General features: G+C 34.3%; 109 protein-coding genes and 2 pseudogenes (1 of these 111 running past the window's edge). 52 read left to right on the top strand and 59 right to left on the bottom strand.

Annotation, left to right across the window (positions count from 1 at the left end; genetic code table 11):
• Positions 1-799 carry the 5' portion of a LytR/AlgR family response regulator transcription factor gene (locus ACFX5F_RS00555; protein WP_379848904.1) on the bottom strand. The gene continues 14 nt to the left of window position 1, outside the view, so the window shows 799 of its 813 coding nt (coding positions 1-799); it begins with the start codon at positions 797-799; the stop codon falls past the left edge of the window.
• A 467-nt stretch (positions 800-1,266) separates the two neighbouring features.
• On the opposite strand from ACFX5F_RS00555, the gene ACFX5F_RS00550 reads away from it, so the two are divergent.
• A complete protein-coding gene (locus ACFX5F_RS00550) occupies positions 1,267-1,461 on the top strand; it encodes a hypothetical protein (RefSeq protein ID WP_379848902.1) in 195 nt (64 codons plus the stop codon).
• A 97-nt stretch (positions 1,462-1,558) separates the two neighbouring features.
• Complete coding sequence (locus ACFX5F_RS00545; RefSeq protein WP_379848900.1) at positions 1,559-1,798, top strand: hypothetical protein; 240 nt, start codon at positions 1,559-1,561, stop codon at positions 1,796-1,798.
• A gap of 53 nt (positions 1,799-1,851) precedes the next feature.
• Here ACFX5F_RS00545 and ACFX5F_RS00540 read toward each other — a convergent pair whose 3' ends face one another.
• Positions 1,852-3,393: a glycine--tRNA ligase gene (locus ACFX5F_RS00540; protein WP_379848898.1), complete on the bottom strand. Its 1,542-nt coding sequence runs from the start codon at positions 3,391-3,393 to the stop codon at positions 1,852-1,854.
• Between the two features lie 97 nt (positions 3,394-3,490).
• Between ACFX5F_RS00540 and ACFX5F_RS00535 the strand changes: the two genes are divergently transcribed.
• Positions 3,491-4,174: a ComF family protein gene (locus ACFX5F_RS00535; RefSeq protein ID WP_379848896.1), complete on the top strand. Its 684-nt coding sequence runs from the start codon at positions 3,491-3,493 to the stop codon at positions 4,172-4,174.
• Between the two features lie 324 nt (positions 4,175-4,498).
• Positions 4,499-5,107 carry a superoxide dismutase gene (locus ACFX5F_RS00530; protein WP_073209105.1) on the top strand — a complete coding sequence of 203 codons (609 nt, stop codon included), beginning with the start codon at positions 4,499-4,501 and terminating at the stop codon, positions 5,105-5,107.
• 291 nt (positions 5,108-5,398) lie between these two features.
• Here ACFX5F_RS00530 and ACFX5F_RS00525 read toward each other — a convergent pair whose 3' ends face one another.
• The 4 genes from ACFX5F_RS00525 to ACFX5F_RS00510 form a co-directional block, all read right to left on the bottom strand.
• On the bottom strand, positions 5,399-7,297 hold the full coding sequence (locus ACFX5F_RS00525) for an amidophosphoribosyltransferase (RefSeq protein ID WP_379848894.1): 1,899 nt from the start codon (positions 7,295-7,297) through the stop codon (positions 5,399-5,401).
• A 198-nt stretch (positions 7,298-7,495) separates the two neighbouring features.
• Positions 7,496-8,419 (bottom strand): PfkB family carbohydrate kinase, encoded by a 924-nt coding sequence (locus ACFX5F_RS00520; protein WP_379848892.1) that lies wholly within the window; start codon positions 8,417-8,419, stop codon positions 7,496-7,498.
• A gap of 207 nt (positions 8,420-8,626) precedes the next feature.
• Entirely contained in the window at positions 8,627-9,019 is a 393-nt protein-coding gene (locus tag ACFX5F_RS00515; RefSeq protein ID WP_379848890.1) for a hypothetical protein, read from the bottom strand.
• Positions 9,003-9,590, bottom strand: coding sequence for an RNA polymerase sigma factor (locus tag ACFX5F_RS00510; protein WP_379848889.1), 588 nt, complete (start codon positions 9,588-9,590; stop codon positions 9,003-9,005). The genes ACFX5F_RS00515 and ACFX5F_RS00510 overlap by 17 nt, the downstream gene beginning before the upstream one ends.
• Positions 9,591-9,716: 126 nt before the next feature.
• On the opposite strand from ACFX5F_RS00510, the gene ACFX5F_RS00505 reads away from it, so the two are divergent.
• Entirely contained in the window at positions 9,717-10,064 is a 348-nt protein-coding gene (locus ACFX5F_RS00505; RefSeq protein WP_379848888.1) for a DUF6249 domain-containing protein, read from the top strand.
• Between the two features lie 55 nt (positions 10,065-10,119).
• Here ACFX5F_RS00505 and rnhA read toward each other — a convergent pair whose 3' ends face one another.
• Positions 10,120-10,593, bottom strand: coding sequence for a ribonuclease HI (gene rnhA / locus ACFX5F_RS00500; protein WP_379848887.1), 474 nt, complete (start codon positions 10,591-10,593; stop codon positions 10,120-10,122).
• 74 nt (positions 10,594-10,667) lie between these two features.
• Complete coding sequence (gene purN, locus ACFX5F_RS00495) at positions 10,668-11,231, bottom strand: phosphoribosylglycinamide formyltransferase (protein WP_379848885.1); 564 nt, start codon at positions 11,229-11,231, stop codon at positions 10,668-10,670.
• A gap of 175 nt (positions 11,232-11,406) precedes the next feature.
• Between purN and ACFX5F_RS00490 the strand changes: the two genes are divergently transcribed.
• The 6 genes from ACFX5F_RS00490 (at position 11,407) to ACFX5F_RS00465 (ending at position 16,772) form a co-directional block, all read left to right on the top strand.
• The gene (locus tag ACFX5F_RS00490; protein WP_007137004.1) at positions 11,407-11,643 is read left to right on the top strand and encodes an acyl carrier protein; all 237 of its coding nucleotides are present in this window, start codon (positions 11,407-11,409) and stop codon (positions 11,641-11,643) included.
• A 181-nt stretch (positions 11,644-11,824) separates the two neighbouring features.
• Positions 11,825-13,078 (top strand): beta-ketoacyl-ACP synthase II, encoded by a 1,254-nt coding sequence (gene fabF, locus ACFX5F_RS00485; protein ID WP_379848883.1) that lies wholly within the window; start codon positions 11,825-11,827, stop codon positions 13,076-13,078.
• A gap of 5 nt (positions 13,079-13,083) precedes the next feature.
• Entirely contained in the window at positions 13,084-13,824 is a 741-nt protein-coding gene (locus ACFX5F_RS00480) for a ribonuclease III family protein (RefSeq protein ID WP_379848881.1), read from the top strand.
• Between the two features lie 113 nt (positions 13,825-13,937).
• Positions 13,938-14,426 (top strand): IPExxxVDY family protein, encoded by a 489-nt coding sequence (locus tag ACFX5F_RS00475; protein ID WP_379848879.1) that lies wholly within the window; start codon positions 13,938-13,940, stop codon positions 14,424-14,426.
• 5 nt (positions 14,427-14,431) lie between these two features.
• Positions 14,432-15,862, top strand: coding sequence for a pyruvate kinase (gene pyk, locus ACFX5F_RS00470; protein ID WP_379848877.1), 1,431 nt, complete (start codon positions 14,432-14,434; stop codon positions 15,860-15,862).
• Positions 15,863-16,001: 139 nt separating this feature from the next.
• Positions 16,002-16,772: a Bax inhibitor-1/YccA family protein gene (locus ACFX5F_RS00465; RefSeq protein WP_379848875.1), complete on the top strand. Its 771-nt coding sequence runs from the start codon at positions 16,002-16,004 to the stop codon at positions 16,770-16,772.
• A gap of 53 nt (positions 16,773-16,825) precedes the next feature.
• Here ACFX5F_RS00465 and ACFX5F_RS00460 read toward each other — a convergent pair whose 3' ends face one another.
• From ACFX5F_RS00460 to ACFX5F_RS00450, 3 genes are all read right to left on the bottom strand, one after another.
• A complete protein-coding gene (locus ACFX5F_RS00460; protein ID WP_379848873.1) occupies positions 16,826-17,344 on the bottom strand; it encodes a PAS domain-containing protein in 519 nt (172 codons plus the stop codon).
• Positions 17,345-17,440: 96 nt separating this feature from the next.
• Positions 17,441-18,523 carry a DNA polymerase IV gene (dinB, locus tag ACFX5F_RS00455; RefSeq protein WP_379848871.1) on the bottom strand — a complete coding sequence of 361 codons (1,083 nt, stop codon included), beginning with the start codon at positions 18,521-18,523 and terminating at the stop codon, positions 17,441-17,443.
• 44 nt (positions 18,524-18,567) lie between these two features.
• Positions 18,568-20,649: a recombinase gene (locus ACFX5F_RS00450; RefSeq protein WP_379848869.1), complete on the bottom strand. Its 2,082-nt coding sequence runs from the start codon at positions 20,647-20,649 to the stop codon at positions 18,568-18,570.
• A 301-nt stretch (positions 20,650-20,950) separates the two neighbouring features.
• Here ACFX5F_RS00450 and ACFX5F_RS00445 point away from each other — a divergent pair, with 301 nt between their 5' ends.
• Positions 20,951-21,418, top strand: a complete 468-nt coding sequence (locus ACFX5F_RS00445) for a CYTH domain-containing protein (protein ID WP_379849773.1) — start codon at positions 20,951-20,953, stop codon at positions 21,416-21,418.
• A 1-nt stretch (position 21,419) separates the two neighbouring features.
• Here ACFX5F_RS00445 and ACFX5F_RS00440 read toward each other — a convergent pair whose 3' ends face one another.
• The 12 genes from ACFX5F_RS00440 to uvrC all read right to left on the bottom strand — a co-directional run bounded on the left by ACFX5F_RS00440 (position 21,420) and on the right by uvrC (position 39,146).
• The gene (locus ACFX5F_RS00440; protein WP_379848867.1) at positions 21,420-21,902 is read right to left on the bottom strand and encodes a septal ring lytic transglycosylase RlpA family protein; all 483 of its coding nucleotides are present in this window, start codon (positions 21,900-21,902) and stop codon (positions 21,420-21,422) included.
• Positions 21,903-21,985: 83 nt separating this feature from the next.
• On the bottom strand, positions 21,986-22,408 hold the full coding sequence (locus tag ACFX5F_RS00435; protein WP_379848865.1) for a hypothetical protein: 423 nt from the start codon (positions 22,406-22,408) through the stop codon (positions 21,986-21,988).
• 148 nt (positions 22,409-22,556) lie between these two features.
• Positions 22,557-23,582 carry a fasciclin domain-containing protein gene (locus ACFX5F_RS00430; RefSeq protein ID WP_379848863.1) on the bottom strand — a complete coding sequence of 342 codons (1,026 nt, stop codon included), beginning with the start codon at positions 23,580-23,582 and terminating at the stop codon, positions 22,557-22,559.
• 62 nt (positions 23,583-23,644) lie between these two features.
• Positions 23,645-26,980: a TonB-dependent receptor gene (locus tag ACFX5F_RS00425; RefSeq protein WP_379848861.1), complete on the bottom strand. Its 3,336-nt coding sequence runs from the start codon at positions 26,978-26,980 to the stop codon at positions 23,645-23,647.
• 331 nt (positions 26,981-27,311) lie between these two features.
• A complete protein-coding gene (pgi, locus tag ACFX5F_RS00420) occupies positions 27,312-28,964 on the bottom strand; it encodes a glucose-6-phosphate isomerase (protein WP_379848859.1) in 1,653 nt (550 codons plus the stop codon).
• A 174-nt stretch (positions 28,965-29,138) separates the two neighbouring features.
• Entirely contained in the window at positions 29,139-30,359 is a 1,221-nt protein-coding gene (locus ACFX5F_RS00415; RefSeq protein ID WP_379848857.1) for a M23 family metallopeptidase, read from the bottom strand.
• Between the two features lie 23 nt (positions 30,360-30,382).
• Positions 30,383-31,318 carry a tryptophan 2,3-dioxygenase family protein gene (locus ACFX5F_RS00410; RefSeq protein ID WP_379848855.1) on the bottom strand — a complete coding sequence of 312 codons (936 nt, stop codon included), beginning with the start codon at positions 31,316-31,318 and terminating at the stop codon, positions 30,383-30,385.
• Positions 31,318-32,088, bottom strand: a complete 771-nt coding sequence (locus ACFX5F_RS00405; protein WP_379848853.1) for a DUF3108 domain-containing protein — start codon at positions 32,086-32,088, stop codon at positions 31,318-31,320. The genes ACFX5F_RS00410 and ACFX5F_RS00405 overlap by 1 nt, the downstream gene beginning before the upstream one ends.
• Positions 32,089-32,381: 293 nt before the next feature.
• Positions 32,382-33,542: a 4-hydroxyphenylpyruvate dioxygenase gene (hppD, locus tag ACFX5F_RS00400; protein WP_379848851.1), complete on the bottom strand. Its 1,161-nt coding sequence runs from the start codon at positions 33,540-33,542 to the stop codon at positions 32,382-32,384.
• A 198-nt stretch (positions 33,543-33,740) separates the two neighbouring features.
• Positions 33,741-34,898, bottom strand: a complete 1,158-nt coding sequence (locus tag ACFX5F_RS00395) for a homogentisate 1,2-dioxygenase (protein ID WP_379848849.1) — start codon at positions 34,896-34,898, stop codon at positions 33,741-33,743.
• Between the two features lie 206 nt (positions 34,899-35,104).
• Positions 35,105-37,306: a patatin-like phospholipase family protein gene (locus ACFX5F_RS00390; protein ID WP_379848847.1), complete on the bottom strand. Its 2,202-nt coding sequence runs from the start codon at positions 37,304-37,306 to the stop codon at positions 35,105-35,107.
• Between the two features lie 40 nt (positions 37,307-37,346).
• Positions 37,347-39,146, bottom strand: coding sequence for an excinuclease ABC subunit UvrC (uvrC, locus tag ACFX5F_RS00385; RefSeq protein WP_379848845.1), 1,800 nt, complete (start codon positions 39,144-39,146; stop codon positions 37,347-37,349).
• A 127-nt stretch (positions 39,147-39,273) separates the two neighbouring features.
• Here uvrC and ACFX5F_RS00380 point away from each other — a divergent pair, with 127 nt between their 5' ends.
• From ACFX5F_RS00380 to ACFX5F_RS00365, 4 genes are all read left to right on the top strand, one after another.
• A complete protein-coding gene (locus ACFX5F_RS00380; protein WP_379848843.1) occupies positions 39,274-40,260 on the top strand; it encodes a succinylglutamate desuccinylase/aspartoacylase family protein in 987 nt (328 codons plus the stop codon).
• 115 nt (positions 40,261-40,375) lie between these two features.
• Positions 40,376-41,662: a pyridoxal phosphate-dependent decarboxylase family protein gene (locus ACFX5F_RS00375; protein ID WP_379848841.1), complete on the top strand. Its 1,287-nt coding sequence runs from the start codon at positions 40,376-40,378 to the stop codon at positions 41,660-41,662.
• Positions 41,607-42,182, top strand: coding sequence for a 5-formyltetrahydrofolate cyclo-ligase (locus ACFX5F_RS00370; RefSeq protein WP_379848839.1), 576 nt, complete (start codon positions 41,607-41,609; stop codon positions 42,180-42,182). Before ACFX5F_RS00375 ends, ACFX5F_RS00370 begins: the two co-directional genes overlap by 56 nt.
• A gap of 44 nt (positions 42,183-42,226) precedes the next feature.
• Positions 42,227-42,427 carry a hypothetical protein gene (locus ACFX5F_RS00365; protein WP_379848837.1) on the top strand — a complete coding sequence of 67 codons (201 nt, stop codon included), beginning with the start codon at positions 42,227-42,229 and terminating at the stop codon, positions 42,425-42,427.
• A gap of 61 nt (positions 42,428-42,488) precedes the next feature.
• On the opposite strand, the gene ACFX5F_RS00360 is transcribed toward ACFX5F_RS00365, so the two are convergent.
• The 8 genes from ACFX5F_RS00360 to gdhA form a co-directional block, all read right to left on the bottom strand.
• Positions 42,489-43,088: a lipoprotein signal peptidase gene (locus ACFX5F_RS00360; RefSeq protein ID WP_379848835.1), complete on the bottom strand. Its 600-nt coding sequence runs from the start codon at positions 43,086-43,088 to the stop codon at positions 42,489-42,491.
• Between the two features lie 85 nt (positions 43,089-43,173).
• Positions 43,174-43,554: a TraR/DksA family transcriptional regulator gene (locus ACFX5F_RS00355; RefSeq protein ID WP_073209154.1), complete on the bottom strand. Its 381-nt coding sequence runs from the start codon at positions 43,552-43,554 to the stop codon at positions 43,174-43,176.
• Positions 43,555-43,560: 6 nt separating this feature from the next.
• Positions 43,561-47,019: an isoleucine--tRNA ligase gene (gene ileS / locus ACFX5F_RS00350; protein WP_379848833.1), complete on the bottom strand. Its 3,459-nt coding sequence runs from the start codon at positions 47,017-47,019 to the stop codon at positions 43,561-43,563.
• Between the two features lie 261 nt (positions 47,020-47,280).
• Positions 47,281-47,493 (bottom strand): helix-turn-helix transcriptional regulator, encoded by a 213-nt coding sequence (locus ACFX5F_RS00345; protein ID WP_379848831.1) that lies wholly within the window; start codon positions 47,491-47,493, stop codon positions 47,281-47,283.
• Entirely contained in the window at positions 47,480-47,944 is a 465-nt protein-coding gene (locus tag ACFX5F_RS00340; RefSeq protein ID WP_379848829.1) for a hypothetical protein, read from the bottom strand. Before ACFX5F_RS00340 ends, ACFX5F_RS00345 begins: the two co-directional genes overlap by 14 nt.
• 110 nt (positions 47,945-48,054) lie before the next feature.
• Positions 48,055-48,768, bottom strand: a complete 714-nt coding sequence (gene recO / locus ACFX5F_RS00335) for a DNA repair protein RecO (protein WP_379848827.1) — start codon at positions 48,766-48,768, stop codon at positions 48,055-48,057.
• Positions 48,769-48,831: 63 nt separating this feature from the next.
• On the bottom strand, positions 48,832-51,120 hold the full coding sequence (gene porZ, locus ACFX5F_RS00330; protein WP_379848825.1) for a type IX secretion system anionic LPS delivery protein PorZ: 2,289 nt from the start codon (positions 51,118-51,120) through the stop codon (positions 48,832-48,834).
• A 125-nt stretch (positions 51,121-51,245) separates the two neighbouring features.
• A complete protein-coding gene (gdhA, locus tag ACFX5F_RS00325; protein WP_379848823.1) occupies positions 51,246-52,589 on the bottom strand; it encodes an NADP-specific glutamate dehydrogenase in 1,344 nt (447 codons plus the stop codon).
• A gap of 277 nt (positions 52,590-52,866) precedes the next feature.
• Here gdhA and ACFX5F_RS00320 point away from each other — a divergent pair, with 277 nt between their 5' ends.
• Positions 52,867-53,670, top strand: coding sequence for a THC0290_0291 family protein (locus ACFX5F_RS00320; RefSeq protein ID WP_379848821.1), 804 nt, complete (start codon positions 52,867-52,869; stop codon positions 53,668-53,670).
• Between the two features lie 113 nt (positions 53,671-53,783).
• Here the strand turns inward: ACFX5F_RS00320 and ACFX5F_RS00315 are convergent, their stop codons facing one another.
• The gene (locus ACFX5F_RS00315) at positions 53,784-54,929 is read right to left on the bottom strand and encodes a cystathionine gamma-synthase (RefSeq protein WP_073209168.1); all 1,146 of its coding nucleotides are present in this window, start codon (positions 54,927-54,929) and stop codon (positions 53,784-53,786) included.
• A gap of 101 nt (positions 54,930-55,030) precedes the next feature.
• Between ACFX5F_RS00315 and ACFX5F_RS00310 the strand changes: the two genes are divergently transcribed.
• Positions 55,031-55,774 (top strand): DUF3298 and DUF4163 domain-containing protein, encoded by a 744-nt coding sequence (locus tag ACFX5F_RS00310; protein WP_379848819.1) that lies wholly within the window; start codon positions 55,031-55,033, stop codon positions 55,772-55,774.
• A 169-nt stretch (positions 55,775-55,943) separates the two neighbouring features.
• On the opposite strand, the gene ACFX5F_RS00305 is transcribed toward ACFX5F_RS00310, so the two are convergent.
• On the bottom strand, positions 55,944-56,402 hold the full coding sequence (locus tag ACFX5F_RS00305) for a DinB family protein (RefSeq protein WP_379848817.1): 459 nt from the start codon (positions 56,400-56,402) through the stop codon (positions 55,944-55,946).
• 77 nt (positions 56,403-56,479) lie between these two features.
• Here ACFX5F_RS00305 and ACFX5F_RS00300 point away from each other — a divergent pair, with 77 nt between their 5' ends.
• From ACFX5F_RS00300 to nadD, 5 genes are all read left to right on the top strand, one after another.
• Entirely contained in the window at positions 56,480-56,830 is a 351-nt protein-coding gene (locus tag ACFX5F_RS00300) for an arsenate reductase family protein (protein ID WP_379848815.1), read from the top strand.
• Entirely contained in the window at positions 56,830-57,711 is an 882-nt protein-coding gene (locus ACFX5F_RS00295) for a DMT family transporter (protein ID WP_379848813.1), read from the top strand. Before ACFX5F_RS00300 ends, ACFX5F_RS00295 begins: the two co-directional genes overlap by 1 nt.
• Positions 57,712-57,914: 203 nt before the next feature.
• On the top strand, positions 57,915-58,775 hold the full coding sequence (locus tag ACFX5F_RS00290; protein WP_379848811.1) for a YicC/YloC family endoribonuclease: 861 nt from the start codon (positions 57,915-57,917) through the stop codon (positions 58,773-58,775).
• A gap of 84 nt (positions 58,776-58,859) precedes the next feature.
• Positions 58,860-59,435, top strand: a complete 576-nt coding sequence (gene gmk / locus ACFX5F_RS00285) for a guanylate kinase (protein WP_379848809.1) — start codon at positions 58,860-58,862, stop codon at positions 59,433-59,435.
• 4 nt (positions 59,436-59,439) lie between these two features.
• A complete protein-coding gene (gene nadD / locus ACFX5F_RS00280) occupies positions 59,440-60,021 on the top strand; it encodes a nicotinate (nicotinamide) nucleotide adenylyltransferase (RefSeq protein ID WP_379848807.1) in 582 nt (193 codons plus the stop codon).
• Here nadD and ACFX5F_RS00275 read toward each other — a convergent pair whose 3' ends face one another.
• Positions 60,022-61,020 (bottom strand): LysR family transcriptional regulator, encoded by a 999-nt coding sequence (locus ACFX5F_RS00275; protein ID WP_379848805.1) that lies wholly within the window; start codon positions 61,018-61,020, stop codon positions 60,022-60,024. It lies immediately after the preceding gene.
• Between ACFX5F_RS00275 and ACFX5F_RS00270 the strand changes: the two genes are divergently transcribed.
• From ACFX5F_RS00270 to ACFX5F_RS00260, 3 genes are all read left to right on the top strand, one after another.
• Complete coding sequence (locus ACFX5F_RS00270; RefSeq protein ID WP_379848803.1) at positions 61,005-61,775, top strand: type 1 glutamine amidotransferase domain-containing protein; 771 nt, start codon at positions 61,005-61,007, stop codon at positions 61,773-61,775. The two genes, ACFX5F_RS00275 and ACFX5F_RS00270, sit on opposite strands and share 16 nt — an antisense overlap.
• Positions 61,776-61,779: 4 nt before the next feature.
• The gene (locus ACFX5F_RS00265) at positions 61,780-62,943 is read left to right on the top strand and encodes an iron-containing alcohol dehydrogenase (RefSeq protein WP_379848801.1); all 1,164 of its coding nucleotides are present in this window, start codon (positions 61,780-61,782) and stop codon (positions 62,941-62,943) included.
• Positions 62,944-63,269: 326 nt separating this feature from the next.
• Positions 63,270-64,265, top strand: coding sequence for an NAD(P)H-dependent glycerol-3-phosphate dehydrogenase (locus ACFX5F_RS00260; RefSeq protein WP_379848799.1), 996 nt, complete (start codon positions 63,270-63,272; stop codon positions 64,263-64,265).
• 109 nt (positions 64,266-64,374) lie between these two features.
• On the opposite strand, the gene ACFX5F_RS00255 is transcribed toward ACFX5F_RS00260, so the two are convergent.
• From ACFX5F_RS00255 to ACFX5F_RS00245, 3 genes are all read right to left on the bottom strand, one after another.
• Entirely contained in the window at positions 64,375-64,782 is a 408-nt protein-coding gene (locus tag ACFX5F_RS00255; protein WP_379848797.1) for a hypothetical protein, read from the bottom strand.
• Between the two features lie 95 nt (positions 64,783-64,877).
• The gene (gene pheS, locus ACFX5F_RS00250) at positions 64,878-65,897 is read right to left on the bottom strand and encodes a phenylalanine--tRNA ligase subunit alpha (RefSeq protein WP_379848795.1); all 1,020 of its coding nucleotides are present in this window, start codon (positions 65,895-65,897) and stop codon (positions 64,878-64,880) included.
• Positions 65,898-66,119: 222 nt separating this feature from the next.
• A complete protein-coding gene (locus ACFX5F_RS00245; protein ID WP_379848793.1) occupies positions 66,120-66,476 on the bottom strand; it encodes a hypothetical protein in 357 nt (118 codons plus the stop codon).
• 136 nt (positions 66,477-66,612) lie between these two features.
• Here ACFX5F_RS00245 and ACFX5F_RS00240 point away from each other — a divergent pair, with 136 nt between their 5' ends.
• Positions 66,613-67,128 (top strand): CvpA family protein, encoded by a 516-nt coding sequence (locus tag ACFX5F_RS00240; protein WP_379848791.1) that lies wholly within the window; start codon positions 66,613-66,615, stop codon positions 67,126-67,128.
• Between the two features lie 68 nt (positions 67,129-67,196).
• On the opposite strand, the gene ACFX5F_RS00235 is transcribed toward ACFX5F_RS00240, so the two are convergent.
• The 8 genes from ACFX5F_RS00235 to ACFX5F_RS00200 form a co-directional block, all read right to left on the bottom strand.
• The gene (locus ACFX5F_RS00235; protein ID WP_379849771.1) at positions 67,197-67,940 is read right to left on the bottom strand and encodes a tetratricopeptide repeat protein; all 744 of its coding nucleotides are present in this window, start codon (positions 67,938-67,940) and stop codon (positions 67,197-67,199) included.
• A 78-nt stretch (positions 67,941-68,018) separates the two neighbouring features.
• Complete coding sequence (locus ACFX5F_RS00230; RefSeq protein WP_379848789.1) at positions 68,019-69,761, bottom strand: BatD family protein; 1,743 nt, start codon at positions 69,759-69,761, stop codon at positions 68,019-68,021.
• A gap of 21 nt (positions 69,762-69,782) precedes the next feature.
• Positions 69,783-70,580 (bottom strand): tetratricopeptide repeat protein, encoded by a 798-nt coding sequence (locus ACFX5F_RS00225; RefSeq protein WP_379848787.1) that lies wholly within the window; start codon positions 70,578-70,580, stop codon positions 69,783-69,785.
• A 6-nt stretch (positions 70,581-70,586) separates the two neighbouring features.
• Entirely contained in the window at positions 70,587-71,621 is a 1,035-nt protein-coding gene (locus ACFX5F_RS00220; protein WP_379848785.1) for a vWA domain-containing protein, read from the bottom strand.
• A gap of 72 nt (positions 71,622-71,693) precedes the next feature.
• Positions 71,694-72,695, bottom strand: coding sequence for a vWA domain-containing protein (locus ACFX5F_RS00215; protein ID WP_379848783.1), 1,002 nt, complete (start codon positions 72,693-72,695; stop codon positions 71,694-71,696).
• Positions 72,695-74,326 carry a hypothetical protein gene (locus tag ACFX5F_RS00210; RefSeq protein WP_379848781.1) on the bottom strand — a complete coding sequence of 544 codons (1,632 nt, stop codon included), beginning with the start codon at positions 74,324-74,326 and terminating at the stop codon, positions 72,695-72,697. Before ACFX5F_RS00210 ends, ACFX5F_RS00215 begins: the two co-directional genes overlap by 1 nt.
• A 56-nt stretch (positions 74,327-74,382) precedes the next feature.
• Positions 74,383-75,246 (bottom strand): DUF58 domain-containing protein, encoded by an 864-nt coding sequence (locus ACFX5F_RS00205; protein WP_379848779.1) that lies wholly within the window; start codon positions 75,244-75,246, stop codon positions 74,383-74,385.
• Positions 75,247-75,318: 72 nt separating this feature from the next.
• Positions 75,319-76,323, bottom strand: coding sequence for an AAA family ATPase (locus tag ACFX5F_RS00200; protein ID WP_379848777.1), 1,005 nt, complete (start codon positions 76,321-76,323; stop codon positions 75,319-75,321).
• Positions 76,324-76,535: 212 nt separating this feature from the next.
• Here ACFX5F_RS00200 and ACFX5F_RS00195 point away from each other — a divergent pair, with 212 nt between their 5' ends.
• The 5 genes from ACFX5F_RS00195 to ACFX5F_RS00175 all read left to right on the top strand — a co-directional run bounded on the left by ACFX5F_RS00195 (position 76,536) and on the right by ACFX5F_RS00175 (position 80,955).
• Complete coding sequence (locus ACFX5F_RS00195; RefSeq protein WP_379848775.1) at positions 76,536-77,408, top strand: aldo/keto reductase; 873 nt, start codon at positions 76,536-76,538, stop codon at positions 77,406-77,408.
• 115 nt (positions 77,409-77,523) lie between these two features.
• Positions 77,524-78,279, top strand: a complete 756-nt coding sequence (locus tag ACFX5F_RS00190) for an SDR family NAD(P)-dependent oxidoreductase (RefSeq protein WP_379848773.1) — start codon at positions 77,524-77,526, stop codon at positions 78,277-78,279.
• An 86-nt stretch (positions 78,280-78,365) separates the two neighbouring features.
• Positions 78,366-79,505, top strand: coding sequence for an ATP-binding protein (locus tag ACFX5F_RS00185; RefSeq protein ID WP_379848771.1), 1,140 nt, complete (start codon positions 78,366-78,368; stop codon positions 79,503-79,505).
• Between the two features lie 182 nt (positions 79,506-79,687).
• On the top strand, positions 79,688-80,413 hold the full coding sequence (locus tag ACFX5F_RS00180) for a metallophosphoesterase (protein ID WP_379848769.1): 726 nt from the start codon (positions 79,688-79,690) through the stop codon (positions 80,411-80,413).
• Between the two features lie 44 nt (positions 80,414-80,457).
• Positions 80,458-80,955 carry a DUF6646 family protein gene (locus ACFX5F_RS00175; RefSeq protein WP_379848767.1) on the top strand — a complete coding sequence of 166 codons (498 nt, stop codon included), beginning with the start codon at positions 80,458-80,460 and terminating at the stop codon, positions 80,953-80,955.
• Positions 80,956-81,060: 105 nt separating this feature from the next.
• On the opposite strand, the gene amaB is transcribed toward ACFX5F_RS00175, so the two are convergent.
• The 3 genes from amaB to ACFX5F_RS00160 form a co-directional block, all read right to left on the bottom strand.
• On the bottom strand, positions 81,061-82,614 hold the full coding sequence (gene amaB, locus ACFX5F_RS00170; RefSeq protein ID WP_379848765.1) for an L-piperidine-6-carboxylate dehydrogenase: 1,554 nt from the start codon (positions 82,612-82,614) through the stop codon (positions 81,061-81,063).
• 300 nt (positions 82,615-82,914) lie between these two features.
• Positions 82,915-83,454, bottom strand: coding sequence for a 3-hydroxyanthranilate 3,4-dioxygenase (locus ACFX5F_RS00165; protein ID WP_379848763.1), 540 nt, complete (start codon positions 83,452-83,454; stop codon positions 82,915-82,917).
• 73 nt (positions 83,455-83,527) lie between these two features.
• Positions 83,528-84,637, bottom strand: coding sequence for an endonuclease/exonuclease/phosphatase family protein (locus tag ACFX5F_RS00160; protein WP_379848761.1), 1,110 nt, complete (start codon positions 84,635-84,637; stop codon positions 83,528-83,530).
• A gap of 262 nt (positions 84,638-84,899) precedes the next feature.
• Between ACFX5F_RS00160 and ACFX5F_RS00155 the strand changes: the two genes are divergently transcribed.
• From ACFX5F_RS00155 to ACFX5F_RS00145, 3 genes are all read left to right on the top strand, one after another.
• On the top strand, positions 84,900-85,802 hold the full coding sequence (locus ACFX5F_RS00155) for a S66 peptidase family protein (RefSeq protein WP_379848759.1): 903 nt from the start codon (positions 84,900-84,902) through the stop codon (positions 85,800-85,802).
• 249 nt (positions 85,803-86,051) lie between these two features.
• Positions 86,052-86,411 carry a YraN family protein gene (locus ACFX5F_RS00150; protein WP_379848757.1) on the top strand — a complete coding sequence of 120 codons (360 nt, stop codon included), beginning with the start codon at positions 86,052-86,054 and terminating at the stop codon, positions 86,409-86,411.
• A 119-nt stretch (positions 86,412-86,530) separates the two neighbouring features.
• Positions 86,531-87,187 carry an aspartate kinase gene (locus ACFX5F_RS00145; RefSeq protein ID WP_073209221.1) on the top strand — a complete coding sequence of 219 codons (657 nt, stop codon included), beginning with the start codon at positions 86,531-86,533 and terminating at the stop codon, positions 87,185-87,187.
• An 85-nt stretch (positions 87,188-87,272) separates the two neighbouring features.
• Here the strand turns inward: ACFX5F_RS00145 and mfd are convergent, their stop codons facing one another.
• On the bottom strand, positions 87,273-90,638 hold the full coding sequence (gene mfd, locus ACFX5F_RS00140; RefSeq protein WP_379848755.1) for a transcription-repair coupling factor: 3,366 nt from the start codon (positions 90,636-90,638) through the stop codon (positions 87,273-87,275).
• On the bottom strand, positions 90,631-91,233 hold the full coding sequence (locus ACFX5F_RS00135) for a hypothetical protein (RefSeq protein ID WP_379848753.1): 603 nt from the start codon (positions 91,231-91,233) through the stop codon (positions 90,631-90,633). The genes mfd and ACFX5F_RS00135 overlap by 8 nt, the downstream gene beginning before the upstream one ends.
• A 304-nt stretch (positions 91,234-91,537) precedes the next feature.
• Here ACFX5F_RS00135 and ACFX5F_RS00130 point away from each other — a divergent pair, with 304 nt between their 5' ends.
• Both ACFX5F_RS00130 and ACFX5F_RS00125 read left to right on the top strand, forming a co-directional pair.
• Entirely contained in the window at positions 91,538-92,476 is a 939-nt protein-coding gene (locus ACFX5F_RS00130; protein WP_379848751.1) for an L-threonine 3-dehydrogenase, read from the top strand.
• 276 nt (positions 92,477-92,752) lie between these two features.
• Complete coding sequence (locus ACFX5F_RS00125; RefSeq protein WP_379848749.1) at positions 92,753-93,991, top strand: alpha/beta hydrolase-fold protein; 1,239 nt, start codon at positions 92,753-92,755, stop codon at positions 93,989-93,991.
• Positions 93,992-94,038: 47 nt separating this feature from the next.
• On the opposite strand, the gene ACFX5F_RS00120 is transcribed toward ACFX5F_RS00125, so the two are convergent.
• The 4 genes from ACFX5F_RS00120 to ACFX5F_RS00105 all read right to left on the bottom strand — a co-directional run bounded on the left by ACFX5F_RS00120 (position 94,039) and on the right by ACFX5F_RS00105 (position 100,329).
• Entirely contained in the window at positions 94,039-95,913 is a 1,875-nt protein-coding gene (locus tag ACFX5F_RS00120) for a M1 family metallopeptidase (protein ID WP_379849769.1), read from the bottom strand.
• 62 nt (positions 95,914-95,975) lie between these two features.
• The gene (locus ACFX5F_RS00115) at positions 95,976-97,589 is read right to left on the bottom strand and encodes a S8 family peptidase (RefSeq protein WP_379848747.1); all 1,614 of its coding nucleotides are present in this window, start codon (positions 97,587-97,589) and stop codon (positions 95,976-95,978) included.
• 180 nt (positions 97,590-97,769) lie between these two features.
• Positions 97,770-99,395, bottom strand: a complete 1,626-nt coding sequence (locus ACFX5F_RS00110) for a S8 family peptidase (protein ID WP_379848745.1) — start codon at positions 99,393-99,395, stop codon at positions 97,770-97,772.
• Between the two features lie 76 nt (positions 99,396-99,471).
• On the bottom strand, positions 99,472-100,329 hold the full coding sequence (locus tag ACFX5F_RS00105) for an MBL fold metallo-hydrolase (protein ID WP_379848743.1): 858 nt from the start codon (positions 100,327-100,329) through the stop codon (positions 99,472-99,474).
• A gap of 159 nt (positions 100,330-100,488) precedes the next feature.
• Between ACFX5F_RS00105 and ACFX5F_RS00100 the strand changes: the two genes are divergently transcribed.
• The 6 genes from ACFX5F_RS00100 (at position 100,489) to sufD (ending at position 105,449) form a co-directional block, all read left to right on the top strand.
• Positions 100,489-100,818 carry a HesB/IscA family protein gene (locus ACFX5F_RS00100; protein WP_379848741.1) on the top strand — a complete coding sequence of 110 codons (330 nt, stop codon included), beginning with the start codon at positions 100,489-100,491 and terminating at the stop codon, positions 100,816-100,818.
• Between the two features lie 80 nt (positions 100,819-100,898).
• A complete protein-coding gene (sufB, locus tag ACFX5F_RS00095) occupies positions 100,899-102,347 on the top strand; it encodes a Fe-S cluster assembly protein SufB (protein ID WP_379848739.1) in 1,449 nt (482 codons plus the stop codon).
• Positions 102,348-102,432: 85 nt separating this feature from the next.
• A complete protein-coding gene (locus ACFX5F_RS00090; protein WP_379848737.1) occupies positions 102,433-102,822 on the top strand; it encodes a four helix bundle protein in 390 nt (129 codons plus the stop codon).
• Between the two features lie 42 nt (positions 102,823-102,864).
• Positions 102,865-103,611 carry a Fe-S cluster assembly ATPase SufC gene (gene sufC / locus ACFX5F_RS00085; protein WP_379848735.1) on the top strand — a complete coding sequence of 249 codons (747 nt, stop codon included), beginning with the start codon at positions 102,865-102,867 and terminating at the stop codon, positions 103,609-103,611.
• Between the two features lie 86 nt (positions 103,612-103,697).
• A complete protein-coding gene (locus ACFX5F_RS00080) occupies positions 103,698-104,087 on the top strand; it encodes a four helix bundle protein (protein WP_379848733.1) in 390 nt (129 codons plus the stop codon).
• Between the two features lie 45 nt (positions 104,088-104,132).
• Positions 104,133-105,449 carry a Fe-S cluster assembly protein SufD gene (gene sufD / locus ACFX5F_RS00075; RefSeq protein ID WP_379848731.1) on the top strand — a complete coding sequence of 439 codons (1,317 nt, stop codon included), beginning with the start codon at positions 104,133-104,135 and terminating at the stop codon, positions 105,447-105,449.
• A 68-nt stretch (positions 105,450-105,517) separates the two neighbouring features.
• Here sufD and ACFX5F_RS00070 read toward each other — a convergent pair whose 3' ends face one another.
• Positions 105,518-106,864: a serine hydrolase domain-containing protein gene (locus tag ACFX5F_RS00070; protein ID WP_379848729.1), complete on the bottom strand. Its 1,347-nt coding sequence runs from the start codon at positions 106,862-106,864 to the stop codon at positions 105,518-105,520.
• 234 nt (positions 106,865-107,098) lie between these two features.
• On the opposite strand from ACFX5F_RS00070, the gene ACFX5F_RS00065 reads away from it, so the two are divergent.
• The 8 genes and pseudogenes from ACFX5F_RS00065 (at position 107,099) to ACFX5F_RS00030 (ending at position 111,693) form a co-directional block, all read left to right on the top strand.
• Complete coding sequence (locus ACFX5F_RS00065) at positions 107,099-108,313, top strand: aminotransferase class V-fold PLP-dependent enzyme (protein ID WP_379848727.1); 1,215 nt, start codon at positions 107,099-107,101, stop codon at positions 108,311-108,313.
• Between the two features lie 97 nt (positions 108,314-108,410).
• Positions 108,411-108,845 (top strand): hypothetical protein, encoded by a 435-nt coding sequence (locus ACFX5F_RS00060; protein ID WP_379848725.1) that lies wholly within the window; start codon positions 108,411-108,413, stop codon positions 108,843-108,845.
• Between the two features lie 23 nt (positions 108,846-108,868).
• A complete protein-coding gene (locus tag ACFX5F_RS00055; protein ID WP_379848723.1) occupies positions 108,869-109,288 on the top strand; it encodes a SufE family protein in 420 nt (139 codons plus the stop codon).
• A gap of 71 nt (positions 109,289-109,359) precedes the next feature.
• Positions 109,360-109,542, top strand: coding sequence for a GxxExxY protein (locus tag ACFX5F_RS00050; RefSeq protein ID WP_379848721.1), 183 nt, complete (start codon positions 109,360-109,362; stop codon positions 109,540-109,542).
• Between the two features lie 29 nt (positions 109,543-109,571).
• Positions 109,572-109,765, top strand: a pseudogene (locus ACFX5F_RS00045) (GxxExxY protein).
• A 131-nt stretch (positions 109,766-109,896) separates the two neighbouring features.
• Positions 109,897-110,220, top strand: a complete 324-nt coding sequence (locus ACFX5F_RS00040; RefSeq protein ID WP_379848719.1) for an SUF system Fe-S cluster assembly protein — start codon at positions 109,897-109,899, stop codon at positions 110,218-110,220.
• A 73-nt stretch (positions 110,221-110,293) separates the two neighbouring features.
• The gene (locus ACFX5F_RS00035; RefSeq protein ID WP_379848717.1) at positions 110,294-110,806 is read left to right on the top strand and encodes a DUF2480 family protein; all 513 of its coding nucleotides are present in this window, start codon (positions 110,294-110,296) and stop codon (positions 110,804-110,806) included.
• A gap of 41 nt (positions 110,807-110,847) precedes the next feature.
• On the top strand, positions 110,848-111,693 hold the full coding sequence (locus ACFX5F_RS00030; protein ID WP_379848715.1) for a DUF3078 domain-containing protein: 846 nt from the start codon (positions 110,848-110,850) through the stop codon (positions 111,691-111,693).
• Positions 111,694-111,855: 162 nt separating this feature from the next.
• Here ACFX5F_RS00030 and ACFX5F_RS00025 read toward each other — a convergent pair whose 3' ends face one another.
• Positions 111,856-112,611 (bottom strand): carbonic anhydrase family protein, encoded by a 756-nt coding sequence (locus ACFX5F_RS00025; RefSeq protein ID WP_379848713.1) that lies wholly within the window; start codon positions 112,609-112,611, stop codon positions 111,856-111,858.
• A gap of 255 nt (positions 112,612-112,866) precedes the next feature.
• The gene (locus tag ACFX5F_RS00020; RefSeq protein WP_379848711.1) at positions 112,867-113,421 is read right to left on the bottom strand and encodes a transposase; all 555 of its coding nucleotides are present in this window, start codon (positions 113,419-113,421) and stop codon (positions 112,867-112,869) included.
• A gap of 331 nt (positions 113,422-113,752) precedes the next feature.
• Here ACFX5F_RS00020 and ACFX5F_RS00015 point away from each other — a divergent pair.
• Positions 113,753-114,112: pseudogene (locus ACFX5F_RS00015) on the top strand (transposase); the annotation flags it as partial.
• A 248-nt stretch (positions 114,113-114,360) separates the two neighbouring features.
• Here ACFX5F_RS00015 and ACFX5F_RS00010 read toward each other — a convergent pair.
• Positions 114,361-114,852, bottom strand: coding sequence for a hypothetical protein (locus ACFX5F_RS00010; RefSeq protein WP_379848709.1), 492 nt, complete (start codon positions 114,850-114,852; stop codon positions 114,361-114,363).
• 118 nt (positions 114,853-114,970) lie between these two features.
• A complete protein-coding gene (locus ACFX5F_RS00005) occupies positions 114,971-115,201 on the bottom strand; it encodes a hypothetical protein (protein WP_379848707.1) in 231 nt (76 codons plus the stop codon).
• Positions 115,202-115,343 lie beyond the last annotated feature (142 nt).

The raw sequence follows: 115,343 nt of genomic DNA, 5'->3' as shown, positions 1-115,343 counted from the left end.
AATTCCCGTTAGAGAAATCAGAGATAATTTGGTCTACATTTGTCTTATAGGATTTAGAAAAAGGTAGTTTAACTATAGTATTTTTAATATAACATACTGTATTTCCAGTATGAATTCTGGAAATATAATTGCGATTTACGATATAACTGTTGTGAATTCTAATAAAAGGAAAGGATAAAATTCCTTCAAAATGCTTCAATGTTTTGAACGCAGTAATCATTTCACCATTATTGAGATGTATATCCGTTGAATTATTATCTGCCTGAAGATAACAAATATCTTTGGCATCAATATATCTATAGTCACCATAGGATTTTATACATAATATCAGTGGTTTTTCCTCAGCTCTAGGCAGCTGTTGTGTATTAGAAACCGGTTTTTCATCAAGGATAATTGTTTGCTCTTTTGGTGGCTGAAATGAAGTATTGGATTTATTTAATTTCAAAATCAATTTTACCAAATCAATATTTACCAAAGGCTTCAACAAGTAATCCGTCACTTGATAATGTATTGCGTCAAAAGCCAAATCTTTACTGGTAGTTGTTACAATGATTTTCGGCACTGCATTCAAGAACCTATATAATTCATTGATAAGAGATACTGATAAGTTGCTTTCTTTATTAATTGGATCAATTTCGAGAAAAATTAAATCCGGCTTACATTTTAATATAAGATTTAAACCATCATTATAATTGTTTGCTGCTGCCACAAAAATAAGCTCCGAAAAACCATCGGCAACGGCTTTCGTATTCAAAAAACTTTCCTGATTATCGTCAATAATAATGTACGAATAATTCATCAATTGTTTTTCCTGCTATGGTTAGGCATTTTATCAGCGCTCCAAAGTAAATTACACTTCAAATTATCAAATTATTATGAGTAGTTTAGTTACACTAATTAAACTAAAAAAGAAATTTTCCACTTCAAGATTCTTGTTAACATTCTAAAAATAAACATTTAACTATTTTTCAATAGATCTTGTTAATATGTTTTAAACAAATGTTAATACATTAAGATGAACTACAAATAAATCCGATAAAGTACATGATTCTATTTTCAGAAAGAAACTCTAAATTAAATTCATCGCAATCATTCCTTAAAAAAAATTTCGGGGCGCAACAAGAAACTCTCCGCTTAAGAATACTTAAGATGAAAACAAAAGTAAAGTAATTGAGAGGCAGTCTATCTGAACTACCAACATTAAATTAAATGTGAAAAGTATCCTTTTTACAAATTTATCTTACTTTTATACAAAAAACTAATTCTATGAAAAAACTATTTATTATAATGTGCAAATTTTCTTTTTTATCCGGTTTTGTCCAAGAAAAAGAAACAATCGATTTCAAAAGAAATGAGATTAAAGGAAATGCACTATTTTTAGTATTAGGAACTGCTGAAATTACTTACGAAAGATTAATAAATGAAGATTCTGGATTAGGCGTTTCATTATTTTTTTGTTAAAGAGAAGGATTTTGACACACAATTTAGTTTAACACCATACTACCGATCTTATTTTGGCAAAAAAATAGCAGCTGGTTTTTTTGTAGAAGGGTTTGGAATGATTAATTCGGGAAATACTGGACGTTATTCAGAATACGATTCCGTAAATCAAAACTATTATACTGTAGAAGGAAAAAATTTCACAGATGTTGCTCTGGGTTTTGGTTTAGGTGCAAAATGGGTACAAAAGAGAGGATTTGTTTTTGAAATAAACGCAGGTATTGGCAGGAATTTATTCAACAGCAATAGCCCTGAAGTTGTAGGTCGGGGTGGAATAACACTTGGCTATCGATTTTAAACAAAAAATGCTTCTCGATTGAGAAGCATTTTTTTATAAGTACAATAGTTTGCTTACATTTTCATCAACCAGTTTTTTACCGAAACTTCATTTTCGATAATTGATTTCAAATCGGCAATTTTTACACGATCCTGTTTCATCGAATCTCTGTGGCGAATAGTTACCGTTTGGTCTTCAATAGTTTGATGATCAACGGTAATACAAAACGGAGTTCCTAGAGCATCTTGTCTTCTATAACGTCTTCCTACAGCATCTTTTTCATCATACGCTACATTGAAGTCCCATCTTAAATCGTCAACAATTTTATGAGCGATATCTGGCAAACCATCTTTTTTGACTAATGGTAAAACTGCTGCTTTTGTTGGAGCCAAAACGGATGGTAATTTTAGAACTGTTCTGGTAGAACCGTCTTCTAATGTTTCTTCTTTTAAAGAAGTCGCAAAAACGGCCAAGAACATTCTATCTAAACCAACCGAAGTTTCTACTACATAAGGCACGTAATTCTGATTCAATTCGGCATCAAAATATTGTAATTTTCTACCTGAAAACTGTTCGTGTGCCTTCAAGTCAAAATCAGTGCGAGAGTGAATTCCTTCTAATTCTTTGAATCCAAAAGGGAAATTAAACTCAATATCAGCCGCAGCATTGGCATAATGAGCTAGTTTTTCATGATCGTGGAAACGGTAATTTTCTTTACCAAGTCCTAATGACAAATGCCAATTTAGTCTAGCTGTTTTCCAATGTTCGTACCATCTCATTTCATCGCCCGGACGCACAAAAAATTGCATTTCCATTTGTTCAAATTCCCGCATACGGAAAATAAATTGTCTTGCAACGATTTCATTTCTAAACGCTTTTCCGGTTTGTGCAATTCCAAAAGGAACTTTCATTCGTCCTGATTTTTGTACATTCAGGAAATTTACAAAAATACCTTGAGCTGTTTCTGGGCGTAAGTATAAATCCATCGCTGTATCAGCTGACGCTCCTAATTTAGTACCAAACATCAAGTTAAATTGACGCACTTCTGTCCAGTTTCTAGAACCAGTTTCCGGATCGGCAATTTCTAATTCTTCGATTAATGCTTTTACGTCTTCTAAGTCTTCGCTACCGAGTGAACGAGCCATTCTTTCCAGAATTTCTCTTTCTTTAGCTTTGTATTCAATTACTCTGGCATTTGTAGTTACAAATTCCTGTTCGTTGAAAGCATCCCCAAAACGAGCCCTTGCTTTTTCGATTTCTTTGATTGCTTTTTGATTTAGCTTTTCGGCATAATCTTCAATCAAAACATCGGCTCTATATCTTCTTTTCGAATCTTTGTTATCAATTAATGGGTCGTTGAAAGCATCCACGTGGCCTGAAGCTTTCCAAGTAGTTGGATGCATCAATATAGCCGCGTCAAGACCTACGATGTTATCGTTCATTTGAACCATCGCTTTCCACCAATATTCGCGTATGTTCTTTTTTAATTCTACTCCGTTTTGTGCATAATCATAGACTGCACTTAAACCATCGTAAATTTCGCTTGACGGAAAAATAAATCCGTATTCTTTTGCGTGCGAAATTACATTCTTAAATAAATCTTCTTGTTTTGCCATAATAGTGCAAAAATATAAAAAGTGAACTTAAAAAAAAGAAAATTGTTAAAGATTGAATCATTGATTTGTCTATTTTTATAAATAAATCCTTGATTACATGTTTGAAAGCATTATAAATCTATTTTTTCCAAAAGTTTGTTCCGGTTGCAGCTCTTTTTTATTATCCAATGAAAATGTGATTTGTACGGTTTGCCGGCACGATATTCCATTGACCAATCATCACTTGAACCCAGAAAATGATGCCTTCAAAAAGTTTTATGGACGAATTCCTGTAATTCACACTTCAGCATTATTTTATTTTCATAAAAAAGGGATTGTACAAGAACTCATTCATAATTTGAAATACAAAGGACATGAGGAAATAGGAACTGTTTTGGGCGAATGGTACGCGGAAGATTTAAAAACAATTACTCTATTACAAACTGTCGATGAAATTATTCCAGTGCCGTTGCATCCAAAAAAATTAAAAAAAAGAGGATACAATCAAGTAACGGCTTTTGGCGAAGGACTTTCTTCCTGTTTAAATTTGGATTATAACGATTCGCTTTTAATTCGAAATGTATATTCAAAAACCCAATCCAAGAAAAATTTATTTGGTAGAACAGAAGGAATTGAAAATATTTTTGATGTTGTGTTTACAGAAAAAAATCACAATAAACATTTCCTTTTAATTGATGATGTTATTACAACCGGAGCCACATTAGAAGCCTGTTCTCGTGCATTGTTGAAAATTCCAGGCGCTAAGATTAGTATAGTCTGCATGGCGATGGCGCAATCCTAATTTAGAGGTTCCGTCTCCGAAAACTTGAATTTAAAACACAGCGCAATATAAAACACAATCGTTTTTAGCCCTGATTGAAGTGAAAATCCTTTCTAGTCCTGAACTTGTTTAAGGATCCTGAAACAAGTTCAGGACTAGAAAGATTGCAGTGGAAAGCAGGAAATAGCTCCTAAAAATAAGCACGTTACAATTACTTATCGAATTAAAAAGAGCATACTATCAATTAATTTAATGAAATTATAACGAAATAGAATTTCCGATTACAAAGTTAAATGTATAAATTTGAATAAAATATTATTATAAATCAATTTAAACAATCATATTATGGCTTTTGAATTACCACAATTACCTTATGCGTATGACGCATTAGAACCTTATATTGATGCACGCACGATGGAAATTCATCATACAAAACATCATAACGCCTACATTACAAATGTCAATGCGGCGATTGCCGGAACAGATTTAGAAGGCAAAACTATTGAAAATATCTTGATTAATCTTGACATGAAAAACATGCCAGTTCGTAACAATGGTGGTGGATTTTACAACCACAATTTGTACTGGACTGTAATGACTCCAAACGGTGGCGGACTTCCAACAGGTGATTTATTGGCAGCAATAGAAGCTGCTTTTGGAACTTTTGAAGAGTTTAAAGCAAAATTCAGCAAAGCAGGAGCAACACAATTTGGTTCTGGTTGGGCATGGTTATGTGTTCATAAAGGCGGGAAATTAGATGTTTGCGGGACTCCTAACCAAGACAATCCATTAATGCCGGGCGTAGGTTGCGGCGGAACTCCAATTTTAGGAATGGACGTTTGGGAACATGCTTATTACTTACATTACCAAAACAGAAGACCTGATTATATTGAAGCATTTTTCAATGTAATTAATTGGACGGAAGTTTCAAGAAGATATGCTTTAGAGAAATAAAAACAGAATAAAGATGAAGGAATAAAGACTTCGAAAACTTATTTTTTTCATCTTAAAAACAAAAAGCGCCGATTTCAAATTTTGAAGTCGGCGCTTTAATTTATGTCATTTCTAGACTTTATTTCAATAAAAAAGGTGGAATTGCTCCCACCCTTTTTGCCCCAAATCTACCATAAACTTAACCTACTAATGTTATATGGTGGAGTAAATTTATAGTAGTTATATCTTCTAAACAAATAAATTAGATGAATAACAAATAAAAACGTTTAATTACTGAATTACAATCGTTTATCAGTAAGCTCTCACATCTTTTCCCTCGTAAAAGTTCATAAACGCGCGATTCACCACTCGATTACCTCCCGGTGTTGGATAGTCACCCGTAAAATACCAGTCCCCTAAGTTCTTTGGGCAAGCAATATGTAAATCTTCTACCGTTTGGAATATTATTTTTACTTCAGCATTTATTTCAGGAGAACTCAACATTTCAGCAATTTTATCTGAAACTTCCTGTGGCTGAAATGGCTCGTATATCGCTGTAACGTAATTTACAACGTCAAGATCTTTATAATTTTCCTGCCCTTTGCATTTTAAATACACCTCATCAACAATATGATATAAGTTTCTTTCTTTAAGCAATTCTAGTGCTGCCTTAAATGCAACTAAGCCTTCTAATTTAGCCATGTCAATTCCGTAGCAATCGGGATATCTTATTTGTGGTGCCGATGACACGATTACTATTCTCTTTGGATTCAAACGATCCATCATTTTAATAATACTCATTTTAAGTGTAGTTCCACGAACGATACTATCATCAATAATCACCAAATTATCTGTTGGTTTGATAACCCCATAAGTAACATCATATACGTGAGCCACTAAATCATCCCGACTACTGTCTTCTGTGATAAAGGTTCTGAGTTTCGCATCTTTAATAGCCACTTTCTCAGTACGGATTTTTACGGAAAGTAATTCTTGTAAAGATTCCTTAGTCAATGTGTTCCTGTTTTCAAGAATGTAATTATTTTTCCTTTGGTTCAAGAAATCCTGAGCCGCTTCAACCAATCCGTAGAATGAGGTTTCGGCAGTATTTGGAATATAAGAAAAAACGGTATTGTCTGTGTCTTCATCAATTGATTCTAAAACAGCAGGCAAGATAAGTTTCCCTAACATTTTTCTTTCTTGATATATTTCAGCATCACTTCCTCTAGAAAAATAAATACGTTCAAACGAACATGCTTTTTTAACCGTTGGCGGAAGAATTTCCTGCATAGAAACAGTTCCGTTTTTCTTTATTATTAACGCATTTCCCGGCTCAATTTCCTCCACTTTTTCAAAAGGCACATTAAACACGGTTTGTATTACCGGTCTTTCAGAAGCTACTACTACAATTTCATCATCTTGATAAAAATAAGCGGGACGTATTCCTGCCGGATCTCTAAATACAAAAGAATCACCATGCCCTAGAAGTCCTGCCATTGCGTAACCCCCATCTAGATTTTTAGAAGCTCTGGTCAAGATTCGGGCTACATCTAATTTTTCAGCGATTACTGCTGAAGCTTCTCTTTTGGTCAATCCATCATTTTTACATTCCTGATACAAATCAGTTACTGCGCCATCAAGGAAATGACCTATTTTTTCCATTACGGTAACCGTATCCGCCATCTCTTTTGGATGCTGTCCTAATTCAACTAAACTTTGAAAAAGTTCTTTTACGTTAGTCATGTTGAAATTACCAGCCAAAATCAGGTTTCTGTGCATCCAGTTGTTCTGACGCAAAAATGGATGAACGCTTTCGATACTATTTTTTCCGAAAGTACCGTAACGAACATGCCCTAAAAACAATTCACCGATGTAAGGAATATTTTCTTTTTGAAGAGCTACATCATCCGCATATTCAGGATGAGCCGCCATTTCTTCATTTATTCTATCATTTATTTGTGCAAAAACATCTTGAATAGGTTGTGCATGATTAGAACGTACTCTGCTAATGTATCGTTCTCCCGGCTCCATGTCTAGTTTTATACTTGCAAAACCTGCACCATCTTGTCCACGATTGTGTTGTTTTTCCATAAGGAGATACATTTTTTGTATTCCGTAGAAAGCAGTTCCGTATTTCTCTTTGTAAAATTCAAGCGGTTTGAGTAGTCTAACTAGTGCTATTCCACATTCGTGTTGTAAAGCGTCGCTCATTGTGTTGTTGTTTGTAGTTGTGTAATTATTTTTCCTCTTCTCGGCCCTCTCCAAAGGAGAGGGAGACTAGGTTTGATGTACTTTCGGTTTTCACTCTTCTACTAATTTCTAATAGTTAAATTCGTGAAAATTTGTGTAATTCGTGTTTGATTCCTTTTTTTTCAATTAAAAAAACCCCGTTTCCGAGGTTTCAAAACATTATAATTCTATATCAAATTGTGTTAGAGATTTAAATTGTTGCAATCTTGACAACACTTCTTTTTTCTCTAAATCAACCATTCTTTCGGTTCCAAATTTCTCTACACAAAATGAGGCCAAATTAGAACCGTGTATAATTGCATTTTTCATGTTCTCGAAAGAGACGTTTTCACTCTGAGTAATAAACCCAGCGAATCCTCCTGCGAAAGTGTCTCCTGCTCCTGTTGGATCAAAGACTTCTTCTAATGGTAATGCTGGAGCAAAGAATACTTCTTTGTTATGAAACAAAAGCGCGCCGTGTTCTCCCTTTTTTATTACCACGTATTTTGGTCCCATTGCTTGAATTAATGCAGCAGCTTTAACTAATGAATATTCACCGGAAAGCTGTCTGGCTTCTTCATCATTAATGGTTATAACATCCACACGTTTTATTACTTCCAATAACTCTGCCAAAGCGCAATCCATCCAAAAATTCATAGTATCTAATACTACTAATTTTGGTTTGGTTTCCATTTGATCCAAAACACTGCTCTGCACCAATGGATGCAAGTTTCCTAACATCACTACATCAGCATTTTTGAAATTTTGAGGTACTTTAGGTTGAAAATCAGCTAAAACATTAAGTTCTGTTGCCAATGTATCCCTTGAGTTTAAATCATTGTGATACAAACCGCTCCAAAAAAACGTTTTTCCGCCTTTAACTACTTCAAGTCCCGAGATATCAATGTTTCTTGCTGTCAATAAATCTAAATATTCTTGTGGAAAATCATCACCAACTACAGAAACTATGGCAGATTGTAAATTAAAAAAAGAAGACGAAAGTCCGATATAAGGTGCGGCTCCACCTAAAATTTTATCAGTTTTGCCAAAAGGCGTTTCTATGGCATCAAAAGCAACGCTTCCAACAATCAATAATTTATTCATTTTATGAGATTCGAATTAAGGCGCAAAGATAGTTTATAAGTTGTAAAATTGCAAAGGGTATAAAGCACAAAGTTTTACTAATATATTTATTTGATTTTCAAATAAATAACAGCATATTTTGGACTTTTATCTACTTTGAATAGAATAAAAATATTTTAGCGTTGAACGATTAGAAACTGTCCGTATCAATTGTAAAAAAAACAAATTTTACAATTGATACTTCTTGTCATAATAATTTTTCAATAATGGTATTTGTACCAAAATCATTAAATCGACAATTAAAATAGCATAAATAGTGTTTTTTGAAAAATGGAACTTTGAAAATATGTTTGGAATATTTACAACATACGAATGACCTATTTCCGAATTATATGACTCATTCCAAAAGGCAGTATAGAGAATCAAAGAAATTAAACTCCCTAAAATAACAATCCAAACAGGTGTAGAAATCAAAGGTTTGTAATGCTGAATTTTACTTTTTTCGAGAACTAAAATTTGAGACATTACTTTTGAAGTAAAGTCAATTGACGGTGACTCCAAAGTGCTTTCCGTCATTATTTCACCTATAAGTTTTTCAATATTTTTATCGCTCTCTTTCATAATAATCCAATATTTCCGGTTCCAATTGCTTTTTTAAAATGACTGCTAATTTTTTTCTGCTTCTAAATAACTTTACTTTGACGTTATTGGAATTAATATCCATAATTTTTGCAATCTCATCTAAATTCTGATTGTCAAAATAATACAACGTTAATAAAAAATTTTCTTCCCTAGACAATAAATTCAGGCAATTTTGAATCCTTTGCTTCCGCTCTTTATCTTCCAAAGCACTCAAAGCGTTATCAAGAGTTTTAACTAAATGATCCGAAAATTCATCAATTGAAATAGTGTTCTCTTCCTTTTTATTCTTTTTTAAACGATCCAAACAAGTATTATAAGCAATTTTATAGATCCATGTCGAAAATTTAGAATCCCCTTTAAACTTATTCAAAGAATTGTAAATTTTGATAAACGTATCTTGAGAAATCTCTTCGGCTTCTTCTCTGTTTTTAATCATCTTTAAAGCCAAAGTAAAAATCATTTCCTTATAACGATCAACCAATACGCCAAACACATTTGTGTCCCCTTGTATAATTTGATTGATATAATGTTGATCACTTAACTTATCCATATACTAGTAAGACGACAATAACATAATTAAGGTTACAAATAATTTATTTTATTTTTTTGACAGATCTGTAACCTAAATCAAATCCGTTTCGTCATATGGAATATTAATCATTTAAATTATGCAATTATGGGTCCAGAAATTTTAATCCCCTTGAGTTTTTTCCTTATGATCTTTGGAATTGTTTATCTTGTTTATTCTACAAGAAACCGAGAGCGTTTAGCTCTTATTGAAAAAGGCGTAGATGCCAGTATTTTTTTGGAAGGAAAAGACAAAGGCGTTCCTATGTGGAAAGTATTTATTCTAAATCTAGCTTTTTTGTTAATCGGAAGTGGAGTTGGAATTTTTATCGCTTTGCTAATTACAACTTACACCGCCTTGAATGACGGTGCCGTTTATCCATCAATCATTATCACAATGGCGGGAATTGGCTTACTTGCAGGATTTAACAAGGCTAAAGAATTAGACAAAGAATAAATAATTTTTTTATATAACGTATCAAAAAAATATTTTGATACGTTATTGTTTTTTTTTATTTCGAATCAATCGCTTCATAAAATTCATCAACAGAAAGTTGCTTTTGCATCGAAGCCATAACAGCTAATTCGTCACACCTTTCGTTTTGAATATGGTTATTATGACCTTTTATCCATTTAAAGTTTACTTTGTGCTTTCTATAAACAACCAAAAAGCGTTTCCACAAATCGGCGTTTTTCCGGTCCACAAACCCCTTTTTTTCCCAACCCAAAACCCACTTTTTCTCCACTGAATCGACCACATATTTAGAATCTGAAACCACTAAAACTCGCGTGTTTGGATTTTTAAGTTTTTCTAAACCTACAATTACAGCTAATAATTCCATTCTGTTATTCGTGGTAAGGCGAAAACCTTCATAGAATTCCTTTTTATAGGGCTTTCCTACCCATTCCATGACAACACCATAACCACCGTTTCCGGGGTTTCCTTTGGCTGCGCCATCAGTATATATATGTACGTCGTGTTCCATTTTAGATTTTTAGACTTGGTGCCCTTTTTGATTGTTATATTTTTTGTGATAATATAGTAGCTTTTCGAAGAAGTCTAATTTTCTAACAATCGCTCAATAACCTGTGGAAAATGTTCTTGTTCTAATTCATGTATTTTATGAGCCACTTCCTCAGCAGTTTCATTACCAGATAAGATTATATTTTTTTGAAAAAGAATATTCCCTTCATCATAATTTTCATTGACAAAATGAATCGTAATACCAGTTTCTTTTTCTTTGTTTTCCACTATTGTTCTGTGAATATTCATCCCATACATTCCTTTGCCACCATATTTAGGCAATAATGCCGGATGTATATTTATTATTTTATCCGGGTAAGCTTCAATGATATCCTGTGGGAATTTTAATAAAAAACCTGCTAAAACTATTAGATCAGGACGAAATGTATTTATCTTTTGTAATATTTTACTTTCATTTAAATCGTCTTTTGAAAAAACTACCGCCGGAACTTGATAGTTTTGTGCTCTTTCAATTACTTTTGCGTCCGAGCGGTTTGTAAATAAAGCAACAACGGTTCCTATTTTTGTTTCAGCAAAATATTTTATAATATTTTCAGCATTAGTCCCAGATCCAGAAGCGAAAATGACAATTTTTTTCATAATTCAACCCATTTATATTATGCAAAAAAAGGAATAAAAAATGAAATTAAATAACATTCAGAAGCCTTTGTCAAATATATTTTATAAATTAGTTGTCACATTTATTAACTTATTCGTTGTTTTAAAATAAAGTTTTTTATTTTTGCCAACAAATTAAATTCTAAAATTAAAGATTATGTCAGACATTGCATCAAGAGTAAAAGCGATTATCGTAGACAAATTAGGTGTTGACGAAAACGAAGTTGTAACAGAAGCAAGCTTCACTAATGATTTAGGAGCTGACTCATTAGACACTGTTGAGCTTATTATGGAATTCGAAAAAGAATTTGACATTCAAATTCCAGACGATCAAGCAGAAAACATCGCTACTGTAGGTCAAGCAATCTCTTACATCGAGGAAGCTAAAAAATAATAAAGTACACACCCGTTTGCAATCTTGTATACGGGTGTTATTATTTTTTTTTAAAATTAAATTCGCGATTGAATTTCAATCAAAAAAGATATTTATTGTAATACCCATGGCTCTTTTGTACTATTACTACAGCGAAGAAAGCGTGGGTTTTATTTGTTTAAAGATAACAAAATAAAAAATTATGGTATTAAGAAGAGTTGTTGTTACAGGTTTAGGTGCGCTTACTCCTATTGGAAATAACATTCAAGAATATTGGAATGGGCTTATTAACGGTGTTAGCGGCGCTGCACCTATAACTTATTTTGACGCTTCAAAGTTTAAAACTAAGTTCGCTTGCGAATTGAAAAATTTTAACGCTGAAGATTTCTTAGACAGAAAAGAAGCCAGAAAAATGGACCGCTATGCACAATATGCAATGGTTGCATCTGACGAAGCTGTACTGGATGCTGGTTTCAATTTTGAAAAAATAGATAAAGACAGAGTTGGTGTTATATGGGGATCTGGAATTGGCGGATTAGAAACGTTCCAAATCGAAATGTTAAATTTTGCTGCTGGCGATGGTACTCCAAAATTCAATCCGTTCTTTATTCCCAAAATGATTTCAGATATTGCATGTGGTCATATTTCCATAAAATACGGATTTAGAGGACCCAATTTTGCAACTGTTTCTGCTTGTGCTTCTTCTACAAATGCAATTATTGATGCCTTCAATTATATCCGTTTAGGACATGCTGATGCAATGGTAACGGGAGGTTCTGAGGCTGCAGTAACTATTGCAGGAATGGGAGGTTTTAACGCAATGCACGCTTTATCTACACGAAACGACGACCCAAAAACGGCCTCACGACCAATGGATAAGGAACGTGACGGATTTGTTTTAGGTGAAGGAGCAGGAGCGTTAATTCTAGAAGAATACGAACATGCTGTTTCCCGTGGAGCAAAAATCTATTGCGAAATAGGTGGCGGAGGTATGTCAGCTGATGCTTACCATATTACTGCACCACATCCTGAAGGATTAGGTGCTAAAAATGTAATGTTGAATTGTTTGAGAGACGCAGGATTAAACGCAACTGATGTTGATGGTGTAAATATGCACGGGACATCAACACCACTTGGAGACATTGCGGAATCTAAAGCAATATTACATGTTTTTGGCGAACATGCGTACACAATGAATTTGAATTCAACAAAATCGATGACTGGCCACCTACTTGGTGCAGCTGGAGCGATCGAGACAATTTCATCTATACTTTCACTAAAATACGGTATAGTACCTCCTACGATAAATCATTTTACAGATGACGAAAACATAGATCCTAAATTAAACTTTACTTTCAATGTTCCTCAAAAAAGAGAAATGAACGTTGTGATGAGTAATACCTTTGGTTTTGGAGGACATAATGCTTGTGTATTAGTAAAAAAATTAGATATCTAATTTAGATGCGTATAATTAGAAAAATATTTTCAAAATCCCGTTCTCTAGAAGACGGGATTTTTTTTGATTCTATTCAGAAAATCCTGGGTTTTGCTCCAATAAATTTAGGTTTTTACAAAAAGGCATTCACGCACCGTTCCTCTAATCGATTGGACGTTTTAGGGAATCCAATTAATTACGAACGATTAGAATTCTTAGGCGATGCAATGCTAAGTTCCGTAATTGCTGCCCACTTGTTCAGCAAAGCGCCTGCAGGCGACGAAGGTTACCTAACCAAAATGCGTTCTAAAATTGTAAGCAGAGAACACTTGAACGAACTGGGAAAGGATCTAAATTTAGTCCAGTATATTGAAAGCAAAGTGCCTTTACAACATTTTGGCGAAAATATACATGGCAACATCTTTGAATCATTAATTGGAGCAATCTACCTCGATCGAGGTTATGTTTATTGCGAAAAATTTATTCAAAAAAGAGTTATCGTTCCTTACGTTGACATTGCCAGACTGGAAGGAAAAGTTATCAGTTACAAAAGTTTAGTTATAGAATGGTGTCAAAAAGAGAAAAAAATATTTCACTATGATATTTTTGAGGACAATGCAATTGACGGGCAACGTTTGTTTGGGGTTAAACTCAGCATCGATGATAAAGTAATTGCAAAAGCCAGAGCCACTTCTAAAAAGAAAGCGGAAGAAAAAGCATCTCAACGCGCCTATTTTGCATTCCAAGAAAAAATGGATAGAAAATAATATCAATTTTCTTAAAACTATAACGTTTTCGTTTATAAATTAACGCAAACATCTCATTTGAAGAGGATAAAACTTCGATAGAAATACTATATTTACATCATATTTTGCAAGAAATGGGTATTCATAAATTGGATCTTGGCGAATTTGACGAAATAGATTATTATCTTATTGCTATTCACACTTCATTAGAAGACTATCGTCTGGCTTATTTTATTAATCAAAATCTTCCGATTAATCTAAGTAAAAAAGAGACTGAAATTCAAATTAATATAAAAGAAGGAGAAACAAATTTCTCAAGATTTTATTACCATGACATTGAAAATGATATTTCGTGGAATTTGATTCAAAATAAAAGTGAAGTTATCCAACAGAGAGAGGGAGATAACCAAAATTTATTTTCAAATATAGTCATGGAAGTGGCGACAAAAGTTTTTTTACTTCCTGAGTTAAAAAAAGTTGATTATTTCTTAAAAATAGAAAATACCGATGATATTATAAACATATCTAAAATACAAACCATACTAAACAAAATTGATTCTATTTCGGCCATTTACACGGTTGAAACAAATCAAATAAAATCAAAAAACAATTTAATTTTTTAATACAAATGCTTACAAACAAAAAAACGAAAATTGTAGCCACACTTGGGCCTGCATGTAGTACAAGAGAGATCATAAAAGACATGATTGACGCAGGTGTAAATGTTTTTAGAGTGAATTTTTCCCATGCGGACTACGAAGATGTAAAAAATAAGATAAATTTAATACGAGGTCTAAACGAAGAATTTGGTTATACCACTGCAATTCTTGGAGATTTGCAAGGTCCTAAACTTCGTGTAGGTGTTATGGAAGAAGGTGTTGTTGTAAATGATGGAGACTTAATTACATTTACTACTGCCGAAGATATCCTTGGAACTGCAAAAAAAGTTTTCATGAAATACCAAAACTTTCCAAACGATGTAAATCCAGGAGAAAGAATTTTGCTAGATGACGGAAAACTTATTTTCGAAATTGTAGAGACTGACAAGAAAACAGAAGTTATAGCACGAGTAATTCAAGGTGGTGAATTGAAATCTAAAAAAGGAGTAAATCTTCCTAACACTAAAATATCTCTTCCTGCGATGACAGAAAAAGATATTGCAGATGCTATTTTTGCAATTGGGCAGAACGTAGATTGGATTGCATTATCATTTGTAAAAACACCTCGAGATTTACAAGACTTACAAGAATTAATAGCCGAACATTCAGAATATAAAATTCCAATTATTGCCAAAATCGAAATGCCGGAAGCATTAGAAAATATTGACAAAATTGTTGCTTATTGCGATGCTTTGATGGTTGCACGTGGAGATTTGGGAGTTGAACTTCCTGCACATGAAGTACCTTTAGTTCAAAAAGAATTAATTCGCAGAGCTAAAACAGCTCGTATTCCTGTTATTGTCGCTACGCAAATGATGGAAACAATGATCACCTCACTTACCCCAACACGTGCAGAGGTAAATGACGTTGCTAACTCCGTTATGGATGGTGCAGATGCCGTAATGCTATCTGGCGAAACCGCAACTGGAAACTATCCTGTTCAGGTAATCCAGAAAATGACTCAAATCATAGAAGCAGTTGAAGATTCTCCGTTAATTCACGTTCCACAAGATACACCTCAGATCAAAACTAAACGTTTTATTACAAAAACAATTTGTCATCATGCTGCAACGATGGCTAATGTAATCAAAGCAAAAGCGATTTGTACCTTGACGAACAGTGGCTATACTGCTTTTCAAATCTCAGCTTGGAGACCTAACGCACATATATTAGTTTTTACATCAAATAAAAGAATTCTTACCCAACTTAATTTATTGTGGGGAGTAAAATCTTTCATGTACACTAAGGATGTAAGCACGGATGATACTGTTACTGACATCAACGAAATTGTAAAACAAAAAGGTTTTGTACAAAAAGGGGATTTCCTTATCAACTTAGCAGCAATGCCTATTAAAGATAAAGGAATGGTAAATACCTTGAGAGTTTCTGAAATCGAATAATTCAAGACTTTTAAAATAAATAGAAAAACCCGTCTCGTTCGAAAAATGAGACGGGTTTTTTGTAGAAAAAAATTAAGAATAAATAAACATTCTTCTGTAAAATAAAATTTATATTTGATGCATAAAAATCTTATCAACTATGAGTTTCAATTCGAAAAATCCATTTTTAAATAATAAATCTTTTTCGTCAGCGGTATCCAGAAAAGACGAAGTTCACAACGCCACATTAATTGATTACAATCAAGAGATGACTTTGGCAGGAACAATCAACAAAAGTATCATCCTGTTTTTACTTCTTACTGCCTCCGCAATGGTGATTTGGTGGATGGCTTTTAATGGCCTGAATCCAATAGTTCCCGCAATAGGCGGAGCTATTGTAGGTCTTGTTTTAGTTCTTATATCTGCTTTCAAACCAGAATACTCCCCTTATTTGGCCCCCGGTTATGCCTTGTTTGAAGGATTATTTATTGGCGGAATTTCAGCAATTTTCGAGACTATGTATCCAGGAATCGTAATACAAGCAGTTGGTGCAACTTTTGTAACTTTCATGATCTGCCTTGGATTATATAAATATAAAATCGTAAAAGTAACAGAGCAGTTCAAATCAGTTGTTGTAGCTGCTACACTTGCTATTGCGACTTACTACCTAATATCTTGGTTATTTTCTATGTTTACCAGCTTTGTACCCGTTCATTATGGTAATTCAATGATGAGTATTGGTATAAGTGTTTTTGTGATTGTAATTGCAGCTTTAAATCTATTTTTAGATTTTGACCGTATTGAAAAAGGAACAGAACAAAAAATGCCAAAATACATGGAATGGTATGGTGCAATGGGCTTGATGATAACCTTAGTATGGTTATATATTGAGTTTTTAAGATTACTGTCAAAACTGAACAGCAAAAACTAATTGTAACCCCATTATCAAAATACTAAAAAACCTTTCTCTCCAGAAAGGTTTTTTTATGCTGCTTTCTCAAAAGCAATATAATGGCTGAGTTGTCCTTTCAAATTAAAAATAGGATATCCTTTTATCAAACAAGCGTATATATCTCCGTTCTTTTTATAGTTTAACACCGTTTTCTCGAAAGGCTGCTGCGACTGTATTGCACTATTTATCTCATTTGATACAATTCTATCGGTGACTTGACCCTGAAACATTTTTGGGCTTTTACCCAAAACTTCTGCTTCTAAGTAGCCATTCATTTTGACCATGTTGTGTGAAGCAAAAACAATAGTTAGTTTGGCATCTGTAACGATTATTACTTCTTCTTTTATTGGCGAAGAAATATCCCAATCCGGCGAAAGTTTCCACTTATTTTGGTACGCAATTTCTTTGAGGCTTTTTAAGTCGAGAAACGATTGTTTTACTTCTTTTAAAAACTCATAATGAAAATCTACACAAACAATAGGAAGCGATTTAATTCGTAAATCATTGTGATAGTTTACAATAGCCCTTTCATATTGATTTAAATTGCTCATGATTTTTTGATTATATGAGTCAAATATAATTTTATTTCTAAAAATAAAATAGTAAATATTTAATTTTAACCATTGTTGAACGATCCTTTTATCAAATTAAAAAGCAAATTTCAACTGCACTACGAGGAATTTTTTTTCTTCTGTATTCAAATTGCTTAAAGAAATTCCCAGTAATCGTACGGAATCTTTCATTCGTTCTTGGTACAACAATTCTTTCACGATTTCTAAAATCAGCCCTTTATCTGAAATAAAATAAGGCAAGGTTTTACTTCGGGTTTGTTGGGAAAAATCGCTAAACTTTATTTTCAACGTGACGGTTTTACCAGCGATATCGTATTTCTTCAATCTTTTCTCCAGAGAAATAGCAATGCTTTCCAGTTTTTCCATCATAAATATTTCTGACGAAAGATTAATATCAAAAGTGTGCTCGGCTGCAACTGATTTAGTAATCCGATCTGATTTTACCTCACTATTATGAATCCCTCGTACCACATCAAAGTAAAAATTTCCCGATTTTCCAAAATGTTTCTCCAGAAAATCCAATGTTTTACTTTTTAAATCTACACCGGTAAAAATCCCTAACTGATACATTTTTTCGGTAGTAACTTTCCCTACTCCATAAAATTTTCTGATGGGCAATTCCTCCAGAAAAGGAATAACTTCATCTGGATTAACTGTCTTTTGACCGTTAGGCTTGTTATAATCACTGGCTATTTTTGCCACAAACTTATTAATTGATATTCCCGCCGAAGCAGTTAGGCCGGTTTCATTAAGTATCCGCAATCTTATTTCTTGTGCCAATAGAGAAGCACTTGGATTCCCTTTCTTGTTTTTAGTAACGTCTAAATAGGCTTCATCAAGCGACAGCGGTTCCACCAAATCCGTATATTCATAAAAAATCTTTCTGATTTTATTTGAAATTTCCTTATACCTGTCAAATCGCGGTTGGACAAAAATAAGTTCCGGGCAGTACTTTTTTGCCAATGCACCACTTATAGCACTGCGAACGCCAAATTTTCTGGCTTCGTAACTTGCCGCAGCTACTACTCCTCTATTTTCAGAACCACCCACAGCGACGGGTTTGCCTCTCAACAAAGGATTATCCATTTGCTCTACCGAAGCATAAAAAGCATCCATATCGATGTGTATGATTTTCCTTTTTGGATTTAAACCTTGCATAGTATAACAATTGTATAAATAGTCTCTTGAAAAATGAATTAAAATTATTCTTTTTCCGCTACACTCAAATAGTTTTCAACCGTTACTGATTTATTTTTATTTTCTGTCGGAAAAAAGAAACTGATAGGACTTGATTTAAAATGCTTCCAAATGGAGGTTCCAACAAATTTTAACTCAAATAATGAAATGGCTCTTGAACGAAATGCTAAGCCCAAAGACAGACTGAAACTTACCATAAAATTGACCAATCCAATAATCCCAATTCCAAAAATTCCCCAAAATAGCATTGAATTACTGACGGCGTAATTTGCTCCGTACAATCCTAATGCCAAATTCCCACTAGCAAAAGTAATATGTCTAATATCCAGATTTAGCCCTAAAAATAAACCAATTGAACCAATACTGCCCATAAAAATACCAAACCAGAAATTAGATATAATTCCTGCCCATCTTTTTTCGTACAACTTTGCCAATTTCAGTGCTCGCACTTTCCCTAAACTCCTTTTCAGTCCCGGATGTTCCGCTATTCGAAAATAAACCTGATTGTGTTTATCCCTGTTAGCTACACTTCCAGAAATGATTCCGGATAAAAATAAAAACACACCAGCAATAGCAGAATGAAGAATAGCTAAGGAATGAACAGGACTTAGGTCAATGAGTAAATTCTCCCATTTAGTAGCTGCAATATTATAATCGAAAGTATACTCTATTAACCATATTCCAAGTAATGAAATAGGAAAAGCCATAATCACATTCCCCACAAAAGCGATAAACTGAGAGCGAAAAACACGTGCAAAAAGAATCGCAAAGGCTTGATATTTTTCAGAATCTTTTCCTTGTTTTACTTCGCCTTCTTCCAATGCTTTTATTAAAGCAGCAGCAGTCATGGCTGGCTGCTTAGTTGCCAAAGTAAATCCCAACAGATAAATAACAATAAATCCAAAAGCATAGTTCATACTATAAATAAAGGCATGCCCAAAAAAACTTGCATCCACTTTAGAAAGCAATACTTTAATTATACACATTATGCCCACAATAAATCCTCCGCCCAATGCTGTTCGAAACATTTTAAAATATTCGCTTCGCGTTTCTGTAATGTAATGTTCTCCTGTTTTAGCTGTATGTTGCGTTATTTCATAAGAAATCAACTGTGTACTTTCTCCAATAAATTTCCTAACATTATTTTTATAACAATTGTATCTTATTAATTGCAAAGCCAAAGCAATTCCGTTCGCTTTGATATCCTGCTGTTTACCGACTATTAAAAATGGAATTAAATGTTTTAATCTATCTAATTGTTGTCTAATTTTTAACAAATTCTGATTTACTCGAAGCGAAATTCCATATTTAGAACTATTATGGAATGCCTTATCAACAAAGGCCTCGCACTGTTTATGTAGTACCAGTACCTGTGCATAGGACAAATCATCCGGTTTTATATAATGCAAATCAGAATTTCTAATTTTATCCCCAATCTGAAGTAATTCTTTTTCAAAAGCGCCAAACGGACTTTCTAAATCATCAAATTCCGGAACCATTTTTAGAACGTCTGTTTCCATGGCCCTACCGCTAATTCTTTGCGTAATTAAAGACATTGCGATTAACAATTCAGACAAACTCGAATTAGGTTCTACAGTTTCATAAATTGATTTAAATTCTAAAAGAGCATATAATTCAGCCAATTGACCGAACTGTATCCTATTTATCCAAAGCGCATCATTCCGATTGTAGAACACCTGATTCAGCACATATTCTAAGGTACTTTTTTGTGGCTGATAGGGTAAAAATTTAGAGAAAATTCTTTTTTTTACCTCAAAAATAAAATCAACGTCTTGCAGTATCGCAGCGTCGGACAGAATTTTGTTGAATTTTTTATCTTTTAGAATCTCTTTTATATAAACAGAAAACTGACCTCGACAAGACTCATTTTCTTTTAAAAAAGAAATAATTTCGCGTAAGTCTATTGTTTGTAATTTCTTTATTTTTGACGGTCGAAGAAGTTCAACCAACCTAACCAAAGCTTCTAAATCATCTTCTTTATTGCGCCAAGATTGGTTCCCATCAAAATAACAAATTAATAATTCCGATAGAGTAGGTTTGGATTTCGTTTTGAAAAATAATCTCATTATAATAGTCTCCTTTTTGTAAAAGTACAATTTGACCAATTAACTTTCATTAACTTAATCATAAAAAACGATTGCGAAAGCGGAACTAGGAATTAAAAAAATTGTCAAAATCTATTAAACAGTCCTAATTTTACATTTAATTTTAGCGAGATTACCTATCATCGCGAGATTATTTAATACCTTTGAAATACGACTGTAGCCGCAATGGATTTACAATAATTTTTATTACGAATACCGTAATTCTTGGGATAGAAATTTAAGCGGTAACAATTCAAGATATCAAAATAGGTTTAGTATGAAAATGATCGAAATAGAAAAAAAATTTATGGTTTTAAATGATTCATTTAAAGCAGCCGCTTTGACTCAAAATCATATTGCACAAGGCTATTTAAGTACGGTTCCAGAACGTACGGTCAGAGTACGCATAAAAGGAGAAAAAAGCTATCTGACAATCAAGGGCTTGACTAACGACACCGGAATGTCTCGTTTTGAATGGGAGAAAGAAATCCCTGTTAATGAAGCCAAAAAATTACTGCTTTTGTGTGAAAAAGGAGTCATCGACAAAACCCGCTTTGAAATAAAAGTAGGCAATCACATTTTTGAAGTAGATGAATTCCATGGAGACAATAAAGGTTTGATCATAGCTGAAATTGAACTCGATTCTGAAACTGAAACTTTCGAAAAACCAAATTGGCTAGGAGAAGAAGTCACAAATGACAAACGTTACTATAATTCCTATTTAAGCAAGCATCCCTACAAAAAATGGTGATTTAGTTGTTTAAAACCGCAATAGTCACCTGCATAGAACCATCGTCTCTACGAGAAGCAATATCATTGAAGGCTCTCTTAGATAAATCAATTTCTCTTGACTTTACAAATGGACCTCGATCTGTAATTTCGACAATCACTGACTTTCCATTAGCTTCATTAGTTACCTTCACTTTTGTTCCGAAAGGAAGTTTTTTGTGTGCTGCAGTATATTTGTTATTATCGAATTTTCTGCCGCTTGTTGTTCTTCTACCGTTAAATTTATCAGCATAATAGGAAGCATGAGCATCCGTTTTATAAATTTTAAATTTTCCGTTTTCTACTAGTAAAGTATCCGAAATAATTTCTTGACGTCCAAGTACCATTTTACTTTTCTTAATAGTGTCCTTTTGTACGGAAGCTTTTTGTTTATTTAAACCACGGCTTTGACTGCTGACTAAACCTATAATTGTTAGCAAAAAAAATAATGTAATTAATTTTCTCATATACTCTTCTTTTAGTTAATCCTATTTTACAAAAACCATACCTAGATAAAAAAAGCTCTATTTCTAGAGCTTCAATAGATTTTTTAAAACCACATAGACCATGGAATTCTACTCAAAATAAGGAGTAATCCTAAACCATAAAAAATAGAAAAAGTTTTGAATTTTGATTCGCTTGTTGTCAATTTTTTATGCTTAGACCATCCTATTGTAATCAAAGCAATCCCAATAATATTGATTAACGGGTGTTCTAACGAAGTCAATCGCAATGCTTTATCTGACATTTGACCAAAAGATGCAAAACCCAGCGGGGAAACAAAATATAAAATCAACCCTATCAACAGTTGGGTGTGTATTCCTATTAATCCAAACAATGCTATTTTCCTGTCTTTTTCAGTAAATTCTTTTTTGGAAAACATTCCAATAAATGAATTAATCACTGCCACAACTAATAAAAAAAGCGCTAAATAAGCCCAACCAGAATGAAATTTTTGAATAAATTCGTACATATAAATAGTTTTTGTTTTAACAAATATAAGAAAAAAAGGCATAAAAAAACCACTTATTGCTAAAAGCCAAAGTGGTTTTATAAATGATATTATAAAAAAAACTACCCAAAATAAATTTTGAGTAGTTTATAAAATCTAGATTAAAGTCTTACAAAAACGGTTGCAATACTTTATCTATTATTTGAATTACGCCATTAGTACCTTGAATATTAATTACTTTAATTGTACCGTTACTAGTTGCTACAATATCTTTAATTTTAACGGTACCTAATAAGATTGTAAATTTATTAGGAGTATATAACGTTGTAACAGAAACATCAGCAGTTGCGGTAGAAGAAGTAAATGAAGTAGCTGAACTTGCCGTTTTATTACCGTTTTCTAAATGATATTTTAAGATGTTTGTAATTTGAGCATCAGTTTTACCAACTAAATACCCTCCAGTTCCTTTAGCTGCAGTGAATGCATCATTATTTGGAGCATAAACCGTAACAGCTGCAGTTCCAGTAGCAGCATTTAAAATTGCCAATATTGACGCTTGTGGAGTGCTTGTAACAACACCTAATAAAGAAGACAAACTCGGATTCGAAACGATTTGATTAACAATTGTCGGCAGTTTTAACACTCCATCGATAGTATATAAAATTCCATTGCTAGCATCAACATCAGCAGTAGTAACTTTAGCTCCACCATTTGTAGCACCAGCATTTAAGATAATATCAGTACCTGATTTACTAATAAATAAGTTTAAGTTAGCTCCTGTAGTCGCAGTAGCAGTTGTTTTGATAAACGCAAATGTTTTAAAAGTTCCTGCTGCTACTAAATCAGCAGATCGAGTTCCAATTCCAATTACATGGTTTTGTAAAACTAATTTTAAATTAGCAATATCAGCCGGAAGAACCATAGCATTGATACTAGCGCTTGTAATACCTGCGGCAGTAAAAGCAGCATTTGTAGGAGCAAAAACAGTATATGATCCCGGATTACTCAAGGTAACATCTAAACCTGTTTTTTTCAATGCGTCTACTAAAATACTGAAATTAGCTGGATCAGCTTGTGCAATTTCAACTATAGATTTCAATTTTACTACTTCTTTTGTATCGTCAGTACAAGAGAATGTCATAAGAGCAACAGATAAAACTGTAAAAAAATATAGGATTTGATTTTTAATTTTCATGATTATTTATTTTATGATTATATACTAATTGTCTATTTAAATGTTTTTGTATTATAATTATTTTATTTACCGAAAGTATATCTTAAAGTAAATTGTGCTTGCCAAACATCAAAAACTGATGCATTCTTTTGGAAGGTATCTTTTGCTAAAAATCTTTTCCCTTCATTATCCGTTTGTAACGCTAAAGTATAAAAAGGAGTAAAATTATTAGAACTACTTGGTGCTTGAGCTACTGCTAATATATTTGTTGTTGTTGCTCTTTGAGATATACCCCAATTACGATTCAAGAAGTTTGTGAAATTTAAAACATCAGCTCTAAATTGGAAACTATTCTTTTTACCTGCAATTTTAATAAAGAAATCTTGAGTTACAGATAAATCTATTCTGTGTAACATTGGCAAGATATTTTTGTTTCTCTGTACATATTGACCTCTATTAGACGACAAATATGGATCCTGATCAATGAATTTATCAAAAGCCTCTTGTTGTTGAGCCTCTGTATACAATACAATTGAAGAACCACCTAAGTTTTGAGAAATTGGAGAAAAACGCATATCTGAAGCTTTGTTAGGCACAAAAAGTAAATCATTACCATTAATACGATCTCCATTCAAATCTCCACTATACGTATAAGAAAACGGACTTCCTTGTTCTCCAATGTAACCTAAATTAATTGAAGTAGCTGCTCCTGTTTTGTCACCGTATTCAATTTTATAACCTACAATCCCTACATATCTATGTGGAGTATTGTTATTAGACAAACCTAATGGTAAGTTATTATTTCCATTTACAGATCTGGCACCTGACCAACTTCCTGATGCAGTTGAACCTGCTGAAAGTAAATCATTAGCTTGTGAATGCGTATAAGAGAATGAACCCCAAAGTCCATTTCTATAAGGATATTCTAACTTGAAAGTTGTAGAATAAAAATACCCTTTGTTTGTATTATTAAGAACAATTGCATTAGAAACATTATTGTTAATACGTACCCCGTTGTCATTTCCTGCGAATAAAGGTCTATTATCCGGACCGCTTATTGTTCCAACTGGGTTTTCAAAATTGGCGTTATAATACCCTACTTCATTGATATTTTTACTAAAAATACCTTCAATTGTACCTACAAAACCTAATGGTAATTTTTGATCAACTGCAATAGTAGTTTTCCAAACTTGTGGAAATTTATATTTTTTATCCGTAAAAGCTAAATCAAAAGTTGATGGAAGCGTAGGAGTTGCTGGTGTGAAATATTGTGCTGGATTTGCAGTAAAACCATAACCACCTGCTCCAACAGCTGCATCACCTGCATCTACTATTCCTGTAAGCACTCCATTATTCCCGATTGCATTAGACAAAAACACAAGGGGCGGTCTTCCTGTAAAAACTCCAGATCCTCCTCTAACTTGTGTAGTAGCGTCTCCAGTTACATCTAAATTAAAACCTACTCTTGGCTCAAAAAGGTATTGCGTATTTGGCATATCGCCAGTATTCAATTTTTGACCATTAGCAAAACTTAAAGCTGTTACCTTGGGATTCTCAAGTGCCGTATTTTCAAAAGATACTCTTGTAGCTCTAACACCCACTGTAAGTTTAAACTGATCGCTTACTTTTACCTCGTCTTGTACATAAACATCAATTTTATCAGATTTTAAAATCTGTAGTGGCTCTTCACCTCCAGGCAATGCTGAATATCTAAATTGAGTTCTAACTGGTAAGTTAGAAACAGAAGGCGCACCATTTAAAGCGATTGATTCATTGGCAGCATTATAAAATTCATCTAAAGAGTTGAATATAAATACGCCATTTGAACCTGAGAAAAATAAATTTTCAGATTTGAAATGCTCATAATTCACACCAAACAATAGTGTATGCTTTCCTAAATACTTTGTTACATTGTCTGTAAAGTGTAAAGTAGAATAATTTAATTTATTCCCTTGTGTAAAAGGATCTAAACCTACTGACATAAGAGTTAAGTTCCCTACTGTATTAGGGCTTACTGTTCCATTTTTAATGTCAATTGTAGGGAATAAACCTCCACCTTGTAAACCTCTATCCTCAATTTGTTTGTCATAACCTGCAATAAAATTATTACTCCAAGTTGACGATAATTTACTGTCTAATTGCAAAACAATAGATCTAGTATTATCTTCTACAACGTATCCACTATTCTTAAATGACATTGCATTTGCATTCGTTCTTCTATTTCCAAATCCTAATGAATTAGAATTAGATGTCAATTCATCAGAAGATGAATCATGATGAACGTAACGTACTGAAAATTTATTATCATCGTTTATATTCCAGTCAATTTTAGCAAGGAATTTTTTTGACACTTTAGCAGCATCATAATTTTCCCAAGGACCTGTCGTGTAATTAAATTTATTCTGCATAAAATCAGAAAGCGTTTGCATTTGAGCATAAGTCGGTGCCGAAACCTGAGTACCTCCATTTGGAGAATTAGTAGAAGTCCATGTTGTAGCAGGACTTGTATTATCAATAGTCTCGAAATTTCCGAAGAAAAACAATTTATCTTTGATGATTGGAGCACCAATTCTTGCTCCCCAAATTTTCTCATTAAAAGTAGCGGGTGCTATTCTTAATTCTCCAGCCTTTGTTCCAACAAAATCTTTTTTATTACTTCTGAAAGAGTTGTAAACTGATCCTTCAATTTCATTAGTTCCACTTCTGGTAACCCCATTGATTCCTGTACCAGTAAAACCAGATTGACGAACATCAAATGGCGCTATACTTACTTGTAACTGCTCAATAGCATCCAACGATATTGCTGTAGAACCTGTTCTTCCTCCTGCTTGTGCGTCAGAACCAAGACCAAAACCATTATTAAAAACTGAACCATCAATGGTAAAATTATTTAATCTTGAATCTTGTCCTCCAAAAGAACCTCCACCACCAGCATTAGCATTGTATTTTGTGATTGAATTAATAGATCTCGCGCCAATTACTGGCACAGCATTAATCTGTCTGTTTGAAAACTGTTGCGAAGCTCCAGTTCTTCCTTTTGAGAAAACACCGTTCGATTTTGTTTTAGTTATAACAACCTCTTGAAGTGAATTTATTTCGTCCTCAAGTGAAACGTTTACAGTAGTATTATTTCCTAACGGAGCATTAACTTCAGTTATTTCTGCTTGTTTAAATCCTACATAAGAAACCTTCACAATATAAGGACCTCCTGGTCTAATTGCAGGAATAGCATAAGCCCCAGAAAGATCTGAACTAGTATTATACTTTGTACCTGATGGTTGGTGAATCACTTGTATGGATGCACCTGTAAGTTTTTTTCCCGAAGTTGATTTTACTGTTCCCGAAATCCCTGAGGTTGTAACCTGGGCATATCCGATTACCGACAGAAAAAAAATAAAAAGAAATGTAACTTTTTTCATTTTTGCTTTTTTGTTTGATTTATTAATTATTGGCAAAAATATAACATTTTTACTTTGAAAAGTTAATATAACGTTAAGAAAGCATGTTTTTAATATAGATATATTGCTATTAAATAAATTAATTATATAAACAGTTAAATATTTACACTTAAGTAAATTATATCTTAATTCTATTGCTAATTTCATAAAAAAATAACATTCGAAAAAAAATAAAAATCACCAAATTTAATTAACCAAAAAACTATCATTTAGCTACTTATAAACAGAAAACCCCAATTTTCTAATGAAATAGGGGTTTTCCTGTAAGTTAGTGTAAAATAAAAAATAGAGCCTATTTATTCTTCAAAAAATAACTCAATAAAAAAGCAGTTGAACTATCGTGATTTTTTACTTTTTTGGTATTAATTTCCTCTAAAATAGAGCTTGCTAGTTGTTTTCCAAGTTCAACACCCCATTGATCAAAACTAAAAATATTCCACACAATCCCCTGGACAAAAATCTTGTGTTCATATAATGCAATTAGAGAACCTAAGGTTTTTGGAGTCAGTTTTTGTATTAAGATAGTATTTGTGGGCTTGTTGCCTGTAAAAACTTTAAATGGCAAAAGAAAATTTGCATTATCAGCAGGCAACCCTTGTTTGTCAAATTCTGCTTGAACTTGCTCTTTTGATTTTCCTTGCATTAAAGCTTCTGTTTGAGCAAAAAAGTTAGACATCAATTTATCATGATGATTTTCATCTCCGTACAATGGTTTTACAAATCCAATAAAATCAGTCGGAATCAACTTAGTTCCCTGATGAATTAATTGAAAAAAGGCATGTTGAGAATTAGTTCCCGGCTCACCCCAAATAATAGTTCCGGTTTGATAGTTTACCGCATTACCGTCTCTGCCCATGCTTTTACCATTACTTTCCATCGTTCCTTGCTGCAAATAAGGCGCTAATTTTTGCAAATATTGGGTGTATGGAATCAAGGCTTCGCTTTCAGCTCCAAAAAAGTTATTGTACCAAATACTTAATAAAGCCAAAATGACTGGCGCATTTTGATCGAAATCAGTAGTTTTGAAATGTTCATCCATTTCATTTGCACCGCTCAATAATTCGTCAAAATTTTCAAATCCTACAGCTAAGCTTATCGAAAGACCAACTGCACTCCACAAAGAAAAACGGCCACCAACCCAATCCCACATAGGAAATACATTGTCAGGATTTATTCCAAATTCAGTTACTTTTTCAATATTGGTAGAAACCGCAACAAAATGTTTAGCAACATCTTCTTGAGCTGTCCCGAAGTCTCGGGATAAAAACCATTTTTTGATAGTTTCAGAATTAGTAAGCGTTTCTTGTGTAGTAAATGTTTTGGAAACAACAACAAAAAGAGTAGTCTCTGGATTTAATTTTTTGATAATTTCATTTACATGATCCCCATCAACGTTTGACGCAAAATGCACGTTTAGATGGTTTTTATAAAATTGTAATGCTTCAACTGCCATAGCTGGACCTAAGTCTGACCCACCAATACCAATGTTTACAATATCAGTAAAAGATTTCCCCGTAAATCCGGTTCTTTTACCAGAAGTAACTTCATTTGTAAATACCTTTATTTTGTTTTTTACATCATAAATTTCAGGAACAACATTTATACCGTCAACATTTACAACAGCTGATTCTTTGGCTCTTAAAGCCGTATGAAGCACAGCTCTATTTTCTGTTTGGTTGATAATCTCTCCATCAAAATAATCTTTGATCGCGCTTTTAAGTCCAACTTCATCTGCCAATTCCAGCAACAATGCAATCGTTTCCTGAGTTATGATATTTTTTGAATAATCAATTAAAAAATCATTCCATTTCAAATTGAATTTTTCTGTTCTTGAAGTATCGGATAGAAACATTTCATGCATCGAAGCTTTTTGCATTTCTTCATAATGCAATTCAAGTTTCTTCCAAGCTACTGTTTCTGTTGGGTTTATCGTATTTAATGCCATTTCTATTTGGATTGTAGTTCTATTTAGTTTTTGGCAAAAATACTGAAATTAGTTTTAATGAAAAATGCGTTTACAATTATATAACAATATATTATAAAAACGCTGAATACCTAAAGTTTTGAATTGCTAATCAAGATTTTTAGGGAAATCCATTATTCTATAAATAGAACAAAATTACAAATTAGAAACACTATCTAATTCCCATTTTAGAGGAGCAATCGTCTTTAAAAATCGACTTTTATCTCTACCGCTCATAGGTTCACCGTTAGGTAGTTTAAGTCTTAAAGCATCAACCTGAACTCCATTTTTCCAAAATCTATAACACACATGGGGACCTGTTGCTAAACCTGTACTTCCCACTCTCCCTATGACTTGCCCTTGATTGACATGTTGTCCGCGTCGCACCAAAATTCTCGACATGTGCAAATATTGGGTCGAATAGGTCCCATTGTGTTTCACTTTGACAAAATTTCCGTTACCAGCAGTAAAACCTGTTTGCTCTACAGTCCCGGCAGCTGTGGTTGTGATAGGCGTTCCATAGGGCGCAGCATAATCTGTTCCTTTATGCGCTTTCCAGGTATGTTGCACAGGATGAAATCGATTAGAAGAAAATCGGGATGAAATTCTGCTGAATTTTATTGGTGTTTTGAGAAAGAAATTTTTTAGTGTTTTTCCTTCCTCATCATAATATTCTATTTTACCTGATGACGGATTTTGAGCATAAGGAAAGGCATAAATAATTTTTCCTTTATATTCAAAAAAAGCTGCTTCAAGATCTTCTACACCATCATAAACCGTGTCATTTATAAATCGCTCTTTGAAAGTAATTCCAAATCGATCCCCTTTTTTTAGTTTAAAAAAGTCTATTGACCACGCATATATTTTAGATATTTTACTCGCTAACGAACCTTCTACTTTAGCATTTTCTAAAGTTTCAGACAAAGATCCTTTAAGTAACCCGCCAATCGTTCTATTCTTAAAAGTAAGCGGATAGGTTTTTTCATAAGCGACTACGGTTGTATCACGTAAATCAACAACATAATAGTGTAATGCATCTGGCTGGTAAATAAAAACCTGTAATTTGTTGGTTTTATTTTTGGATCTAAGCAAGGTATAAGGCTTGTTCTTTCTTATAATCCTGACATCAAACGAGTCCTTTACTTTTTTAACAATATCAAATACCTCTCTGTTGCCAATATTTTGTTTTTGTATAATAGTACTGAAAGTGTCTCCCTTTTTTATAGTGTCCTTAATGACGTTGAAATCAGAATATTTAAATCCAAATTCAACTTTTTTGGACACCGGCCTCACAATTTCATCCTCAAAAGTAACTTCGGATTTCTTGCACGATATAAATGAAAATAAAATTACGATACCAATTAATACTTTCTTCAAACTGTAATTCATTTGTAATTTAATTATTTTTCTTCTCCCCAATTTGCCAACTCATCAGTTGACCATAATTCAGGAAAAAATATTCTTCTTTGATACTTAGGATGCATGTATTTTTTCCAATCGCTTCCACCAGTTGCTTCTCCACTTCCTTTCCCGCTTTGATCAATATATTTCTTTGCTGTATTAAGATGTTGCATCACCCAAGTAATATTCACTGTATGATCATAATGGCGCATTGCGTTAATCAATTCAGGATTTTTTTGATCCAAATCAGGTAGCTGTTTGAATTTTTGCCAAATATTTATGATGTTGTATTCCTGCATATGACTCAAGAACATCTTTTTGTATTTTTTTTCAAACTCTTCTAACAAAAATGATTTTTTTCCCGTTTTATAATCTTTACCTGCAGCTTGCCAATACAAATGTTCAAATGCAAATTCAAAAGGAGTGTTTCTGTCAATCGTATCTCTAAAACGGTGATCTATTAGATTTATTAGATCTGTAGACGAAAATTCTATTAATCGATATTGCGCACTTTGAAAACCACTTGCTGGTGTAAGTGTATTTCTAAATTTCATGTATTGCTCAACTTCCATTCCATCTCCCATAATACTGAAAGAAGTGGTCAGCATATCAAAGTACCGACTGATTCTCATTAACCTTTCTGTAAAAAAATCAGTTTCAATGTTTTGTGCGTACGAAATTTGGTTCATCTCCCAAAGTATCATTTTAAAGATCAGTTCGTTTACCTGATGATACATGATAAAAACCATTTCGTCCGGAAGAGTTGTTCTTTGAATTTGAAGATTTAATAACGCATCGGTTTGAATATAATCCCAATAAGTAATTGGTTTAGACCAAAGTAATCCTTCTAATTGCGTCTCCGTTTTTTGGTTTATTGCCTGGTATTTAAGCTCAATTTCTTTTAAAATTTCTTCCGAATTACTGTTATCAGTCATTATTTTTTTATTTTAAACGGGCTCTTCAATCCTTTGAATGCATCCAAATCTGCTTTGATTGACCCTACAGCCAGACTTGCTTTGATTCGTAATGGTAATTTATTATCGTCGTCTGATACCCATACCGTTAGACTTTCCTGCTCCTTAAAAACGCGCCCTGATTGAACAAGAGGTCTAAAAATCATAGCGGAAACAGCGCCAAATTTAGTTGTAATATCCTCACGTCCAATAAATTTTAACTTAAACTTTGTAGTTTCATCATCAAAAAACATATCAATTGCTATTGATTCCCCCACCTTTAATTTATCAATACCTTGGTAATTTCTTAAATAATAAAAGGCCGACAATATATCTTGCGTATTTTTTGGAATGATAAGTGTTTTTTCCTCTTTGTGCTTATAATCCTTAACAAGAACTCTGTTTGTAATTTGATTAAAAAATCCTTCTTGATTTTTAGTATAACCACCTTCGTTTATATTTCTCACAAATTGATGAGGGTTTCCGGTTTCTTTATCAATGTAGCTTTCATATAAATCATCTACTTTGAAAAAAAATCGAGACATTCCCGTAGTATACCCTTTCCCGATTACATGAAATGATTTTTTGGCATTTACAGTTGCATCTTTAACTTCTAAAGTCGCGTAACCTGCATTCACTATACCGTAATGGATTCTGAATTTAAACCATTCACCCACATCGTATGCGTCTTCCTTTTTAGAATCGAAACTTACAGTTGTTACAAATATTAGGAGTAGTAGTATTTTTTTCATTGCTTTTTTTGTCAGATTATTGACCGTTACTGCAAATTTTGTTCCAAATATATTAAAACAAAAAAACTCAGTCAAATAATGACTGAGTTTTTATGCTATTAACTAACCAAAAAACTATAAATTATGAAATTTATATCAATTTCGGAAGGAAACCACCCCTTCCTGTTTTGCGAGTGCAAAGGTAATTAACAAACCCAGTATTTTTTAGTAAAAAATACACTTTAACACAAATTACTCAAAAATACAGGTAATTCGTCGGTTAAAATTTCACATTACATAAAAAAAACATACTTCTATAGCGTTCCTCGTAATGCCTGTTCTCTTTCAATTGATTCAAAAAGCGCTTTAAAATTACCTGCACCAAAACCTTTGGCTCCCATGCGCTGAATAATTTCGAAAAATAACGTTGGTCGATCTTGTACGGGTTTTGTAAAAATTTGTAATAGGTACCCTTCTTCATCGGCGTCAACCATTATCGCAAGTTTCTCGATTTCATTCAAATCTTCTTTCATCATTTTCATGTGCTCTCCCAATCGTTGCGGAATAGCCTCATAATAAGTATGTGGCGGAGCTGATAAGAATTCGATTCCTCTTGCTTTTAATTGCGATACGGTTTTGATAATATCGTCCGTTGCAATGGCGATATGCTGAATTCCAGGTCCACCATAAAAGTCTAGGTATTCCTCGATTTGCGATTTTTTCTTTCCTTCGGCAGGTTCGTTGATTGGAAATTTGATTCTTCCGTTTCCATTAGACATTACTTTACTCATCAAGGCCGAATATTCGGTATTAATTTGTTTGTCATCAAAAGAAAGAAAATTTACAAATCCCATTACCTCTTCATAGAACTTAACCCAAGTATTCATCTCATTCCAGCCTACATTACCCACCATGTGGTCAATATATTTTAATCCTGTTGGTTCTGGATTGTAATCTGATTTCCATTCTTTATAACCAGGCAAGAAAACACCATTGTAATTTTTTCGTTCGACAAAAATATGAACGGTTTCTCCATAGGTATAAATTCCGGAACGCACTACTTCTCCAAATTCATCTTTCTCCACTGTCGGCTCCATAAAAGAGCGAGCTCCACGTTTCATAGTTTCTTCGTACGCACTGGTTGCATCTTCTACCCATAACGCAGCAACTTTTACTCCGTCTCCATGTTTTCTCAAATGTTCTTGTATTGGAGAATCTTGTGTTAAGGGCGTGGTCAATACGATGCGGATCTTATCTTGTTTTAGCACGTAAGACGTTCTGTCTCTCACTCCCGTTTCTAATCCTGCATAAGCCAATGATTGGTAACCGAAAGCCGTCTTATAATAATGTGCGGATTGTTTTGCATTTCCTACGTAGAATTCTACATAATCGGTTCCTAATAAAGGAAGGAAATCTTGTGCTCCTTCAAATATTTTCTCTAGTCCGTATTCTACTGATTTTACTTCTTTTGACATGGTATTTATTTTTTTATTCTATAAATCTGATTTTGCAACGCGAATAACGCCGATAAAACCGATTTACAAAGATTTTATTAATTTAAAAATATGTTGTTATTTATACTGAAGCCCTAGCCCTGATAGCAGTGAAAATCCTTTTTTGAGGTTTTTTAACCGAAAAAAAGATTGCAACGAATAGCAGGAAATAGCTCCTTATTACTCCACCCAAGATTTGTAATACTGGCCATCGTCTAGTCCCATTGCTTCTTCGGTTACCATTAAAGGACGGAATGTATCCACCATTACGGCTAACTCATGGGTTTCAGTATGTCCAATACTGCGTTCCATAGCGCCTGGTGCCGGTCCATGAGGAATTCCTTTTGGGTGCAATGTGATATGACCCTGCTCAATATTATTACGTGACATGAAATCGCCATCTACATAATACAAAACCTCATCACTGTCTATGTTGCTGTGATTATAGGGCGCAGGAATGGCTTTTGGATGGTAATCGTACAGCCTTGGAACAAAAGAACAAACCACGAAAGTCGAAGTTTCAAAAGTTTGGTGTACTGGTGGTGGTTGATGAACTCTACCTGTTATAGGTTCAAAATTGTGAATGCTGAATCCATAAGGAAAATTATAACCGTCCCAACCTACAACGTCAAAAGGATGTGTAGCATAGATTATTTCGTGCATCATTCCCTCTTTTTTGATTTTGATCAGGAAATCGCCTTTTTCATCATACGTTTCTAACTCATTTGGCAAAATAAAATCGCGTTCGCAGAACGGAGAATGCTCTAAATGTTGCCCTGAATCATTTTTATACCTTTTTGGCGTATAAAAAGGAGCGAAAGACTCAACGTAGAAAAGTCTGTTTTCGGATGTTTCAAAATCAATCTGATAAATCATTCCACGCGGAATAATAAGATAATCTCCATATTCAAAAGGAATATTTCCCATCATGGTGCGCAATTTTCCCTTTCCTTTGTGAATGAAAATCATTTCATCAGCATCGGCATTTTTATAGAAATAATTACGCAAAGACTGTCTTGGCGCAGCGAGTCCTATAATACAGTCTTTGTTTACAAGCATCGCTTTGCGACTGTCCAGAAAATCATCTTCGGGTTTTAGGTCAAAACCTTTCAGCAATAAAGATTTTATGTTTTTGCCAATGGCGATTTTTGGTTCAACCGAATACGATTTTGTTATTTCTTTTATTTGAGTTGGTCTGTGAACATGGTAAAGCAAAGCGGAATGACCATGAAAACCCTCCGTTCCAAATAGTTGTTCGTAATACAAACCTCCATTTGGTTTTTCGAATTGCGTGTGTCTTTTTTGGGGAAAATTTCCCAATTTATGGTATAAAGGCATGACTTTTTAAATTATATAATTATACAATGAGATAAAAAAAGTATTTAGATAATGATCGAATTAGATTGATTCAAGTGAATCTCTATTATCTAATTAATTTCTCATTCAGGATTTCTCTTGATAAGAAATTGCAGATATCCTAATAAACCGGTCCAAGTTGTTTTCATAATAACAAATATCGGAATTATTATTGAAATAAATTACAATTAAAACACAAACCCAATACTAAACCAGGTATATCCTTTTTTAGTTTCAGGTGACCAGGAATGTTTAATTTCTATAGGTCCAATTATCGTTTCTAATCCATATCCTGCTGCATAACCTGTGTATTTGGGTATTGAAATCCAGTTTACCGTTTCAAAAAGCCTGTCCCCTATGTTAGCGACATTTACCGAAAAATTAAAATGATTGTTTTTATAAAACTCATAATCTATGGTTCCTGTGGATTTAATATAGCTATTTCCCGCAATACTTAAGAAATCATATCCATAAAAATGTCTGAAATTATTTATCATATTATAGCCATATCCTCCTAAAATAAAATCAAAGAAAGCAACACTTTCAGGACCAAAAGAAAAGCCTGCTTCCGTTTGAAATTTAACTGTAGTATTTTTGAAAAGGGTTGCTGCTATTCCAAAATCACCTTTTGCAATAGAAAAAGGTTTAAAATTCCTGGTATAATTTGACGAAAATAAATAGGACTGGATGTCACCTGAAAAACACCATCCTTTTGTAGGGAAATATTTATTGTCAAAAGAATCATATTTCATGTATCCAAAAATACTGGCATAGGTACTCTTGTCGATTAAAGGATTTATATTTGATAAAGTTTCAGAATTTATTTTCAAAAATTTATATTCGATTCCACCTCCTATTAAAAACTTTTGCACAAACAAGGATTGAAAATAGAGCTGATTTGTAACATCTGAAAAATCGACATTTATAGAGCTGATTCCTAACGGAGACAAATCTATACTGCTTATATCACTGGTAACATTCCTGTTGAACTGATTAAATTGTGATTTAAAACCTAAACTTAAATTAAATCCATTCTCAATATAATAATCAAAATTATATCTAAAGTTATCCCCCAAAACTAAATCTAAAGATGCAATGTCATTTTTAAACAACGTTTTTTTACGGCTCAGGTTTATTAATACGGCACTTTTAAATAGTCCGTCATAATGCAATCCAAATTTCAAGTAGGATTTAGTCGCATTCTCTTTTAAACTAAGATTCAACTCATCCCCATTCTTGTTGGGGTCTAAACTGTATGATATTGTACTAAAGTTCTGCGTGGCGTTAATGTTATTTATTCCCATTAGCAAACCCTTATAATCCGTTTTGACACCTGGCTTAAATCTTAATTTCCCTATGACATACGCTTTTGTATAATTATCCAACTCATTACAATTGATATCGTTAATTTGTAAACTGTCGGATTCCATTTTTAGTTTCGGCTTCTTATATGGATTTGACTCATCAACAAGCATCTTTATCTTTTCGTAAACAGCGAATGTTGCGTCTTCACCTGTTCTAATAATATCTTTCCCTTTGTCAAAAGAAATCACTCCGAATCCCTTAATATCTGGTTTTACGTAAATATCCGTTTCTTTAATATTTTGCTTCATTCGTTCTATTGAATGAAGGTTTGTAATTTGAACTAAAATTCTTGTTGCGTTTTTAAGCTGTGTTCTGTCTAATAAATCATCTTGAACATCTACCCCAATTATAATATCAGCACCCAATTCCCTTACGTGCTCAATTGGATAATTATTGGAAACCCCTCCATCAACTAGTAATTTTCCATCAATTTCAACCGGAGAAAACAGAGATGGAAATGCGGAACTAGCCATCATTGCTTGTGCCAAATTACCTTTATTTAAGAGCACCTCACGTCCTGTTTCTATATCAGTAGCAATACATAAAAAAGGAATTGGAAGCTGACTGAAGTCTCTCACATGCCTAACGTGCTTTGTCAGTCTGCTCATTAAATTATAATTGTACATCCCCTTTGATAACGCTTCCGGGATTCCAATTTTAAATTTATTAAATGGCAACACCAATGCATATAATTCATCATTACGCTTTTCATAGAAATTTTTTGATGTCCTTGGAATGAAATCGTTTAATAATTCATCGAAATTTGTTGCCTGAAAAATAGAATCAATCTGACTTGCATTGTATCCCGAAGCATACAATCCTCCCACAACCGCTCCCATACTGGTACCGCCTATATAATCAATCTTGATTCCTGATTCTTCTAAAACTTTCAAAACACCAATATGTGCAAATCCTTTGGCGCCACCGCCACTCAGAACCAAACCTACTTTAGGTCTTTTTTGCTCTTGTGAAAACAAAGTGAAACTCATAAAATAAACAATGAATAATAGAGCAATCTTCTTCATAAGCAGCAATTTGGTAGGTAATAGAATTGGGCTGTATTAATTAATCATTTGTTGCCTTGTAAAATTCGACAATTTTTTTGGCTTTTGATATACCTATAACGTCAGAAATTTCTTTTTCTGCAGCCAACTTTAATCTTTTAACACTCTTAAAATGTTGAATTAATGCGAGCATTGTTTTTTCTCCAATTCCAGGAATGCTTTCTATCGAAGAATTTAGTGCCGCTTTACTCCTTTTATCTCTATGATGTGTAATCCCAAAACGATGCGCCTCATTACGCAATTGCTGGATTACTTTCAGGGTTTCTGATTTTTTATCCAAATACAAAGGGATGGAATCACCGGGATAAAACAACTCTTCCAATCTTTTTGCAATACCAATTATGGCAATTTTTCCTCTCAAACCCAACTCATCGATACTTTTCAATGCCGATGACAATTGTCCTTTTCCACCGTCAATAATAATTAAATTCGGTAGCGGTTCATTTTCATCGAGCAATCGTTTGTATCTTCTGTAGACGACTTCAGTCATCGAAGCAAAATCATCCGGCCCTTCGACTGTTTTTATATTAAAATGGCGATAGTCTTTCTTACTCGGTTTTCCATCCTTAAAAACCACACAAGCCGCTACAGGATTTGTTCCTTGAATATTCGAGTTATCAAAACATTCAATATGTCTTGGTTCGACTGGCAATCGCAAGTCTTTTTGCATTTGGGCCATAATCCTTTTCGTATGGCGATCCGGATCTACAATTTGAAGTTGTTTCAATTGTTCAATTCGGTAAAACTTAGCATTACGAATCGATAAATCCAGAATTTGCTTTTTATCTCCCAATTGCGGAACGGTGATTTTTATGTTTTCTCCCAAATCAACGTGAAAAGGAACGATTACCTCTCGAGACAACAAATGAAAACGCTCTCTCAATTCTATAATAGCCAATTCTAATAATTCTTCATCGGTTTCATCCAGTTTTTTTTTGATTTCCATCGTGTGCGAACGAATAATCGAACCATGAGAAATTTGGAGAAAATTCACATAGGCGGCACTTTCATCTGAAACTATCGAAAACACATCGATATTGGTGATTTTTGGGTTCACAATCGTAGAGCGTGATTGGTAATTTTCCAGTATTTCTATTTTTTCTTTGATTTTTTGAGCTTCTTCAAAATGCATGTCAGCGGCAAGATTCGTCATGACCCGTTTGAAATCTTTCATACTTTCCTTGAAATTTCCTTTTAAGATTTCGCGAATAGCATCAACTTGCTTTTGATAATTTTCTAAAGTTTCAAAACCTTCACAAGGCCCCATGCAATTACCAATATGATATTCGAGACAAACTTTGAATTTCCCGCTTTCGATATTGCTTTTACTTAAATCATAATTGCAGGTTCTAAGCGGATACAATTCTTTGATCAGTTCCAGAATAGTGCTCACCGTTTTAAAACTCGTATAAGGTCCAAAATATTCCGACCCATCTTTGACCATGCGTCTGGTGGCAAAAATGCGCGAAAAAGGTTCTTTTTTAATACACAACCAAGGATAACTCTTGTCATCGCGCAACAACACATTATATCGTGGTTGCAAGGTTTTTATTAGGTTATTTTCCAGTAAAAGCGCATCAGTTTCCGTAGGAACAACAATGTGTTTTATGGTTACAATCTTCTTTACAAGCACATTGGTTTTAGCTGTATCATGAATTTTATTAAAATAAGAAGACACCCTTTTTTTTAAATTTTTGGCTTTGCCAACATACAAAATTTTCCCTTCCTTGTCGTAATATTGATAAACACCAGGACTATCAGGCAAGGTTTGGATTTGAAGGGTTAAAGTTGCTAAATTCATGTAACAAAGTTAATCTCAAAAATCCCGAAATACAAATCAATGCTATTGAAATCTTTCTGTTGAAATTTTTGTTGGAATTTTTGTTTCTAATTCGTTATTATCCTTATTTTTATGGTTTCAAGAACTTATGATAAAAAATAATTCCGCACCAATAATAATTTTTGGCGAAAGCATTATCCCAGGCGAAAGCAAAACCGTCAATGTGGAAATCGCCCGATTGCATACCACAACAAAATTAAATATCCCCGTAATTGTTCGTCGTTCTAAAATTGACGGACCAGTTGTACTGTTTTCAGCAGGAATTCATGGTGACGAAATTAATGGTGTAGAAATCGTTCGGCAACTTATCAGTAAAAAAATAAACAAACCAAAAAAAGGAACTATCATCTGTATTCCTATTATAAACGTATATGGATTTGTCAATAAGTCAAGAGAATTTCCTGATGGACGAGATTTAAACAGAGTGTTTCCAGGAAGTAAAACCGGTTCTTTAGCCAGCAGATTTGCTTTTCATATATTGAGTGAAATCATGCCGGTTGTAAATTACGCCGTAGATTTTCATGCCGGTGGAGCCAGCCGATTCAATGCTCCACAAATTCGTCTCGCACAACATAATGAAGAATTAAAAATATTAGCTGATGTTTTCAATGCTCCATTTACTTTGTATTCAAAAAATATTGCGGGTTCCTTTAGGAGCGCAAGTGAAAAATTAGATGTGAAAATGCTGCTTTTTGAAGGTGGAAAATCCCTAGACATCAATAATCATATCGCCGATGAAGGCGTAAATGGAGTGAAACGATTGCTTTCCCATCTTGACATGTTAGATCCAAAACACAATGTAATGCAGCAAAAAACGCCAACTATCTATATTGAAAAATCCGGTTGGGTCAGAGCCAAATGTTCCGGCTTACTGCACGACTACAACACCATTGGAACCTTTTTGAAAAAAGGTTCCGTCCTGGCAACCATAACGGATCCTTATGGAAAATTTGAACGAAAAGTAAAAGCACCAAATGATGGCTACGTAATAAATGCAAATCTTTCGCCTATTGTATATGAAGGCGATGCTATTTATCACATGTCGAATACTACTGAAAATGGAGAGGAACAGTAGTTCTTTTGGGTAAATATTTATTTTATTAATCAACACTATTTTAGGGAAACCAAAACCTAATAATTATCATGTTTTTTATCGTTTTATACCAATAGTTTTGACTAAAACTATTGGTATGCAATTCTGGAAAAAATTACCCCAAAAAGAAAGACAAGAGCGCATTCAAAAAGCGTTGAACGAAAACGTGAATTTTGCCCATGATGCTTCCTTGGGTTATCCTGCATCTAAATTAGACGGAAAAGTATTCAATAGTGACGCTCCTTTCCTGAAAGATGCACCCACTCTTCAAACCTATGTAGCCAATCCCAATCATATTGGATGCCACACCCTTGGCACTTCCGAAAAAGCATTCAAAGGAACTCAGGAAATGGAACGTGAGGTCTTGAATGTTCTTGCCGTGGATATTTTCAAAGCGCAACCCGATTCTTTTGACGGCTACATTGCTCCCGGCGGAACAGAAGCAAATATTCAAGCCATCTGGATGTATCGCAATTATTTTATGTATAAACGGAATGCAAAACCTGTAGAAATAGCAATTATTGCCTCAGAAGACACTCATTATTCCATTCCGAAAGCTGCTAATTTATTGATGCTCGATTGGTTAAAAATCCCCGTTGATTTCAAAACCCGTGTCATCGATGTTTTTTCTCTCGAAAATATCATTATCAATGCAAAAGAGCGGGGTAAAAAATATTTCATCATAATTTCAAATATGGGAACTACCATGTTTGGCGCCGTAGACAATCCGGATAATTATATCCAGATACTGGAAAAACATCAGCTAACATATAAACTGCACATTGATGGAGCCTATGGCGGATTTGTTTATCCTTTTAGCAATAAAGATTGCGACATCAATTTTGAGAATCCAAAAATCAGCTCTATAACCATTGACGCACACAAAATGCTTCAGGCTCCCTACGGAACCGGCGTGTTCATTTGCCGCAAAGGTTTAATCGAAAACGTACTGACCAAAGAAGCAGAATATGTTGAAGGAATGGATTTGACGCTTTGCGGAAGCCGCTCGGGGGCAAATGCCATAGCGGTTTGGATGATATTATTCACCTATGGTCCTTTTGGGTGGTGCGAAAAAATACGTGTTTTACAAATGCGAACCGAGTGGCTATGCGAACAGTTGGATAAATTGAATCTGACTTATTTCAGGGAACCGTATATGAACATTGTAACAATTCCGTCAGAACACATTACCAAAGCATTGGAAGAAAAATACGATTTGGTTCCTCAAAAACACGGTAATGGCAATCAATGGTATAAAATTGTGATTATGGACCACGTTGAAGTGGATCATTTGAGTACTTTTATAACCGATTTAAAAGCGACTATTCATGCTAAAAAAGGAATTACGACAAAAATACAAAGCATTACGGAAACAACTTTCTGAAAATGAGTTGGAGGAAATGAGTTTGGCCATTGCCAATAAACTGCTGAAACTTCCCATTTGGGAGAAAAGCTATTTTCATATTTTCTTGCCTATAACGGAACATCAGGAAGTAAATACCGAATTTATTCTGCATCTGCTTTCTGGTAAAGACAAGGAAATCATTATTTCTAAAAGTGATTTTGACTCTAAAAAAATGACCCATTTTTTACTTACGGATAATACCAAAATTAAAAAAAACGAATACAATATCCCGGAACCTGTTGATGGTCCCGAAGTTTCGGGAGAAGTTCCTTCCCATAAAATTGAGGTGGTTTTTGTCCCGCTTTTGGCTTTCGATAAAAAAGGGCATCGTGTGGGTTATGGAAAGGGTTTTTATGACAAATTTTTATCAGAATGCAAACCGGAAACAATTAAAATTGGCCTATCTTTTTTTGAAGCCGAAGAATCAATTGCAGATGTCTTTGAAGGTGACATACAATTGGATTTTTGCGTTACGCCAAATTCAATCTATTCCTTTTAATTTTTTAATCCGTACTTTCGCAAAGGATAAAACCGAAACAAACTATGAAAATATTTAAAAATTCAAGATTCGCAGTAACTATTCTAGTTGCCATATTTGCGATTTCGCTATCTAACTGTGCAGTTAGGGTGGGAACAACATCAAACAGAGCCTCTTATAAGTCTAAGCAACTTCCTCCTGGACAGGCAAAAAAAATATATGGTGGAAAAAGTGCTAAACGTTACGCTCCAGGACAAAACAAATAAAAAAAAGACCTATTTCATAATTTGAAATAGGTCTTTTTTATTTTATGAAAGAGGGTTAAATCTATTTGTGATGAAAAGCTTTTTTATTGAAAAAAATCAAGATTCCCACACCTGTTGAAATAGCCATATCGGCTATATTGAAAATAGCATTAAAAAAAGTGAAATTTCTTCCGCCCCATATTGGCACCCAAGTAGGTAAATCTCCCTGCCAAAAAGGAAAATAAAACATATCGACTACTTTACCGTGAAACCATGTTCCATATGGTCTGTCTGTAAACAATGTGGCCAATTGCTGGTGACTGTCGTCAAATATAACTCCGTAAAAAACAGAATCTATTATATTTCCAAAAGCTCCTGCAAGGATTAATGCAATAGCCACAATTAAGTAATTAGAGCTGTGTTTTCTTTCCACAGAATCCCACAACCAATAGCCAATTCCACCTACGGCTACTAATCTAAAAAGCGTCAGGAATAATTTTCCGTAAGCTCCCGGAATTACAGTTCCCCAAGCCATTCCTTCATTTTCGATGAAAAGAATTTTAAACCATTTGAATACTTCAACTTCTTCTCCTAAAATAAAATTAGTTTTAATGTATATTTTTGAAACTTGATCAACAAGTAATATAATAAAAATAAGGAGATACGCTTTTCGTAATGACATTTTATAAATTTTAATGGCGTAAAAATAACAATTTAATCAAAAAAAACGCTCCCTTAGGAGCGTTAAATATTACACAACAACTGGTTTATCTTTGCAAATTTTTTGCTTCGATACTCATTGTAGCGTGAGGAACGATTTTCAATCTTTCTTTCCCAATTAATTTCCCGGTAACTTTACATACACCGTATGTTTTATTTTCTACACGGAAGAGCGCATTCTTTAAATCACGAATAAACTTCTCCTGACGAATCGCCAGTTGCGAGTTTGCTTCTTTAGACATAGTTTCGCTTCCTTCTTCGAATGCTTTAAATGTTGGAGACGTATCGTCAGTACCATTATTCAAATCATTCATATACGCACTTTTGATCAAATCTAGATCTGCTTGTGCTTTCTGTATTTTGTTAAGTATTATCTCTTTGAACTCTGCTAAATCTGCGTCAGAGTACCTTGTAGCTTCATCTACCATTTTGTATTATTTTGAAATTAATAGCATTGTTTTTATTTCGTCAAATTCAATTTCCGTACCGTTTTCTATTTCATCTACAAAAACCAGCTCACTAGTTAATGTTTCCGATTTAATATAGTCTACATTTTTAAGAATCGCTTGTTCCAAAAGTCCATTTCTTTTCAATTGAACCTTAATTTTATCAGTAACTTCAAATCCTGAATCTTTACGGATATTCTGAATTCTGTTTACCAATTCTCTTGCAATCCCCTCTTGCTTCAACTCCTCAGAAATTGTAATATCAAGCGCAACCGTTATTCCGTTAGCATTGGCAACCAGCCAACCTTCAATATCTTGTGATGTTATTTCTACATCTTCTAAAGTTAAAATTACGTTATTTCCTGCAATAACAATATTCAGACTTCCTTCCTTGTCTAATTGGCTGATCTGTTCTTTTGAAAATCCTTGTATTTCCTTAGAAATCAAGCCCATATCTTTTCCAAAACGGGGTCCAAGAGCCTTAAAATTAGGCTTAATTTGTTTCACTAAAACACCTGATGCATCATCCAAAAGTACGATTTCTTTTACGTTCACCTCTGCTTTTATAAGGTCAGAAACGGCCTCAATTTCAGCTCTCTGATTCTCGTCAAGCACCGGTATCATTACCTTTTGCAAAGGTTGACGCACCTTTATCATTTCCTTTTTTCTGAGTGATAAAACCAATGATGAGATGGTCTGTGCCTTCTGCATTTTGCTCTCTAACATTTTATTAACATAGTTTTCAACCGAAATTGGGAACTCCGCCAAATGTACACTGTCGTACTTTTCTGACTGTGTTGCTACTGTTAAGTCTCTGTAAAGTTTGTCCATAAAGAATGGAGCAATAGGTGCGCCAAGTTTACTTATGGTCAATAAACAGGTATATAAAGTTTGATAAGCAGCGATTTTGTCCTGCGCATATTCGCCTTTCCAGAAGCGTCTTCTGCACAAACGAACGTACCAGTTACTCAAGTTTTCCTGAACAAATTCGGAGATTGCACGAGCCGCTTTGGTTGGTTCGTAATCCGCATAAAAACCATCTACATCTTTTACCAAGGTGTTCAATTCTGAAATAATCCATTGATCAATTTCGGGTCTTTCATTTACTGGAATTTCTGTTTCTTCAAATTTGAAGCCATCAATATTGGCATATAAACTAAAGAACGAATACGTATTGTATAAGGTTCCAAAGAACTTACGTCGAACCTCAGCAATTCCTTCTAAGTCAAACTTCAAGTTGTCCCAAGGATTCGCATTCGATATCATGTACCAGCGCGTTGCATCAGGGCCGTATTCTTTTAATGTTTCAAAAGGATCTGCAGCATTTCCTAAACGTTTAGACATTTTTTGTCCGTTTTTGTCTAAAACCAATCCGTTTGAAACTACATTTTTATACGCTACTTTATCAAAAACTAACGTTCCTATAGCGTGCAAAGTATAAAACCAGCCACGCGTTTGATCTACTCCTTCTGCAATGAAATCAGCTGGAAAATCTTTATTTTGGTCAATTTTATCTTTGTTTTCAAAAGGATAATGCCATTGTGCATAAGGCATTGAACCCGAATCAAACCAAACGTCAATCAAATCAGCTTCACGCTTCATCGGTTTTCCCGAAGCAGAAACCAACGTGATTTCATCGACTACATTTTTATGCAAATCGATCAAATCATAATTGGATTCTTCCATATTTCCAATTTCGAAACCTTTAAAAGGATTTTCTTTTTGGAAACCTGCAACAATTGATTTTTCTATTTCGTTATATAATTCTTCTACAGAACCAATCAGAATCTCTTCCGATCCTTCTTCAGTTCTCCAAATTGGCAATGGAATTCCCCAATATCTTGAACGCGATAAATTCCAGTCGTTGGCATTTTTCAACCAATTCCCAAAACGACCTTCTCCCGTAGCTTTTGGCTTCCAGTTGATGGTTTCGTTCAAGTCAAACATTCTGTCTCTAACCTCCGTGATTTTTATGAACCAAGAATCCAAAGGATAATATAAAATAGGCTTATCTGTTCTCCAGCAATGTGGATAACTGTGCACGTATTTCTCAACTTTAAAGGCTCTATTTTCTTCTTTTAATCGAATGGCAAGTTCCACATCTATAGAACGTTCAGGAGCTTCGCCATCGTTATAATATTCATTTTTCACATATTTACCAGCATATTCACCAACATGTGACGTAAATTTTCCTTGTAAATCTACTAACGGAACCGGAGTTCCATTTTCGTCCAAAACTAACATTGGCGGAACTTCAGGTGTAGCTTCTTTGGCTACTTTTGCGTCATCAGCACCAAATGTCGGCGCCGTATGTACAATTCCCGTTCCGTCTTCGGTAGTTACAAAATCACCTGAAATTACTCTAAAAGCATTTTCTGGGTTTTGATAAGGCAATGCAAATAGCAACAATTGTTCGTATTTTATTCCAACTAAATCCGATCCTTTGCATTCAGCAAGAACTTGGTAAGGAATTTTCTTGTCTCCCTCTTTGAAATTTTCAAAATCAGCTGGTTCAGTACTTTCGAAGAAACCTTTTCCAAATTGTTTTCCAACTAAATTCTTAGCCAAAATCAATGTTGCCGGACGGAACGTATATTGATTAAATGTTTTTACTAAAGCATATTCAATTCTTGGGCCTACAGTCAAAGCGGTATTACTTGGCAAAGTCCAAGGTGTTGTCGTCCAAGCCAAGAAATAGATTTCATCTAAATCCAAAGCTTCTAATTTGTAATGCTGTAAATTTTTTGAAGTGATATAATCGTAAAACTTAGAGAACAATAATTCTTTGTGTTCTTCAATCACTTTAAATTGCGCTACAACTGTCGTGTCTGTTACATCACGGTAACTTCCCGGTTGATTCACTTCATGCGAAGACAATCCTGTTCCTGCTTTTGGAGAATACGGCTGGATTGTGTAGCCTTTGTACATCAAATCCTTGTTGTAGATTTGTTTCAAAATCCACCAAACCGTTTCCATATATTTGGATTTGTATGTCACATATGGATCTTCCATATCAACCCAATAGCCCATTTTTTCGGTCAAATCATTCCATACATCCGTATAACGCATCACGGTTTTTTTACATGCTTCGTTATATTCTTCAATAGAAATGGTTTTTCCTATATCTTCTTTGGTAATCCCTAATTCTTTTTCAGTACCTAATTCCACAGGTAAACCATGGGTGTCCCAGCCGGCTTTACGCTTTACTTGGAACCCTTTTTGAGTTTTATATCTGCAAAAAATATCTTTAATAGCACGAGCCATCACGTGGTGAATTCCAGGCAATCCATTTGCCGAAGGCGGACCTTCAAAAAATACGAATGGTGGGTTCCCTTCACGAGTGGTTACGCTTTTCTCGAATATGTTTTCTTTCTTCCAAAAATCCAAAACTTCTGACGCCACAGTTGGTAAGTCAAGTCCTTTGTATTCAGTAAATTTTGTGCTCATTTTATCCTTTTCTAAATCGAGGTGCGAAAGTAAGGAATTTTGAATAAATGAGTGAAAAGATGCAAAGAAAAAAGAGAAAAACGGGTAAAATATTTCACAATTAATATGAAAAAATTCACTTTTGGAGATCTTAAGCAAAAACCTCCTTTAAAATGTCTAATGATTTTGGTTTTTTGAATTTTAATTTCTAATAAATTTTATAAAGTATCTTTATTTTTAAAGACTTTGTATTTAATAGAATTTCTTATCAAATTGAAGTATTTAACCCTTATTGTCATCATCATCCAGTTCGAAAAAATCATTGACTGATTTTCCAAACAACCTTGACAATTTTAACGCCAGAACTGTTGATGGCACAAAGCGATTGGTTTCAATTGAATTTATCGTTTGCCTAGAAACACCTATTTTCTCTGCTAATTCCTCTTGGGTTAAATTTAAAATGGCGCGTTCTACTTTTAGTCTATTCTTCATCATACGCTCTTTTTAACTTTCTGAAAGTAATAATCTGAACACTAAGCAAAAGTCCTAAAATAGAAATATCCTTACTGCCCTCCATTTTAGGCATTGATGAGAAACTAAAAATAATAGCATAATGAATAAATGGCAACATTAAATACAATAATACTGTTCCTATAACTGCATAATTATACGATTGCAAACGAATTTTTGCAATTAACTCATCTTCCATTTTCTCTCGGGAAACTGAAATGACAAGCAATCCTAAAACCATAGTAGTCAAAGCTATTCTCTCAAATAAATCGTAGTATTTTACTCCGACCAAATACAGCTTAAGCGACGTAATAATTGAAAGAACTGAAACAATAAATAATACTAAACCAACAATTTTAAATTTATTAGGAAGTTGGTAGCCGGTGATTTTTTCAATTTTTTCGATTTCCCCTCCTTGTTTTGCTTGTGATTCCATAAAATTAATTAGTTAAAGCTTGCTTTCCATAAAGAATAACAAACTTGATTAAAAGACAAATATACTTTACTTTTAAAAACAAACCTATATCTTCTCAAAAATTTTTAAGTTTAAGAGAAAACTTCTTTTAAAACGTCCAAAGATTTTGGTTTTTTGAACCCGTCAAGGTGATAACTATAATAATCAATTAATATCTTCAAAACAATTTGCCTTTCAATGACATGAAATATTTTTTGATCATTATCGAATTTTAAGTCGATCAGTTTTTTAAACAAATTAGTTTCATGCTCCGTAAGTGAACTGATGGCGTGGAAAGGCGTGAAAATACCTTCGGTCATTTCGAAAAAAGGCATATCAATATCAGAAATATCCGGATAAAAGCCCAAATATTTTGTGGTTTCCAACATTAAAATCAAATGAAAATTAGCGATTTCGTCATGATTATCCAACCAATGCAAAGCCGTTTCCAAAAACGTAAATAAGTGTTCGTTTTTTTCTTCTTCGTGAATAGCATGGTGCAGAATTTCGGAAATAAACATCACGATTGTGCTTTTGTAAATATCCGAATGTATCGAATGAAAAGGCGCCGCTATTTTAATCTCCTTGAAATTCTCTAAAGTGCCTTTGTTTTTATGAACAGCTTCTATTTCAAGAATCGTCATCGGTTGAAAATAAGCAATCTTTTGAGTGGATTTTCGACTCGAAAAAGCATCCCGAACAAAATAAGATTTCAAACCATGCGAAAGCGTAAAGCACTTTACAATCAAGCTTTTCTCTTGGAATTTTAAAGACGAAATGACGATAGCTTTGGTTTTAACCTGCATATTAAATTACGAATTATTAATTACGAAATTACGATTTGGAATTCGTAATTTGGAATTATTAATTTATCTGATTATCATTACTTTTTTGACTTTGGTTTCTACTCCGTCTTGCGCCGAAATAAATATCATATACACCCCTGAGGCCACTTTGTATTTTCCAAAAGCAGTCGTATCCCACTCTGTTGTTCCTCCTTCTGATATCTTTTCGAAAACAAGATTTCCTTCAATATCCGTGATTTTTATATTAGCTTTGTCCAGTAATCCGGCAATTTTTATGGTTCCTTCATATTCTGGCCGTACCGGATTTGGATACACAAATACATTGTTTAGATCATCACTCGCTGCTGTCGCAACACCTTTGAATGAAACCAAACCTTTTGCAGTAGCGATAAAAACTTCTCCTGTTGTACTATTAATATCAATGTCATTTATAACATTACTAGGCAAAGGCGAATTGCTGGTCGTAAAATGATACTTGGTTTCCTGACCGTTTGGCGAGACTAAAAACACACCGGAATCGGCGGTGCCAATCCATTTATTATTGGCTCCGTCAACAACAATATCAGTAATAAATTGTTCGTAAAGTAATTCTTGCGCCAGATTATCTTCTAAAATAATTATGGGATTAGTAGTTAATTTATCATCGGATAAGAAACTACCAACATTAGGCAAAATTCGCAAACCTTTTGTGGTTCCTATCCAAAGTTGGTTTCTGTTATCGACCGCAACAACCCTTGCATCCGAAATAGGCAAATTACCCATATCAGGGCCCACTGTTATTTTTTTGAATTTATTGATACTTTCGTTAAAACCGACAACGCCATCTCTGTTCGTAGTAAGCCATTTAGTTCCATTTTTATCGATTGCCATTTTTCCAAAACTATTGTCAATCGCTGAATTCAGAATATTATCCATAGCGTAACTTTGCCATTGACCGCTGGATTTCAAAACCTTTAGTCCATTTTTTATTCTGCTGTTGGTAACCCAAAGATTCCCCGATTTATCAAATGCTGCTCCATTTATCCTAACATCAATATAACTTGGTCCAAGAAAGGTCAATGATTCAAGACCGCTATTGGTTTGGTTGTACAAAATTTTGGGTTCATCATTTACGATTTTTAGTAGCCCTGAGAAAAAAGAACTGGCATACACTTCATTTTCATTTGCGGGATTAACCGTAATTCTGGTTAATGATTTTGTTCCTAAAACTTTTTCGTAAGGGATATTTAACCATCCCTTCTTGCTAAATTTACTCACACCGTAACTATCTAAATCATACGGATTGTAATCCACAGTATAATCGCCATAGACGGTCCAAAGCGCATCCGAAGTTGTTTGAAGCGCAAATATATTATTCCGTAAAGGTCCCATAGGAGTACTGTTTTCAAAAACTGAAGTTGAAGAAAGAGAAGTCGTAATCATTCCGTCTTCTCTGGTTCCAATAAAAATGATGTTACCAATAATTGTTGCGCAAGTAATACTGGGATTGCTTTCGGTAATTTGGTTGGTATTTATTTGGCGAATGAGTGTCATTTCTTTGTTGTAAATATAAATGTTATTTACAGTTGTTACTATCAAATAATTAGCCGTAGCTCTTATATCTAATAAAGGTTGCGCTAGAGCTGTATATCCTATAAAAGTATTCGCGTTAGCATCATATTTATGAATATCCCCTGCAGCGTTCACCGCAAATAAATCGGTACTAAAAGTTGTTATGCCCGACCAACTCCCTGCGGCAATCAACTCCCATTGTTTATAATCCACTAAGTTTTTATTGGAAATAGCAGCCCTTCGTATTCCTGTATTTGAAGCAGCGTATATAAATCCATTGTAGTTTGTAGTTTGTGATATGCTTATTTCTGCACCATTCGCACCAATAAAATAGGTATCCCCAAACTGCAAAGTGGCCAAGTTAAACTGAACAATTCCAAAATCACAAGAGACATAAACAATCCCTTCAAATTCCATGAAATGATTGATTTTTTTTATGTTTGGTGGAAGTTGTTTGTTAATAATATCAACTATATTCAACATACTTCCATCAACTTCGTTTATGACTATCATCAACCCATTTTCATATCCAACCAATGTTTTATTAAATGTCTCACTATGATATAAAGATGAAATGGTCTGACCGGAAAGCCCGTCGACAGTATTGGTGGTTTTAATTAGGCTAGTGGTAGTATTTATAGAAAATAATGCATTTTCAGAAGCCGCATAAATTGTGGTGGACGATTCAGAAAGATCTGTGATTTCATTATAAGAAAAATAGCCTTGCCACAAGAAATTGCTTTGGGCAAAACCCAACTGTACTGTAATTAACACTACAAAATGTAAAATCCTATTTTTCATTATTTGCCTAAATATTGGTATACAAATATAGAACAAACGAAAGTATTAGAATTTTGTTACATAAAAAAAATGCCTTCCATCCTTAATATAGGTAGAAGGCATTTTAAATTATAATGAAAACTGATTTATACCACCCCTTGAGCTAGCATAGCATCAGCTACTTTTACAAATCCTGCAATGTTTGCTCCTTTTACATAGTCAACATATCCAGTTGCATCAGAACCATATTTCACACAAGAAGCGTGAATATTCAACATAATTCCTTTCAATCTTTCGTCTACTTCTTCAGAACTCCAGCTCAATCGTAATGAGTTTTGAGACATTTCTAAACCTGAAGTTGCAACTCCACCAGCATTTGAAGCTTTTCCTGGAGCGAATAATAATTTTGCTTTCTGGAAAACAATCACTGCGTCCGGTGTAGTTGGCATGTTTGCTCCTTCAGCAACACAGATACATCCGTGCGCTACTAAAGCTTTTGCCTCCTCTTCATTCAATTCGTTTTGAGTAGCACATGGTAATGCAATATCACATTTCACATCCCAAGGACGTTTCCCTGCAACATATTTTGCATTTGGATATTTAGTTACATAATCACTGATTCTAGCTCTTAACTCATTTTTAATCACCATTACGTGCGCTAGTTTCTCTGCATCAATTCCATCAGCATCATAAATATATCCTGCAGAGTCTGACATTGTAACTACTTTTCCACCTAATTGAGTTGCTTTTTCAGTAGCATATTGCGCTACATTTCCTGAACCGGAAACTACAACAGTTTTTCCTGTAAAACTATCTCCTTTTGTAGCCAACATACTTTGAGCAAAATATACCGCCCCGTAACCTGTTGCTTCTGGTCTGATTAATGAACCCCCGAAAGAAATTCCTTTTCCAGTTAAAACACCAGTAAATTCATTTCTGATTCTTTTGTATTGACCAAACATATAACCTACTTCTCTTCCTCCAACACCAATGTCTCCAGCAGGCACATCTGTATCAGCACCAATATGTTTACACAATTCTGTCATGAAACTTTGGCAAAAACGCATTACTTCATTATCTGATTTTCCTTTTGGATCAAAATCAGCTCCACCTTTTCCACCACCCATTGGCAATGTGGTCAAACTATTCTTGAAAGTTTGTTCGAAAGCTAAAAACTTCAAAATACTTAAATTTACTGAAGGGTGAAAACGAAGCCCTCCTTTATATGGTCCAATAGCTGAATTCATCTGAATACGATATCCTCTATTTACTTGAGTTTCACCTTTATCATCAATCCAAGTTACACGGAACATAATGATACGATCTGACTCGACCATTCTCTCCAAAAGCATTTTGTTTTGGTATTTTTTATTTTCTTCTATAAAAGGAATTACTGTTTCAGCAACTTCTAAAACTGCCTGCATAAATTCCGGCTCGTTCGGATTCTTTTTAGCAACCGATTCGATAAAAGTAGTAATACTTTGTGACATGATTAATAGATTATTAACGTTTAAGAAAACGTTTTCGTTAGTGAGTACAAATATACGTCTTCTAGGAATATAGCCCTCTTTTTTTTCATTTTATCAATAGAATTATCTTTTTATTAAGCAAATACAAAGAAATCCTTTTCTAAACCGCCATTTATCCCGAAATTGTTATGTTTTTCGTAATCAAATAAGGATATGTTCACTTATTTTAAATTTTTATTTTTTTAATTAATGAGTGATGTTTTTATATATTTGTGAAGATTTGAAAATTTAACTTATAATGATCAAACGCATACTGCTAACTTTATTTATCCTGTTGGGTTTTTCACATCATTCAAATGCACAGTTTGGATTTTCCCATGAAATAGGAGTTATTGCTGGGCCCATAGCCTTTCAATCTGACTATGGGGAACGCCACGATTTAAAAACCAATTCTGGAAATACTGGAATGGGAATTGGTATTATTCATTATTTAAATTTTTCTTACAGAGCTGATTGTAATTGCTATACTCCTGAAACTTATTTTAACGATCATTTCAAATTAAGAACTGAACTATCCTATAATAAAACCGAATTAAAACATTTTGGAGAATGGGTAGCGCCAAATAAAACTTCGCTTGGAGCAGATCAACTAAGAGCAATGAGAGGGAGTACTGCTATTACCAATATAGGAATGCAATTAGAATACTTCCCTTTAAGCATTCGTGATTTTACTTCAACAATTGGAAAGTTAGGTCCTTTTGTAAGTCTTGGAGCTCAATTCAGTTATTACAATGCCAAAGCATACTCAACCATGGGACCTTTAGGAACACCTTTGACTACTTTCCCTAAATATTTAACCCCAACTGATGGTCGCCCTTATGGTTTTTCTACCGAAGGAGGTAACGTATGGTCAGTGATTTCAAGTGTGGGAACCCGTTATAAATTAAGCCCATTAAGGGATTTAATGGTTGATTTAAGATTTCAGTATTTTTTCTCTAATTGGGTGGATGGTTTAAATCCTAATCCGGCTCTTTACAAAGAGAATAAAGCAAACGACTGGTTGGTTTGGTTTAATTTTGGCTACATATATTATCTACAATAGTAGAAATACAATCTTATTAAAAAGAATAATCCCCCAACTCTGAAAAATTTCAAAGTCGGGGGTTTTTTATTCTCTCCAAAACATTTCTAAAGGAGAGAAAACTAAATTATAAATTATGCCAAAGCTTGCTTCAAATCTTCAATTAAATCCTCGGCGTCTTCTATCCCTACGCTCAATCGAACCAGATCATCCGTAATTCCAATTTCTTTTCTTTTATCTTCCGGAATCGATGCATGTGTCATCAAAGCTGGGTGATTTGCTAAAGATTCTACTCCGCCTAAAGATTCTGCCAAAGTGAAAACTTTTAATTTTTCAAGAAAATCAATAGCATCCTCTTTTTTGCCTGAAACAAAAGTAAAGGAAACCATTCCTCCAAAACCGCTCATTTGCTTTTTTGCAATTTCATGGTACGGATGACTTTTCAGTCCTGGATAATAAACTCTTTTAATCTTTGGATGATTGTCTAAAAATTCAACTACTTTTTCTCCATTTTCACAATGTCTTTGCACGCGTAAATGCAATGTTTTAATTCCTCTCAGCACTAAGAAACTATCCATGGGTCCTAGTGTAGCTCCCGTTGCAAATTGTTGAAAATGCAACTGTTCTCCAAGCGCTTCGTCCTTTACAATCAAAGCACCAGCAATAACATCAGAATGCCCACCAAGATATTTCGTAGCAGAATGCATCACAATATCAGCCCCTAAATCTAATGGTTTTTGCAAATATGGAGTCGCAAAGGTATTATCTACAGCAAAAAGGATTTTCTTTGCTTTGGTGATTTTGGCAATTTCTTGAATGTCTGCCAATTTCATCAGCGGGTTTGTTGGGGTTTCTACCCAAACTAATTTTGTGTTTTCATTGATTAATGACTGGAATTTCTCCAAATCGTTCATATCAACAAAATGAAATTTAATTCCCGAATCTTTATAAATACGGGTAAACATTCTGTAAGTACCTCCGTATAAATCGTCCATGGCGATGATCTCATCACCAGATTTAAAAGAACGTAAAATACAATCCGTCGCCGCTAATCCTGACGAAAAAGCCAGACCTCGCGTCCCGTTTTCAATACTTGCTAATGCATTTTCTAATGCTGTTCTAGTAGGATTCGCGGCCCTGCTATATTCATAATCCGGATTTACCGGTTTTCCAGGACTTGTTTGCACAAATGTTGACGTCTGATAAACTGGAGGCATAACGGCTCCTGTACTTGGATCATGGTGTTGACCACCGTGAATAGCTTTAGTATTGAATTTCATATATTTATTTTAAAGTGCGAAAATGTTTCACAAATTTACCCTTTAATTTATTCTATCCAAGCCACAAGTTGATACCTTTGTATTTAATTAACATTTTTGAGATGAAACATATTATAATTTTTGCCGTATTGCTTTTTTCAATGACTCGTTGTTCTAAAGAATTAGCTTTTGAGGACCAATCTTTTCAGAAAAAAACAACTTTGCCATGCAAAAAAGAGTGTCCTCAAATCAGTGTGCGAATTCCGGTCGCAAAAGATGTCCCGGTCGTAGCTGACAGCATCAATAAAAAAGTATTTTCTGTTTTGAAAGAGATTATTTACTTTGGCGAAAAGCCATATACATCAACTGATTATAAAGGACTATTAGCTTCATTTATTGGCTCTTATGAAAAACTGCAAAAAGAATATCCAAAGGACGTTTTTGGATGGGAAGCAAAAATTGAAGGAAGTGTAAAATATCAGTCAGACAGTATTTTAAATATAGAAATCAAGCATTATACTTATACTGGTGGCGCTCACGGATATCAAGGTTTACGCTCTTTGATTTTTGATCCCGAAACCGGAAAATCTATTCCAAATAATAAATTATTTAAAGATAGAAATGCTTTCAAGGCATTCGCCGAAAAAAAATTCAGAGCTAAATATAAAATCCCTGAAAACCAACCTATAAACGCAACAGGATACCAATTTGAAGGCGAAAAATTCGAACTTCCACAAAATATTTTTTACACAGACAAAGGACTGCTTTTACACTACAATCCATATGAAGCTGCCTCATACTCAGATGGGCCTAAAGAATTATTGTTGTCTTATAAAGATATAAACGAATATTTGTCCATTAAATAGAAAAATGGTCTTTAAAAATCAAAACTTTTTTAAAGACCAAATAGTGTTTTTTAGGGATTGCCTAAACCCGATAATAATGAAAACTCTTTTACTTTTTTTCTTTAGAAAGTAAAAAATTGCAACGAATCGCGGGACACGAGTAAAGCGAACTGATGAAGTAAAATAGCTTCTAAATAAATTTTCTAATACCCATCATAATCCCAATGTGAAGCCCTTCGTGGAAATTACTGAAAGACATTGCATCCTCAGCATTTCTTAAAACATGATCGCCAGTTGAAGTTGTATATTCCATATAATCTTTGAAAATTTTATTGTCATAATCAACTTTGGTTTGATTGATGGTTTCAAACAATAAAGATTTAATTTCATCCACTTCGGCTAGTGTAGCGATATGTTCCGGCTTGGTTCCTTTTTTGTATTTCTCAACTAAATCATCAGAAATCATCATAGGCAAACCAGAAAGCTTATACACCAATAGTTGTTGTGCCACGATAATATGACCGATGTTCCAAATCAAATTATTACTGAATCCTTCCGGAATCGTGTTGAGTTGGTCAAGAGTGTATCCCGATAGAAATTTTGAAACCATATTTCTACTTGTAGTACTGACGTCGAATAATTGATTCATATTTTTATTTTTTTGATAAAAATAATCATTTTCCGTCTTAAATGAATTTTCTTTGCACAAAGAAATTACAACTTATTATGAATAAAATATATTATCTCGCTTCCTGCGACACTTGTCGAAAAATTATAAAATCATTGCCAAAAGACCATAATTTGAAGTTTCACGACATCAAACAAGATCCGATTACCGTGGAAGAACTGGAGCAAATGCGAGAACTTTCGGGAAGTTATGAGGCTTTGTTCAGTAAAAAAGCAGTCCTTTATAAATCAATGGATTTGAAAAATAAATCTTTGACCGAAGATGATTATAAGAACTATATTCTGGAACATTATACGTTCTTGAGTCGTCCCGTTTTTATCATCAAGGATAAAATTTACATCGGCAATACCCAGCAAAATATGTTGCAGGTAATGAAAGCGTTGGTATAATGTCCAAAAGAAATCTTGCACTAATTGGTGCCACAATTGTCTCCATAATTTACGGTGTCACGTTTACCATTGCCAAAGATGTCATGCCATTATATATTGATGCGTATGGCTTTATCTTGTTGCGCGCTGGCGGTTCCGTGATTTTATTTTGGCTGGCATGGCTTTTTATGCCAAAAGAAAAAATCGCGCGCAATGATTTCCCTAGAATTATTGCTGCCGCATTCTTTGGTGTGGCTTTTAATATGCTTACTTTTTTCAAAGGATTGAGCCTTACTTCTCCTATTAGTGCTGCTGTAATCATGGTTTCGACGCCTATGATTGTCCTGACACTTTCGGCCATTATCATGAAAGAACGCATGCAAAAACGAATGGTTTTGGGAATTGTTCTTGGCTTAATAGGAACTGCTTTTCTTATTCTTTACGGAAAATCCATTGGCAGTGCCACAAATGCCGGTTTGGGAAATTTCCTGGTTTTGGTCAACGCCATTTCCTATGGATTTTACCTGATTATCGTCAAGAAGTTAATGGATAAATACAATGCATTTACCTTTGTAAAATGGATTTATTTATTCGGTTTTATTATGGTTTTACCTTTTGGCTGGAGCCAATTTCAAACTGTGAACTGGGCTTTGGTTCCAATGGATATTTGCTGGAAAATAGGGTTTGTCGTGGTTTTTTCGACTTTCCTGACGTATTTGTTGAATTTGCTTTCGATGAAAGAATTAAAACCAACAACTGTTGCCGTTTTTATTTATTTGCAACCCTTGTTCGCCACCATTTTTGCAATTGGTTTAGGAAAAGACGAACTGAGTCTGGTCAAAATAGTTTCGGCCATTTTGATATTTATTGGTGTTTATTTGGTAACACAGAAAAAAAATTAGTTTTCAGTCCCAGTTTCTAGTCTCAGTGCTAAACTGAAATCGAGTCCATAAATGTTTAACCATTTTATTATGCTTTTTAACCATATAAGACATTTAAAAATCATACTGCTTAAATAAATGTAATTTGAACTTATCCCCAACTGAAAACTGTGACTGAAAACTGAACACTTTTTCCTTATCTTTGACCTCTTTTAGAAAATTATATGATACAATCAATGACGGGTTTTGGTAAAGCCACTTTGCAATTACCAACCAAAAAAATCACGGTAGAAGTAAAATCCTTAAACAGTAAAGGTTTGGATTTGAATGTGAGAATGCCTTCGCTGTACCGCGAAATGGAATTGGGTTTACGCAACCAAATTGCACTTAAGCTGGAAAGAGGAAAAGTAGATTTTTCTATTTTTATTGAAAGCACTGCGGAACAAACTTCTACGAAAGTGAATGTGCCGATTGTAAAAGCCTACATCAACCAATTGAGAGAAGTATACGCCGATGCTGATGAAACGGAACTGATGAAAATGGCTATTCGCATGCCGGATACCATGAAAATAGAACGTGATGAAATCGATGAAAACGACTGGGTACAAATCCAAACTGTTATCGAAGAGGCTTTGCAAAACATCTTGACCTTTAGAAAAGATGAAGGAATTTCTCTAGAAAAAGAATTTCAGTTGCGAATTGGCAATATTCGTCAGTATATGACCGAAGCTTTGGCACTTGATCCAGAACGCGTTCAAGCGATAAAAGACCGTTTGCAAATTGCAATTGCTGAACTTAAAGTGAATGTAGACGAAAACCGTTTTGAGCAGGAATTGATTTATTATTTAGAGAAATTAGACATCACTGAGGAAAAAGTGCGTTTGACAAATCACTTGGATTACTTCTTGGAAACCATCAACGGAACGGAAGCTAACGGCAGAAAATTAGGTTTTATTACCCAAGAAATGGGACGTGAAATCAACACGATGGGTTCGAAATCCAATCACGCACAAATGCAAAAATTAGTCGTTCAGATGAAAGATGAATTGGAAAAAATAAAGGAGCAGGTTTTAAATGTTTTATAAAAAATAGTAAGTAGAGACGCGATTTATCGCGTCTTTTTGCATAAAAATTAGAAGTGATTGCACATCTAAAACAACAACAATATAATGAGCACAGGAGGAAAATTAATAGTATTTTCGGCACCTTCGGGATCTGGAAAGACGACCATCGTTAGACATTTATTAGGAAAAGAAGATCTGAATCTTGAATTTTCGATTTCGGCAGCTTCTCGTGAGCCAAGAGGGGAAGAAGTAACTGGAAAAGATTATTATTTCATGTCTATCGAAGAATTTAAAAAACACATCAAAAACGAAGACTTTCTGGAATGGGAAGAAGTGTACCGAGACAATTTTTACGGAACCTTAAAAAGTGAAGTGGAACGAATATGGGCCAAAGGAAAAAATGTGATTTTTGATATTGATGTTTCTGGCGGATTGCGAATTAAACATAAATTCCCAAATGAAACGTTGGCCGTTTTTGTAAAACCACCAAGCATTGACGAATTGAAAATCCGTTTGAAAAAACGCTCTACCGAAAGTGATGACAAAATCAATATGCGTATTGCCAAAGCTTCTGTAGAACTAGCTACTGCTCCACAATTTGATGTTGTTATAAAAAATTATGATTTAGATATTGCTTTGGAAGAAGCCTATCAATTGGTAAAAGATTTTGTAAAAGATTAAATTAATGAAAATAGGATTGTATTTCGGAACATTTAACCCCATTCATGTTGGGCATCTCATTATTGCCAATCACATGGCGGAGCATGCGGATTTAGACCAAGTCTGGATGGTAGTTACACCTCATAATCCTTTGAAGAAAAAAAGCACTTTGCTTGATGATTACCACCGTTTACAAATGGTACATCTTGCCACTGAGGATTTCCCGAAAATAAAACCGTCGGATATTGAATTTAAATTGTCGCAACCTAATTATACCGTGAACACTTTAGTTCATTTACAAGGAAAATACCCAAATTACGCATTCTCCTTAATCATAGGCGAAGACAATCTCAAGTCTTTGCACAAATGGAAAAATTACGAAGTGATTCTTGAAAATCATGAAATTTATGTCTATCCTCGACTTTCAAGCGAAGCAGAAAATGCAACTTTCAAGAATCACCCAAAAATCCACATGATTGATGCACCTGTTGTAGAAATATCATCAACATTTATTCGGGACAATATCAAGAAAGGTAAAAATGTGCAGCCTTTGTTACCCGCAAAAGTTTGGGAATATATTGACCATAATAACTTTTATAAGAAGTAATTACCCCAAAACGTTTTTCAATTCCAGTTCAATTTTCTCAAAAATAGCACTCAAATTGTCATTTTTACCAGATAACAGAAAAACATCTGTACTAGGCATTTGTTTGCTATTCCATAACAATTGTATCTTTTTTTCCTTAATCAAATTCTTTGTGTTTATATTCCATACAACAGCAATTCCGTTATTTTTAGAAAGCATCTCTATCATTTCATATTCAGAGGGAATAATGTAGTTAGGAACCATCGAAGGTCTTTTTTTATTAAAAACATGTAACCAAAACAATTTGATATGCGGAATTTGAGCATTATGGCTGAACCATTTCTGGTCGTTTAACCAATGTTCAATTGAGTCAAAATCTTTACTTTTAATCTTTGATTTTAATTCTGAAGCGTCAATATTTGTGGAACCCACGATAATTTGTTTTATTTCGCCAAGTTTCTTCTGAATCGTGTCAAACGTATCGTATTGTTTAGTAACAACTGCAAAATCCAGCTTTTTAGAATCGACCAATTCAAAAAGGACATCATTTTCATGAAAGCTAAAATCGATGAATTCAAATTTTGAAAGTAGTGCACTTCCTAAACTGCTCATCAAATGTTTAGAGATTCCTATAGAAATTAATCGATTGGCATTGAACGCTTTGGCTCGAAAACCATTTTCAACATTTTCTAATCGGTCCAGTGCCTCAATGATTAAATTATTGAGTAACTTAGCATATTCTGTTGGTTCCACGCCTTTAGACTTTCTATTAAAAAGTTTATAACCTACATGTGCCTCTAACATTGCTATTTGCTGACTTACAGCCGGTTGACTGATAAACAATTCTTTGGCAGCGAGAGAAAAATTTCCATTTTTATAAACCGATTTAAAGGTTCTGTACCATTCCAGATTAACCATGATATAAATATATTTATCACAAACATAATTTAAATTATTTTTACTAATAGCATATTCGCCGTAAATTTGTAAAAACAAAATTAGAAATGAAGAAAATCGCATTATTCGTCATTATAGCATTAACCGTTAGTTGTACAACAGCAACTGCACAGAAACAAAACAAAAAAATTATGAAAAAAGTACTATTTGTTCTTACTAGTCATGATAAACTAGGAGATACCGGAGAAAAAACAGGATATTGGACTGAAGAATTTGCTGCTCCATATTACGAATTAGCTGATAAAGGTGTTCAAATTGATATTGCCACACCACTGGGAGGTCAACCTCCAATCGATCCAAAAAGTAATGATCCTTCTGCTGCAACCGAAGACACGAAACGATTAGATAAAGACACTGAAGTATTGGCAAAATTAAAAAACACGTATAAATTATCGGATGTGAAAGAATCTGATTATGATGCTGTTTTTTATCCAGGAGGTCATGGACCGCTTTGGGATTTAGCCGAAGACAAAAAATCAATTGCTTTGATTGAAGCTTTTTATACAAATAAAAAACCAGTTGCTTTTGTATGTCATTCCCCTGGAGCGTTGAAAAATGTGAAAGTAAACGGCGAATATTTAGTAAAAGATAAAAAAGTAACCGGATTCTCTAATACCGAAGAAGAAGCTGTAGGTTTAACTAAAGTGGTTCCATTTTTATTGGAAGATGCATTACAAACAAACGGGGCTACTTATTCAAAAGTAGGGGATTGGCAACCTTATGTGGTTGAAGATGGTTTATTGATTACAGGTCAAAATCCAGCTTCATCTAAATTAGTTGCTGAAAAATTATTAAATCAATTGAATTCAAAAAAATAAAAGTATGTTAAATTTCGAATTATACAATCCTACCAATTTAGTTTTCGGTAAAGGACAGATTGAAAAATTATCAACACTAGTGCCACAAGGAGCCAAAATCCTTTTGGCATACGGTGGCGGAAGCATTTTTAAAAATGGAATCCATGAACAAGTAATTAACAATTTAAAAGGTTTTGAAATCGTGGAATTCAGCGGAATTGAAGCGAATCCTCATTTTGAAACATTAATGAAAGCCGTTGCGATTGTAAAAGAACAAAACATTGATTTTATTCTTGCTGTTGGTGGTGGATCAGTAATCGATGGTGTGAAATTTATTTCGGCAGCATCACATTTTGAAGGAAATCCAATTGATATACTTAAAAAGAGAATTTTATTTAAAGATGTAACTAAAGTAGTTCCTTTCGGGACCGTTTTAACTTTACCTGCCACAGGAACTGAAATGAATTCTGGTGCAGTAATTACAATAGAAGCTACTCAGGAAAAACTAGATTTTGGTGGAATGGCAATGTTTCCAAAATTCTCTATTTGTGATCCAACGGTGATTGCTTCATTGCCAAAAAGACAATTGCAGAATGGCGTTGTAGATGCTTACACTCACGTTTTAGAGCAATATTTGACTTATCCGCATGAAGGGTATCTTCAAGACCGAATTGCAGAAGGAATATTACAAACTTTAATCCAAGTAGGTTCTGACGTAGTTGAGAATCCTAAAGATTATGCTTTGGCTTCTAATTTTATGTGGAGCTGTACCATGGCTTTGAATGGATTAATCCAAAAAGGGGTTCCTTCTGACTGGGCGACACACATGATTGGCCATGAATTGACTGCATTGTACGGAATTGATCACGCCAGAACTTTGGCTGTTGTTGGTCCAAATTTATATCGAGTGATGTTTGAAACCAAAAAAGGAAAATTAGCACAGTACGGAAAACGTATATTTAATTTGACGGGAAGTGATGACGAAATTGCAAATGAAGCAATCAACAAAACAGTTGAATTCTTTCACACGATGGGAATGGAAACCAAACTATCAGATTATACGAAAGACTTTGAAAAAACTGCTGATTTTATTGTAAAACGTTTTGAACAAAGAGAATGGAAAGCATTAGGTGAAAAACGGAATATTACCTTAGAAAAAGTAAAAGAAATTGTTGAAATGAGTTATTAATTCACTTGATAAGAGGCTGATTTAGCAGCCAGAATACAAAAAATAAAAAAGGCGTTCTCATACTTGTTATGGGCGCGCCTTTTAAAATACTAAAACAAAACTAACTAATTCAATTCTTATTATATTTATTAAATAACCGATTTATAATCATTTATAACGCAAATAACATATACATATTGTGTTAAATAATAAAAATAAAATGACTAATTGTAAATACTCATAATTCTCTATTATATAAACTACCGAAAATAGCGGTTTCTTGTTTCGATTTTATTTGTTTAATTAATAGATTTTTAAGTACTTTTGATTAAAATTTAATAAAAAAGATGGCCGTAAGTATAAAATTCGCAGTGATTGGTGGTGGAAGTTGGGCGACAGCTATTGCAAAAATGTTATGTGTAAATCTTACTGAAATTTCTTGGTATATGCGTAATGACGCTGCTATTGAACACATTAAAACCTACAAACACAATCCAAATTACTTAAGTTCGGTTGAATTTGACACCAAAAAACTTAAGCTTACCAATGATATCAATGAGGCTGTAGCCTATGCTGATTATATCATCTTTGCAATTCCATCTGCTTTCTTGGATGGTGAATTAGAAAAACTAACGGTTTCCCTAGAGGACAAAATCATTTTCTCTGCAATTAAAGGAATTGTTCCCGAAACAAGTTTGATTGTGGGCGAACATTTTCATGTAAAATACGATATTCCTTATTATAATATTGGTGTTATTACCGGACCTTGCCACGCAGAAGAAGTAGCGATGGAACGATTATCTTATCTTACTATTGCTTGTGGTGATGAAGAAAAAGCAAAAGTTGTAGCAAAAAATCTATCTGGAAATTACATAAAAACTAAAATCACCGATGACATTATAGGAACTGAATATGCAGCCATGCTAAAAAACATTTATGCTATTGCAGCAGGAATGGCGCATGGACTGGGTTATGGAGATAACTTTCAGTCAGTTTTGATGAGTAATGGGATTCGGGAGATGAAAAAATTCATCAAGAAAGTCCACAAAATGAAACGTAACATCAATGATTCCGCTTATTTAGGAGATTTATTGGTAACCGGTTATTCTGTATTTTCCAGAAATAGAATGTTTGGGAACATGATTGGCAAAGGCTACACCGTGAAAGCGGCAATGATGGAAATGAGTATGGTTGCTGAAGGCTATTACGCTGTAAAAAGCGCCTATAAACTCAATCAGGGTTATGGTGCAAAAACACCAATTATAGATGCCGTTTACAACATTCTTTACGACGGACAAGATGCTAAGACTGTGTTCAAAAAACTAACGGACAAACTGGATTAACATAAGTAAATCATTTATAATTTCACAATAAAAAAGGCACTAATCTACATGAAGATAGTGCCTTTTTTATATCATTATTTCTTACTTTTGGTTTGAAACCAAAAGTAATTTACCTCACAATAACTCCGTCAACAAATAAAATAGGCACTTCTTCCACAAAGTCCTCGCTGATAGAATGCGATTTGAAAATATACTTTTTGTCGTATAATTTGTCTCCAATGAAGAAAGTCATCATGAATTCATTGTTTAGTGCCAAAACACTTTTTTCAATCATTTCGATTTTCATAACTGAAACGGCAGGCACCTCTACAAAAGCATGACGTAAAAGTGATGTTTTTTTCATTTCGCCATCGATAGTACCAAAAGCTTTAGAAACTACCATGACACTTTCTATTAAAAAATCACTGTCATTTACTAAGTAGGCATACCAAACTTTTTCCATAAAATCGTCGCTCCATTCTTGAACCGCAGCTAGGAAAACGTTTTCTACTTCGGGGATGATGATGTCTTTTTTCATATAATAGTCTTAAAGTCTAAGGTCTTAAAGTCGTAAAGCCTTATGTGAATCCAAATCAGGGATTTCTTTAGACTTTTGACATTATGAACTTTCGACTAAATTGAAGATTTAAATTGTTCTAGGAAACGAACGTCATTTTCGTAGAACATACGAATATCGCCAATTTGATACAACAACATGGCAATTCTTTCGATTCCCATCCCGAAGGCAAAACCGTTATATTCGTCGGGATTGATTCCACAGTTTTTCAAAACATTTGGATCTACCATTCCACAACCCATGATTTCTAACCAACCGGTTCCTTTGGTGATTCTGTAATCGGTTTCTGTTTTCAGACCCCAATAAATATCAACCTCCGCACTTGGCTCCGTAAATGGAAAGTAAGACGGACGCAAACGGATTTTTGACTTCCCGAACATTTCCTTGGTGAAATAAAGTAAAGTTTGCTTTAAATCTGCAAAAGAAACATCTTTATCGATGTACAGTCCTTCGACTTGGTGAAAAATACAATGTGAACGCGAAGAAACGGCTTCATTACGAAAAACTCTTCCCGGAGAAATCGTTCTAATAGGTGGTTTATTGTTTTCCATATAACGCACCTGCACTGATGAAGTGTGCGTACGCAACAAAATATCAGGATTAGTTTGAATAAAAAATGTGTCTTGCATGTCACGTGCCGGATGATATTCTGGTAAGTTTAATGCTGTAAAATTATGCCAGTCATCTTCGATTTCCGGTCCTTCAGAAACATTGAAACCTATGTTTGAAAAGATATCTATAATTTGGTTTTTCACCAATGAAATAGGGTGACGGGAACCAATAGTAATCGGTTCAGAAGAACGCGTTAAATCGTCATAAAAACCTTTACTTTCTTCTTTACTTTCTAAAGATTCCTGTATGATTTTTACTTTTTCTTCGGCAGAAGTTTTTAACAGATTTATTACCTGTCCAAACTCTTTCTTCTGGTCGTTAGGAACATTCTTGAACTCCGCAAAAAGCTCTTTCAAAAGTCCTTTACTTCCTAAGAATTTTATTCTAAAGACTTCTAATTCTGCTGTATTTTGTGTTGAAAAAGCTTGTGCTTCGCCGATATATTCTTTTATCTTATCTATCATTTTCATTCAATAATTGAGAGTGCAAAATTACAAAATTTGTTTCAAGTTTCTGGTTTAAAGTATAAAGTTTCCTTTCTAAATTGTTAGATTACTTTCTGGAAAGACTAACAAAAACTAAAACATCCTTTTTTTTAAACCATTTAAGAAATGTAAGCGCATTTAAGCTAACTTATATAACCTTTCTGTGAAAAAAAATTATATTCCTTGCGTTTTTTATATTGTTTACTGTATTACTTCTCGTTCTAGAAAATAATTAACAATTGCTTCTTTCATTAAAACTGATTGCTCACCCGCTTTAAGTGGTGGCAATTCCTCTTTTACTTTATAATGCGGCCAACCGTCTTCATCAAAAAATTCAAATTCATAGAATCCATAAGGTTCCAATAACCTGCAAATTGCAATATGCATGAGGTTAAGTTTCTCGTCTTTTTTAAATTCATTGTGTACTTTTCCGAGTTCTTGTACCCCGATTAAGTAAATAATGGCGTCTAAATCTAAATCTTCTCCTTGAGAAAATTGATCGGAAAGTATCGTTACAAGCTGTTCCCAGCGTTCTTTAAGTTGTGTGTCTCTTGACATTTTTATGAATTATAAATTATGAGTTATTAAATCACCAATCATAAAATTAGTTGCGCAAAGATAAGAACTTGAAAATTGGCAATTGATAATCAACAATTCTTTTATATTTGTTCTTTTTATTTAATTTTGAATTATTATGGGACTTTTGGATATTATTTTGGGTGTTTTATTGGCTTTCGCTTTGTATAAAGGAATTAGAAATGGTCTTTTTATTGAATTAGCATCGTTGATTTCGCTAATCCTCGGCATTTATGTTGCAATAAAATTTTCTTCATTTATGAAGGGAGTGCTCTCCGGATTTTTTCATTGGAATCCCAATACGATTCAGGCAGTTGCTTTTGTGCTAACTTTTATGTTAGTTATTATTGGAATCTCGATATTGGCAAAAATCCTTACACAAGTAACTGATTTAGCTTTTCTGGGCTGGCTCAACAAGCTGGGAGGTGGATTATTTCGAGTGCTGAAAACCGTTCTGATAGTGAGTATTGTTTTTACCGTTTTCGAAAAAATAAACTACCATAACTACTTAGCCAAGAAAGAAACATTAGATAATTCCTTGTTTTATAATCCGATTCAAAAAACAGCCGGTTTCATTTTTCCTTCGATTAAGAATTGGTATCATGATTTGAAAAAAAGTAATCTGTTGCACTAGGCAGTCAAAGTAGGAAGTCTTCAGATGAATAATAGAAAAATACGACGGATAAAAATCTGAAATCAGAATTATTTCACTTCCCTTATAAAGCTACCTTCAATCCAGCCTTCAGTACCATCTGTTAACTGTACTTTTTTCCAATTATCTACTTTTTCCTGCACATAGACTTTTGTCCCCTCATGCAGCACTATAACCGCAGCACTCGCCTTTTGTGGCTCAGCTCTTACCTCCGCAATTTCGGCAAAAACAATCGCTGGCTTTTCCTTATCAAAATGGCTTTTTTCGAAAATAGCCGATGAAACACTGACAAGAATTAGAAAAATAAGGACAAACATTCCAAAAAAGAAAATTCTTTTTGACACCGTCGTTTCTGAAAAATAATAGCCAACAAAAAACAACAGAAAAGAAGTTGCCAATACCACCGAAATCCATGCCCAAGTATTATAATTGTATATGCCTGTAAAATCACGTAGTAACTTTCCAAAACCCACTTTTGGCACTACTTTGATTTCATCGATAGTTCTTTTTTGAGCAAATTTTAGGTTGTTTGCACTTTCACTATCTTTTGGATTAAGCACTAATGCTTTTTCATAGTTATAAATTGATGGCGCCACTTTATTTAATTTATAATAGCTATTCCCAAGATTAAAATACAATTCTGACGATTGTTTATTCTCTTTCAATACGTTTTCATACGCTTCAACCGCCTGATCGTACTTGCCGTTTTTATACAATTCATTCCCTTTTTCAAAACCGTTTTGGGCAAAGAAAACCTGGGTTGTCAATAATAATATATAAAGTATGTTTTTCATTTTAATGGTATAAGTTGTCGATTGATCCTCCTCGTGCGAGATTGCTTCGTTCATCGCAATTGCATTGGCGGTTCAAAATTATATCTGTTTTTCTAAGTCTGAAATAATCAAAACGGCTTTATCAAAATCCTGCTGTATAGCCACACTCGAAGATGGCGCATATCTTGCCACTTCACAGTTTTCAGTCAATGCAATGAAATCATTTACTGCTTGCGGATTGGCATTTTTAGACAACAAAAGTTCCTGAATGTTATCCTTACTCATTTCTGATGTTTCGATATGTAATTTGGCTTTCAGGAAATTATGCATTGCTTTTTCAAGCGCGATATAAAACAATTCTTTGTTGTTGATTTGCTTTTTGGCTTCAGATAAATATTTCTTGGCCAATTTATTATTCAGTCTTATTCTGTTTCCGGTAACATCCCCGTAAATTGCTTCTTTCTTCTTTTTAACCAATACAATCACTGGAAGTATTAAAAACGGCAAAAGCATCAATCCCAAAAATAAATTAGACCCAAAGAAATCTTCCTTGTTTATGGTTAAAAGCTTTGTTTTTAACTTAATAAATTTGAATTGTTCAACATTCGGTATTTTATTTTTATCCACAGAATTCGACGCTACAGCAGCTGTTGGCCCGTCAAGAATATTAATCATTATCTCTGGAGAACTTAGTGTTTTATATTTTCCTGAACCCAAATCAAAATAAGAAAAACGCAATGACTTTATAGGATAATTCCCTTTATACTGCGGAATAATGGTATAACTGTCTGAAACCTTTCCAACCATTCCTGAAAGTGGCGTATCTACTTGTTCCTTATGAACAGCGTCATACATTTCGAGCGCATTGGGCACAATTGGTTTTGGTAAACTGAATAATTTCATGTTCCCTTTTCCAGTCACGCTGACCACCAAATCAAGGCTTTCACCATTTTTTAAATTCGTTTTTGAAGGCGTTACTTTAAAATCAAAATTTCCTACAGCGCCAGAGAAATCCTCTGGTTTTCCAACTTCGGGAAGTGCTTTGACAGTAATTATTTTTGATCCTGCGGAAACTCTTTTACTTCCTTCTTTTACTACAACCTGCCCATACATATTTCTTTGATTGGTAGGTAACTGCACATCAATATCTAGCGACAAAGGTTCTATTGCTAACTTTCCTGATTTTTGGGGATACAACACCGTTTTTCTCAACACCACATAGCGGTATTTTTCTCCTTTAAACATGCCTTCCTGAGCAACCAATTGTTTTATATCAATATTTTGACTCCAAAAATCATTGTATTTAGGCTTATTTAATTCTCTCCAATTGGTAATTCCAATATTATAACTAAAATACAATTTATAAACTACCGTGATAGGTTCATTGATGTACGGATTTGTTTTAGAAACATCGGCAACAAGATAGATATTATCATCCGCAGAAATCTGAGTATCGTTTGGATCTCTTGGCTGCTCTGTTGCTGCAGTAACGTTTATTTTAATAGGCGATGTTTTATAAATCTGTCCATTGTATTCAATGGCTGCCTGCTTGATAACTAATGCTCCTTTTTTATTTGGCAAAAGAAAATAAGAATACACTTTCTCAAAAGAACTTCTTCCATTTACCCATGATTGACTTACTTGCTGGCTTGGTCCGGCAATAATTCTAAACCCATCAAAAGACGGCTGGATAAAATTATCCCCATCTACATTCATCATAAAATCGATACGAAGTCTTTCGTTCAGGCCTAGTATGGTTTTGCTTACCCTGGCTTCAAATTGTACTTGAGCGCTGAGTGAACTGCATACCATTAAAACAATCGCTGCTATAAATCTTTTCATTGTCAAATTATCTTAATTGAATTACCAATCTTTCTCGGTTTTTATTGGTTTTCCTTTTACTTTTTGGGCATTTACTTTATCTTGAACTTTCTTCTCTTCCTTATTTACTGCATCCAGAAGATTTTCTAAACGTTCTTTAGACATTCCTCCAGGCATTGGTTTTGGCTCTCCATTCTCATTGGGTTTTGGATCTTTTTTGTCTTTATCCTTATCCCCTTTATCGTCTTTCTTCTCTTTATCCTTGTTGTTTTTGTCGTCCTTCTTGTCTTTATCCTTGTCTTTGTCTTTCTTGTCGTCTTTCTTATCTTTCTTGTCGTCTTTCTTATCATCCTTTGGGGGATTTTCTTTTAGCATTTTTTTTGCCAAAGCATAATTATAACGTGTTTCTTCGTCCGAAGGATTGTTTCGCAATGCGTTTTTGTAGACTTCCACTGCTTGGGTATAATCCTTTTCTTTCATGAAAACATTTCCTAAATTATGGAAGGCTTTGTGTTTTTCAGGTCTTGACTTGGCGCTTTTCAATGCTTTGGCGAAAGCAAATTTTGCTTCTGACGCTTGATTTTGCTTATAAATTGCATTTCCTAAATTATAGGTCGAAACGGTTTTATTCGGAAATTTCGAATTAGAAATTCTGTAATCTGCTTCTGCATCAACAAAATTATTTTCGGCATATTCCTCGTTTGCTTTAGGCAATATTTTGTCCTTCTGTTGTGCATTTGCAACAAAAGTAAAAAGCAATAAAAGATGTAAGATTAGGTTTTTCTTCACCCCGACCCTCTCCAAAGGAGAGGGAGACGAGGCTAAATATATTTTAATCATTTTATTTTATTTATTCTCGTTAAATAAATTTAATTTGTTTACCCAACTTGTTTTTCGTTCCAAAAGGAAAATATCCAGGAATAACAAAACAAAAGCAAACGCTAAAAACCACTGAAATTGCGATTGAAAATCAGCCATTTCTGTGGCTTCAAATTCTGTTTTTTGGATTTTATCCAAAGTGTTTTTGATATATTCAAGCACTTCCTTGGTATTATTACCATTTATGTAACCTCCTTTTGTGGCTTTTGCAATAGCTATTAAACCCGCCTCATTCAATTTAGTTATTACAACCTGATTATTGTTGTCTCTTTGAAAGCTTTCCACTATCCCATTTCTTTTCAATGGAATCGTTCCTCCTTTTTCAGTTCCAATACCTATCGTAATGATTTTCATTCCCAGCTTATTCGCTTCTTCAGCTGCGGATTCTGCTCCTTCAGAATGATCTTCCCCATCCGAAATCAAAATCAATAACTTGCTCGTTTTACTTTTATCGTCAAAATAAGTCGCAGATAATTTTATCGCTTCCTCAAGCGATGTTCCTTGAGAAGAAACCATTTCGGTATTCATACTTTGCAAAAACATCTTGGCAACACTGTAATCTGTCGTAATGGGCAATACGGGAAAAGCACTTCCTGCATAAGCAACAATCCCTATTCTATCGCTTCCTAATTGGTTAATTATTTGAGAAACAATTTGCTTGCTTTTGTCCAACCGGTTTGGCGCAACATCTTCAGCCAGCATACTTTTGGAGACATCCATAGCAAAAACGATATCAATTCCCTCTCGTTTTACGGTTTCCATTTTAGTCCCTATTTTTGGATTCACTAATCCAACAATAATTCCAACTAACGCCAGAAGCAGCAATACCAATTTCAGAACAGGTTTAAAAACAGAACTTTCAGGGCTTAGTTTTTTAACCAATTCCAAATCCCCAAATTCGCGTTGTTTTCTTCTTTTCCAATATAAATTAATTAGAAAAACCAACATCACGATGGGTAGTATAAAAAGTAAGTATAAATATTTTTTTTCGTCTAATTCCATTTTTTTACTTTTAGTCGCAGTTTTCAGTCACAGTTTTCAGTTTGAGACTGAAAACTGTGACTGCGACTGTCATTATATAAAACTTTTAAAAACCGTTTTTCGTAATCCTATTTCAAGTAACAGTAAAAAGCCGGCAAACCACACAAATGGTCTGAATTTTTCATCATAATCATAGAATTTTAATTCTTCGATTTCTGTAGTCTCTAATTTGTTTATTGTTGCATAAATTTCGGCCAACTTGCTGTTACTCGTTGCTCTAAAATATTTTCCGCCTGTATTGTTTGCAATCTTTTTCATCATTTGCTCGTCAATTTCAACCTTCATCATTTGAAAAAGAAATTTTCCATTTGGTGCAATTGCATAAGGGAACAAAGCCATTCCGTTTGTTCCAATTCCTATGGTATATACTTTTATTCCGTATTGTTTTGCAATGTCCGAAGCCGTGTCTGGCTCAATAAATCCCGCATTATTCACCCCGTCAGTCATCAGAATAATCACTTTACTCTTCGCCTTACTGTCTTTTAATCGGTTTACAGCGGTAGCCAATCCCATTCCTATTCCAGTTCCGTCCACTAAAACATTATCGTATTTTATACTTCTGATAGCATCTAGAATAACAGCTTTATCACTGGTTACAGGCGTTTTTGTATAAGCTTCAGATGCATAAACCACAAGCCCAATTCTATCGTTTGGTCTTTCCTCTACAAAATCAGCCGCTAATTTTTTAAGCGCTTGCATTCGATCCGGTTTCAAATCTTTGGCAAGCATACTTCCGGAAACGTCTATTGCCATAACAATATCAATCCCTTTAGTGGTTTTTGTTTTATTGCTTACATCAACCGTTCTTGGTCTGGCCATGGCTACAATCAAGGACGACAGAGCCAATACTCGAAACACGTTCAACATTGGTTTTAGCTTTACTAATAAAGAATCGGAATTCTTAAATCCTTGAATAGAACTGATTTTTAAAGTTGCCGATTGTTGGTTTTTTTTCCAAAATAACCAAACAACAGCAATGGGAATCAGAAGAAACAACCAAAAAAATTCTGGGTTTAAAAAAGTTATCTTATCCATTATTTACTTGCTTGTTTTAGTTCAACTGAGCTCAAAACTCGTTCTGATATTTGATTCGCATAATCATCGCCTTCTTCATGGAAAATTATAATTTGCTGTAATCCTCCTTCTTGGCTGAACAACAATGCTTCATAATACAATTTGGCACTGCTTTGATTATCACTATTTATTTTCGAAAATGTTCCGTATGCTTTGAGTCCTTTAATTCCTTCTTTTGTTTCAAAATCTTCTTGTTTAACAATCATGTTTTGAGCTCCTTGAGATTCTAAGGATTGCAACGCACCATCCATCGATTTTGCCAAATCAATTTCACCTTCTTTTTTGTATTTTAAGGTAGAAATCATAATGTAGAAATTGTCCCTAATATCTCCATGAGCAAAAGACTGCATTTCTTTAATCAAAGCCATTCCGTCTCTAGGCAAGGTCTTGATCAAATCTACTCTCTTAAGAACTTTTGGAGTTTCTATTATAATTCCCGGATTTCCATATTCACTTTTTATCCATTCGCCCTCCAACAATTCCTTTGTCGCATTCCCAAAAATATTGTCTTTTACATAATCAAATCCCTTGAGAACAATAAAAAAAGTAGTCGTTGCCACCAATATAAAAACAACCGATGAAACCGTCAGAACGATGCGTTTTTTTCTCTTTTTTTGCAATTGAATTTGTATTTGCTTTTGCCTTTGCGCTTCATTCAACAAAGTATCTTCTTCTACAGGAACTTCAACCGGAATAGAACTATCTAATGTCAAAATTGCTTTTTGAATCTTATTTCGATCTTCGGTGATTTCAAAATCCAATGGTTTTGATTTAGCAAATTTTACTAAATCGGCTTGTTTCAATACACGTTCCAGATTTTCGATTGTTTCCTGCGAAACCGTCATTTTCTTTTTGACTGAAGCCGCTTTAAGTCCATGAATCAGTTCAGAAGTCGTACTTTCCATCGCGGGAATTTCAATTGCTTCCTCGATATAATTTCTGGCAATATCCGTCAATTCACTATAATAGGCTTTGACTTCTCCTTTTTGCCAAAGTTCTTTTTTCTCCAAATTATTAAGCAAACTCGTTGCTTTTTCGATTGGTGTTTTGAAAATTTCTTCTTCTAATTTTTTCTTTTGGTGTTTTTTTATGTACCAATAAATGAATGCTCCAATACCAATAATCAATGCCAAAATAAGCAGGTATTTCCACCAATTCCCTATTGAATTGTCCGCAGGCGCAATGTCCTTAATATCGAACATTTTTTGTTTTAAGGTATCAACTTTAACATTGGCAACCTCAACCAAAAGTGAATCCGTCATAAACGGTTTACTGTCAATAAAAATCTTTATGCTCGGAATAACATACCTACCGGAATCAAATTGGGTCAAGCCGTATTTCTTGATTAACTCATAACGGCCGTCCGTTTTTATAGTATCAATCGGATAAGACTGAATTACTTCCAGAGCTCCAAAGTTTTTCAATTTTGGAAAAATAACCTTAGACGAAGTGTCGACAGTCGTTTTTATGGACAGTTTAAATTCGGCACCAATTTTATTTTTAATCGTGTCAATACTTGTAACTACTTGTTTTTGCTGCGCAAAAACAAAGCTTGTAGCCAGTAAAAAAAGTAGGTAAAGTCTAATTTTCATTTTTTATCTAGTGAACCCTATCAGGGTTTAAAACCCTGATAGGGTTAGGTTTTGTTTTATCTCGATTTAAAATAACTTAATAATTTAGTGACATAACTTTCATCAACTCTCGTATTAACAACTCCGGAACCTGATTTGCTGAATGTTTCCTTAAAATAATTCACTTTTTCGTGATACAATTTCTCATAATTCATTCGCACTGATTTAGAACCTGTGTTCACCACTTGTATTTCACCGGTTTCGGCATCGAGCATCGAAACCATCCCTAAATTTGGCATTTTTTCTTCTCGAATGTCGTATACGCGAATACCAGTTATATCGTGTTTCTTAGAAGCAATTTTTAAAGTCTGTTCGTAATCTTCTGACATGAAATCAGAAATAATAAATACGATAGCTTTCTTTTTTTGGGTTCCCGACAAAAACTTTAAGGCTTGAGCAACATCTGTTTTTTGGCTTTTTGGCTGAAATTCAATCAATTCTCGAATGATACGCAACACATGTGATCTTCCTTTTTTTGGCGGAATATACAATTCGATTTCATCCGAAAACAAAATCAACCCTATTTTATCGTTATTTTGAGTGGCTGAAAATGCCATTGTGGCTGCAATCTCCGTAACAATGTTTTTCTTGAATTGGTTTTTAGAACCAAAACTTTCAGAACCTGAAATATCCACCATTAACATCATCGTCAATTCACGCTCTTCTTCAAAAACTTTTACGTGGGCTTCATTATATCGTGCGGTCACATTCCAATCAATGGCACGAATATCATCCCCGTACTGATATTGACGCACTTCGCTGAATGTCATTCCCCGTCCTTTGAAAGATGTGTGGTATTCTCCCGAAAAGATATGATCGCTCAATCTCCGGGTTTTGATTTCTATTTTTCGTACTTTTTTTAAAAGCTCTTTTGTATCCATAAGTTCAGTGTTCAGTGTTTAGTGTCAAATGTTCAGTTACTGCAAACTGAATTCTGATTACTGCAAACTGTTTTAAGGTACTTCGATCTCGTTTACGATTTTGTTTATGATATCAACTGAAGTAATATTTTCCGCTTCTGCTTCATACGTAATTCCAATTCTGTGACGCAATACATCATGAACAACAGCACGAACATCTTCTGGAATTACATAACCACGACGTTTGATAAAGGCATAACATTTTGCGGCATTCGCCAAATTGATACTTCCACGCGGCGAAGCTCCAAAACTGATTAACGGTTTCAAGTCGGCTAATTTATATTTCTCCGGGTAACGTGTCGCAAAAATAATATCAAGAATGTATTTCTCTATTTTTTCATCCATGTAGACTTCACGAACTGCCTCTTGAGCGCGTAAAATTTGATCTACCGAAACTACCGGATTTACTTTTTCATAACTTCCTTTTAAATTTTGACGGATAACTAAACGTTCGTCTTCCATTTTTGGATAGTCAATAACCGTTTTCAACATAAAACGATCGACTTGCGCTTCAGGCAATTGATACGTTCCTTCTTGTTCAATTGGATTTTGGGTTGCTAAAACTAAAAAAGGTCTATCCAGTTTGAAAGTAGTGTCCCCAATTGTTACTTGTTTTTCCTGCATCGCCTCTAAAAGTGCCGATTGCACCTTTGCTGGCGCACGGTTAATCTCATCCGCCAAAACGAAATTTGCAAAAATCGGTCCTTTTTTAATCGAAAATTCATTTTGCTTAATGTTGTAAATCATGGTACCCACAACATCCGCAGGCAATAAATCAGGAGTAAACTGTATTCTGCTAAAAGATCCGTGAACAGCTTGTGAAAGGGTATTTATAGCCAATGTTTTTGCTAATCCGGGCACACCTTCTAACAAAATATGCCCTTGGCCTAAAAGTCCAATTAATAAACGCTCTACCATGTGCTTTTGACCCACAATAACTTTGTTCATTTCCATGGTGAGAAGGTCTATAAAAGCACTTTCTCTTTCAATTTTTTCATTGATTGCTCTAATGTCTAAAGTCGCTGTATTTTCTTCCATTTTCCTATTTTTAAAACCTTGAATTTAATGCCGTCGTTTTGATGGTGCAAATTGAATTTTTTTTTAGAAGTAAGATGTTAAAAAATGGTTAAAACTTCGATCAACACCTTAATTTTAAGGATGAATTATGATAGAATTTACCTATTTTTAAGAACTTTGAAAAATATATTTTGAAATCGAAGATTTAAGAATTTTAATAAAAAATAAAAACAATGAGCAAAACAAAATTATCACCTATTATGGCCGGTGTCATGAATTGGGGAATTTGGGATAAAAATCTCAATACCAAAGAAATGGAAAATATGATTAATGTATGTTTAGAAAACAAAATTACAACCTTCGATCATGCTGATATATATGGTGATTATACCACCGAATCTGATTTTGGAAAAGCATTTGCTTCCAGCAAAATAGCCAGAGAAAAAATACAACTGATATCCAAATGTGGCATCCAAATGGTGACGGAAAATCGCACTAATACCATAAAACATTATGAGTATTCGAAAGATTATATTATTTCGTCTGTTGAAAACTCCTTAAAGAATTTACAAACAGACTATTTGGATGTATTTTTATTGCACAGACCAAGTCCTTTGATGCAAGCAGATGAAATTGCCGAAGCTGTAACGAAACTAAAATCCGACGGGAAAATTATTGATTTCGGTCTTTCTAATTTTACTTCTTCGCAAACAGAATTAATTCGTCAGAAAACGGAAATCCGTTACAACCAGATACAGTTTTCAGCTACCAACTTCGAACCTATGATTGACGGTAGTTTTGATTATATGCAAATGCACAAAATTCGACCAATGAGTTGGAATCCGTTGGGATGCGTTTTTAGAGAAGATATTCCGCAAACTCACCGATTAAAAAAATTATTGGCGACATTGGTCTCAAAATACCATTTAGGTTCTGATACGATTTTACTTTCCTGGGTTTTAATGCATCCTGCAAAAGTTATCCCTATCGCTGGAACCGTCAATGTCGCAAGAATACAGTCGTTGATGAAAGCGGTCGAATTAGAACTGGAAAAAGAAGATTGGTTTGCCATTTGGACCGAAAGTATGGGTAAAAATGTGCCTTAAAAATTAGTGTTCAGTTCAGCGATTGTAAATTCAACAATAGAGAAAAGGGTTTGTTGAAACATATTCCTTAAAAAAAAAACGAAAATTTGACGATTCCAAAATAGAAATTACACCCATGAATAAAATAGCTTTAGTAACTGGCGCAACCAGCGGAATTGGTCAAGCAACAGCAAGAATATTGGCAAAGAACAATTATAAAATCGTTCTTTGTGGGCGTCGGGAAGACCGATTGGCAGAACTAAAAAATGAACTGTCCGAGTTTACGGAGGTATATACTTTATCATTTGATGTTCGCGATAAAAAGGCCGTTTTTGAAAGTATTAATTCTTTGCCTGAAGCATTTTCTAAAATTGATGTTCTGATTAATAATGCGGGAAATGCTCATGGTTTAGATTCGATTCAAAATGGTGATTTAGACGATTGGGATGCGATGATTGACATCAATGTGAAAGGACTTTTATATGTTTCGAAAGCAATAATTCCGAAAATGATTGAACAAAAATCTGGTCATATCATTAACATCGGTTCCATTGCGGGAAAAGAAGTGTATCCAAACGGAAACGTATATTGTGCTTCAAAACATGCCGTTGATGCCCTAAACCAAGCCATGCGAATGGACTTGAATCCTTATGGAATCCGGGTTGGTGCTATTCATCCGGGAATGGTAGAAACCGAATTTAGCGAAGTGCGTTTTAAAGGTGATATTGAGAGAGCAGCCAATGTTTATAAAGGGATCGAAGCCTTAAAACCGGAGGATATTGCTGATATTATTCATTTTGTAGTTTCCAGACCGTATCATGTAAATATTGCCGATCTGATTGTATATCCAACAGCACAGGCATCAGCAACTATTTTAAAAAGAAATAATTAAAATTGATTTCTTCGATTATTGGATTTTTAGATTATTTAGGTAATCTAAAAATCCAATAATCGAAGAAATCTAAAAATCGAATAATAATGATCAACAAACGCATTCTTATCAAAAACCTTCTCGCTCACAATGATGAGAGCAGTTTTTATGATAAAAAGCGTCAGCTGAATTTGCATACCCGAGAAGGAAAAGCTAAGTTTTTGAAACATATTTGTGCCTTGTCAAATTCGAATCCTGCGAATAATTCCTATATAGTTGTCGGGGTAGAAGATCATGATAATGCCATTGTGGGCGACGATTTTTTTGACGACAGTCGGATTCAGAATTTAGTGAATGCGTTTCTGGAAAATCCACCTAAAATTCAATACGAAAATGTGCCTTTCCCAAACCTGCCTAAAGACAAAGTCATAGGACTCGTAACGATAAAACCCAAAAGTAAAACCTCTTATTTCAAAAAAGGAATCCATACTATTTCTGCCAAATCCGTTTTTATGCGACGAGGCAGCAATACAATGCCGGTAGAAGGAGAGATCGAAAAGAATTACCAAAACACGGAAACCGTTATTGGCATCGAAAACAATTCCAGAAACAGTATCGAATATACGCTTGATGGCGTTATTGATTTTATGAATTTCCGGCACAAAGACATGTCGCCAAAATACAAAGTGTTTAAGGAATTGTTCGTGATTTGCTGGGCGGGAATTGCGAAAAAATACCGTGACAAAACCTATTTGTCCCGTGTTGACATTGAACTGATAAACGAGCAAATCAAGCTATTTTATTCGGCTCAGGACGTGGTCGAAATTATTTATAACGAAGATACTTTCACGATTATTGAATATGTTCCTTTGGGTTTGAATGATAAAACAAGCTATTATCCTTTAGAGAAACAAACCATTCATTTTCATGATAATGGTTATTACAAAATTGAGAGAGAAATGCTTTTTCAGCCACCGGAATTCAACAAAAAAATGTTATTCCATATTTACAATTCTAATATTGCTTTGCTGAAAAAACTTCAAAAAGAACTTTCATTATCCGAGCGGGAACAGAAAGATTTAGAGAACTTACCTTCAACATTTATGATTTGTTACCTCAACGGTTTTGAAGATGCCAGACAAAAATTAATTGATGCCAAACCGCTTTTAAAACCTTTCAATCCAATCTATTTGTCGTTTAAAGAAGCGTTGCGAATTTTAAGAAAGATGAAATATGATGTGCAATAATTCTTCCTTTTTAATCCGCTTGTGAGTAGCTTCATTTAGATACAACTTCTTATTGCAATTTTGACTGCATTTTGATAAAATTTAATAATTACTTTTTTTGAATAGCCAGGACATTGAAATAAATACAACACAATACTTATTTTCTGCTATTTTTGTAAAAGAACAAATTGAGACTGCAAGAAATGAGAACACTCGTCATAGGAGATATACATGGTGGTTTACACGCGCTACACCAAATAATGGAAAGAGCAGCTGTTACCAAAAATGACACCTTGATTTTTTTGGGAGATTATGTAGATGGCTGGAGTCAATCCCCCCAGGTCATTGATTTTTTAATTGAATTAAATAAAACACACAACTGCGTTTTCATTCGGGGGAATCATGATGAATTATTGCGAACCTGGCTTGATGAAAGCAAAGACAATTTGTTATGGTATAAACACGGGGGCGAAGCAACTGTTCTTGCTTACGCAAATGTAAGTGCGGCAACCAAACTTAAACATATTGAATTCCTGCATGCGTTAGAGGATTATCATCTGGACGATGCTAACCGTTTGTTTATACATGCTGGTTTTACCAATATGAACGGAATTGACTTTGAATATTTCCCAAAACTTTTTTACTGGGACAGAACACTGTGGGAAACCGCTTTGGCTTTAAACAAAACCATGAAAACGGATGATTTGTTATATCCCAAAAGATTTACGTTATACAAAGAAATCTATATAGGTCACACTCCGGTCACCAGAATTGGCAAAACTACTCCGGTTCTAATGGCTTGCGTCTGGAATCTTGATACAGGAGCGGCTTTTAAAGGTCCGTTAACGATTATGGATGTAGACACAAAGGAATTCTGGCAGAGCGAACCTTTACCATCTTTATACCCCAATGAAAAAGGTAGAAATTAATTTATTTAAACTATTTTTGCCTAAAATTATAAAAGTTCAAGAGTATGAAAAAGTTTATTACATTGTCATTATTATTGGCAGTTGGTTTCGTAAATGCCCAAGCTTTCAAAGGAAAAGGAGACGTTAAATTTGATGTTGGTGCGAATATTCAAAATGGCGGGTCGGGAATTGGTATCTCATCTGATTTTGGACTAGGAGAAAACATGTCTTATGGTTTTGTTGCTTCGTACTTACTATCTGCGAGTTCAGATGATTTAGGAAACAAACCCGAATTTGGAGACAGAATCGATGCGAAATTTAGATTCAATGCTAATTTAGGAAATGTTCTTAAATTAGATCCAAAAATGGATGTTTATCCAGGACTTGATTTAGGTTTAAGAAATTTTGGTGCGCATTTAGGGTTTCGTTATTTCTTCACAGAAGGTTTTGGTATTTTCACAGAAGCTGGAGTTCCTATTGCAAAATACGACAGCTCAATTACTGGTTTCGATAATTTGAACAACCAATTTGTGTTTAATATTGGAGCTTCTTTCAATTTATAACATTCGCTTAAATAGTCAGAACGATTCTCAATAGAATCTTTTACAACTAAAAAAAAGGCAATTTGAATTCTCAAATTGCCTTTTTTTATTATGCTTATTAATTACTTACAAATCAAATTTTATTCCTTGTGCCAATGGCAAACTTGTCGTGTAATTAATTGTATTGGTTTGTCTTCTCATGTAGATTTTCCAAGCATCGGAACCGGATTCTCTTCCTCCTCCAGTTTCTTTTTCTCCACCAAAAGCGCCACCAATCTCAGCTCCGGAAGTTCCTATGTTCACGTTTGCAATTCCACAATCCGAACCTACAACAGATAAGAAATGTTCTGCTTCTCTTAAATTGTTAGTCATAATAGCTGAAGATAATCCTTGAGCCACTCCGTTTTGCACATCAACAGCATTTTCTACAGTACCTGAATATTTTATTAAATATAAAACAGGTGCAAAAGTTTCGTGTTGTACGATTTCGAATGAGTTATCCGCTTCCGCAATAGCAGGTTTTACATAACAACCACTTTCGTACCCTTCACCATAAAGAACGCCACCTTCAACAAGGATTTTTCCACCTTCGGCAATGACTTTTGTCAACGCATTATTATACATATCAACAGCATGAGTATCAATTAGCGGTCCAACATGGTTATTTTCGTCCAATGGATTTCCAATACGTAATTGTCCGTATGCCGATACAACTGCATCTTTTACTTTATCATAAATACTTTCGTGAATAATCAAACGACGAGTTGAAGTACAACGTTGTCCTGCTGTTCCTACAGCACCAAAAACGGCTCCGATAACAGTCATTTTAATATCAGCATCCGGAGTCACAATGATTGCATTGTTTCCACCTAATTCCAATAACGATCTTCCTAAACGTCCTGCAACTGCTTGCGCAACTATTTTCCCCATACGAGTTGATCCTGTAGCAGAAATCAATGATACACGTCTATCGTTAGTCAACATTTCTCCTACTTTATAATCACCGTTGATTAAGCAAGAAATTCCTTCTGGAAGATTATTTTCTTTGATTACTTCGGCAATTATGTTTTGACAGGCAATTCCACAAAGTGGTGTTTTTTCAGAAGGTTTCCAAACGCAAACATCTCCACAAATCCAAGCTAATGCTGTATTCCAAGCCCAAACTGCTACTGGAAAGTTGAATGCTGAAATAATTCCAACAATTCCCAATGGGTGATATTGCTCATACATTCTATGTCCTGGACGTTCTGAATGCATCGTTAATCCGTGTAATTGACGGGAAAGGCCTACTGCAAAATCACAGATATCAATCATTTCCTGAACTTCACCGTATCCTTCCTGCAATGATTTTCCCATTTCGTAGGAAACCAATTTGCCTAAAGCTTCTTTGTTTTTACGTAATTTATCTCCAAACTGACGCACGATTTCACCACGTTGTGGCGCTGGCATCAATCGGAATGTTTTAAAAGCTTCGGTTGCGGTTTGCATTACTTTTTCGTAATCGGCAGGAGTAGTTGTTTTTACTGATGCGATTAATTGTCCGTCCACTGGCGAATGACTTTCAAGAATTTCTCCGTTTGAAAAATGATTTACACCTGTTGAAGTTCCCTCATTTATGGCTTTTACACCTAATTGCGCCAATGCTTCTTTCATTCCAAATTGATCTGCTATTGTTATCATTGTAACTTTTTTAATGAAATTTGTTATATTTTTTTGTAAAGATATTATATAAACCTTAAAAAATAACTATTGAATGCAATTTTTTATGTTTTGCAGCATTTCACAAATATCTCCGCAGGGTACCCGAAAATTTTTTAGTACATCAAGTGTTTAGCCCCGATAGAAGTGCAAAGCCCGGAAATCACGTTGGCTTACATTTTTTATCGCTACGAAGCGACCAAAGGAAGCTCTTGTAGCTATTTAAAAATGTTGCCAACGGAATGACGGCTTGTAACGCAAAGCGGGAATAGCTCCTAAATATTATTTTTTGGTGACAAATTTTGGATCAGCTTCCATTACGGTTCCGCAATTTTCGCAGGTTCGTAATTTTTCTGAATTGTAAAAATGTTCAAAATGTGGTAGGAAGTCATTTTCAATATTATCAAGTTCAAAATATACTTCGTATAATTTATGATTGCAATTATCGCAAAACCACATTAATCCATCCTTGTGTCCTTTTCCGACACGCTTTCTCTCGATCACTAACCCTATTGAACCTTCGGAACGAACCGGAGAATGCGGGACTTTTCCTGGATGAAGGTACATATCACCCGCATGAAGTTCCATTTCTTTTCGCTGCCCTTCGTCCTGCACAAATACTTTTATAGAACCTTCGAGTTGGAAAAATAATTCTTCGGTTTCGTTATAATGATAATCTTTTCGCGCGTTAGGACCTGCAACGACCATGACAATATAATCCTCGGATTCTGTATATAAATTTTTGTTTCCTACTGGTGGTTTAAGAAGATGACGGTTCTCATCTATCCATTTATTTAGGTTGAAAGGTTTTGCTATTGCCATTTTTTATAATTTTAAATGTAAAGTTATGAAATAAAAAATAGGTAGAGATATACCGTAATGCATCTCAACAGGATCATTTTTTTTCTTTGATTAAATAAATATAGACTGGAAAATGATCACTGAATCCTATTTCAGTCAATGAGTGCCTCAAAGGATATCCTTTGTATTGTCCGCTGGTTTGAATTAAAAAAGCTTTGTTATAAATTCCAGCTTTCCAATAAGAAAAGGAAGATTTATCCGATTTTAACAGCGATTCTGATACCATTATTTGATCAAAAATATCCCAAGCATCCCGAAAAGCAATTGTCCCCATGCCTTTTTTGGCCATCTCTTCAAATGGATTGTAGATTCCTAGTGGAAGTACCTCTCCCTTTTTTGCCTTTGCGCCAAGCCCTATTTTAACACTCCTATTATACGGACCGTCATTTAGGTCTCCCAGAATAATCACTTTTGCATTTGGATTAATTCTTTGAATAGAATCGATAATTTTTCTGTTTAAAGCTCCAGCAGCTTCTCTAAAAGGACTAGTTTTTTTCTCTCCGCCAGAACGGGACGGCCAGTGATTAACAATGATATTGATTTCTTCTCCATCCAGAAAACCGGTTACCAAAAGCTGATCTCTGGTGTAAATGCGATGGCTTTGAGAGCTTACTTGCAAAACATCATCTGTTTTCTCATCCGATTCTATTTTTGTAACTTCCTTTGATTTAGTGTCATTCCTATATACGTACAAAGGAATATTAGAAAAACTTATAGGTTGAAACTGTTTCTTTTGATACAACAAAGCCACGTCTATTCCTCTTTTATCAGGGGAGTCAAAATGTATGATTCCGTAGTCTCTGTTAATCAGTTTCGGTTGTTTGATTAAATCTTCCAGAACTCCTCTATTTTCTATTTCGGAACCGCCAATAAATGTGGGAGAATCAGGATTTTCAGATGATCCTATTTCAGATAAAACCCTCGCTAAATTTTCCAGTTTATGATGGTACTTTTTGGATGTCCAGCGTTGCAATCCTGCAGGTGTCCATTCATCATCATTGGTAACTGGATCGTTTATGGTGTCAAAGCAATTTTCAAAATTATAAAATGCTACCGTATGAATAACATAATTTCTTTGTTGCGCGCTTGCCGTTGCATTGGAGAAAAATAATATTAACAGGAGAATCAAAGCTGTTATTCTCATAATTTTTTAATTGTACTATTGAAATTATACGTTTAGGTTGGCTATTTGTAAAAATACTTCATTTTGAGATGTATCTCTAAATTATTTTCTAATTGCTTATCTTTGTTTTTGTCTATAATAGGCTCTTATTTCTTATATTAAAAAAAAGAACCAAAATATGCATGCGAACCGATTTACTTTTATAATCTGCAATTTCTTTTTATATAAATTCCTACTGCTTATTTTTATTTTACAATCCTTCAACTGTCAAGCCAACACACCAATGATCACACCACCTATTTTACAAAAAGGAGATACAATAGCCATTTTGGCAACAGCCAGAAAAAACATAGATGACAATCTGAAACCCGCTATAGATTTACTGCACAGCTGGGGTCTTGAAGTGGTAATAGGAAGCACGATTGGCTTAGACGATAATCAATTAGCGGGCACTGATGCACAGCGCGCTGCCGATTTCCAGCAACAGTTGGACAATCCGAATATTAAAGCCATTTGGTGCGTCAAAGGAGGATATGGAACAGTGCGAATGATTGATTTATTGGATTTCACCAAATTCAAACAGCATCCAAAATGGGTTATAGGTTTTAGCGATGTCACCGTTTTGCATAATCATTTGAACACTTTGGGCTTTAAATCCATTCACGGAATCATGCCAATAAGCATTCCTCATGCATCTAAGGAAGCTATAGAATCTTTGCGGATTGCTATGTTTGGAGAAACACTATCGTATAAAGTTAGCCCATTCGCGATGAATAAATCAGGAAAAGCGTCTGGCGAATTAGTAGGCGGTAATTTATCCATTTTATACAGTTTATTTGGATCAAAATCCGCTATTAATTGTACCGATAAGATTTTATTCATTGAAGATCTAGACGAATATTTATATCATATTGACCGTATGATGATGAACTTAAAACGCAATGGTTGTCTGGAAAGCATAAAAGGAATTATTGTGGGTTCTATGACAAAAATGAAAGACAATGATATTCCATGGGGAAAAAATGCTGTTGAAATCATAGATGATGTCACAAAAACATACAATATTCCCGTTTTGTATAATTTCCCTGCCGGTCATATTCAGGATAACAGAGCCTTAGTTTTAGGCAGCAAAGTAACGATGGATGTTAATGCTACTTTCAGCACTGTTGCTTTTGCAACTCCCTAATCTTAAAAAAGCTTTCTTGATTGCAGAAGTTTTTTTAACTGAATACTGCCACTATATATTGAAAACTCTTATTTATTGCAGATTAATGATTACCTATTTTTGATTGCAGAAGTTTACAAACTAAATAGAAAACACTATTTTTATCGCAAGTCTATTCAAACTGAATACTGCGACTGAATACTGAACACTATTTCTGAGTGCAACTCTATTCAAACTGAAAACTGAGACTGAAAACTGAATACTATCCTCATGGCTGAACACAACGAACTTGGAAAAATTGGAGAAGAATTAGCCGTTGAATACCTGAAAAAAGATGGTTATACTATACTGGAAACCAACTGGACTTTTCAAAAAGCGGAAATCGACATCCTTGCCAAGAAAGAAAACACGCTTGCAGTTGTTGAAGTAAAAACCCGTTCGTCCCTCGAATTTGGTTTACCACAAGATTTTGTAAAACCAAAAAAAATTCAACTTTTACTAAAAGCAGTTAACGCCTATGTAAACGAACGAAATTTAGACATTGACGTCCGTTTTGACATCATTGCCATCCATAAAGAAGGTAAATCTTTTGTAATTGAGCACCTTATCGACGCTTTTTATCATTTTTAATGATAAATTTTTAATGTTGTATTTGTAACAAATTGTTTTTTTATTATATTTGCATTGGTTTTTAACACAACTATTTACTAACTACAACTATTTACCAAAAAAACTAAACCCGTACAACTATGAAAACTGTTTCTTCTATTGTAGAAAACTACATCAAAACTAAGCCTTTCTTACTTAATGCTTTATCTCTTGGAATTATCAATCTGACTTCATTATCCAGAAATATAATGACCGAATTAGAAAGTGAATTTGGCAAAGAGGTTAAGCAAGGCGCGGTCGTTATGGCACTAAAAAGATTAACCGAAGAACTAGATTTTAGACTAAATCATAAAATCAATAAAGTAATAAAAAACATTGGCGAAATCACTGTTCGCTCCGCACTGACCGATTTTACTTTTGCAGCATCTGAAACTGTTTTAAACAAACAAGCTGATTTAATTACTGATATTAATTCTTTTCCAGATATTTTTTACACTTCATCAAGAGGTGTTAACGAAACTAATATTGTGGTAAGCAACAGCGTAACCCATTTGGTTGACAAACACTTTGCGACGGAGAAATTAATTCAAAAACTAGACAATCTCGCTTCAATTACTGTAAAATTACCAAAAGAAAATATCGTTGTTCCCGGGATTTACTATTTCATTTTCCAGCGATTGGCTTGGGAAGGAATTATTATCAACGAAGTAATTTCTACTTCAAATGAGTTTACTATATTGGTAAGTGAAGATCAAGTTGATGTTGCTTTTAAAGTGATTAAGGATTTGAAGAATTAGAAATATATATTTAAAAAACAAAAGAGGGATTGATTCATTGAAAATCAATCCCTCTTTTTATATAGTAAAAACAGCTATTTCCCACCTATTCACCCAACATCAGCATAAATTCTAAAGCTGTTCTAGTATTCTTCACATTGTCAAAAGTCAACAAAAGCCTTAAACCAGCTGGCGTTTGTTTTTCTTTCATTTTACAAATAGAACTGTGTTTTTGCACAAACTGCAAAACATCCTGAAAACGATTGGATTGATAATAATCCGATTGTTGATCTGACACAAAATACCCAATCATCTTGCCTTGTTTCATCACCAATTTCTCAATTCCAATGCGAGTCGCAATCCATTTAATTCTAATGCTATTCATTAAAGCATTAGCTCGTGGTGGCAAAGGACCAAAACGATCAATCAGTTTATTCTGGAAAATAATGAGTTCTTCTTCGTTTTTCACCGTACCCAATTCATTGTACAAACTCAATCGCTCCGAAACATTATTGATGTATTCATCCGAGAATAACAACTCAAAATCGGTATCGATTTGCAGGTCTTTGACGTATTCTTTGGTTTCCAAATTGTTTTCCTCAGGATACAAATCCTTGAATTCATTTTCTTTCAATTCATCGATGGCTTCGTTCATGATTTTTTGATAGGTATCAAAACCAATCTCGTTGATAAAACCACTTTGTTCGCCTCCTAGTAAATCTCCCGCACCACGAATCTCTAAATCTTTCATTGCAATATTAAATCCGCTTCCCAATTCACTGAACTGTTCCAATGCCTGAATTCGTTTTCTAGCATCATCCGTCATGGCTGAATATGGAGGACAAATAAAATAACAAAACGCTTTCTTGTTGCTACGTCCTACGCGACCGCGCATTTGATGCAAATCAGACAATCCAAAATTATTCGCATTATTGATAAAAATAGTGTTCGCGTTTGGAACATCTAGTCCGCTTTCGATAATTGTGGTGGCAACCAAAACATCAAATTCTCCGTTCATGAAAGCCAACATCAATTCTTCCAGTTTTCTTCCTTCCATTTGGCCGTGACCAATTCCAACTCTGGCATTGGGCACCAAACGCTGAATCATTCCAGCCACTTCCTTGATGTTTTCTATGCGATTATTGATAAAGAAAACCTGACCGTTGCGCTGAATTTCATACGAAATTGCATCCCGAATCAACTCTTCACTAAAACCAACTACATTCGTCTCAATAGGATAGCGATTAGGTGGAGGTGTGGTTATTACGGATAAATCTCTCGCTGCCATTAAGGAAAACTGCAAGGTTCTCGGAATTGGCGTTGCAGTCAACGTCAGCGTATCCACATTGGCAGCGATGGTTTTGAGTTTGTCTTTTACGTTGACACCAAATTTTTGCTCCTCATCCACAATCAACAATCCAAGGTCTTTGAAAACAACATTTTTATTGACCAATTGGTGTGTTCCAATAACAATATCGAGTTTTCCTTCGGCTAATAATTTTAAGGTTTCCGCTTTTTGTTTGGCGGTCCTAAAACGATTTAAATACCCCACAGAAACTGGCATATCTTTCAATCGTTCCGTAAAAGTTCTGTAATGTTGGTATGCCAAAATGGTTGTAGGAACCAATATCGCAACTTGTTTGCTGTTGTCGACTGCTTTGAAAGCCGCACGAATAGCCACCTCGGTTTTACCAAAACCCACATCACCACAAACCAACCGATCCATCGGGCGGTCACTTTCCATATCGGCTTTTACTTCTGCCGTCGATTTGGTTTGGTCCGGTGTATCTTCGTAAATAAACGAACTTTCCAGTTCATTTTGTAAATAACTGTCGGGCGCAAATTGGAATCCTTTTTCCAATCTTCGCTTGGCATACAACTGAATTAAATTGAATGCAATATGTTTGACGCGTGCCTTTGTTTTTTGTTTTAAAATCTTCCAGGCATTCGAACCCAATTTGTAAATTTTGGGTGGCGTGCCGTCTTTTCCGTTGTATTTTGAAATTTTGTGCAGCGAATGAATGCTTACATATACAATATCATTATCGGCATAAACAAGTTTGATTGCTTCTTGCGTTTTACCTTCTACTTGTATTTTTTGTAATCCTCCAAATCGCCCGATTCCGTGGTCAATGTGCGTCACATAATCCCCAACGGATAAAGTAGTCAGTTCTTTTAAAGTGATGTTTTGCTTTTTTGAATAGCCACTTTTAATATTAAATTTATGGTAGCGTTCAAAAATTTGATGATCAGTGTAACAGGCTATTTGGTTTTCCGCGTCGATAAATCCTTGGTACAAAGGCAAAACAACGGTATGATATTGTTTCCTGACATTCTCAGAATTCGCTTCATCCAAGGTTTCAAAAATATCATGAAATCGTTTGGCTTGGGCTTCACTAGAACAAAACAAATAATTTTTATAACCATTGAAATGATTTTCATTCAGATTATTCAATAATAAATCAAACTGTTTGTTGAATGACGGTTGTGGCTGAATGTGGTATTCGAATTTTTTGGTGGTTCTAAAAATAGCCTTCGAACTCAATTCCACAATCGAGAAATCCAACGCTCTTTTTATAAACTCCGTTTGGTTTAAGAACAATTGTTCTGGTGTCGAACGTTTTATTTCCTGCGACAATTTAGCAAAAGCTTCTTCGGCCTTCGCAAATTGTTTGTCTAATTGTGATAAAAGATATTCAGTGTTTTGAATAAAAATAACGGTTTTCCCCGAAATATAATCCAAGAAGCTTTCTCTATTTTCCTGAAAAAATTTATTTTCTACATTTGGAATTATCGTAATTTTCTTTTGTTGCAAAATCGACAATTGGGTGGCTACATCAAAACTACGGATGCTTTCGACTTCATCTCCAAAAAACTCAATTCGATACGGATTATCATTGGAAAATGAAAAAACATCGACAATTCCTCCACGAACCGAAAATTCTCCGGGTTCCGTAATGAAATCTACTCTTTTGAATTCATATTCGAACAATACTTCATTAATAAAATCAATAGAAATCTTGTCTCCAACAGCAACTTTCAACGTGTTTTTATCCAATTCTTTTCGGGTTACCACTTTCTCGAATAATGCTTCGGGATAGGTGACAATAACTGCCGGTTTTTTGCGGGAATTGATTCTGTTCAGGACTTCGGCGCGAAGTAAAACATTCGCATTATCGGTTTCTTCAATTTGGTACGGACGACGGTAGGAACCCGGGTAAAACAAAACATCCTGGTCACCAATCATTTGTTCCAAATCGTTCAAATAGTAAGCGGCTTCTTCTTTATCATTAAAAACAATTAAAAAAGGAAGTTCTGCTTTCTTGAAAACAGAACGAATGACAAAAGAAATCGCAGATCCCAATAATCCATCAAGATGCATTTTTACTTGATTATTCTCGTGCAAACGAGCAACAATCTGCTGGGTTTTTGGAGAATCATCGTAGGTGTTATATAAAGCTTTTTTACTCAACGCGTGGTAGATTTGGATCGGTTGGTGTATTCGGAATTGCTCTGGAAGTATCCATCATTTTCATTAATTCCGATTCTCCTTCTTCGACGGGAATTTTACTTTTTTCTACAATTTTGTCCATTTGTCTTTGCAAGGAAACGAGCTCCGCATTGATTTCTGAAACCAAAACAATTACTTTTTGATCCGGAATTTTATCCAGATTAAGGAATAAATCCAACAATCTAACCTTGGTAATTAAAGTGGAAACCCTACTTTTTATTTGAGGTTTGTTGAACTGTGAAGGAATATTTTCATTTAAAGCCATTACTTTTTTAGACAATGCTTTTGATTTTTTTTGAAACGCTCCGATTGTTTTTTTAGGTTTAACGACTAATTCCGCAAAAAATATTCGCAATTCGTTCCAGCTGGCTACTGTAGCCTCAGACGTTGAATTAATAGGCGTGTCATAAAAAACCCAGCCTTTGTTTATATTTGAAAAAATGAGTTCATTTTTTTTAGCCTGTTTTTCATTTTCTGCTAATCGTTTTTGATTGTCATTTTTGCACGCAGACAAAATCACAATCATAAAAAAAAAGCACGCTAATTTATATTTCATAAGTAAATACATTAAAGGACAAAGTTACAAAGTAAATTTACAATAACGAATTACAGAATTGGGAATAACCATAGAAAAGTATTGGAGATTTTTATCTCTCAAAAAAGCTTTGAATTTAATTTATATCTCATTTGCGCTTTTCAAATAACAATCTACTATTTCAGATGATTTTTTTATGTTTTAAATTATAAATATTAATAATTTAATTACGATTATGAATATCATTTTAAGAATTTAATAATATTTTTATCCAAAATTATGTTATTTACGAAAACGTTATCTTTGAATTTCTAAAACAAACAAAATGAGTACTAAAATATTAATTATAGGCGCTTGCGGACAAATTGGAACGGAGCTTACCCATAAACTAAGAAAGATATATGGAACCGATAATGTAATTGCTTCTGACATCCGAAAACTGAATATTGACGTGGTAAATTCAGGTCCTTTTGAAGTAGTGAATGCATTAGATTTTAATCAGATTGAACATCTTGTCGAAGTTCATCAAATTGATGAAATTTATTTAATGGCCGCATTATTATCTGCAACGGCTGAGAAAAACCCTGCTTTTGCTTGGGATTTGAATATGAATTCGTTGTTTCACGTTTTGAATTTGGCGAAAGCCAAAAAAATAAAAAAGATATTCTGGCCTTCTAGCATTGCTGTTTTTGGTCCTACAACTCCTAAAGAAAATACCCCGCAATATACCATCATGGAACCTTCAACGGTTTACGGAATCAGTAAACAAGCCGGCGAAAGATGGTGCGAATATTACCATAATATATTTGGTGTAGATGTTCGAAGTGTACGTTATCCGGGATTAATCAGCTGGTCATCGCCTCCGGGTGGTGGAACGACTGATTATGCGGTAGATATTTATCACAAGGCTTTAAGTGACGGAAAATACGAATGTTTTTTATCTTCCGAAACCAAAATGCCAATGATGTATATGGACGATGCCATTGCAGCAACGATACAAATTATGCAAGCGCCAGCCGAACAAATAAAAATTCGTTCTGCTTATAATCTCGCCGCAATGAGTTTTACTCCGACAGAAATTGCTGCTGAAATCAAAAAACACATTCCTGATTTTACTATTTCTTACGAACCTGACTTCCGTCAAAAAATAGCCGACAGCTGGCCAGCGAGCATCGATGATGCTGAAGCCAGAAAAGATTGGAACTGGAAACATAAATTTGATTTGGAAAGTATGACCGTGGATATGTTGGAGCATTTGAAATAGACTTTTGTCTTTGATTTAAAATGTCTGATTTTAAAATTGTGGTGATGAAACCGATTTTAAAATCAGACATTTTTCGTTTAAACAAATAAAATCCTTGTATCTCCTATTTATTCCAAAAAAAAATCAATAAGAAAACTACTAACTATCTGATTAACAAATAATATCATGTGAAATTCAATTGTAATATTAAAAAAAATCTTACTTTTGAGTTGTTAGAATTTTAAATAAAAAAGAAACACATTTCATCCCTTTAATTTTAAACCATAATTCCTCGCTATGAAAAAAATTCTTCTCTCCTTCACCCTAATATTTCTGTCTTTTTGTGCAAATGCTCAAAAAAATAATAAAATTGAAATAGGTACCCTTGATAGCGTTTATTCAAAAATATTAAAGGAACAGCGAAAGATCTTGATCCATATTCCCAATAATGATCAAAGCGGTATTTTTTCTAAACAACGCTATCCTGTTATTTATATATTAGATGGCGATGCTCATTTTAATTCAATTGTTGGAATGATTGAACAACTAAGTGCAATAGGCGGCAATACTAATTTTCCAGAAATGATTGTAGTAGGTATCCCAAATACCGACAGGACAAGAGATCTAACCCCAACACATATTAAATCTGATCTGTCAATGATGAAGGATAGCACTGCTGCTAAAAATAGTGGTGGAGGTGAAAAATTCATTTCTTTTATAGAAAAAGAACTAATGCCACATATTGATTCATTATATCCAACTGAACCCTATCGAATGTTGATCGGACATTCTTTAGGAGGTTTGACCGTTATGAATACCTTAATTCATCATACCAATCTATTCAACGCTTACGTTGCTATTGATCCCAGTATGTGGTGGGACAATAAAAAGCTTTTAAAGGAAACTAAAAACGCCTTATCTATCACTAAATACCCAAATGTCTCCTTGTTTTTAGGAATTGCCAATACCATGGAAAAAGGAATGGATATCACAAAAGTCAAAAAGGACAAATCTGATATCACAAAACATATTCGGTCCATTTTGGAGTTAGATAACTATTTGAGTGTAAATAAGCAAAACCAATTAAAATACAAGTCCAAATATTATAATGATGATGACCATAACTCTGTAACATTAATTACCGAATATGATGCGCTTCGTTTTATTTTTGATTACTATAAATTAAAGCTAACCGTGTTTGACTATATGAACGTTAATAAGGAATTACTATCTAAAATTGAAACACATTATGCAGACTTATCAAAGAAATTTGGGTACGAGGTAAAAGTTCCAGAAGGTCTGATAAATACTCTTGGATATCAAGCATTAGGCTTAAAACATTTTGAAGAAGCTGAATCTTTATTTAAATTAAATGTTGCTAATTATCCTGAAAGTTTTAATGTTTATGATTCTCTTGGAGATTTTTATGATGCTAAAAAGGATAAAGCAAACGCAATTAATCTTTACAAAAAAGCGCTATCAATTAAAGAATTTCCCGAAACTAGAAAAAAACTAGACAACCTTCAAGTGAATTAAGAAAAAACAAAACATAAAAAAAGCCCTTTTTTCAGGGCTTTTTAAAATTACTTTATTTCATAAACATTATTAGCTTGCTTTACATCAGCCATTAAACCACTTGGGTCGATGGTGATTTTCTTGATCGTTGTTTTCGGTTTAGAAATAATAAACTCATACGTAGGATGCGCCCAAGTCCAATCATTTAAAACCGTCCTTTTTACAGCCGGATTAGGATTTTCTTTTTCGAAACTCATCATGCGCAACGGAACATAAAAACTTTCTGTTGTTCCATCCGTATATTCAACAGTCAAATCAATTGGCATTGGCATTCTACCTATTCTTTCTAAAGTAACAACCGTTTTATCGGCATTATCTTTTACGTCTTTTATACCGTAATCTATTGTGTTTGCAGTTTCGGTCCAATCTACTAAATACCAATCTAAATTTGCTCCAGAAACTCTTTCAGCCGTTCTTTTGATGTCATTTGGCGTAGGATGTTTGAACTTGAAATCGTGGTAATATCTCTTTATCGTTTTGGCTAAGTTATCCTGTCCAATCACGTAACCCAATTGAGATAAGAAAATGCTTCCTTTTACGTAGGACGAAATACTATAAGGTCTGTTTTCATCGTAACGATCGCCATGCGTAGTTTGCGGTTGCTCTTTCCCGGATTCTACTAACTTATAATAGGCGGCATAATTCCCTTTAAAAGGATTTTTTTCCTCTTTAACTGCCATTTCGTTCAGCACAAAATCTTCTACATACGTAGTGAATCCTTCATCCATCCAAGGATGTTTTGATTCATTTGAAGCTAAAATATGTTGAAACCAAGAATGTCCCAACTCATGCGTTGCCGTTCCCAAAATTCCTTCCAAAGTTCCATTTCCTAGCATCAAAGTACACATGGCATATTCCATTCCGCCATCGCCACCTTGTATAAAGGAGTATTGCTTGTACGGATAATCCCCGATTTTCTTATTGTAAAAATCCATCACATTAATCATCAAAGGCTCTAGCTTTTTCCAGTTTTCTGCAGTCTTTGGATTGTTTTTATACAAGAAATGCAAATCAACATTATTAGGTCCTTTTACCACATCATGCATGTAATTTTTATCGGCAGCCCAAGTAAAATCATGTACCATTGGCGCAATAAAATGCCAAGTCAATGTTTTCGTTTTCTTTGGATAGACAACCGTAACTCCTGCATCTTGATATCCTTTCCCAATTTCATTTTGGTTTTGCAAATAACCGGAACCACCTAAAGTATATTCCTTATCAATGGTAATATTTACGTCAAAATTTCCCCAAACACCATGAAATTCTCTCGCGATATAAGGATCCGCATGCCAGCCTTCGAAATCAAATTCGGCGATTTTTGGATACCATTGTGACATTGATAATTCCACTCCTTCTACATTGTTTCTTCCCGAACGACGAATTTGTATCGGAACCTGACCGTCAAAATCTAATGTGAAAGTAGTTTTTGAGTTGGGTAATATTGGCTTTGCCAAAGTAACTTCGAGAATCGTTCCTACCGCTTTTGCATCAGCATTAACTCCGTCTTGTTTGAAATTAGTGATATTCAAAAACCCAATTTCGTTGGGCTTCAAATTTTTGATTCGGCTTTCTTTTACGTCTTTGCCATCCACTTTTATTTTGTTGACCATTCTGGCATCCGGATCTTTTATCGTTTGGATTCTGGCATCCATCTCACTTCCGGGTTGGAACGCATTTGGATACAAATGATAAAATACTTTTTTCAAAGTATCGGTGGAATTATTGGTATAAACCAATTCCTGTTTTCCTTTGTATTGGTAATTTTTGACGTTCATAGTCACGTCCATTTTATAATCAACGTGTTGTTGCCAATATCCCGTGGTTTGGGCAAATGCGGCACAAAAATTAAGCGTGATAAAAGATAGTAAAAAGAGTTTTCTCATCATTTTTGTAATAAAAAATGGAAGAACAGCTGTCCTTCCATTGGATTAGTAAATTTATTATTTTAAATATTTTTAGATAATGCATCTGCAAGAATCAGCGCATTATAAGCATTGATCATTTTTCCTGATTTTGACGTATCGGCTGCTGATTTTTTATCATTATTTTCTCCTAATTCTACTGATGCTGGCAATGGTGTTCCAGAATCCATAAGGATTTGTTTCACTTGCTTCGCTGATAATTTAGGATAATACGAACGAACCAATGCTGCAACTCCGGCCGCATTTGGTGACGCCATTGATGTTCCCTGCTCGTACTTGTATTTGTTATTTGGAACCGAAGCATAAATTTCCATTCCTGGAGCATACACATCTACATTGATAGAACCGTAATTAGAAAATGGCGCCACTACAGTTGGTCCATAAACATTATTTAACGCTCCAACCGTAAGAACATTACTGGCAAACTCGATTTTGTTGTCTTCAGAATCATTTGGAAAATTGATATTTTTTTCTAAATCAATATCGCTTCCATCATTTCCTGCTGCGTGTACGAATAAAACATCTTTCTTCTCCGCATATTTTATAGCATCAAAAACCCATTGCTTGTGTGGAGAATAGCTTTTTCCAAAACTTCCATTGATGACTTTTGCTCCGTTATCTGCCGCATAACGAATGGCTAAAGCAATATCTTTATCATATTCGTCTCCGTTAGGAACAGCTCTTACTGCCATAATTTCAACATTGTTTGCAACTCCGTCACCGCCAACATTGTTGTTTCTTACCTGAGCAATAATTCCTGCAACGTGTGTTCCGTGCATGGCTTCTTCTTTATCCGGTCCGTAAACTATATTGTTACCGTATTTAGTATCGTTTATATCATCCGGATTGTCACCAACTGATTTTCTACCGTTAAATTCTTTATTTAAATTGTAGTTTAATTGGTCGTAAACGTACTTTCTGTATTCTTCTATATCAGCACTGAATTTTGGACCTGACTGCCCAATAACGCGAGTCATAATCATTTTGCTTTTATTCAACTCTTCATTAGTAGTGACAATTGCATTCAGTTCTTCAAGTGTATAATCGTCTTTCTTTAAATACGTTTGAATTGTTTTATTGGTATTCAAAAGAAAATCTACTTGTTGTTTCCCTTCCAATGCTTCTTTGTACTTCTTTTCATAATCTGCTTTAGCATTTTTATACGCCACTGAACCATCATCTGCTTTTTTCAGAATACGGGTCATCTCTAAATTTTCAAATCCTGAATCCCCTAGGAAATTCCAACCGTGAATATCATCGACAAACCCATTTTTGTCATCGTCAATTCCGTTACCGGGAATTTCATTGGTATTGGTCCAAATCACCGATTTTAAGTCTTCATGATCAATATCAACGCCTGAATCCACAATTCCCACAATAACTTTCACCCCTTTTTTATTTTTTAATAATTCAGCATACGCTTTATCAACGCTCATTCCCGGAATGGTATCTTTTACTAAATCTAAATGACTCCAACGTTTTAAATCAACATCACTTATAGGGGCAACTTTCTTAATAATTAAAGGAGAACTAACTGTTATAGGCGAAGTAGTTTTAGAAACTTGTTTTTGAGCGCTACATGCCGCTAATGCAAAAAAAGCAATAGCAGAAAAATATATTGGTTTAATCGTATTCATTTATAAATTTTTAAATTAAATGTGGCGCCTAAATTATGTCTTTTTACAACAGAATACAGATGGATTAACACTCTGTTAAGATTTGACGAATGTAAAAAAATAAATTAAAGTGTTTTCCAAATTGGTTAAAATAAAAATGGAAGGACAAATTGCCCTTCCATTTATAAAAATTTGTAACAATTATTTCGACATTTTCTCTGCCATCAGTAAAGCATTGTAAGCATTTACTATTTTTCCTGATTTAGACAAAGTAGTAAAAGAACGTGTGTCAACAGGTTTTCCTCCAACAATCACATCCGTTGTAATTGCTACACCAGAATCCATCAAAATGTGTTTGACTTGCTTTGCAGATAATTTTGGATAATAGGAACGAATTAATGCTGCAACGCCGGCTACATTTGGCGAAGCCATTGATGTTCCTTGTAAGTATTTGTATGTGTCATTTGGTGTTGTAGCGTAAATTTTTACTCCTGGAGCAAAAACGTCTACATTAACTTTTCCAATATTAGAAAATCGTGCCACTACTTTATTTCCGTATTCAAAGTTTAATGCTCCAATGGTAATTACATTATCAGCAAACTCCGTTACTTTATCATCAGAATCATTAGGGAAATTGTTTTCAGTATCGATATCTTTTGCATCATTACCAGCTGCATGAACAATTAATACATCTTTTTTCTCGGCATATTTGATCGCATCATAAACCCATTGTTTGTGTGGTGAAAAGCTTTTTCCAAAACTTCCGTTAATTACTTTGGCCCCATTATCAACCGCATAACGTATTCCAAGTGCTATATCTTTATCATACTCATCTCCGTCTGGTACGGCACGAACGGTTAAGATTTCAACATTGTTAGCTATTCCGTCTCCACCTATTGCGTTATTTCTAGTTTGAGCGACAATTCCGGCAACGTGCGTTCCATGAAGAATTTCATTCTTGTCTGGCCCCATAACATTGTTGTTTCCGTATTTTGTGTCTGTAATATCTTCCGGATTATCACCCAAAACTTTTCTATAATCGGTTTTTAGGTTTTCCCCGTTTAGAAGCGCATTAAAACCATCCAATTGTTTTTGTACCGCAACTTTCAGGTCTGCAATTGGCAAATTATAAGAAAGCATTTGTTGCATAGCAGTTTTGCTTTTTTGCATTTCTGGCTCTTGTGAAACAATTGCTTTTACCTCATCAATTGTGTAAACTAATTTCCCAAAATGTTTTACCAAAGTAGCATTACTTTCATTTAGGGTTGCAATCATTTGTTCCGTACGCGTTTTCCCTGTTGTAGCATCAGCAATTTTTTTATCATTTAACGCTTTTGCCGCTTGATATGTTTCTTCGTCAACAAGATTCTTATTTTTGATGATTCTTTCGTATTCTAAATTCTCTTTGGTGATATCTCCAAGGAAATTCCAACCGTGAATATCATCAATATATCCGTTTTTATCATCATCCATTCCGTTTCCTGCAATTTCTTTTTTATTGGTCCAAACCATAGACTTCAAATCTTGATGCTCGATATCAACTCCTGAATCTACAATTCCCACGATAACTTTTACCCCATTTTTATTTTTCAATAATTCAGAATATGCTCTATCAACGCTCATTCCTGGAATAGTATCTTTCACAATATCTAAATGACTCCAACGTTTCATGTCGGTTTCATTTATAGGTGCAATTTTTTTTACGTTTAAAGGTGCGCTAATGGCAATAAGTCCTGCATTAGAACTAGAAACTTGTTTTGAAGTGCCACATCCTGCTAATATTAATAGCGCAAATGCAGATAAATAAATTGGTTTAATGCTATTCATTAATTGTTATATTAAATTTTAAATATTTGTCTAAAATAAATTATTTTGTTACAAAATACTTAGGTTTAACACAATTTTAAAAAATGGCATCACACGTAAATCGTTCTTTCAATCGAACTCCTTTTTCCGTTTTCTCTACGGTTATAATTTCGTTATGGGCATCGTGCTCCAAAAACAAGTAGTGATTATTATCTGCAGCGGCATTTAGAAATTTTGCTTTTTCTGGCATTGTCAATAAAGGTCTGGTGTCATAACCCATCACATAACGAATGGGAACATGTCCGGCTGTTGCCAATAAATCAGCACAAAAAACGATGGTTTTATCTTTGTATTGTATCTGAGGAATCATTTGCTTCTCTGTATGACCATCGGCAAAGAAAATACCAAAACCCAGTTCTGATTTTTCAAGAAAATCACCTTCGGGTCTTTTGATAAAATTCAGCTGCCCACTTTCCTGCATCGGCAAAATATTCTCTGATAGAAAAGATGCTTTTTCTCTCGGATTTGGTTTTGTAGCCCACTCCCAGTGGTTGTCATTACTCCAGAATTTTGCGTTTTTAAATGCCGGTTCGTAGCCCGTTTTGTCCTTGTTCCATTGCACACTTCCGCCACAATGGTCAAAATGCAAATGCGTCATAAAAACATCCGTGATGTCATCGCGATGAAAACCAAATTTAGCCAACGATTTATCCATGGAATGCGTTCCCCAAAGCGAGTAATAGCCAAAAAACTTCTCGGATTGTTTGTTTCCCATTCCGGTATCAATCAAAATCAATTTATCACCATCTTCAATTAATAAACAGCGGGCAGCAATGTCAATTAAATTATTTTCGTCTGCTGGATTTGTTTTATTCCAAATGGTTTTTGGCACAACACCAAACATAGCGCCACCATCAAGTTTAAAATTTCCGGTTTCAATAGGATATAGTTTCATTTTTTACTTTTTTTTCAAGATATAACAAAGTTAGGAAATACATTGAGTCAATATAGGTTTTTTCTATTTTAAGATTAGTTATATAAATGTTATCAATTATGGAAAAAGGTTTTTATATAGTATCTTTGCGGTTAATTTAGACAAAATCAAAATAACGATATGATAAAAGTTTCTGATACTGCAAAAAAGAAAATCATCGATCTAATGAAAGATGATGGTTTTGATGCTGCGGTCGACTATGTTAGAGTCGGCGTGAAAAGCGGCGGATGTTCTGGATTGTCTTATGATTTAAAATTTGATAAAACAAAAAACGAAGATGATAAAATATTCGTTGACAACGATATAACGATTGCTGTAGAAAAAAAATCTTTCCTTTATTTAGCAGGAACAATTTTAGAATTCTCAGGAGGAATAAATGGTAAAGGGTTTGTTTTTAATAATCCAAATGCCAATAGAACTTGTGGATGCGGAGAATCATTTTCACTTTAGTCGAATGTCGAAAGTCATAAAGTCGAAAGACTGCTAATGACTTTAAAACTTTAGACTTTAAAACTTTAAGACAAAAAATTATGTCAAAATATACAGAAGACGACTTAAAAATCGAACTCGAAACTAAAGAATACGAGTACGGATTTTACACCGAATTAGAATCAGAAACGTTTCCTATTGGTTTAAATGAAGATATCGTTCGCGCTATTTCGCAAAAAAAAGGAGAACCCCAATGGATGACTGATTGGCGTCTAGAGGCTTTTCGTGCTTGGGAGCAAATGACAGAGCCAGAATGGGCTAATGTGCATTATACCAAACCTGATTTTCAGGCCATTTCCTACTATTCAGCTCCAAAAGCGGTAGATCCAAATAAAACATTGGACGATGTAGATCCTGAACTTTTAGAAATGTATAAAAAGTTAGGCATCTCTGTCGATGAGCAAAAGATGATGAATAATGTAGCGATGGATATCGTAGTCGATTCGGTTTCAGTAGCGACAACATTCAAGAAAACATTAGGCGAAAAAGGAATTATCTTTATGAGTATTTCTGAAGCCATCAAAGAGCATCCAGAATTAGTTCGTAAATATTTAGGAACGGTTGTCCCACAAAAAGACAACTTTTATGCAGCGCTAAATTCGGCAGTTTTCTCTGATGGTTCTTTCTGTTATATTCCAAAAGGCGTCCGTTGCCCTATGGAACTTTCAACTTATTTTAGAATCAATCAAGCAGGAACTGGACAATTCGAAAGAACATTATTAATTGCCGATGAAGGTAGTTATGTAAGTTACCTTGAAGGTTGTACGGCTCCAAGTCGTGATGAAAACCAATTGCACGCTGCAGTAGTAGAATTAATTGCATTAGACGATGCCGAAATAAAATATTCAACCGTACAAAACTGGTATCCTGGAAATAAAGAAGGAAAAGGTGGGGTTTTCAATTTTGTAACCAAAAGAGGAATATGCGAGAAAAACGCAAAAATTTCTTGGACACAAGTAGAAACCGGTTCAGCTATAACTTGGAAATATCCATCCGTTATTTTAAAAGGAGACAATTCAACAGGAGAATTTTATTCGATTGCGGTAACCAATAATTTCCAACAAGCGGATACAGGAACAAAAATGATCCATTTAGGTAAAAACACTAAATCGACCATTATTTCGAAAGGAATTTCTGCCGGAAAATCACAAAACAGCTATAGAGGTTTAGTTAAAATTGGACCAAATGCAGATAATGCCAGAAACTTTTCGCAATGCGACTCCTTATTAATGGGAAACAATTGCGGAGCGCATACTTTCCCTTATATCGAAAGTAAAAACCCATCGGCAAAAATCGAACATGAGGCTACAACAAGTAAAATTGGTGAAGACCAAGTTTTCTATTGTAACCAACGTGGAATTCCAACTGAAAAGGCAATTGCTTTAATCGTAAACGGTTTCAGTAAAGATGTGTTGAATAAGTTACCAATGGAATTTGCAGTAGAAGCACAAAAATTATTAGAAATAAGCTTAGAAGGTTCGGTAGGATAAAATTTGTTTAAAGTTTAAGGTTTAAAGTTGTGTAATCGCAATCGATTGGTAACTTTAAACAAAGAAAAACTTTAAACAGAAATGAATGGCGACAATAACTAGGTTTGAAGATTTAGAAATTTGGAAAGAGGCTAGACGACTGGCCAAAGGAATTCATATTATTTCTGTAGAATCAGATTTAAAAAATGATTTCAGATTTAAAGATCAAATAAAAGCATCATCTGGCTCAGTAATGGATAACATTGCTGAAGGATTTGAAAGAAATGGAAATTTAGAATTTAGACAGTTTTTGTCAATTGCTAAAGGTTCGGCAGGAGAAACCAGATCGCAGTTATACCGAGTTTTGGATTATAATTATATCAGTGAAGAAAAGTTTGAAATTTTGAAAACAGATTTTGAAAATTTAAGCGGAAAAATAAACAATTTTATATCATATTTAAATAAGAAAGATTTTAAAGGGACAAAGTTTCAGTAAACACGAGAACTTTAAACTTTAAACTTTAAACCAAAGAAACAAATGTTAAGTATAAAAAATTTACACGCCTCCATTGGAGACAAAGAAATATTAAAAGGAATCAACCTTGAGGTAAAAGCTGGAGAAATTCACGCGATAATGGGACCAAACGGTGCCGGAAAAAGTACACTTGCTTCCATTATTGCAGGAAACGAAAACTACGAAGTAACAGCAGGTGAAATTTCTTTAGACGGAGAAGATCTTTCTGAATTGGCACCAGAGGAAAGAGCACACAAAGGAGTTTTTCTTTCGTTCCAATATCCAGTGGAGATCCCAGGAGTTTCGGTAACGAATTTCATGAGAACAGCCATCAACGAAACGCGTAAAGCAAACGGTCTGGAGGAAATGCCGGCTAAAGATATGCTAAAAGTGATTCGTGAAAAATCAGAATTATTAGAAATTGACAGAAAATTTTTGTCTCGTTCTCTAAACGAAGGTTTTTCTGGTGGAGAAAAAAAACGTAACGAGATTTTCCAGATGGCGATGCTAGAACCAAAATTAGCTATTCTTGATGAAACTGATTCTGGACTTGATATTGATGCGTTAAGGATTGTTGCAAATGGCGTTAACAAACTAAAAAGTGACAAAAATGCAATCGTAGTTATAACGCACTACCAAAGATTATTAGACTATATCGTTCCTGATTTTGTTCACGTATTGTACAACGGAAAAATTGTAAAATCCGGCGGAAAAGAATTAGCACACGAATTGGAAGAAAAAGGATACGACTGGATTAAAGCAGAGAATTAAAAAATTGTTTCAAGTTTAAAGTTTTTTTAGTTTCAAGTTACAAAACCTGAAACAAACAAAAACCTGAAACAAATAAAACAAAATCTATGGCTACCATAAATCGATTTGAAGATTTAGAAATCTGGAAAGAAGCACGGCGTTTAGCAAAAGAAATACATCTAATTGCTATCGAAACTGACTTGAAATCAGATTTTAGATTTAAAGAGCAAATTAAATCTTCTTCAGGTTCGGTGATGGATAATATAGCCGAAGGATTTGAAAGAGATGGAAATTTAGAATTCCGACAATTTCTATCAATTGCAAAAGGTTCTTCTGGCGAAACAAGATCGCAACTCTATAGAATTTTCGATTTTGGTTATATTACTGAACCAAAATTTGATTTGCTGAAAAAAGATTATGAAAACCTCAGTGGTAAAATTAAAAATTTTATTACTTATCTTAACAAGAAAGACTTTAAAGGAAATAAGTTCCAATAGGCAAAACCTGAAACTTTAAACTTTAAACCTGAAACAAAATAAAAAATGGATTTAAAAGAAAAATTACTATCGTCTTTTATGGCTTTTGAAGAGCGCATCGATGTTCACTCTGAACTTCATGATGCGAGAACTTCAGCCATAAAAAACTTTGAAAATAAAGGTTTCCCAACCAAAAAAGACGAAGCTTGGAAATACACTTCGCTAAACGCCATCTTAAAAAATGATTTTACCGTTTTTCCAAAGGAAGAAAACGCAGTCGAATTCAACCACGTAAAAAAATATTTTTTACACGAAGTAGACACCTATAAAGTAGTGTTTATAGATGGTGTTTTCAGTTCGCATTTATCGTCAACAACACACGACGGAATTGATGTTTGCTTGATGTCATCGGCATTGAACAAACCAAAATACAAAATGATTATTGATACTTACTTTAATCAAATTGCCAGCAAAGACGAAAGTTTGACTTCTTTGAATACGGCTTTCGCCAATGAAGGAGCATATATCCACATTCCAAAAAGTAAAGTGGCAGATAAACCTATTGAGATTATGTATTTCTCAACTGGAAACGAAGCAGCGCTTTTGGTTCAACCAAGAAACTTGGTGATTGTTGGTGAGAATTCACATGTTCAAATTATTGAGCGTCATCAAAGTTTAACCGAAAATCCCGTATTAACAAATTCGGTTACCGAAATCTACGCTCAAAAACGTGCTATCGTTGATTATTACAAAATTCAAAATGATACTCTTGAAGCAAATTTAATTGACAATACCTACGTTTCGCAAAAACAAGAAAGTCACGTTTCAGTACATACCTTTTCTTTTGGAGGAAACTTAACGAGAAACAACTTAAATTTTTATCACTTTGGTGAAAGATTGACAAGTACGTTGAACGGAATCACAATTATTGGTGAAAAACAACATGTGGATCATTATACTCTAGTGAAACATTCGACTCCAAATTGCGAAAGTTTCCAGGACTACAAAGGAATCTATTCTGATCGTTCTACAGGCGTTTTCAACGGAAAAGTGTATGTAGAGAAAGAAGCTCAAAAAACGAATGCGTTCCAGAAAAGCAACAACATTTTATTGAGCGACAAAGCGACTATAAACGCAAAACCGCAATTGGAAATTTTTGCCGATGATGTAAAATGTTCTCACGGTTGTACCGTTGGACAATTGGACGAAACGGCAATGTTCTACATGCAACAACGCGGAATCCCTAAAAAAGAAGCCAAAGCGTTATTGATGTATGCGTTTTCGAATGCTGTTATCGAAAGCATCAAAATCCCGGAATTAAAACAACGAATTACCAAAATTATCGCTACGAAATTAGGTGTAAAAATAGGATTTGATTTATAATCCACATTAAGAAGTTGTCATAGCAACCCTGTCAGAGTTTAAAACTCTGACAGGGTTTTTTGATACGATTATTTCTTCAAACTCCCTATAATCCCTTTCAACATTCCATTAAAATCAAATTCAGGATCTTCTTTTAAACCCATTCTTACAATCACTAAATCAAGCGACGGAATAATCGCTACCATCTGACCTTGAAAACCGCTACAGTAATACATATTTTTGGGAACATCGGAAAAGTGCCCGCTAGCATTAAGCCAAAAATGTCCACCATATCTTCCGTTAGATGTATTTGTGGGAGTTGCTGTATATTTCACCCAACTTTCATCCAAAATTTGTTCGCCGTTCCAGTTTCCTTTGTGCAAATACAACAACCCAAATTTTGACCAATCGCGTGTTGTGGCCCAACCGTAGGAAGAACCCACATAATTACCAGCCATATCCGTTTCTACAATCATTGAGTTCATCCCTATTTTATCAATCAAAGTACTGTACCAGAAATCTAAATATTCCTGATGCGTTTTGAACTGATTCCGTAAAATTCCGGAAAGTAAATTCGTAGTTCCAGAAGAATAATTCCAATGTGTATTTGGTTTGAATGCAGCCGGTTTTTCTAATTGAACGCGTGACATATTTTCAGCGTCAAAGAGCATTTTGGTGGCATCACAAATTTTATCGTATTTCTCTTCCCATTCCAAACCGGAATTCATGTGAAGCAAATCATTTGTAGTGATGATTTTGCGTTCATCATTTTGCCATTCCTTAATCGGAGCAGGTTTATAGATATCGTATTTACCTTGTTTTTGAAGAATTCCAAACATGGCGCTGGTAATACTTTTGGTCATCGACCAACCTAGAATTTTACTATTTTCATCAAAACCGGTATCGTACTTTTCGGCAATGATTTTGTCTTTATAAATTACCAAAAGGGAACGCGTTCTTTTTTTGATTTGCCCTTTTTTATCAAAAGCATTGGCGACAGCCGCATTCAATTTAGTATAATCTACGTTAGCAAAAACGGTATCTTTTGGTTCCTTATTCCCATACGGAAAAGGCAAATTGTTATTTAACTTAGTCCTTTTCGGAACTTCATAGGGCTTTGCTGCATCAAAATCATCATTGATTAAAGTGGCACCCAAACCTTCTCGGTAAATTGCTTTTCGTTCTTTCAAACCATAAACCGAAGCGACCGCAAATTTTCCCATAGCTTCAATTTTGTTTTTGGCCAAATCAATCATATCGATATCGTTGTCCCCTTTCTCAATCATTTCCTGCGACCGATTATCAATAAAATGTCCCGAGGCGATACTTTTGGCTGAAAAACCAGAAATTAAATCCAGTTTTGGATAGATGGTGAATCCTAAATAAAAGATTCCGATAAAAGAGGCAAAACCAACGAACTTAAACAATTTTTTCATAGAGAATTAATTTCAAGCAATTTAATAAAAAAGAATCACATTTTTGAACCGATATTGAATTGAGAAAATCAAGTTTTATTAACAACTGTTTGCCAAAAATTAATTCCAATTTCACTACTTTTGTATTTAGAAAAATTCTAAATAATGAAAAGCCAATTACAAATTGGATTATCAAAAAAATGTTCCTTGTTGGCGTTCTATCACCAATAAAAAACATTAAAAATAAGCAGATAAATGTTAGACATAAATAAAATTAGAGCCGACTTCCCTATTCTTTCTCAGAAAGTAAACGGAAAACCGTTAGTTTATTTCGACAACGGAGCCACTTCGCAAAAACCACAAGTTGTTATTGATGCGATTTCAAAATATTATCAGGAAATCAATGCCAATATTCATCGTGGCGTTCATACGCTGAGTCAATTAGCAACGGATGCTTATGAAGCTTCCCGTGGTAAAATTCAAAATCATATCAATGCCAAATTTGCTCACGAAGTGCTTTTTACTTCGGGAACAACGCATGGAATTAATTTGGTTACCAATGGATTTGCTTCGATTTTAAAACCAGGCGATGAAGTTTTAGTTTCGGCATTGGAACACCACAGTAATATTGTGCCTTGGCAAATGTTATGTGAGAAAACGGGCGCAACTTTGCGCGTGATTCCGATGAATGAAGATGGCGAATTGATTATGTCAGAGTATGACAAATTACTTTCGAATAAAACTAAAGTTGTTACCGTAAATCATATTTCGAATGCACTAGGAACTGTCAATCCGATTAAATATATGATTGACAAAGCGCATGAAGTTGGAGCAGCGATTTTGATTGACGGAGCGCAAGCTGTTCCGCATTTGAAACCGGATGTTCAGGAATTAGATTGTGATTTTTACGCTTTTTCAGGACATAAAATATGTGGTCCAACCGGAACAGGAATTTTATACGGTAAAGAAGAATGGTTGAATAAATTACCGCCTTATCAAGGTGGAGGCGAAATGATTAAGGAAGTCACTTTCGAGAAAACAACTTATGCGGAACTGCCTCATAAATTTGAAGCAGGAACACCAAATATTGCCGGCGGAATTGTTCTGGGAACTGCCGTTGATTATATGAATGAAGTTGGTTTTGAAAACATTCAAAAACAAGAACTGGAATTATTGGAATATGGAACCCAACGATTATTGGAAATTGAAGGTTTGAAGATTTTTGGCACCGCCAAAGAAAAAACTTCCGTAATTTCGTTTAATATTGAAGGAATTCATCCCTATGATATTGGTACGATAATTGACAAATTAGGAATAGCCGTAAGAACGGGTCACCATTGTGCGCAGCCAATTATGAATTTCTTTTGTATTCCGGGAACAATAAGAGCTTCATTTGCTTTTTATAATACCAAAGAAGAAATTGATGCTATGGTTGCAGCAGTTAAAAAAGCACAACTCATGTTATCTTAAAAATATAAAATTATGAAATCGCCATGATTCAAAATCAAAAACAACAAGGAAGAATGGCGATACCATGTTCCTATTAACAAACAAATATTATCTACACATGAAAATACTTTCTTTATTATTCTTGACTATTTTTCTTGGAAAAGGTTGCGATAGCGCCAAAGCTCAAGATATTCAATCTGCTGTTATAGAATACACCGCCAATACCAGAGGTTTCTATCAAAAAATAACGGTCAAAAATCAAATGGTCACTGTTTCAAAAGACAGAAACGGAATGGACAAACCGGTGGCTACAAAAATTTCGGATGCTGATTGGAATGAATTAGTGAGTTGTTTCAATACAGTAAAATTAGATAGCCTGGCAAAATTAAAAGCACCAACTAAAAAACGTTTTTATGATGGCGCAGCAATTGCCAATGTGAAAATTACCTATAAAGATAAAACATATGAATCCTCTAGTTTTGATGATGGTTTCCCACCAAAAGAAATTAAGAAATTTGTAAATAAAATAACGGCGTTAGCTAAAAAAGAATAATACTGAAATAAATTCAGACCGGTATGAAAATTAAAGATATACAAGAAGAAATAGTTGATGAATTTTCGATGTTTGATGACTGGATGGAACGCTATGAATACATCATCGAATTAGGAAAAAACCTTCCTTTGATCAAAGAAGAATTCAAAACGGAAAACAATCTGATAAAAGGCTGCCAATCGAAAGTATGGTTGCAAGGCGAACAAAATGACGATACAATTGTTTTTACTGCTGATAGCGATGCCATTTTAACCAAAGGGATTATTGCCATATTGATCCGTACTTTTTCAAATCAAAGTGCCAAAGATATTTTGGATGCCGATATGAATTTTATTGACAAAATTGGTCTGAAAGAACATTTATCTCCTACCCGCGCCAATGGATTGGTTTCGATGATAAAAAATATAAAAATGTATGCTTTGGCATTTAACTCACAAAACTGATTTCTGAACTAAGTCATTTAACCATATAAGACATTTAAGGTCATATAAGTGAGAATATAAACCGAAAATTTATGATAAAAACATATTTAAAAGATTTAATTTATCAGGTTAATGGTTGCGCTATTGAAGTACATAAGCATCTTGGTCCTGGTCTTTTAGAAAGTGTTTATCATAATTGCTTAAAAAAAGAATTGGCAATTAGGGGTTTTAATTTCCAAACTGAACTTACAATACCTGTTAATTATAAAGGTTAGAACTTGAAACAGGATTAAGATGTGACTTATTGGTTGAAAAAAGTTTGGTAGTCGAACTGAAAGCAATAACAAAAGTTCTACCGATACACGAAGCCAAATTTTAACCTATATGAACCTTTTAGAAATTCCCATAGGATTAATCATAAATTTTAATGTAACACATATTTATAAAGAAAGACAAAAAACCTATGTTAATGAACGATATAGATATCTGGAAGAATAAAAAATAAATGTCTCAGGCACTAAAGATGCTGAAAGCTAGCCGGATAGTTTAGAACTAAAACACAAATATAATATTCAAAACAAAAACCTTTAATGACCTTTAATGTCTTATATGGTTAAAATACTAAAAAAATGACACAAGAAATAGACACTGCCGAGTTAGGAGAATCAATCGTAAAAATATTAAAGACTATTTACGATCCGGAGATTCCTGTAGATATTTACGAATTAGGACTGATTTATGACGTGATGGTCAATACAGATTATGAAGTAAAAATCCTGATGACACTTACGTCACCAAACTGCCCTGTTGCGGAAAGTTTGCCAAGAGAAGTAGAAGAAAAAGTAAAATCATTGGAGAATGTAAAAGATGCGGAAGTAGAGATTACTTTTGATCCGCCTTGGAGCAAAGATTTAATGAGCGAAGAAGCAAAATTAGAATTGGGAATGCTTTAGAAAGTATTCAGTTTGCAGTCGCAGTTTTCAGTTTTACACTGTGACTGCGACTGCAACTGTAAACTAAAAAAAAATGGAAGAAATAATAAATAAAGTAGCGAATAGTGTTTTGGAAGTTTTCGATCTCGAAGATTATTATCCAAAAGGAATTCGTACGAAAATTGATATCTCACAATGGCTTTTGGAAGGATTTTTATTAAAAGAAAAAGACTTTAGAGAGCATTTAAAAAATCACGACTGGTCACAATACCAAGACCAATATGTTGCTATTAATTGCAGTACCGATGCTATTGTTCCGGCTTGGGCTTCTATTTTGGTTGCTATTCAATTAGCCCCATTTGCTAAGAAAATCATCAACGGAACTTTAGAAGATTTGGATGCTTCTCTTTATGAAGAATTGTTACCTAAAATTGATTACTCAGTTTATGAAAACAAGCCTGTAATTATAAAAGGATGTTCCAGAAAACCAGTTCCTATGCGTGCTTATGTATTGGCTGCTCATTATTTACAGCCCTTCGCCAGAAGCATTATGTATGGAGAGGCTTGTTCTGCCGTTCCTTTATACAAAGCGCCTAAAAAAGAGTAACGTATCTTTTTATTTCTTACTTTTAATTAAAAATAAAAGTCATGAAAAAAACTGTACTTTCATTCGTTTTTCTTTTGATTATCATTTCTGTAAATGCACAGGAAACTTCAAATGACACCATCAAACTTTGGACAAAAAAAGGGAATATTTCTTTGCTTTTTAATCAGACTGCTTTCAACAATAAATGGCTTGGCGGCGGAACTTCAAACCTTGCCGGGAATTTTGGTCTGAATTATGATTTCAATTATAAAAAAGGAGATGTGATTTGGGACAATAAATTCATAGTTGCTTATGGATTAACCAAAGTAAAAGGTTCAAAAACCTCAAAAACAGATGACCGTTTAGAACTGAATTCGCTTTGGGGCAAAAAAGCCAAAGGAGATTGGTATTACTCCCTGTTTTTCAATTTCAAAACACAAATGGATGTTGGTTATGATAAAGATGGGAATGGCATTTCTCATTTCTTTTCACCTGCTTATTTTCAGTTGGGACCCGGAATGTTATGGAAAAAAAGTAATAACTTAAGCGTTAATTTTTCTCCTGCAACTGCAAAATTAATTTTAGTACATGAGCATTTTACAGATTTTGGTTCGTCTTTTGGCGTATTGCAAGGCGACAGTTCCCGTTTTGAATTTGGAGCCAGCATTTCAGGGTATTATAAACTCAATGTAATGACCAATATTTCCATTGAAAACCGATTGAATTTATATTCTAATTATTTAGACCAACCACAAAATGTTGATATCGATTATCAGATGAATATTCTGATGAGAATCAACAAATATGTGTCGGCAAATTTAGCGTTACAGGGAATATACGACGATAATACGATCAAAGCGCTACAAGTACGAGAAGTTTTTGGTTTAGGTGCTAATTACGGTTTCTAGAAACTACTTCATTATTTTATAAAAAAATCCATTCGAGTTTAATAAAGGTCCGTTTTGTCCTGTCCCGTCTTGAAATAATTCTGTATTAGCGATCAGTATTAAACGCCATAATTTGTCTCGTCACAGGTCAATGCCGGTAGGGTTTTTATTTAAATTAATATATTAATCCAAAAACTCTAATTTACCTGTTAGAAGCGAATAATATCCTCCTACTATTTTTATTTGTCCTTTCTTTTCCATTTCTTTTAAAATTTCACTCTTAGCTCTTATTTCAGATATGGCATATCGTATATTATTTTTATTAACAGTTTTTACATATGCTTCATTTTTTGAAGATTTCTCCCCTTCAAAATTTTGACTCATCGCAATGGCTGGCTTTATATTCGCTAACATCGCTGTGATATTTCCTAAATGCACATCATCAATAGCTCCTTTAATCGCTCCGCAGTGTTGATGACCCATTACTATAATTAACTTAGCACCTGACACCTTACAAGCAAATTCCATGCTTCCCAAGAGATCAGTATTTACAAAGTTTCCAGCGACCCTGCCTACAAAAACATCACCAAGACCTTGGTCAAACACATCTTCTACTGGGACTCTGCTATCCACACAACTTAAGACTATTGCTTTAGGAAATTGGCCACCAGTTACAGCTTTTCTTACTTCTTCTGAGTGCTCCCGTTTTGTAACGTTTCCAGTATTAAAGCGGCGATTACCTTCCTTAAATTCTAATAAAACTTGCATGGGAGTTAGAGAATCCTGTTCCATTTTTGTCATGAGGTGCCTTTGCTTATATACATCAAGTGAAGATGTTGTCTCTTTTTGCGTTCTTACATTTTTAGTAGTTGTATAGCAAGAACTGAACATTTGGACTGTGATCACTAGTACAGTAACCTTGAATAAATTTTTCATCATTTTCTTTATATTTGATATAATGACGCAAAATTACATTGAATGATTCATAAATTTTTATTTATATTTTTAATAAAATACATTAAATTAATTTATGTATTTGAGCCTAAATTACTTTCAACCAATGTTGAAATGCTTAAAAACGCAACACAGTTTGCAAAACTGCACTAACGATTAGTGCATATAAGCGCGGTCCGGGGTACCTACTTATTTTTACCAACTAAATAAAGCGTTTGCAACGCGGCTAATACTAATAGATCACCACAATGGCTCCACATTTACATTACAAAAAACAGTATTGTCTTCTTCATAATTCCTATAACTACTGTTTACATAATCTCTTTCATGAAAAACGATTTCGGCTTCAACAGGATTATAATGTATGTAGTTTACACGTTGTTCTATTTTTTCTACGGTATCCAATATAACCGGATGAAAACCATCTTGCCATACTTTATAATTTTTAGCTCTTCCAGTTTTTTGAGCTTTAAAACTAAATTTCCTTAACAGCCATTCTCGCCTGCTCTCCGGATATTCTTTGATCGCTTCTATCAATTTTTTAGATGTGAATTTTTTAAAATCACGAATAACATTTTGCAGCTCACCATCAAATGCTGTGACAATTAAATGAATGAGACTAGTCATATACACATAAGTATGAACACTTAATCCTTTTTCCTTGATACAATAATTTAAGGATTCATCCAAAATAGTACAATAATTAGGTCGTACTAATAAATCTACCCAATCTACAACTGTTATAGTAATAAAAGTAGGCACGGTACTATTGATAACTTTGTATTTCTCAGACATTTTTTTTAGAATATTGATTTTAAGAAAACCGTACTATAAGAAACAGCAGTATACTTGTTTAAAGGTATTTCTTTTAGCCATCCGCGTTGCAAACGCTACAATTTGTCTTTCAATTTAAGTAGGTACTCGTCGCTGACGAGCACCAGAGAATGGGAAAACGAGCGCCAGTAGGGACATGTTTTTTTGAAAATATTGATTTTAAGAAACGCTACTATGAAACGGTCGTATACTTGTTTAAACTTACTTGTGTTTTATCGATTCGCGTTGCAAACGCTATAATTTGTCTTTCAGTTTAAGTAGGTACTCGTTGCAAACGAGCACCAGAGAATGTATCGACGAGCAAAACGTGACTTTTGATTACAAGGATTACCGAATGGCGGGAGCCAAAAAGCAAATGACACTAACTCATCAGGAATTCATCAGGCGTTTTGCGTTGCATATTTTGCCCAAACGTTTTGTCAAGATCCGGCATTACGGTTTTTTGAGTAGCACTTGGAAGCGTCAAAAGCTGAAACTTTTACAGGAAAAACTTAAGGTAAAAGTTTTAGAAAAAGCAGAAAAGAAGCCCTTTTTACCCAAGTGTCCGTGTTGTAAAACAGGAAATTTACACCGAATAGCAGTTTTCGACCAGCGTGGTCCACCTGCTTGGTATCTTGGCGGTAGCCAAAACGCAATTTCCTATGAAAATTAATTTTATGGGTAAGGGCACGTATGCTCAAAAGTGAAGGAAAACACGAAAAAAACCAAGCAGAAAACACTCCAAAAAAAAGAGGACCCTAAATCCTCTTCACATTCTCTCTCAAAACTTTACGATAACTCCATAGTGTTAACGGACGTACAATCGGTTCCGTTCAACCCGGGTTTCATTGTTCGTGCTGCGCACGCAACGAATCCCTAGCTGTTATAGGGCGTTTTTCTCTCTTGAGTTGAATTATCGATTTATGCATAACCATTAATGTCCAAGTCAAATAGTTCATTTTTGTCAAGGTTGAATTTTACGTTCCAATAACAACTTCCACCGTCAAGCACCATTCTTTGGTCTGTTAACCAACGTTCAGTATCGTCTTTATTTCTCGACCAAAAGCAGTTAATAAGCAATATTCTGTCACCGTTTTTGTCAGTATAGCCAAAATACTGCCTCTTATATTTTTTAAGGTTTTTATGAATTATTGGTGTCGAAGATTGATTTACTAATTGCTTATTTATAATCTTTAAACTGTTTTGTAATGTAATTTCCGCCTTGTCAATTTCTTGTTTTGTTGGAGTAAATCGTTTTCCAGGTATAAGCCCAAAATAATTAGCGGGAAAAATTGCTACATCAAATTTTTTGGTTTTATAGTGGTCGGCTTTTATAAAGATTGTGTCTGCTTGTCCGAAACAGTTGAAAGTCGTCAGAAGTATAATTGTCAAAACTGTTAATATTCTTGTCATTGTCTCGGTTTCTTTAAAATGCCCTATAACTAAGTTTTGTTTTGCAAAATTTCACCAAAACCCACCAAAGTGAGCCTCCCAAATTCACAATACTTTTTGCTGTTTCAAATGTCGTTTTTTATTCTTCATCAAGGATTTCTTTTCTTGCCTCGGAAATAATGTCTTTATAGTTTGGTAAGAAAGGTTCTGTTAGTTGCTTTTCTAACAAAGCTCCAATTGTCCAAAATATTTTTTGTTCTGCTTTGTCTTCAAATATTTCGTTATTTTCTGATTGATTAAATCTTGACAAAAAGTCAAACAAAATTAACGCTTCATTTTTAGTTAGTTTTATACTTAATTCCTCTTTCATAACGATTTGGTTTAAAATGCCCTATAACGTCAGTTCGTCTAAAAACCTCTACACGAACTCTATTTGTTTAATCAGTGAGTAAATATATGAGATTTAAACTACAATTAAAATTCTTTTTAAGAAAAGTGACTTTCTCTTTCTT

Origin of the sequence: Flavobacterium zhoui (genome assembly GCF_042787235.1) — a bacterium.
Classification (GTDB): Bacteria; Bacteroidota; Bacteroidia; order Flavobacteriales; family Flavobacteriaceae; genus Flavobacterium; species Flavobacterium zhoui.
The sequence above is the reverse complement of the archived record's forward strand: the minus strand, read 5'-3'. Positions and strand labels throughout refer to the sequence as shown.

Bases quoted from the DNA above. Each gene is read 5' to 3' on its own strand.
- ACFX5F_RS00355 (WP_073209154.1), bottom strand. From the start codon at position 43,554: ATGGTAGATGAAGCTACAAGGTACTCTGACGCAGATTTAGCAGAGTTC.
- sufD (WP_379848731.1), top strand. From the start codon at position 104,133: ATGGATTTAAAAGAAAAATTACTATCGTCTTTTATGGCTTTTGAAGAG.
- ACFX5F_RS00080 (WP_379848733.1), top strand. From the start codon at position 103,698: ATGGCTACCATAAATCGATTTGAAGATTTAGAAATCTGGAAAGAAGCA.
- ACFX5F_RS00305 (WP_379848817.1), bottom strand. From the start codon at position 56,402: ATGAATCAATTATTCGACGTCAGTACTACAAGTAGAAATATGGTTTCA.
- ACFX5F_RS00290 (WP_379848811.1), top strand. From the start codon at position 57,915: ATGATACAATCAATGACGGGTTTTGGTAAAGCCACTTTGCAATTACCA.
- ACFX5F_RS00135 (WP_379848753.1), bottom strand. From the start codon at position 91,233: ATGAAATATAAATTAGCGTGCTTTTTTTTTATGATTGTGATTTTGTCT.
- ACFX5F_RS00370 (WP_379848839.1), top strand. From the start codon at position 41,607: ATGCTAAAAAAGGAATTACGACAAAAATACAAAGCATTACGGAAACAA.
- ACFX5F_RS00405 (WP_379848853.1), bottom strand. From the start codon at position 32,088: ATGAAAAAAATACTACTACTCCTAATATTTGTAACAACTGTAAGTTTC.
- amaB (WP_379848765.1), bottom strand. From the start codon at position 82,614: ATGATAACAATAGCAGATCAATTTGGAATGAAAGAAGCATTGGCGCAA.
- hppD (WP_379848851.1), bottom strand. From the start codon at position 33,542: ATGTCAAAAGAAGTAAAATCAGTAGAATACGGACTAGAGAAAATATTT.
- ACFX5F_RS00120 (WP_379849769.1), bottom strand. From the start codon at position 95,913: ATGAGAAAACTCTTTTTACTATCTTTTATCACGCTTAATTTTTGTGCC.
- ACFX5F_RS00040 (WP_379848719.1), top strand. From the start codon at position 109,897: ATGACACAAGAAATAGACACTGCCGAGTTAGGAGAATCAATCGTAAAA.
- porZ (WP_379848825.1), bottom strand. From the start codon at position 51,120: ATGAAAAATAGGATTTTACATTTTGTAGTGTTAATTACAGTACAGTTG.
- ACFX5F_RS00345 (WP_379848831.1), bottom strand. From the start codon at position 47,493: ATGATGAAGAATAGACTAAAAGTAGAACGCGCCATTTTAAATTTAACC.
- ACFX5F_RS00165 (WP_379848763.1), bottom strand. From the start codon at position 83,454: ATGGCAATAGCAAAACCTTTCAACCTAAATAAATGGATAGATGAGAAC.
- purN (WP_379848885.1), bottom strand. From the start codon at position 11,231: ATGAAAAAAATTGTCATTTTCGCTTCTGGATCTGGGACTAATGCTGAA.
- ACFX5F_RS00245 (WP_379848793.1), bottom strand. From the start codon at position 66,476: ATGTCAAGAGACACACAACTTAAAGAACGCTGGGAACAGCTTGTAACG.
- ACFX5F_RS00260 (WP_379848799.1), top strand. From the start codon at position 63,270: ATGGCCGTAAGTATAAAATTCGCAGTGATTGGTGGTGGAAGTTGGGCG.
- ACFX5F_RS00525 (WP_379848894.1), bottom strand. From the start codon at position 7,297: ATGAGCGACGCTTTACAACACGAATGTGGAATAGCACTAGTTAGACTA.
- ACFX5F_RS00520 (WP_379848892.1), bottom strand. From the start codon at position 8,419: ATGAATAAATTATTGATTGTTGGAAGCGTTGCTTTTGATGCCATAGAA.
- ACFX5F_RS00410 (WP_379848855.1), bottom strand. From the start codon at position 31,318: ATGACTGATAACAGTAATTCGGAAGAAATTTTAAAAGAAATTGAGCTT.
- ACFX5F_RS00210 (WP_379848781.1), bottom strand. From the start codon at position 74,326: ATGAAAATTAGACTTTACCTACTTTTTTTACTGGCTACAAGCTTTGTT.
- ACFX5F_RS00540 (WP_379848898.1), bottom strand. From the start codon at position 3,393: ATGGCAAAACAAGAAGATTTATTTAAGAATGTAATTTCGCACGCAAAA.
- ACFX5F_RS00395 (WP_379848849.1), bottom strand. From the start codon at position 34,898: ATGCCTTTATACCATAAATTGGGAAATTTTCCCCAAAAAAGACACACG.
- ACFX5F_RS00200 (WP_379848777.1), bottom strand. From the start codon at position 76,323: ATGGAAGAAAATACAGCGACTTTAGACATTAGAGCAATCAATGAAAAA.
- sufB (WP_379848739.1), top strand. From the start codon at position 100,899: ATGTCAAAATATACAGAAGACGACTTAAAAATCGAACTCGAAACTAAA.
- sufC (WP_379848735.1), top strand. From the start codon at position 102,865: ATGTTAAGTATAAAAAATTTACACGCCTCCATTGGAGACAAAGAAATA.
- ACFX5F_RS00055 (WP_379848723.1), top strand. From the start codon at position 108,869: ATGAAAATTAAAGATATACAAGAAGAAATAGTTGATGAATTTTCGATG.
- ACFX5F_RS00060 (WP_379848725.1), top strand. From the start codon at position 108,411: ATGAAAATACTTTCTTTATTATTCTTGACTATTTTTCTTGGAAAAGGT.
- ACFX5F_RS00480 (WP_379848881.1), top strand. From the start codon at position 13,084: ATGCGTATAATTAGAAAAATATTTTCAAAATCCCGTTCTCTAGAAGAC.
- ACFX5F_RS00065 (WP_379848727.1), top strand. From the start codon at position 107,099: ATGTTAGACATAAATAAAATTAGAGCCGACTTCCCTATTCTTTCTCAG.
- ACFX5F_RS00235 (WP_379849771.1), bottom strand. From the start codon at position 67,940: ATGAAAAACATACTTTATATATTATTATTGACAACCCAGGTTTTCTTT.
- ACFX5F_RS00125 (WP_379848749.1), top strand. From the start codon at position 92,753: ATGAAAAAAATTCTTCTCTCCTTCACCCTAATATTTCTGTCTTTTTGT.
- ACFX5F_RS00005 (WP_379848707.1), bottom strand. From the start codon at position 115,201: ATGAAAGAGGAATTAAGTATAAAACTAACTAAAAATGAAGCGTTAATT.
- fabF (WP_379848883.1), top strand. From the start codon at position 11,825: ATGGTATTAAGAAGAGTTGTTGTTACAGGTTTAGGTGCGCTTACTCCT.
- ACFX5F_RS00190 (WP_379848773.1), top strand. From the start codon at position 77,524: ATGAATAAAATAGCTTTAGTAACTGGCGCAACCAGCGGAATTGGTCAA.
- ACFX5F_RS00465 (WP_379848875.1), top strand. From the start codon at position 16,002: ATGAGTTTCAATTCGAAAAATCCATTTTTAAATAATAAATCTTTTTCG.
- ACFX5F_RS00515 (WP_379848890.1), bottom strand. From the start codon at position 9,019: ATGAAAGAGAGCGATAAAAATATTGAAAAACTTATAGGTGAAATAATG.
- ACFX5F_RS00240 (WP_379848791.1), top strand. From the start codon at position 66,613: ATGGGACTTTTGGATATTATTTTGGGTGTTTTATTGGCTTTCGCTTTG.
- ACFX5F_RS00300 (WP_379848815.1), top strand. From the start codon at position 56,480: ATGAATAAAATATATTATCTCGCTTCCTGCGACACTTGTCGAAAAATT.
- ACFX5F_RS00275 (WP_379848805.1), bottom strand. From the start codon at position 61,020: ATGCGATTTTCTTCATTTCTAATTTTGTTTTTACAAATTTACGGCGAA.
- ACFX5F_RS00070 (WP_379848729.1), bottom strand. From the start codon at position 106,864: ATGAAAAAATTGTTTAAGTTCGTTGGTTTTGCCTCTTTTATCGGAATC.
- ACFX5F_RS00310 (WP_379848819.1), top strand. From the start codon at position 55,031: ATGAAACATATTATAATTTTTGCCGTATTGCTTTTTTCAATGACTCGT.
- ACFX5F_RS00270 (WP_379848803.1), top strand. From the start codon at position 61,005: ATGAAGAAAATCGCATTATTCGTCATTATAGCATTAACCGTTAGTTGT.
- pyk (WP_379848877.1), top strand. From the start codon at position 14,432: ATGCTTACAAACAAAAAAACGAAAATTGTAGCCACACTTGGGCCTGCA.
- ACFX5F_RS00010 (WP_379848709.1), bottom strand. From the start codon at position 114,852: ATGACAAGAATATTAACAGTTTTGACAATTATACTTCTGACGACTTTC.
- ACFX5F_RS00110 (WP_379848745.1), bottom strand. From the start codon at position 99,395: ATGAATAGCATTAAACCAATTTATTTATCTGCATTTGCGCTATTAATA.
- ACFX5F_RS00180 (WP_379848769.1), top strand. From the start codon at position 79,688: ATGAGAACACTCGTCATAGGAGATATACATGGTGGTTTACACGCGCTA.
- ACFX5F_RS00025 (WP_379848713.1), bottom strand. From the start codon at position 112,611: ATGATGAAAAATTTATTCAAGGTTACTGTACTAGTGATCACAGTCCAA.
- ACFX5F_RS00460 (WP_379848873.1), bottom strand. From the start codon at position 17,344: ATGAGCAATTTAAATCAATATGAAAGGGCTATTGTAAACTATCACAAT.
- gmk (WP_379848809.1), top strand. From the start codon at position 58,860: ATGAGCACAGGAGGAAAATTAATAGTATTTTCGGCACCTTCGGGATCT.
- ACFX5F_RS00230 (WP_379848789.1), bottom strand. From the start codon at position 69,761: ATGAAAAGATTTATAGCAGCGATTGTTTTAATGGTATGCAGTTCACTC.
- ACFX5F_RS00175 (WP_379848767.1), top strand. From the start codon at position 80,458: ATGAAAAAGTTTATTACATTGTCATTATTATTGGCAGTTGGTTTCGTA.
- ACFX5F_RS00375 (WP_379848841.1), top strand. From the start codon at position 40,376: ATGCAATTCTGGAAAAAATTACCCCAAAAAGAAAGACAAGAGCGCATT.
- ACFX5F_RS00050 (WP_379848721.1), top strand. From the start codon at position 109,360: ATGATAAAAACATATTTAAAAGATTTAATTTATCAGGTTAATGGTTGC.
- ACFX5F_RS00435 (WP_379848865.1), bottom strand. From the start codon at position 22,408: ATGTACGAATTTATTCAAAAATTTCATTCTGGTTGGGCTTATTTAGCG.
- pheS (WP_379848795.1), bottom strand. From the start codon at position 65,897: ATGATAGATAAGATAAAAGAATATATCGGCGAAGCACAAGCTTTTTCA.
- ACFX5F_RS00130 (WP_379848751.1), top strand. From the start codon at position 91,538: ATGAGTACTAAAATATTAATTATAGGCGCTTGCGGACAAATTGGAACG.
- ACFX5F_RS00550 (WP_379848902.1), top strand. From the start codon at position 1,267: ATGAAAAAACTATTTATTATAATGTGCAAATTTTCTTTTTTATCCGGT.
- ACFX5F_RS00220 (WP_379848785.1), bottom strand. From the start codon at position 71,621: ATGGAATTAGACGAAAAAAAATATTTATACTTACTTTTTATACTACCC.
- ACFX5F_RS00150 (WP_379848757.1), top strand. From the start codon at position 86,052: ATGGCTGAACACAACGAACTTGGAAAAATTGGAGAAGAATTAGCCGTT.
- ACFX5F_RS00440 (WP_379848867.1), bottom strand. From the start codon at position 21,902: ATGAGAAAATTAATTACATTATTTTTTTTGCTAACAATTATAGGTTTA.
- ACFX5F_RS00425 (WP_379848861.1), bottom strand. From the start codon at position 26,980: ATGAAAAAAGTTACATTTCTTTTTATTTTTTTTCTGTCGGTAATCGGA.
- ACFX5F_RS00115 (WP_379848747.1), bottom strand. From the start codon at position 97,589: ATGAATACGATTAAACCAATATATTTTTCTGCTATTGCTTTTTTTGCA.
- ACFX5F_RS00340 (WP_379848829.1), bottom strand. From the start codon at position 47,944: ATGGAATCACAAGCAAAACAAGGAGGGGAAATCGAAAAAATTGAAAAA.
- ACFX5F_RS00380 (WP_379848843.1), top strand. From the start codon at position 39,274: ATGATAAAAAATAATTCCGCACCAATAATAATTTTTGGCGAAAGCATT.
- ACFX5F_RS00295 (WP_379848813.1), top strand. From the start codon at position 56,830: ATGTCCAAAAGAAATCTTGCACTAATTGGTGCCACAATTGTCTCCATA.
- uvrC (WP_379848845.1), bottom strand. From the start codon at position 39,146: ATGAATTTAGCAACTTTAACCCTTCAAATCCAAACCTTGCCTGATAGT.
- rnhA (WP_379848887.1), bottom strand. From the start codon at position 10,593: ATGGAACACGACGTACATATATATACTGATGGCGCAGCCAAAGGAAAC.
- ACFX5F_RS00145 (WP_073209221.1), top strand. From the start codon at position 86,531: ATGAAAACTGTTTCTTCTATTGTAGAAAACTACATCAAAACTAAGCCT.
- ACFX5F_RS00265 (WP_379848801.1), top strand. From the start codon at position 61,780: ATGTTAAATTTCGAATTATACAATCCTACCAATTTAGTTTTCGGTAAA.
- ACFX5F_RS00090 (WP_379848737.1), top strand. From the start codon at position 102,433: ATGGCGACAATAACTAGGTTTGAAGATTTAGAAATTTGGAAAGAGGCT.
- ACFX5F_RS00105 (WP_379848743.1), bottom strand. From the start codon at position 100,329: ATGAAACTATATCCTATTGAAACCGGAAATTTTAAACTTGATGGTGGC.
- ACFX5F_RS00510 (WP_379848889.1), bottom strand. From the start codon at position 9,590: ATGGATAAGTTAAGTGATCAACATTATATCAATCAAATTATACAAGGG.
- ACFX5F_RS00505 (WP_379848888.1), top strand. From the start codon at position 9,717: ATGGGTCCAGAAATTTTAATCCCCTTGAGTTTTTTCCTTATGATCTTT.
- ACFX5F_RS00255 (WP_379848797.1), bottom strand. From the start codon at position 64,782: ATGAAAAAAGACATCATCATCCCCGAAGTAGAAAACGTTTTCCTAGCT.
- ACFX5F_RS00215 (WP_379848783.1), bottom strand. From the start codon at position 72,695: ATGGATAAGATAACTTTTTTAAACCCAGAATTTTTTTGGTTGTTTCTT.
- pgi (WP_379848859.1), bottom strand. From the start codon at position 28,964: ATGGCATTAAATACGATAAACCCAACAGAAACAGTAGCTTGGAAGAAA.
- ACFX5F_RS00365 (WP_379848837.1), top strand. From the start codon at position 42,227: ATGAAAATATTTAAAAATTCAAGATTCGCAGTAACTATTCTAGTTGCC.
- ACFX5F_RS00360 (WP_379848835.1), bottom strand. From the start codon at position 43,088: ATGTCATTACGAAAAGCGTATCTCCTTATTTTTATTATATTACTTGTT.
- ACFX5F_RS00195 (WP_379848775.1), top strand. From the start codon at position 76,536: ATGAGCAAAACAAAATTATCACCTATTATGGCCGGTGTCATGAATTGG.
- ACFX5F_RS00430 (WP_379848863.1), bottom strand. From the start codon at position 23,582: ATGAAAATTAAAAATCAAATCCTATATTTTTTTACAGTTTTATCTGTT.
- ACFX5F_RS00530 (WP_073209105.1), top strand. From the start codon at position 4,499: ATGGCTTTTGAATTACCACAATTACCTTATGCGTATGACGCATTAGAA.
- ACFX5F_RS00100 (WP_379848741.1), top strand. From the start codon at position 100,489: ATGATAAAAGTTTCTGATACTGCAAAAAAGAAAATCATCGATCTAATG.
- ACFX5F_RS00320 (WP_379848821.1), top strand. From the start codon at position 52,867: ATGATCAAACGCATACTGCTAACTTTATTTATCCTGTTGGGTTTTTCA.
- ileS (WP_379848833.1), bottom strand. From the start codon at position 47,019: ATGAGCACAAAATTTACTGAATACAAAGGACTTGACTTACCAACTGTG.
- ACFX5F_RS00225 (WP_379848787.1), bottom strand. From the start codon at position 70,580: ATGATTAAAATATATTTAGCCTCGTCTCCCTCTCCTTTGGAGAGGGTC.
- ACFX5F_RS00390 (WP_379848847.1), bottom strand. From the start codon at position 37,306: ATGAAGAAGATTGCTCTATTATTCATTGTTTATTTTATGAGTTTCACT.
- dinB (WP_379848871.1), bottom strand. From the start codon at position 18,523: ATGCAAGGTTTAAATCCAAAAAGGAAAATCATACACATCGATATGGAT.
- ACFX5F_RS00535 (WP_379848896.1), top strand. From the start codon at position 3,491: ATGTTTGAAAGCATTATAAATCTATTTTTTCCAAAAGTTTGTTCCGGT.
- ACFX5F_RS00030 (WP_379848715.1), top strand. From the start codon at position 110,848: ATGAAAAAAACTGTACTTTCATTCGTTTTTCTTTTGATTATCATTTCT.
- ACFX5F_RS00185 (WP_379848771.1), top strand. From the start codon at position 78,366: ATGATCAACAAACGCATTCTTATCAAAAACCTTCTCGCTCACAATGAT.
- ACFX5F_RS00035 (WP_379848717.1), top strand. From the start codon at position 110,294: ATGGAAGAAATAATAAATAAAGTAGCGAATAGTGTTTTGGAAGTTTTC.
- nadD (WP_379848807.1), top strand. From the start codon at position 59,440: ATGAAAATAGGATTGTATTTCGGAACATTTAACCCCATTCATGTTGGG.
- ACFX5F_RS00315 (WP_073209168.1), bottom strand. From the start codon at position 54,929: ATGAAATTCAATACTAAAGCTATTCACGGTGGTCAACACCATGATCCA.
- ACFX5F_RS00445 (WP_379849773.1), top strand. From the start codon at position 20,951: ATGATCGAAATAGAAAAAAAATTTATGGTTTTAAATGATTCATTTAAA.
- ACFX5F_RS00160 (WP_379848761.1), bottom strand. From the start codon at position 84,637: ATGAGAATAACAGCTTTGATTCTCCTGTTAATATTATTTTTCTCCAAT.
- gdhA (WP_379848823.1), bottom strand. From the start codon at position 52,589: ATGTCACAAAGTATTACTACTTTTATCGAATCGGTTGCTAAAAAGAAT.
- ACFX5F_RS00155 (WP_379848759.1), top strand. From the start codon at position 84,900: ATGATCACACCACCTATTTTACAAAAAGGAGATACAATAGCCATTTTG.
- ACFX5F_RS00205 (WP_379848779.1), bottom strand. From the start codon at position 75,246: ATGGATACAAAAGAGCTTTTAAAAAAAGTACGAAAAATAGAAATCAAA.
- ACFX5F_RS00545 (WP_379848900.1), top strand. From the start codon at position 1,559: ATGATTAATTCGGGAAATACTGGACGTTATTCAGAATACGATTCCGTA.
- ACFX5F_RS00475 (WP_379848879.1), top strand. From the start codon at position 13,938: ATGGGTATTCATAAATTGGATCTTGGCGAATTTGACGAAATAGATTAT.
- recO (WP_379848827.1), bottom strand. From the start codon at position 48,768: ATGCAGGTTAAAACCAAAGCTATCGTCATTTCGTCTTTAAAATTCCAA.
- ACFX5F_RS00490 (WP_007137004.1), top strand. From the start codon at position 11,407: ATGTCAGACATTGCATCAAGAGTAAAAGCGATTATCGTAGACAAATTA.
- ACFX5F_RS00450 (WP_379848869.1), bottom strand. From the start codon at position 20,649: ATGAGATTATTTTTCAAAACGAAATCCAAACCTACTCTATCGGAATTA.
- ACFX5F_RS00020 (WP_379848711.1), bottom strand. From the start codon at position 113,421: ATGTCTGAGAAATACAAAGTTATCAATAGTACCGTGCCTACTTTTATT.